Raw genomic sequence first — 115343 nt, 5'->3', positions numbered from 1 at the left:
CTGCGCTTCTCGTGAAATCCCGTACTGACGGGCGACGTTCTCGGCTGTCTCCGGCATCGAATCCGTTCCGTATTGATCTGCTAAACGATCATTGACGAAGCGCCAACCGATCGTCGTATCGTACATCGTCTGATTGCCACGTGGGTTGGCCTGATCCGGCTTCGCGAGAACGAACGGCGCACGCGTCATGCTTTCCGTTCCACCAGCGATATAGATATCACCTTCACCTAAGGCAATCCCACGCGCTGCCGCGATGACGGCATCCAGTCCTGATCCACATAAGCGATTGATCGTCGTACCGGCGACTTCGACCGGTAGACCAGCTAGTAGTCCCGACATCCGGGCGACGTTACGATTGTCTTCTCCCGCCTGATTCGCATTGCCGAAAATGACTTCCTCGATCGTCTTCGGATCGACTTTTGGATTACGCTCAAGCAACGCTTCGATGACGCGTGCTCCTAAATCATCCGGACGAACCTGACGCAACGCGCCGTTATAGCGACCGATCGGTGTCCGAACGGCATCGATGATGGCGACCCGTTTCATGATGTCACCTCGCGATTCGTATAATCATAGACACCACGACCTGTCTTACGACCGAGTCGACCCGCTTTGACATACTGTTCGAGTAGTGGTGCTGGACGGTATTTTTCGCCGAGCTTCTCATGCAGATACTTTAAGTTGTGGAGCCGAGTATCAAGTCCGACCAAGTCCCCGAGTTCGAATGGTCCCATCGGGTAGTTTAAGCCGAGTTTGATCGCTTTATCGATCTCTTCTGGTGTCCCGAGTCCTTCTTGTAACATGTAGAACGCTTCGTTTCCGACGAGCGCACTGATCCGCGAAGTCACGAACCCAGGAAACTCACGGATGACGACCGTTTCCTTCTGCATCTGACGCGCTACCTGTTCAAGAGCTGCAACCGTCTCATCCGATGTCTCAAGACCACGAACGAGCTCGATCAGTGGCATCAGATGGACCGGATTGAAGAAATGCATCGCCATGACCCGGTCCGCCCGGTTCGTAAAGGACGCGATTTCCGTTGGACTCATCGTCGACGTGTTCGTCGCGAAATAACAGTCCGGACGTGCATTCGCTTCTAGCGTTTCAAAGACTTGCTGTTTGATGCTGAGTTGTTCCGGTACTGCTTCAATGACGAGATCCGCTTGTTGTGCCGCCTCAGCTAGGTCGGTCGACAGATGCAGTCGATCGAACAGTCCCTCGACCTCATTCGCGGACATCTTCCCTCGCGTGATTCCTTTCTCTGCGATGCGTTCGAGTTCTCGATAGGCACTTTCGACATATTCTTCTTTAATATCAACGAGTGTCACCTGAAATCCGCGGTGTGCTGCAACGTACGCAATGCCACGTCCCATGACGCCGGATCCGACGACGACGATTTGTTCTACCATCTGAATTCCCCCTTATCCCCTGTGCTGTTAAAAAAGGCTGGACTTCCCGACGGAACTCCAGCCTTCCCTCTTGCTTATAGTCCGAACGGATTGAGTGGACGACTGCCGTAATACGACAAGATACTTTTTGTTTCCGTGTACAGATCAAGCGTCTCGATACAGAGTTCTCGACCGAAGCCCGATTGTTTGTAGCCACCAAACGGTGTGCCCGGGAAGGCAGAGAACGGACAGTTGACCATGACGATGCCGGCTTTGATTTGATTCGCGACACGTGTCGCTTTCGCGCCATCTTTCGTCCAAACGGCTGAGCCGAGTCCAAACGATGTATCGTTCGCTAAACGAATCGCTTCTTTTTCATCTTTGAACGGCATGACGACGACGACCGGTCCGAAGATTTCTTCATTGACCGCTTTCATCTCGTGCGTGACGTCCGTGATGATCGTCGGTGCGTACCAGAAGCCTTTTTCGTATCCTTCTGGTGCTGTCGCGTGACCTCCTGTGACGATCGTTGCGCCGTCCGCTTTCGCCGACTGGACATATCCATCGATGACGTCGACCTGTTGTTGATCGATGATCGCTCCAACGTGTGTCCCTTTATCAAACGGATTACCGAGGACGAGTTGTTTTGTCTTCGCGACGAACTGCTCCATGAACGCTTCGTAGATCTCTTCGTGGACGTACAGGCGCGAGCGCGCTTCACACGATTGACCACTGTTATAGAAGATTCCGAACAATGAACCATCAACAGCTGCTGTCACGTCCGCATCTTCAAAGACGATGTTCGGTGATTTTCCACCGAGTTCGAGTGTGACTCGTTTTAACGTCTCGGACGCACGTCCCATGATGTCTTTACCGACTGGCGTCGAGCCCGTGAAGGCGACTTTATCGACGTGAGGATGCTCAACGAGATGGTTGCCGATCTCGCGTCCGGATCCAGGGATGACGTTGACGACACCTGCTGGTACACCAGCTTCTAGACAAATCTCACCGAGAATGATCGCTGTCAATGGTGTCAATGTCGCTGGTTTGACGACGACCGAGCAACCGACGGCGATTGCTGGTGCGACTTTCCAAGCTGCCATCATTAACGGATAGTTCCACGGAATGATTTGTGCACAGACACCGACCGCTTCTTTTTCCGTATAGTTATGGAATTGTCCCGGTACGTTATTGACGACACCACGGTGACCGACGATCGCACCCGCATAGAACTCAAAGTCTTCAATCGCTTGCGTGACTTGTCCTTGCGCCGCTGCCAGTGATTTCCCTGTATCAAGAATCTCCAGTTCGACGATTTCGTTGAAGCGGGAACGCATGATGCTCGCAACCTTATTCAAGACTTGTGCCCGACGCCCGACCGGCCACATCTTCCACTTCCCGTGATCAAACGCATCGCGTGCCGCTTGAACGGCGCGATCGGCGTCTTCCTTCGATGCTTTTGCGACTTCCGCGATCACTTCGCCCGTTGCCGGATTGTATGTTTTGAACGTCTCGCCTGTTGCACCCTCGACTTGTTCGCCGTTGATGAGCAAATGATAGACGGACCGTTTCATTTCAAGTGTTTTTTCATGTACTGTCGACATTGTATTCACTCCTGTTCCTGTTGATTGAAAATCGGTGATCGTTTTTCGAGAAATGCTTGCATGCCTTCTGTTTGATCGGCTGTCGCGAACAAGAGATAGAAGTTACGGCGTTCGTGCTCCATCCCATCCTGTAACGATAAATCAACGGCTTTGTTTGCTGCGTCCTTGATCAGTCGCAACGCCATGCTCGGTTGATTCGATAACCGCTCTGCCATCGCCAGCACCGTCGCTTCGACATCAGCCGTCACCCGGTTGATGATACCGAGTCGTTCCGCTTCCTCTGCCTTCATCCGGTCTCCGGTGAAGAGCCACTCGAGCGCTCGCGTCCGACCGATGCATTTCGTCAAGCGCTGCGTCCCGCCTGCTCCTGGCATGACGCCGAGTCCGACTTCCGGGAATCCGAACTGTGTCTCGGGATCGGCGTAGATTAAATCACAAGCGAGTGCCAGTTCAAAGCCGCCGCCAAGGACGAAACCGTGGACACCCGCGATGATCGGCTTTTTGATTCGACTGATCCGGTCCCAGTCTGCGAACGGATCGAGGAGTTCCATCGAGATCGGTGTCGCCTCGAGCATCTCCTCGATATCGGCGCCCGCTGAGAACGATTTTCCGTTTCCGGTCAAGACGATGACCGTCACCCGTTCGTCTCGGTCGAATGTCTCCATCGCCTCGACGATTTCCCGGACCATCGTTCGGTTCAGCGCATTGTATCGTGCCGTTCGGTCGAGTCGAATCCGACCGATCCGATCGACCATTTCCGTCTTAACGTACTGTTGTGTCGGCATGGACATCTTCACCAATCATCAATGTGACGAGATCCCCCGCAAAGCTCATCAAGTCTTTCCCAGACGCTTTTCCTTCGAGCGAACGCATGCCTGCTTGCATCGCTTCCTGACTTTCATAGACCATCTCGCACATCAAGTAATACTTTCCGTCTCCGCCCATTGGTGAGCCGACGATTTTCGTGACATTCATTTCTTGCAGTCCTGGAATTTTTGCTGTCAATGGACCATGGACCTCAAAGTAATGCTGATCGAATGCTTCCTTGTTTTCCGGATGTTTGTACAGTGCGATTAATTTTGCCATATTGATTACCTTCCTTCACATGAGAGTAGAGACGGGTTTCATCGCCTCGAATGGATTTTTACACGATTTACAGTAGAGAATACTTCGACATGCTGTCGGTCCGAATAAGTTTTCCATCGTCACATACGTCGATCCACAATACGGACAGTCAATCTCCCACTTCCCTTGCTCAAACCGAGGAGGAGCGATACCGAATGCCTTCAATCCTTGCATGCCTTGTTCCGTGATTCGGTCCGATGTCCATGGTGGATCAAACCGGAACTGGACGTCGACCTGTTCGACATTTGGAATCACCTGCAAGGCAGATTCGGTGTTTTTTTTTATGATTTCAAGCGCCGGGCAACCGAGGAACGTCGGGAGAAGCGTGACGCGCACCAGGTAACCATGCTCTGTCGCTTCCGCGTCCATCGTCTCGACCATGCCAAGATCTAAAATACTGACGCTATCAATTTCCGGATCCTTCACCCCGTTCAGGGCTTCCCGGATTGCATCCTGGAGTGTCGTCGTCATGCTTCCCTCTCCTTTCACCACGTCGCCGTCTGATCAATCAAGTAAACTTCTCCGAGTGTCGCAAGCGCGTCATTCAAATCTTCCGTATGATCGCCGTCCCGCCCGTTACGCGTCATCTGCATTTCCGGAAGCGTCACGTTCAATTCGACGAGTAACGGTGTGATCGTCTGATACCAACGATCGAGTAAAATGCCTTGCCCTTCGATCAACCGCATCTCTTCGATCAATTGACCGTGTTCGCCATAATCGAACATGTCACCGAAGTCATAGAGGACTTTTTCTAGGGCTGCATCCATCTTCTGTCGCGCCGTCTCCGTCGATTGATAAAGCTGGGTAAACCACGTTTGCCAGTGCAGCAAATGATAGTACAGCTCCATGTTGATCTTGATGGCAGCCGTAGCGAGTGGCTCATAACTGCTCGACTTCAAAGCATCAATCCGGATCTTTTTCGCGACCGTGTAGCAATAGTTCCGTACGACGGCGAATGCCCAGTCATATTCAGGCTTCTCCATGTAGTAGCCAGGTCCGTTGACACGTTCGACGAGAATCGAATTCTTCCGTTCATGCGCTAGTCGGACATGAGCTAATGCATCAGCATTTCCTTCGCCGAGTTCTTCGAGGAGTTGGTAATACATCGCCGCGTGTCCCATCGAATCTTGCGCAATCGAAGACGAAGCGACGTCCTCTTCGATATGCGGTGCGAGTCCGAGCCATTCCGAACCACGATACGCGTAAAGGAAATCATCATCCGCGAGTTGATAGAGTAAGGAGGCGAGTGCCGTCCGTTCTTGTTCCGTCATTTGGAATCGCCTCCTTGCCAAGACATGATCTCTTTTTCATCGAGCATCTGTTGCTCGTAATGACGCCATTTTTTCTTCAAGTAGCCGTACCCTTTCGTTGTCCGGTAGTCCTTATTATCAAGGCGTTGGAGCATCTGCTTCTCATCGGGTGATAAACCACGGATATCTTCGCGTTTGACGACCCAGATGTCGACGACCGGTTCCCGGCGCATAAAGTTTTCTTGCGCCATCAACAGTGCCATCTCCTTGTTCGGAGCGAGCAAGCTGAATTGATGGGTGAACGCCGCGTTCGGCGTCCGTTTGCTAAAGACTTCGAATTCGTGATAAAACGTCTCGTTCATCGTACCTTCCCCTCTCATGCCTTCGTTTCAGCGAGTGCATCCCGTACCCAGGCGTTATTTTCATAAGATGTCCGGCGCAGGTCCAGTCGCTCTTTCGAACGTGGTCCTCCCCCTTGGATGATCGTCTTGAATTTTGTCCAGTCTGGCTGTGCATATTCCCACTGCCCTGTCTCTTCATCAAAACGTAACGTCGGATCTGGAATGACGAGTCCGAGTGAACGAATCCGTGGTACGTACTTCGTAAAGAAGTTTTGCCGTAACTCTTCATTCGTTTTCGTCCGAATCTTATAGGCGATCGTCACGTCCTGTTTCGATGTCCCGGTCGTCTCTTTCGAGGCTGGTCCAAAGAACATCAACAAGGATTCCCACCACTCATCCAGTGATTCCTGAATCATCGCCCGCTGTTCCGGTGTTCCTTCCGCGAGTGCCATGATGATCGACTCTCCGTGTTGCGCATGGAAGACCTCTTCCGCACAGATCCGTTGTAAAGCCCGTGCGTAAGGTCCATATGAAGCACCGAGCATGTTCGTCTGCGTGATGATCGCCGCGCCATCGACGAGCCAACCGATCATCCCGGCATCGGCCCATGACCGCGTCGGCATGTGGAAGACGTTGTGGAACTTCAATCGTCCCGTGAACAAATCATCCATCAAATCCCCGCGTGTCTTGCCATATGGCTTCATCAAATCCTCGACGACACGAAGTAACAGTTGTCCATGCCCCATCTCATCCTGGACCTTCGCCATGATGCCGAGCTTCCGGCGAAGTGATGGTGCTTTTGGAACCCACTCTTTTTCCGGAAGTGCACCCATGATTTCACTAATACCGTGCATCGAAATCAATTTAATCAGCGTGTCCCGGTAAAAAGCAGGCATCCAGTCATCGGCTTCGATTTTTTCACCTTGCTCGATCCGCTCCTTAAAGCGAGCCAATTTTTCCTCTTCCGTCAGTTGGACGGGTTCGAACAGTTGTGTTGCATCATACATGCTAGTTCCTCCTTTGAATCAGACGAGTGATGTCGAGCGTCGATCAACGATCCGAACGGCTTTCCCTTCCGATCGTGGTAACCCTTGGTGCGGGTGACAGACGAGATCAATAGAAATGAGACATTCCGACTTGATGGCGTCACATATCGAACGCATTTGTCGCTCCGAGATGTTTTCGAATTCGATATGTAGCTCAACGGCATCGAGTCCTGCTTTACGCACGAGATGAATTTGATAATGCGGCGTCACGTCCGGCTGTTGGAGTAAGACCCGCTCGATTTCTGACGGGAAGACGTTGACCCCTCGGATAATCAGCATGTCGTCCGTTCGCCCTTTGACACGTGACATCCGTGTCGTCGTCCGACCACAAGCACACGCTTCGTGCGTGATCGATGCTAAGTCACCTGTCCGGTAACGAATGATTGGAAGCGCTTTCTTTTTCAAGCTTGTAAAAACGAGTTCCCCGACCATGCCATCTGGTACCGGTTCCCCCGTAACGGGATCGACGACTTCCGTAATGAATAAGTCATCCATGATATGCAGACCTGCCTGCTCCTGACATTCCATCGCGACACCTGGTCCCATGATTTCACTGAGTCCATAAATATCAAATGCCTGTAGATCAAAGGCCTGTTCGAGTGTCTGCCGCATCTCTTCCGACCAGGGTTCAGCTCCGAAGATGCCGTAACGCATGCTTGTCTTGCGTGGATCGATCCCCCGTTCGATCATGCGTTCTGCTAATCGCAAGATATAAGAAGGTGTCCCACAGATGCCATCTGGTCGGAAATCCTCGATTAACGTGATTTGGCGATCCGTGTTGCCACCGGAAATCGGCAAGATTGTCATGCCTAGTTTTTCAGCACCTGCATGAAGACCGAGTCCACCTGTGAACAGTCCGTAGCCGTATGCATTGTGCAACAAGTCAGCTGGTGAACCACCGGCTAAGACTAAGCTCCGTGCTACGGCATCTGCCCAGTCGTCTAAATCTTCTTGCGTATACCCGACGACAGTCGGTTTACCACTCGTACCAGACGAGGCGTGAATTCGGGTGACCTGTTCTCGTTCGACGGCAAATAGCCCGAACGGATAATGATCGCGTAAATCTTGCTTGCGTGTGAAGGGAAATTTTCGTAGATCTTCGATCGTTTGAAAATCATGTGCCGTCATCTGCAATGTCTGCAGACGTTCTTGATAGAACGGGACGCGCGTGACGTGTTCCATCGTTTGACGTAATTGCTCCATCTGTAGCTGCTCCCGCGTTTGCGCATTCATCGTTTCGTGATGTTGATCGTACATACCTGCACCTCCTCATCATGTATACAATAATTAAACGGTCGTTTATTTTTAGTTATATGTTTAACGTACGATACGTTCACAATGTTGTCAATCTTGTTTTGTTAAATGCTCCCAAACGATTCTCACTTTATCACTTCAACGCACTTTATCAGTAAATCAATTGGTTTATAAAGCTATTTTCTATGATTGAGAGTCTTTTTTTGGAAAATATTTCTGAAATGATTTGCTCATTTTGTAACGGGTTGATAAAATATCGTGTGACAAGTGTTATACTATTTTTGGTAAGACCACTTGATTGAATGAGGATTCGTTGTAGTGAAGGGGGATCACGATGAAGCCAGGTTTAGCTGTCGGGGATACAGCAGAGATTCAAGCGGTCGTCTCGCAAGATATGTTTGCACGGTTTGAAGGTCAATTGGTTCATCCCGCATACTCGACCGTTTCGATGGTCTACCATATGGAATGGGCAGCACGTCAACTCATCCTGCCTTACTTAGAGGCAGACGAAGAAGGTGTCGGGGGTGCGGTTTCGTTGAAGCATCTTGGCATGGCAGCTGAAGGCGCACGATTGATCGTGACCGCTACAGTAACACGCGTCACAGCACGTCGCGTTGACGCTGACATTGAAGTCCGAGACGGACAATCGATCATTGGAATAGGAGAAGTGACACAATTCATTTTAGAAAAAAGCCGGATTCAAGAAAAATTGCAAGTGAATGCTCCAACAAAATGAAAGCGCTTACTTATATTTGATAGAGGAGGACTCTACTATGAACATGTTAAACCCATCTACGAATCCAACGCTCTCGATCATGGAAAAAATCGCGGGTCACGAACAAGTCGTCTTTTGCAACGATCCTGTCTCAGGGTTACAAGCGATCATTGCCATCCACGATACGACGCTCGGCCCCGCTCTCGGTGGTTGCCGCATGGCGCCTTACGCTTCTGTCGATGAAGCACTTGACGATGTCCTCCGCCTGTCGCGTGGCATGACGTATAAATGCGCTGCCGCTGATGTTGATTTTGGTGGCGGTAAAGCCGTCATCATCGGCAATCCGGCAACGGATAAATCACCAGAGCTTTTCCGCGCCTTCGGTCGTTTCGTTGATTCGCTCGGTGGACGTTTTTACACCGGAACGGACATGGGCACGACGATGGATGATTTCGTTCACGCTAGCCGAGAAACGTCACGGATCGTCGGCATTCCGGAAGCCTTTGGCGGGAGTGGTGATTCATCGATTCCGACGGCTGAAGGCGTCGTCTACGGACTGCGGGCGACGATCGAGATGTTATTCGGTTCGGACGACTTAAGTCGCGCGACTTATGCGATTCAAGGACTTGGAAAGGTCGGCTTCAAGGTTGCAGAACAACTGTTACTCGCCGGTGCGACGATTTATGTTTCAGACGTCAACGAAGCAGCGCTCGCAGCAATCGTGACCCAAGCCGAAATGGCACCTGGCACGGTGCGCGTCGTCTCGCCTCACGAAATCCATTTAACAGACGCTGATATTTTCGTTCCATGTGCATACGGCGGTGTCATTCACGCTCAAAACATCGCGCTCTTACCGTGCAAAGCCATCTGTGGTTCGGCGAACAATCAACTTGCAGATGAACAGCTCGCTCACGTCTTGATGGATCGCGGCATCTTGTATGCACCAGACTATATCGTCAACGGTGGTGGGTTGATCCAAGTTGCTGACGAACTGTACGGAGCAAATCATGAACGGGTTCTTCTGAAGACGCGTCACATCTATGACGCCGTGCTCGAAGTCTTCAAGGAGTCGCAAGCAGAAAACATCACGACGGTCGAAGCAGCGAACCGGATGTGTGAAAAACGGATGCAGATCCGGGCGAAACACAACAACATCTTCACGAATACGACAAAGCCAAAATGGGATATCCGTAACCACTGAAGGAGGGACTGACATGGAGCAACATTTTCCGATTCAACGCATCATCGATGAAGAAGGTCGTATCATCGACGCCTCAAAAGAACACGATCTGACGAAAGAGCTCGCCCTCACCCTATATGAACAGATGCACCGGATCCGGACGTTCGACCGGAAGGCGATCAACTTACAACGCCAAGGGCGCCTCGGCACTTATGCACCGTTCGAAGGACAAGAGGCGGCGCAAGTCGGTAGTGCACTGGCGTTGTCAGAGCAGGACTGGTTATTCCCGACGTACCGAGATCACGGTGCGACGTTGACGTTCGGTGCCGACATGGTGCGGACGCTTCTCTACTGGAACGGTCGTGTCGAAGGTTGCGTGCCATCTGAGAAACACATCTTCCCTCCTGCCGTACCGATTGCGACGCAAATTCCGCATGCCGTCGGTGCCGCGTGGGCGGAAAAACGAAAAGGTACGACGAACGTCGCGGTCGCCTACTTTGGTGACGGGGCGACGTCTGAAGGCGACTTCCACGAAGGGATGAACTTCGCGAGTGTCTTCCAAGCACCAGTCATTCTGTTCAACCAAAACAATCAATTCGCGATTTCTGTTCCGATCGAAAAACAGATGCATTCCGAAACGATCGCACAAAAAGCGATCGCCTACGGGATGCCAAGCGTCCGAATCGATGGGAACGATGCATTTGCCGTCTATTTCACGATGCAAGCAGCCGTTGCGCGTGCCCGTTCTGGCGGTGGACCAACATTGATTGAAGCCGTCACATGGCGATTTGGTGCGCATACGACAGCAGATGATCCAACGAAATACCGTGATCAAGCTCGCTCGCGTGACCGGGTCGATCCGCTCGATCGACTTGAACAGTTCTTAAAACATCAAGGCTACTTTGACGAAACCTGGATGCAACAGCTGCAGGAACGGCACCAGGCAGAAATCGAAGCGGCAGTAACTGCGATGGAGCAATTCAAGGCACCAGACGTCAATGATCTGTTCGACCATACGTACGCGACCTTACCGGTTGATGTCCAGCAACAAAAAGAAGCGTATCTGCTAGCAAGGGGGAAATGAGATGGCAACACCAATCAATCGTCAAACAGAGATGACACTCGTTCAAGCTGTCACGGATGCCCTGCGGACAAAATTGTCGGAGGATGAGACAACCCTCGTCCTTGGAGAAGACGTCGGAAAAAACGGTGGTGTCTTCCGAGCGACGGACGGCTTACAGGAAGAGTTCGGGGAAGACCGGATCGTCGATACACCGCTCAGTGAAGCCGGCATCGTCGGTACGTCGATCGGTCTTGCCATCAATGGCTTTAAACCGATCGTCGAGATTCAATTTCTCGGCTTCATCTACCCTGCCTATGAACAAATCATGACGCACGTCTCCCGGATCCGGATGCGAACGATGGGACGGTACAGTGTGCCGATGGTCATCCGTGCGCCTTATGGTGCCGGCATCCGGGCCCCGGAAATCCATTCCGACAGCACAGAAGCGCTCTTTACATCGATGCCTGGTCTCAAGGTCGTCTGCCCGGCGACGCCATACGATGCAAAAGGGTTATTGATTGCTGCGATTGAAGATCCAGATCCCGTGTTGTTCCTTGAGTCGATGCGCAGTTACCGCTCATTCAAAGAAGTCGTACCGAGCGAATCGTATACCGTTGAAATCGGAAAAGCGCGCTGCGTCAGCGAAGGGACGGACGTGACGTTGATCGCCTGGGGAGCAATGGTTCAAGTAGCCCAAAAGGCAGCAACGGCTGCTCAGGAACGCGGCATCACTTGCGAAGTCCTCGACTTACGAACGCTTTATCCGCTCGACCGGGAAACGATCGCTGCTTCCGTTCAAAAGACGGGTCGTGCCGTCATCGTTCATGAAGCCGCAGCAATGGGTGGTCTCGGTAATGATCTCGTGACGTTGATCAACGATACGGCGTTTCTTTATTTACGGGCACCGATTGCCCGCGTGACCGGTTTTGATGTTCCGGTTCCACTGTTCGCCCTAGAAGACCATTACATTCCGACGCCAGAACGTGTCCTTGCGACGATTCAGCGTACGGTCGAGTTTTAAGGAGCTGAATGCCATGATCGAAGTTAAATTGCATGATGTCGGTGAAGGAATGACAGAAGGTGAAATCGCCCATTATCTCGTTCAAGTCGGAGACCATGTCACGACGGATCAACCGGTCGTCGAAGTCGCGACCGATAAGATGGTCGCCGAACTACCGGCTCCCGTCTCCGGAATCGTCAAGGAAATCATCATCCCGGTCGGTCAGACAGTGCAAGTCGGTACGACGTTATTGCACATCGAAGCAAGTAACGCTTCCGACATGCCAGTCGCGGTAACACCTGAAGCGTCGCCCGCTCCTGAACCAGCATCGGTTGCTGTCACCGCCCCACCTGTTCAAGTTTCTCCAGCAAAACGGGTCCTTGCGACACCATATACACGAAAAATCGCTCGTGATCACGGGATTGATATCGAAACTGTCACGGCTTCCGATCCATCAGGTCGCGTCTCGGAGGACGATGTGCTTCGCTTCGTCCAGACTGCTACTGCTCCACAAGAATCAGTTGCGCCGATTATTGAAGAGGTCACGTACCAAGAGACCTCACCGGAAACGATTCCGTTCCGCGGCATTCGCAAGCAAATCGCGAAAAAAATGACCCAGTCGCTGTACACGATTCCCCATGTCACTCACTTCGAAGAAGTCGATATGACGCGTTTGCTTGCACTACGTGCCGAATGGAAAACAGCTGGACGAAACATCAACATCAACGCCTTCTTCATTAAAGCCTTGATTGTTGCCTTAAAAGAGTATCCTGTCTTTCATGCCAAACTCGATGAAGCAAATGCATGTATTCGATTAGAGCAGGATTTCCACTTTGGCATGGCAACCGAAACACCGGACGGGTTGATGGTTCCGGTCATCCGTCATGCCGATCAGCTCTCACTGACGGAACTGCATGAACAATTGGTCGCGTTGCAACAACGTGCTCAAAACGGTGCCTTGCGCGCAGCGGACTTAAAACCAAGCACTTTTACGATGAGTAATGTCGGTCCGCTCGGCAGTACGGGAGCAACACCAATCATCAACTATCCGGAGACAGCACTGATTGCTTTCCATAAGACGAAAAAACGAGCCTGTGTCGATGAGAATGATCAAATCGTCGTTCGCTCGATGATGAATTTGTCGATGTCGTTCGATCATCGTGTCGCGGACGGGGCAACGGCTGTTGCCTTTACGAACCGATTCGTGTCACTGATTGAACATCCGACTACCCTACTTTTGGAGTTGATCTAACATGGTTGTTGGCGAACTTACACAAGAACGGGATCTTCTGATCATCGGTGGAGGTCCCGCAGGTTATACGGCAGCGATCCGTGCTGCACAAGGCGGTCGAAACGTTACATTGATTGAACAAGCTGAACTCGGTGGACTTTGTCTGAACCGAGGCTGTATCCCGTCCAAGGTCTATGCGCATGCGGCAGAAGAGATGTTACGCTTGCCGCATCTTGAAGACCTTGGATTCACCGCCCCTGCTGTCCATGATTTTAGTAAACTGAATGCTTACCGGAATCGTGTCGTGCAACAATTACGTCAAGGAGTGGTCGCCCTCTGTCAGGCGAATCAGATTGAGCATATCTCTGGTGCAGCCTCCTTCCTGTCAGAGGACCGGATCGGCGTCGAGTCGGGACATCAGTTCGATACGTACCGGTTTCAAGACGTTATCATTGCGACCGGTAGTCACAGCATCCAGCACGAGGAATCGTGCCGCTTGAATGCCGAACAGCTTTATCAACTCGAGCAACTACCAGAGAGCTTATTGATCATTGGATCTGACACGCTAGCACTCGAAGCGGCCGCCTGTTTCCATGCACTTGGGACAGAGGTGACGTTGTTCGCGGATCAATTGTCACTCGAACCAAGCCTTGAAAAGGAACTGAAGCGGACATTCAAAAAACAAAAAATCCGTCTCGTGTCGGATGTCGTAACACGTATCGAGGCTTCATCGGACGCGACCATCACCGTCATGAAAAACGGAGAAGAAGTCGCCTATCAGGGTGCCTATCTGTTCCAGTCCCTTTCCCGGATCCCGAACAGTTTGACACTCGGTCTCGAACGGATTGGTGTGACGCTTGCAGAAGACGGGACGATTCCAGTTGATGTAAATGGACGAACGAATCAACCGCATATTTACGCAATCGGTGATGTCACACCGGGTCCACAGCTCGCCATCCGTGCGATTCATGAAGCGAAGCGGACGGCAGCGCATCTGTCCGGTCAAGACGTCGATTCAACGACACCGTATTATCCGACGGTTCTACGGACCTTCCCACCGATCGCTTCGGTCGGGATGACAGAACAAGATGCAGTCGAAGCCGGACATGCTGTTCAGAGCGGACAATTCCCACTGAATGCAAACGGAGCGACGACGATCGAAGGTGGCAGTGGGTTCGTCAAGGTCATCGCTGACGAGCAGACATCACTGATCCTTGGTATTCACATGATCGGGGACGATGCTCATCGTCTCGTCGGACAATTCACACAAGCGCTGGAACTGACAGCAAAACGGGAGGATCTTCTCTTCCCTGTCATGGCCCATCCGAGTCGAAGCGAAGCCTTGACGGAATCGATGGAAGCCTTATTTGGTCAATCGATCCATCTTCCACCGCGGCAACAAGTCGGTTCGCGCGCGTAATCCAAAAGAGGTGCCTCTGCGTCAGAAGCACCTCTTTTGGATTCATCACTTCATTTCGTGTAGAAAGGAAAACATGTCATGGAACTGTACTTCACTCGTTTGCACTGGAATACGCATACGTTTCCGGTCGCTGCTACAGCAGATGGTCTCTGTTATGTCGGCGCTTGGGATGAACCGGAGGATTTATTCGACGACTGGTCGCGGAAACACTTCCCCCGAGCCGATCGGATTGCTTCTGATACCGCGCTTGCTCCATATACGGAGCAGCTACTAGCTTATCTAAATCAGCAGTCGACGACACTGTCCTTTCCAATCGCACCAGTCGGTACCCCGTTTCAACTTGAAGTCTGGAATGCTTTACGCGCGGTACCGTACGGTCAAACCGCCACCTACTCCGATATCGCGGAACGTCTCTTCCGGCCGAACGCGACTCGCGCGATTGGCACGGCAATTGGGAAAAATCGATTACTGCTTGCGATTCCGTGTCACCGGATCATTGGCAAAAAAGGCGATCTGCTCGGCTATCATGGCGGTCTGAATATGAAGCGGACACTACTCGCGCTCGAGCAACGCCTCTGATTCTCGTCCCTCTTCGCTGAACGATAGAGCGAACAGAATCCCGAACGGGTCGCGGACTTGCGCATACCAACCTCCAAAGTCTGCTACCGCAAGGGGTGTGACGATTTGACCGTCTGTCGTTAATCGCAGATACACTTGCTCGAGCTCTTCAAGCGACGTAAAAGTCAATAACAGATGGAGCGAAGAAGAGGTATTCGGTGCGTCACCCTCGTCCCAGAGCATCAATTCAAACGCGCCATTGGATAAATGTGCGTGATAGACCGTATCTCCTGCTTCATCCATTATGATACGCCGACGTGTCATCGCAAATACGTTTTCGTAGTACACGATCGCCTGCTTGGCTTGTCCCGCAAAAACGAGACAAGGAGTAGCGGCATACTGCATGGAAAGCCCTCCTTTCATTATGCTTTAGTATCACCTTTCGCACTTTTCTTCCCGATTTCCTTCTATACACAAAAAGCCCTACTCTCCTGTCCAAGCAGACACGGAAAGTGGGGCTTTTTCTTCGAATCCATCAAGACACTACGCCAAAGCGATAAGCTGTTTTCCAGTGATAGGTCTCACCGGGTGACAACAAGATTGATGGAAAATCAGATTCATGGACTGCATTCGGATGCACTTGCGTTTCAAGGCATAAACCAAGTGATGGTCGAGCAGGGACACCATGAACCGTATAATCGGTCAGCAGTTGCGTTCCGGTATAGAGCACGACCGCCGGCTGATTCGTCGTGACGTCGACGAAACGACCGGACACCGGATCTGCGAGTCGTAGTGTGTCATCCCGTAACACGAAGGGATGATCGTAGCCGTCTCCAACAGCAATCGTCTCGGGGTGCTCCAGCGCAATCCCGTCACGAATCGACTGACCGTTCCGGAAATCGAACGGGGTTCCGGAGACGTCCCGTTGTTCCCCTGTCGGTAAGCCGTCTGGCTGGACCGGTAAATAGCAGTCGCTTGGTAACGTCAAGACGTGATCTAACACATCCCGCTTCGCATCTCCCGATAAGTTGAAGTACGTATGATTCGTCAGATTGAGTGGTGTCGTCTGATCCGTCACGGCCGTCATCTCAAGCGTCAGTGTCGTTCCCTCTAATCGATAATGCACGTCGAGTGTGACCGTTCCCGGATAACCTTCTTCTCCATCCGGACTGTTCAAGCGCAAATGGAACAATGTATCCGTCGCTTCGATGACATCGAACCATGCTTGATCGAATCCGTGAATCCCACCATGCAGATGATTCGCACCGTCGTTTGCGACGAGCGGATAAACCTCTCCCGCTACTTCGAAGCGTGCTTGTCCGACTCGACCAGCGACGCGTCCGACGATTGCCCCGAAGTAAGGCGAGTGCTGTTGATAATCGTTCACCGTCTCAAGACCGAGGACGACACTTTCTAAATGACCATCCCGATCGGTCGTCCGGATATCTTGGATGATGCCGCCGTAGTTCCAGAGTGTCACTTCGATGCCTTCCTGGCGTAACGTATGTCGGATCAACTCTTTCTCAAGTAGTTGTGTCATCGTTGTTCCTCCACCGGTTGGCGCGTCACGAGTTGAACGAATCGCCCGAACGCCGCCTGACCTTCTTCCGTCTGTTTAAAGACGCCACAGTCTTCGAGACCACGTACGAATTTCGCAGCAACCGCTTGCTCGACGTACATCGTGACATCTTGACCGTCATATGCTTGTTTTAGTTCTTGCGCCCAGTCAGCATGAGCGACAGCTACTTCGTCGACTTCACCTGTGATGAACTGTTCGACCTGTTGCAACTCTTGGAGCAGGCGTGCCGGTAAGACCGCCAGTCCCATCACTTCGATCAAACCGATATTTTCCCGCTTGATGTGGTGAATATCGGCATGCGTATGGAAAATACCGTCCGGATGTTCTGCTGACGTCCGGTTGTTCCGTAAGACGAGATCGAGCTCGAATTGTCCATCACGTTGACGGGCGATCGGCGTCACCGTATTGTGTCGCGTCTCACCGGTATGTGAACGGATCTCTTGGCTCTCATCCGTATACGTCAACCACGTCTCATAGACGGTCGTCGCAGCATCGAGTAGTGCCGACGCATCTTCACTCTTCAGACGCAACACACTCAGTGGCCAGTGTAAGGTTTCGCCAGTGACTGTCGGCTGATCCGGGAACGTAAAGGATGTTAAAGCGTTTGCCCGGTCCATCGCAAACGTATAGCGACCGCCCTGATAATGATCATGCGTCAGGATTGATCCGCCGACGATCGGCAGGTCCGCATTCGAACCAGCAAAGTAATGTGGGAACTGCTCGACGAAGGCTAGCAGACGTGCAAACGCATCCCGATTGATGACCATGTCACGATGTTCCTGTGACAGAATGATGCTATGTTCGTTGTAATAGACGTACGGTGAGTATTGTAATGCCCACGGTTCTTCCAGCAGTGTCAGTGGAACGATTCGGTGATTTGCTCGGGCTGGATGATTCGCACGGCCCGCGTAACCGACGTTTTCGACGCACAACAGACAGGTCGGATAGTTCGACGTCGTCGGTACCTCCGTCCGAGCTGCTGCGATTTCACGTGGATCTTTTTCCGGCTTCGATAAGTTGATCGTGACATCGATCGTCCCATAAGCCGTCTCTGCTTGATAACGTTTATTTTTAGCAATCCGTTTCGTTTGAATATAGTTACTTGCTTGACTGAGCTGATAAAAATAATCCGTCGCCGCTATCGGTGATTCAGCGTACAGACGACGGAATGCCGCTGTCACGTCAGACGGACGAGCGACGAAGATATCCATCACATCTGCTGCGAACTGCTCTTTGTCTTCAAGACGCGCCGGCAACTGCCCACTTACGATCAACACTTCAATCATGTCATCCAAGATATCTGGAATCGGGCGAGATGGTACGTCTGCCTGTTCTTCAAAATCGGCTTGACCGACCCGCGCTAGAATCCGGTTCCGGGCGTAGATCGCATCTTCCGGTTCAATCAAGCGTTCCTGGATTGCTTGCGCTACTAACTGTTGGATGAGTTCATTCATCGCCGTCACTCTCCTCATTCTGTCTCTCTTTAACGAACGCTCGTCCGGTACCCTTCTGGATTGTGCGCATGCCAATTCCAAGCATCACGGATGATCGTTTCGATGTCGGTGCGTTGTGGTGTCCAGCCGAGAACTTCTTTTGCTTTGGCGGATCCGGCGATTAAGATACTCGGATCCCCTGCACGACGTTCAATGATGCGTTCCGGAATCGGGTGTCCCGTTACGCGACGGGCTGCTTCGATGATTTCTCGCACGGAAAACCCTTGGCTTGAACCGAGGTTAAAGACTGCGCTGTCGTTGCCGTCCGCTAAATAATCGAGTGCTCGTACATGGGCATCAATCAAGTCTTCAACATGGATGTAATCGCGAATGCACGTGCCATCCGGCGTTGGATAATCATCGCCATAGATCGAAATTTCTGCCCGTTGTCGGTTGGCTACTTCAAGGACGAGCGGAATCAAATGTGTTTCTGGTGTATGGTCTTCTCCGATTTCACCTGTTGCCCGTGCACCGGCGACATTGAAGTAGCGTAACGCGACGTAACGTAAGCCATACGCTTGTGCAGACCATCGCATCATCTTCTCCATCATCAACTTCGTCTCGCCATACGCATTCGTCGGACGCGTTTCCGCTGTTTCGAGAATCGGCATCTGTTCCTGTTCACCGTATGTCGCTGCCGTCGAAGAGAAAACGATCTGTTTGATGTCGTGAGCAATCATCGCTTCGAGCAACACTTGTGTCCCGTAAACGTTGTTATCAAAGTAGCGTAATGGTTCCGTCATCGACTCGCCAACGAGTGAAAAAGCAGCGAAATGAACGACTTGTTCAATCGTCTCTTCCGTAAAGACGCGATCGAGAAAAGCACGATCGCGTATATCTCCCTCATATAAACGTGCTTGCGGGTGAACCGCTTCACGATGACCGGACTGCAGATGGTCGATGACGACGACATCCTTTCCGGCATCAATCAATTGATAGACGGCATGGGAGCCGATATAACCAGCTCCACCTACGACTAACGTTGCCATTTAGATGACCTCCCGTTCGATTTCACGTGCTCCGTCACCGACCGTCGCCGTATAGAACGTCGCCGGGTATCCGATCCGTGCTTCATAGTGTTCGCCGACAGCTTGTTTGAACGCGTCGACTGCTTCGTCTTCAACGATCGCAATCGCACAGCCACCAAAACCAGCACCTGTCATCCGTGCGCCGAGCACGCCCGGTTGTTCCCAAGCGGCTTCGACGAGTGTATCGAGTTCAATCCCTGTCACTTCATAATCTTCCCGTAACGAGACGTGTGAAGCGTTCATCAACTGACCGAACGTCGTCAGTTCTCCCGCTTCAAGTGCTGCTAGTGCCTGAAGTGTTCGTTCATTCTCTGAAATCGCATGGCGTGCGCGACGCATCAAACGTTCGTCTTCCCATGCGACTTTTGCGAATTCTGACGTCGTCCATTGTCCGAGTGCTTCCCGTGGCGTGAATTGATTGAGATAAGCGAGTGCTGTCTCGCATTCCGCCCGGCGCTCATTGTATTTCGAATCCGCCAGTTCACGGCGTTTGTTCGTATTCATGATGATGATCGTATACCCCGTCAAATCGAGTGGGGCATACGTATAATCGAGCGTCTCACAATCGAGCAACAAGCCCGCTCCCGCTTTTCCCATGCCGATCGCAAATTGATCCATGATACCACTGTTGACGCCAATATAACGGTTTTCGACTTGTTGACCAAAGCGGACGAGATCAAGACGCGGAATCTCTAATCCGTATAATCGGTCGAGCAAGACACCGACGACGAGTTCAAGCGAAGCCGATGACGAAAGACCAGCCCCGTTCGGGATATCACCTTGAATCAGGATGTCGCATCCTGTATCGATCCGGTATCCTGCTTCTTGTAAAACTGTAATCATACCTTTCGCGTAGTTCGCCCAACCGTGCATCGCGTCATACGCGAGTTCGTCGAGCGTGACTTCGATGATGCCATCCTGCTCGAAATTCAACGAGTAGAAGCGGAAGCGTTGATCGTCTCGTTTTCGTGCGATCGCATGTGTACCGAACGTCAACGCGCACGGAAAGACGTGACCACCATTGTAATCCGTATGCTCGCCGATTAAATTGATCCGTCCTGGTGCAAAGAAGCGATGCGTCGACGGTGAGCCAAACCGCTGTTCAAATTGTGCTTCTAACGTCTGGTCTGTCATACGATCGTCTCCTTTGATTCGAGTAGTGAGAGCGCACGGTGGACTGGCTGAATCCGCAAGCAGCGGGCTTCATAGTCCGTCGTGTATGAGAATGTTAAGCCTTGTTGCATCAAATAAGCGCCGCTTAACGTCCGGTCCTCGACTTGATAACGCATTGCTGGGTCGAGTCTTTTTAGCTTGAAGTGATACTGATGTGCTCCGTATTGTCGAAGTGGCGCGATCGCAAGTAGGACCGTTTCTTCTTCTGATGTATACTGCATGACGCTTGGCGTCTGTTGTGTAAAAGCAGATAAGCGATACTGGATACCGCGTTGAACCGTCGGACGAATCGCTTGATATGTCTCGATCCAACCTTTTGCTTCCGCAAGTTCATCCGTTGACCACTCGCTTAAGTTACCACCGATGCCGAGTGTGCCTTGCATCGAGGAGACGAAGCGTGTCGCAAGCGGTACGTTGCGTCCATTTAACCAGTTCGGTCCGTCCGTCACCCAGCAACTCATCATTTTCGCATTGTAGGCATACGAGAAGTCGTGCTGAATTTGTAAGCGATCGAGTGGATCGGTGTTATCACTCGTCCAGACTTGTTCTGTCCGTGAGAGGATTCCAAGGTCGATCCGTCCGCCACCACCGGCACAGGCTTCGAAGTCGACCGTCGGATGCAAGCGACGTAATTCGTCAAAGATCCGGTACAATGCATCGACGTGACGTTTCCATAGTTCTTGCTGTCGATCCGTCTGGTCTTTTGGAACGCCTGGTTCCGAGAAGGCACGGTTCATATCCCATTTGATGTAGTCGATCGCGTGACGCGTCAGCAAATCATCCATCATCTCGAGAATGAACTGCTCGACTTCTGGTAATCCAAGATTCAAGACGTATTGATTCCGAGATGTCGTCCGGACTGCATCGCGCGCATGGTAAATCCAATCTGGATGCGACCGGTATAGATCAGAATCCGGATTGACCATCTCCGGTTCGACCCACAGACCGAATTGTAACCCTTGTTGTTTCACATATGAGATCAAAGGCTCTAGACCGTTCGGGAATTTTTCCCGATTAACGTGCCAGTCCCCGAGTCCCGCTTGATCGGAATTGCGTTCGCCAAACCAACCGTCATCGACGACGAACAGCTCACAACCGATTCCTGCTGCCAGATCAACGAGTTCACGTTGACCAGATTCCGTCACATCGAAATACGTCGCTTCCCATGAGTTATAGAGAACTGGACGCTCCGTCGCACGCGGCATGATGACGTTACGCTGGAACGCATGCGCATGGGCGCTCATATCCGCAAACCCGTTCGCATAGCCGATGTAGAACGTTGGTGTCGTCAACTGTTGTTGATGTGATAGTTTCCAACTGAAGTCAAACGGATTCATGCCACCTGATAGTTGGACAAAACCGAACGCATCTTGTTCGACGTGAATCGCCCAGTTGCCGGAATAAGCAAAATGTCCGTAGATGACTTCACCTCTGTCTTCTGTCGCATCCTGTTCAAGTGCGAACCAAGGATTCGCTTGGTGACTTGTCACTCCACGTCGACTTTCAATCGTCTGGCGCCCTGGTGTCACTGGTGTGATCTGTTTCTTGAACTCACCTGTCCACATCCCAGCGAAGTGATGCAGTTTTAAATTCGGTTGATGCCATCGTCCCATCGCAAAGGACTGGGCTGCTGTCAAACGAACAGGTAATCGTCCCGTGTTTTCGACGACGATCGAACGACCGATGATGTCATAATCAGCGAACACTTCATACTGCACTCCGACACGCATCTCCTGCAAGGGATCAAACAGCCAGAGTGTCAATTTCGTTTCGGTCTGCTCGGAGCGTTCAAACTGGAACTGGTGAATCCGCTGTCCGTCTTCTCGTTCCGATTTCAAAGTCGGCTCCGTGTACAACATCTCACCGAATGGTACGAAATCGTACGTCGCGACGCCATCTGGTGATTCAAATGAACTGTGTGCGACGATTGGACTCGGTAATGCTTCATAATCATCTCGATATGGTAACTTGGCACCGAAATACGTGTGAATCAGCTTACCGTTCGCACCAATCGTGACGACGTGAGCGACCCGTTTCCCTTCGATGACGAAACGACGTCCTGCTACTTCAAAGATTGCCATGGTTCTCTTCCTCCTTACGTCGTCAGAATCAGTGTCTCAAGTGGTGCGAGCTGGACCGTTCCACGATATGTCTCATCTTTTGTCAATGCTTTGTATGTTCCGTCTAACGTGACGTCCCGCGTTTCTTTCGTGTCATGGTTCATCAAGAAGAGGAAATCACGCTTTTCGCCGTGACGACGCACGATTTCGACTTGATCCGGCGCCTCGATCATCTCGATGCCGGCCTCAGTGAACGCTTGACGGTAAATCGTATCAATCATCGCGTCATCAATCGATGAGCCGATGTAGGTAATCATTCCTTTATAGGCATTGCGCGTCACAGCCGCTACACCCTCGTAGAACGTATCTTTATAGACAGCGAGCGTCTCTGCTGTCGTTGGTGTGATGAGATCACACCAGAGGCGGGCTGTTGAGGATTGTCCTGCCATCTCGCCGATGCCTGTCACCTGATGTTGCTGAACGGATTGGAGTGACTCGTATTCGTCGATCTCGATGCCCGCATACGGCGCGAACTTACCTGGTAACGTCGTCGGCACGACATGGTTCCGTGCATCCTTGACGCCTGTCCGGTACGTGAAGATGACGTGACCGCCTTGTTCCATATACGCAATCAAGGCGTCATCGAACGTTGGATTCGTTAAGAAATAGAGTGGAACGATGATCAGTTTGTAACGAGAGAGATCATCACCCGGGAAGACGATGTCGGTTGCGACTTGCTGACGAACCGCTCCACCATAGAAGCGGACGAACTCCGTCCGGAAATCAAACGCATCACTGTGTGGCTGGTGTGTCCAAGCCCAGACGTTTTCTTGATCGAAATAGACACCGACTTTCGCGTCATAACGGCTTGCGTTAATCTCATCGCCATACGTATTCAGTTCCGTCATGATTTGTTTGACTTCTTCGAATTTCCGTTTCGGTTTGCCATCATGATCGATGATGCCGTGACAGAACTCCTCTGTTCCGAAATGAGCAGCCCGGAAGCGGAAGTAGACGATTGCTTCTGCTCCCCGCGCGACCGCTTGGTACGTCCAGAGGCGAATGTGTCCTGGTCGTGGCAAGTAACCGATTTTGCTCCAGCCTTGTGCGCCACTCAACTGTTCCATGACCCAGAACCCTTTTCCTTGCTTCGAAGAGCGGCACAGATCGTGATCGCTCGCCATCTTCTCGAACCGGTTCGGCTCCGGTAGTCCACCCCAGACTGGGTAGTTATCGAACGCCACGTAATCGAGGTCTTGCGCCATTTGTTGTTGATTGACCGCCATGTCACTGTAGACAAGGTTGTGCGTGATGAAGACGTCCTCTGGAATGTAGCGACGTAAGACATCAACTTGTAATTTGTTGTAGTACGTATAGCCGTCGGCACAGAAGCGATCGAAGTCGACGAGCAAGGATGGGTTGTGTTCCTGATAGACTTTAAGCGGTACCGGGATTTGCTCCCACGCCGTGTACGTCTGACTCCAGAAGACGGTTCCCCACGCTTCGTTCAAGGCATCGAGCGTTCCGTAACGGTTCGCTAGCCAACGCTGAAAAGCAGCGCGGTCGACATCACCGTAAGAACGATCCGATTTCTCATGCCCGTATTCATTATCCGTTTGCCACCCGATGACACGAGGATGTTGACCGTATCGTTTCGCCATTTCTTCCGAGATCTTGACGGATAGACGCTGGTACGTTTCGCTGTGGACCGTATAATGGCGACGAGCACCAAAGCTGATCGTCACACCGTTCTCATCGACCGGTAAGATTTCTGGATACTTCGTACATAACCAAGCCGGTGGTGTCGCAGTTGGTGTCCCGAGTACGATATCGAATCCTTCCGCACTCAAGCGTTCGATGACGTCATCCCAAAAGCTAAAGTCATAGACGCCTTCTTCCGGCTCCATCATCGACCAAGCGAATTCCGCGAGACGAACGACGTTGACGCCAAGTTCCTTCATCAGTCGGAAGTCTTCCTCCCATAGTGCTCGTGGTGTTTGTTCTGGATAATAATCGACTCCTAAATACATTGTGCTCCCCCTTACGCAAAAACAATTATTTTACTGCACCCGCCGTCATTCCTTTTTGGAAGAAACGTTGGAAGAAGATATAGAAGATCATCGTCGGTAAACTGATCAAAACAAGTGACGCATAGATTTTTCCTGGGTCCCCACCGAGCGCATCCTTGAAGAAACTTGGTGCCATCGTCACTGTCTGATAGGCAGGATCCGTCATGAACGTAAGAACCATCAAGTATTCGTTCCATGAGTTAAGGAACGCATAGATTAAAGCTGTTGCGAGCGCTGGTTTTGCGAGTGGTAGCATGACTTTGAAGAAGACTTCAAGAATCGTCGCCCCATCGATATACGCCGCTTCCATCAGTTCGTTTGGTAGTTCATCAAAGTATCCTTTAATGAGCATCAGACCGAATGGTAAGAAGAAGGCGACTTCCGCTCCGATCAGTCCCCAGTGGTTGTTCAGTCCGTCAAACGAACGGAGCGTGAAGAACAATGGAACGATCATCGAAGCGACGGGTAACATCAGACCTGCTAAGACCATGTTGAACAACAGGCGTTTTCCAGCAAACTCAAGTTTCGAGAAAGCAAACGCTGCGAATGCCAGAATCGTGATCGAGATGATGATCATGAAGAAGGCAACGAAGAAACTGTTGAAGACGAACGTTGGGAAGTTCGGGTTTTGTAATGTCGCGATATAGTTGTCGAATCCATTGATTCGGAGACTCTCTTTGAACATGACGAAAATCGGGAATAACCAGACGATTGATGCCAGCACCAATACAAGGTTGATCATCCAGCGGCTTTTTTTAGATTCTACATCCATGGGTCGTTCCTCCTTAGTTATCCATTTTCTTTTGTACGCGCAATTGGAAGTACGTGATGAGCAAGGCGATCGTGAGTAGGATGATGGCAACAGCACTCGAATAACCGACTTCCTGTTGCAACATCGATTTCCGGAATAGATAAGTCGAAATGAACTCCGTCGACGATCCCGGTCCGCCGGCTGTCGTGATCCAGACTAAATCGAATGTTTTCAGACCACCGATGACACCGAGGATCGAAAGTGTGAACGTCGTTCCTTTCAAGTTCGGGAAAACGATGCTCCACAGTGTCCGGAAGAATCCAGCTCCATCGATTTTTGCTGCTTCGAAGATTTCCTTCTCAATCGTCAACATCGCCATGTAGTACATGACCATTGAAGAACCCGTCCACTGGAAGATGTTGATCGCAATGACCGAATAAAGCGCGATATCCGGGTCACCGAGCCAGTTCTGTTCGAGGCTACCGAGACCAATTGCACGGAGGAACTCATTGATGTAACCAAACTGGAAATCATAGATTTGTGAGAATGCCGCACCGAGTACGACAGGGCTCAAAACGACCGGGAAGAAGAAGACCGACTTCATCGCCGTCCGCATTGGTCCCGGTGTATGCAGGAAGTACGCCAAGACAAGACCGATACCGGCTTGGATCGTGACTGTTAAAATCGTGAAGATGAACGTATTCTTCAGCGAAAGATAGAAGTCTGGATCTCGGAACATCTCAGCATAGTTGTCGAGTCCGACGAACGCTTTGTCAAACGAGATTCCGTCCCACGAGAAGAACGAGTTATAGGCGTTATAGAAGATCCCATAATAGATGAAGCTGACAACGAACAAGACGATCGGGGCAACGAAAGCCCATCCGACCATGTTCCGCTTCATGTTCTTTTTCTTCTTTGGCGCAGGCGTACGTGTCGCTACCGGCTGGAGCGGTTCTGCTTTTGGTTTAATCGGCAATTCCTGTCGCTCTGTCTGCATATGGATTCCCCACTTTCCTCAAGTCCAAAAATCAGGAAGTGGCACGCAGGCGTACCACTTCACTGTCGAGTCTTATTTCGCTGATTGATCCGCTGCGTCTTGAACGCGTTGTAATGCTTCTTTCGGATCTTGTCCTGTCGCGATGTTTTGAAGTTCCTTACCGAGGATATCGTTTAATTTCGTATCCCGGATACCACGGCTAGCAACCGCTTTTGCTAATGTGTCGTTCAACATCTTGTACGACTCTTTTTCACCTTCAGATGTGAAGGCAGCATCTGAATCGACTTTGACGTCCTTGATGCCAGGTGCCATCTCGAACTCACCCATGTAGACTTCTTGTCCTTTTCCTTGGCTCATGAAGGCGATGAACTCCGCTGCACCTTCTTGTTGTTTTGACTCTTTGTTGACACCAAGTGCCATGTCGATCGATGCGATGACGGGTTGCTCTGTTCCGCCTGCTAAGTTCGGGAGTGGAACGAATCCGAGCTCATCATCGATTTTCCATTTTTCTTTTTTCTCTTTCGTCGTCATCGAGTGCGCTTCCCATGAACCGATGACCCACATCGCTGCTTTTTTATCGAAGAACTGGTTCATCCCGTCATTGTACGTCGCTAGACCAAGTGCACCTTCTTGGAAGACTTTATCCTTAAAGAGGTCTTGCCAGATTTGTGCTGTTTTGACCATCTCGTCGTCTGTCCACTTCGCTTCACCCGAAAGAACTTTTTGGATGTAACCTGGCGCCACTTGGTGACTGAGGACGTTGTAGACGTCGATATCGATCCACGCATCTTTTGCTCCGAGCATGAGTGGGATGACTTTATCGCCTGAGTCTTTGATCTTCTTGACTGCGCTGACTGTTTCTTTGTAGTTCTTCGGTGGTGTCACGCCATATTTGTCGAGCATCGTCTTGTTGTACATCAAGTACGCTTGACCTGTGAAACCGATTGGGACCGCGTATTGTTTACCGTCGAGTGTCGTCTGTTCAATTCCAAGCTCGACGAACTTATCTTTCCAGCCTTTGCCGGCTGCTTTATCCATGTACGAATCAACCGGTACGACACGATCCTTGTACTGTTGGATCATCGGTTCTTTTAGACCGATGATGTCTGGACCCTTACCTGACAACATCGCGACTTGTAATTGTTTTTCATAGTCTTCACTGTAGCGTTTGAATTGAACGACGTATTTGTCTTGCGATTCGTTGAACGCATCAACGACTGCTTTCCCCGCTTCTGGTTGTGGCGCCCAGCCCCACCATGTGACGATCGTCTTACCGTCTTTCGTTTTCGTTTGTTGCTCATCTTCTCCACCACAAGCAGCAAGGAATGCGGATAATGTTAGGACTGATGCTGCAGCAACGAGTTTCGTTTTTTTGAATTTCATGTAAGAGCTCCCCTTTTATGTGTAAGTAGTCAAGCGTATCGTCTAGCGTGTTCCCCTTCAATTTGTGCTTGTTTGCACCATTCTTCGATCACTTTCGTCTGAATCGGCATTCCCTGTAGCTGAATCAATACGCGGGCAATCAATCGAAGACGGTACGCCAGCGTATCAACGTCCGGTCGGACGAAGAGATATAACTCCCCACCGAGCGTCAAACAACCGGCAGAGCGCATGTGTTGCATGAGTGCGCGTAATTCAATGTATCCGCTCTCATTTTTTCGAATGTGTAGCTCGGATGAACGGATCGTCAGGACCCCTTGTACCGATGACATCCGGAATTGAAACACACCGTCACGTCGTGGTCGGACGAGCACGATATCCTGCTCGTCTGTCGGGACATCGCCTGGACCCTGTTCTGTCATCTGTTGCGTCGACCGATGAAAATAAAAACCGTGGATTGCTCCGTAACGCCCGAAAGCTTCACGGTACGAAACCCATGGATCGTATGGTTCCATTGCGCGATGCCTCCCTTTCCTGCTTCAGCTTGATTAGCCCCTGCTAACCTGCATCCACCTCCACTTAGTTGACCATGAACTTAGTAAATTAAATTTATTATCTAACTTTACATCGACTATAGCACATCACTTTTTCATTTGTAAACGGTTTCATTAAATTATTTTTGAATAACAAAACCGATTCCATCTCTTGCTGGTTCGCAAGACACGGAATCGGCTCATTAAATCGTTTGAAATAAACTGTTCGTTGCAAGGGCCGCAGCACTGAGCGCTCCCTGTTTTTCACCCCACGGGACCATCTTGACATCGGTTTCACGTGAAGCAGCGGTCAACGCCGTGTGCTCGACCCGTTCCTTGATTTGATCAACGATCGTAGGTGCGAGCTCGAACATCGGTCCCCCAAGTAAAATCCGGCGTGGATTCAAAAGATGAATCGTATTCAAGACCCCGATTCCGATATATTCCCCCGCCCGTTCATACGCACGAACCGCCTGCTCGTCTCCCTCGTTCAACCGCTTGCGCAAATCAGCAAGCGTCGAGACTTGTGGATCAACGACAGCATAATCCCGTAACAATGCTTTTTCGCCTGCCAACGCTTCAAGACATCCTCGGTTCCCACACGAGCAAATCGGACCATCGAGATCAAGGCGCATATGTCCGACCTCTCCCGTAATATGATGTTGTCCGTCGACAAGCTGTCCGTCGAGCACATAAGCACCCCCGATCCCTTCCCCAGCATAGAGATAGAAGAATTGTTCGACCCCGACGCCTTCACCGAACAATAACTCAAACGAAGCGAGTGCCCGGACATCATTTTCGATGAAGACAGGATAGTCAAAACGTGCTTCGAGTTGTACCTTCAACTCAACGTCATGCAGATGGAATCGTGGAGCAAAAAGAATGACACCTGTCTCCGGATTGACCATCCCGTGGACGGAGATCCCGATTCCGTGAATCGTTCCCCGTCCTTCTGTCTGTGCAATCAAGATTTCGCATAAGCGACCGATTGCTTCAATCAGTTCTTCATTCGTCTCAAAGCGTCCCACGGCTTCGGACTCATGAATCGTGTTCCCACTTAAATCCGCAACGACACCGATGAATTGGTGACTTGTTGCATCGATGCCGATGACGTACTGCTCTGTTGCGACGAGTTCGAGCATGATCGGTTTTCGTCCCCCATTTGATACCCCAAGCTCTCGCTCCGTCACGAGTTGTTCTGCAATCAATTCACTGACGATGTTCGATACCGTCGGCTTCGTCAAGTTCGTCCGTTGTGCTAACTCGACCCGCGAAATCGGTTGATGCATCCGGATCAGCCGCAAGACGAGTGCTCGATTATAAGAACGCATCCATTTAGAATTACGCGGTGTTTCTTTCGCCATGTCCCCCTCAACCCCTTTAGTCTGTCTCTTTACTATCTTCGCATATTTTGTAAGGGATTTCACGGTCTCACACAAAAACCGTTCATCTGCTGAACGGTTTTTGTGCACTTTCATGCTTCGTCATATGGTTGTTCCAAGATCAAGACACGTGAACCGTCCGGATTTTCGGTCAGTTCAATTTCGACGATGGCTTGACCGACCAGCAAAACGATTGGTAGAGAAGGATCATTCTCGCGAAAGAAACCGATTTTCCCGTGGTGTGCGTCCATATAGTCTGCATATAAAAATGTGCCGTTGACGTGTAACTCATCCTTCATTCGATTAAACGTCAGACGTGGCACACCGTACCAGGCTTCCCCATTCAAATAAAGCAATGGACGCTCGCCGACCGATTCATTCATCGCCCGTCGGACCTCGATCGCCCCCGTCGTATCGTAATACAATCGATCCTGACCACGTGTCGCGATGACGATCGGATGTTTTTGATACAAGACGACTTCTAAAATTTCATCCGCTTGTTCGACGAAATAACCAGTCTGATCCGACTGGGCAAAACTAATCGTATATAGCTGCATCCAGGAAACAATATCCGTCACTTGAACCGGTTTATGAAAAAGCGCAGAAACAAGCAGTGTTTCTTGCGGAGTCACAATCAGATTGACGGAGATATCCGCTAAGCGGATCGTCCGGATTTGTGTCGAAGGATACGTATGGTCATAACTCGGAACAAGCATCGCTTCATAGTGATCATCCTTTTCGACCAGTTCAATCGATGGCATGCGTCGATCAAAATCCGCAATTTGAATTCGTTTCATCCGACATCTCCTCTCATCTTCTCGAACAGCCTCACGCATGTTATTACCCAATATCTGGTTTTCGTGCACTCCCCTCAATTCAAAAAACCGGAACGCATGCGTCCCGGTCATTGTAGATACAGATCATATAGTAGATATAGAATGCCTCCGACGATGATTAAAAATGAGAAGATGCCCGCTTTCCCAAAAAAGACGCGATCGACGGTCTCATCTCGTTCGAATCTTTGCTTCGTCATACAGTACCGCTCCCTTTAATAAGCTTGTAGTACTTTATTTAATTCGACATCCACCATCCTATTCCTTGTTATGATCTGTCATTTCATTCCATTTGCAAAATAAATCAATGTTTCGGTCTCATCTTCTGTCAACGGTCGTCCGGTCTCTTCGGCATACAAAGTCCGCATGTCCTTCAGTCGTCCTCCGGTCGCTTCTGTTACGCGAATGGCTCGACGCAACATGTTGATCTCTTCTTCAAATTCCGACTTCGGCATCGCTTCTCCATGCGACCAGATATAATAGTCGGCATCTAAACGATCGAGTGTCGTTAGTAAACGCGTCGTCCGTTCGACCGTATAATTCCACTTCGGTGAAAAGATATCGGCATACATCGCGTCGCCTAAGAACACGACACGTTCTTCCGGAATGTAGACGAGTAGACTTCCCGGGGAATGATCGTTTTCGACTTCAATCAACTGACAGTGTACCCCGCCCAAATCAAGATCCAGTTGTCCTTCAAAGCCGATCGTCGGTAAAACGACTTCGATATCACGTGTCGCCCCGAACTCGAGCTTGATCGCGTCCGCACAAAACGGAATCTCGATGCCTTGATCCATTCGTTCTTGTAACGCTCCATCTGTCCAAGCGTAGGGTTGCATCTCCTTCATATGCGTGATCGTTTGCTTAGTCGCGATTGACGGCAGACCAAGATATTTCATGCCAAAAATATGATCCCAATGCCAGTGGGTCAATGCCAATAAGTCAGGTGATCCAAGATTGTGTGTCTTCATTTCTTTTAAGAATAGTGCTGCATGGGCTAACGAGTTTCCCGCATCGATCATCAATTGATGCTTTTCCCCACGCACGACGGCGAGAATCGGGCGGTCCGTCTCGCTGACAGGTGTCTGATACCAAATCCGTGAAGTCAGTTGTTTGAAGTGTTGCATGCTCTACCTCCTTATCATCTGCTCTTAGTATACGTCATGACAAAACCGGATTCATCTAGAAGACGAACCCGGTTTGGTTAGTTCTTATTTTTTAGCGTTTGGTCGAAACGGCCACCAGACCCCTTTACCAAACGATACTGTGATCGCTGGAATCAAGAGCGGTAAGACGATCAAACCATACAAGAGTAGACCTGTGATGACGATCGTCGCGATTTGAACGAGACTCAAGACACCAGACGGCATCATCGCTCCGAAGGTTCCTGCGAGGATGATCGCTGCCGTGATGATGACAGATCCCATCTTTTTCATCGACAGGAACATCGCTTCCTTCGTATCGAGTCCCTTGATCGTTTCTTCCCGGAAACGGTCGAGGAGGAAAATCGAGTAGTCGATACCTAGGGCAATCAACATGACGAATCCGAAGAACGGAACGGCCCAACTGATACCGTCATATCCAAGTCCATTGACGAAGATCAGCTCTGCGATCGACATCGACGTATAATACGTCAGCAATAACGAACCGATCATGAACAACGGCATGATCAACGAACGGAACATGATTGCTAGAATCACGAAGAGACTGATCAGCATGACCGTCACTGTTCGTTTGAAATCGGCTTTCGACGTATCGTTTAAATCACTGTTGACGCTTGAGATACCACCGTATGCAACACTGCTGTCTTCAAACGGTGTCCCTTTGATTGTCTTCGCTGTCGTCTCTTTGATGGCAGCGACGGTTTGAATCGCTTCCGGCGAATACGGATCATCTTCGAGAATGACTTCGAACTTCAATCCCGTCTGTTGATCGATGGCGTAACGATCAATCGCTGGTTTAAAGGCTTTATCCGACAGCGTATCTTTTGGAACGAACACACCTGTCCCCCGAATCGATGTCGCTTGTCCCATCTCGGTCAGAAGGTCGGAAATGTCTTCAAGACCACTTTCGATTTTCGTTAATCCTGCGTTTGCCTGACCGACACCATCCGCGAGTTGCGTCAACCCACTTCCAAGTTGACCCGCTTGCGCACCTTGAGACGCGATACCACTTGCTGCTTGACTGATGCCAGCTTGAACTTGACTCAATTGACCAGACAAAGCATTCAACGTTCCGACGGTTTGTGGGATGTTTTGGGTCGACTGTAGACCTTGACCGACGAGCGTCAACTGTTGGTTAATTTGCCCAAGTCCGTCTGCTGCTTGTTGCAACTGACTTGCACCTGCTGAAGCCGCGTCTCCTGCTGGTAGCTGTCCTGTAATCCCATTCAAATTATCTTCCACCGTCGTCAGACCAGACTGAACATCCGTGAGGCCGGCGGTAGCTTTCTTCATACCATCAGCAACTTGTTTTAATTGACGATCGACGTAGAAATCATTGATGACTTCGCCTGTCGGACGAGAAATCGAACGAACCGATTTGACTCCGTCAATCTTCACCAGTTCACGACTGAGTTGTTCTGCATAAGGAACTGTTTTTTCAGTAATCAAATCATCGTCACTCTTCAGGATGACGTTGACCGGGAGCGACTCACCTGCACCAAATCCATCCGAGATCGCATTGAGTCCTTTGACCGTCTCATACTTTGCACCAATCTCATCGACGGTATTAAACGAGAGGTCATCATCATACGTAAAGAGTGTCGGGACCGTGATGATCGCAACGATGATCATCGCAAGCAACGGACGACGAATCGATAATCCACCATACTGTGCCCACAGTTTACTGTCTTGGTGACTCGCCGCCTTCTTCGATGGCCAGAATAGCTTTTCTTTTAGTGTTGCCATGAAGAATGGGACGAGTGTGAACAAGACGAGCAAGAGCACGGCAATCCCGACTGCAACGGCGACCGACGATTTAAAAATCGGGAAGTCCGCAAATCCAATCGCCGAGAAGCCGACGAGAACAGCGAGACCACTGATGAGTAACGTACGCCCTGCTGTCTTATACGTGTTGACGATTGCTGTCTCAACGTCGTGTCCTGCCGTCAACTCTTCCTTGTACCGGCTCAGTAGCAAAATACAATAGTCCGTCCCAATCCCGAACAGGATGGCAACAAGGAAGATTTGCGTATAGTTCGATACCGGGAAGCCGAACCAATCGACGAAAAAGGCGACGAGTGATTGGCTGATCAGGTACGTAAACCCAACCGCAACGAGTGGGACGAACGGTGTGACGACTGAACGGAAGACGAGCAGAAGCAGTCCGAAAATCAATCCGACGGTAATCAGTTCCGTCCGCTTCAATCCTTCTTGTGAGCTCGTATTGACGTCATCGTTGATTAACGCTTCACCCGTTAGATAGATCGTTTGATCCTTTGGTAAGAGATCCGTCCGGATTTGTTTTGCCAGTTTGACGATTTCTTCTTGCGAACCGTCGACTGTGATTGGTACGAGGACCGTCTTTTTATCTTTTGAGACGAGCTGTCCTTCCGTCTCCTTGTTTTCAAACGGATCGAGCACATCCGTGACCGGACGATCGAGTGCTTCTAAATCCTGAACGATTTGCCCGATTGATGTTCGATCGGCATCGCTGACTTTGTCTTTGAGCGGAATGACAAGAGAAATTGTTTCTTCACTTGCCCCCGCTTTTTCTAAAATATCAGCTGCCCGTTGTGAATCGGCATCATTTGCAAGCTGAATCGCACCTGCTTCTTCTGCTTGTTTAGCTAAGTTTGGTGCCGTAAACAGTAACCCTACTGTGACAATGAGCAATAACGCAAGAATTGCCCAACGCCATTTGACGATTTGTCGCATATCCGATTCTCCTCTTCCTTCGATTCTGTCTTTAGTCGTTCAACTGCAAAATCTCTTTGATCTTCTTAAAGGTTTCGATGAACTGGATGATTTCTTCTTCCTCGACCTTTCCTTCAATCAAATTTTCAAGATACGTATAGATTTCTTGCTCCGCTTCAGTTGCCACTAACCGACCTGATTCCGTCAGTGAGATATACTTCGTCCGGTGGTCGTCTTCTCGTCGTTCGACGATGACGAGACCTTTTTCCGTCAACTTTTTCAGCCGATTCGATATGGCACTTTTGTGAACACCCTGCACTGCCGCGAGACGCCCAGACGAAATCGGTCCATATTTTCCGACGAGCTTCAACACATGAAGTTGTTCCGGTGAATACATTTGCCAAACGGGTGCTTCGACCGACTTCAACACGCGTTCTGTTCCGTGGATCATGACTTCTTCAAACAGGAGGACTGCTTCACGTAAATTGTCTTTCATTTTTAGTTTACCCCCTAAACTTATGAAGTTAGTTTAGCCCCTCAACTAGAAGTTTGTCAACTCTAAACTGTCACAACTTACCGATGCAGAACATGACCAATTTCTGTATGATAAAGGAAGAGAGGAGCATGCTTATGTTGACTTTGTTTTGGATTGCGTTAGTTATCTGTCTAGTAGGTCTTGTCTTTACGTTACGGATTGCCAAGCAACCAGCAGAAGAAAAGTATGACCACAAAACTTCGGCCAAAAACATGTCTTGGATGTATTTCATTTTTCTTCCGATCATTTTGATTTTATTAGGCATCTTCTATTATTTTTTAACATGACATAAAACAGCACACATCAACCGATGTGTGCTGTTTTATATCACTTCAAGGTTTTCGGACGGACGATATAGATATCGCATTTTGCATAACGGGAGATGTTTTCAGAGACACTCCCGATCATGATGCGTTCCATCGCATTCATCCCGACCGCCCCACAGACGATCAACCCAGCACCGACACGTGGTGCGATGACCTTCGGAATCAATGTTTTTGGAGAGCCATTTTCGATGACCAGTTCAACTGTCTCGACGCCTGCTTCTCGTGCCCGCTTCTCGTAACGATCGAGCAGTCCTTGTGCATATTCCGTGACGTTTTGATCAATGAAACGCTTATTGGCACGTACATTAGCAAATGTCTGAATATCGATGACATGGGCGATGACGAGTTTGGCATGATCGAGTTTGGCGAATTTCACTGCCTTTTCAAAGGCAAGATCTGCCGTCTTTGATCCATCGACTGCCACTAAAATCGTATGATACTGGCTCTCCATCAAGAATCATCCTTTCTGCACGACTCTCTTACAGCATCCGGTCATTTTCATTTTCGAGGGCGCGGTTTTCGTGATCGAGTTTTCGTTCTGCCTCGATCCCTTCTGGTTCTGTCTCCAAAATACTTTTTGGTTCCGGTGCAGGACGTGCTGCACCTGCTTCGTCTGCTAACAGGACATACTCACCTTGCTGGACACGTAAGACATGTTGACGAATATCCGACTCCGGTAATCCGAGTTCCGTGAAGGCGGTTTGAATTTCCTCAGCCGAAGCCGGTTTGCCTGTAAATCGCTCAAATAGTGTCCGTTTACCAGAGACGAGTTGCGCTGCTGATTGCCCGCGTAACATCGCCATATCGGTTTTGTCTTGCAACACGACATACAAATCTTCTTCTAGATAACCAGCAAAATGTAGATCCTCAATTTTTCGAATCAAATCCGTCTCATTTTGATAGACACCAATCCATTGTTTTTTTCCCATGACACACGTCTCCCCCTTTTATAGCAACTATATGAGATATACCCCAAATTCATCTAAAACATGACTAGGATGAAGAAGACTTCGGCGATTGCTGTCGAAAAAGACGTTGCCGTTTATAGAAGACGTAATAGCACAAGAGTAAAACACATACGATTCCGACCCCTGTTACGATTTGTTGCAAAAGAAAGAGGCGATCGTTAAAGTACAATCCAATCAAATACCAGACGAGCGCGAGACCGAATACCCAATCGGAATGAATGACGACAAACAATAGTCCTCCGATAATCGCTACGATGAGTGCAATCGTACTCCATTGCTGTTCGGAAAGACCAAATAGCGAAGTGAACTGAAAATCCGATAAGATCCGAAATGGTAAAATTAACAGCATCGTGCTCATCCAGGCAAGTAATACTGAAAATGGGGAGCGCATCCAAGGCGAGCGCCGAGGATGATACTGAATTTTCATATAGACTAAACAAAGACTGATGAATGAAATCGTAGTCCAGACGAGTTCCCAAGGTGGTCCGGTCATACTACTGACGCCAAGTGTCAGGAGCGATAACGCGAGCCATCCCCCGATGTCTTCAATCAGTTCTCGATCCGCTGGAAAAGCTCGGACCGGTCGAATACACCAAATTAACAACGTCGTGAACACGACACCTGTAATCGCATCAAAAAAAGGTGCTGGAACAAGAGGCAACGCAGGAAGGGTGACCGGATTTGACCAAACGACGCGCGCTAGCAATGCAAAGAGGAATGCTCCTATATTCATGAGGCGTAAAAATGTTAAATACTGCACGTCCCTCTTCACCTCCTCGTTCATTCTGTTATTCAATTCCCCTTGCAAGAGGCAGAAAAACAAAAATGTCGCTTTGTTCTGTTGCCAAATTCCGGTACGATGAAAAGAAAAGGAGGAACGCGAATGGACGCATTTTTATTGCCCTATCAATACAACTTCATTCGGAATCAAGTCGACCTGCTGCAACATCAATTCGCTGCCGTTCATGATCCCGATGTTCGTGATGCTGTCCGGTATAGTGCTGCTGAAAAAATATTCGATCTATTGCCCGTACTTACACCAGAACAGGAAGCGCTGTTGACGAACATTCGTGACGCTGAATCCGAACAAGATCTCCTCGCGTATTTAGCACACGTCGAACCATTCGTCCAACCGTTTCCGAGCATTTCTGAATCACGGATCCGTCAGCTCTTCAAAAAAACGAAAAAGTTACATGTTCCACCACTTCACTCCTTTGAATGGGCTCACACGACGTTTTTAAGCTGGAACGATACCGGAAATCGAAAAAAATACTTCGTCTATCCTTTGGACGATCAATGGATCGGCGTCGAGGGAACCTATCTGCCATCGATCCAAAAAGGGATTTGTGCGATTTGCCATACGTATAGTGACATCACACTCGTAACTGCAACGACACGTCGTTCAGCTGAACAGCATCAGACGATTGGTCATCATATGTGTATCGACAGCGATGCATGTAATCAAGCTGTGACGAATCCAGAAGTCATTGAAACGTTCTTAGCACGCACGCAAAAGAAATGATAGGCATCAAAAAAACACGTTCGTATGACTGATCCGATGAGGTTCAGTATACGAGCGTGTTTTTGCATGTGACGGCGTTCAGGTGTTCGTTATCGCTGGATCATGTAAGCAAAATTGATTCTTCCCGCGACGTTTTGCCTCATACATCGCTAGGTCTGCTTGCTCGATCAAGTCTGATCGAGAGGCTGCATGCGCAGGATAGATCGCTCCACCAATGCTCGCTGTTACGGGAAGTGGAATGATGCCATGGTGAAACGGCTGTTGGAACAAGGAAACGAGATGTTCTCCACACTGCACCACTTCTGCTTCTTGTTCAACGTCAAACAATAAGACGACGAACTCATCTCCGCCTTGTCTTGAAATGACTGTATTGGGCGGCAGTTTCTTTTGTAAGCGTGTCGTGACATCGACGATGAGTTGATCTCCGACGCGATGACCGTACGTATCGTTAATCTCTTTGAAGTGATCGATATCGATAAAGAATAATCCGACTTGTCCTTCACTCGCTTCCGCCCGGTACAAGGCATCTTGGAACAGTCGCGCAAACAGATACCGATTCGGTAACCCTGTTAAGGCATCGTGGTATGCCATGTGCCGCATCTCCTCCATGGCAGTTGCTAATGCTTCCGTTCGCTCTTCCACCTTCGCTTCGAGATTTTCGCGCAACCGTTGATTGTCAACGACAATCCGGATTTGACGGGAAATCAACAACGGTATGGCAATCATCAGACCAATCGTCAAACCGTTCCAACTAATCGTTTGCCGTGCCATCGTCACGAATAGAATCAATAAGAATAAGTAAGGAGTGATCAAACGTAAGACATCGATCCATCTCCGTGTGACGTCAAGAGGAACGAGCGCTTCTTCAGCGTCAAAGCGATATGCGGCAAGCCCGACGATCATGACAGTCGCTAACCATAACGGATCGAGCCAACTCGAAGGAAATGGATAATCAAATCGTTCTAGGACGACGTATAGGAGGTCGGCAAGTAATTGAAAATGAAATGCGAGTAGAATCAATAATAACGATCCGCCATTACCACGTTTCATCAAACCAAAGAATAAGACAATCATTCCGCCGAGCAACAATAAATCACCGATCGGATAACGAAGCCATAAAAGCGTTTCGATCGTCAGCAAGGCATTTGCTTCTAAATAGGGTGTCACTAAGTAGTGCCACGAGAGCGATCCAGCAACGACTAAAATGATGAACTCATCGAACAAAAAGACGCGTAAATTGACTTCTTGCCGTCGATTGCGAAGGAAATAACCGAAAGCAATGATATAGATCAAAATTTGAAAGCTGAAGATCAAGTCGATCCAATCAAACGGTTCTGTTCGCGTCCATTCTCGGAGGAAGTATAGAAGTTGTCCACATTCGCCGATACCAAGCATCGCATTAGCGAATAATAATAGAAGAAATAAGCGGTAAGTAAAAGGGCGTCTTGTATGGCGTCGTTGTGCCCGCCAAATCAAATAGAGGGAGATGGTTACGCCACCGATCGTGAACAGACTGTTGACGACTTGTCCGATTACCGTATCCGTGCCTACATACGTCACCCAGACGATATGAAACAGCAACCAGCCCATAACGACTCCTAACCATCTCTGATACATGACGATTCCCCCTTTCCTTTTTTAACCATAGTTCGTTTGTCCTATAGGTATATCGGTTCAGGATTGCTGTTTATTCACTCTTTTTTTATTTTATTAAAATCTTTTTTTCGCACGATTACTCATTTTAAAAACAACCAAAAACCGTGTTCACACCTAAGCGGTCTGAACACGGTTTAACTGGAACGTATCACGTTTTCTTTAACTAGAACGTCGATTCTTTTCTGTCGACTCAATGGATTCACTTAGACTGAGCGGTAACACGATGATGAATCGACTACCTTTGCCGACTTCAGATTCGACATGGATGATGCCTTCGTGTTCTTTGACGATTTCCTTACAAATCGATAAACCGAGTCCCGTTCCACCGATTCGACGTGTATCCGAGTTATCGACACGATAGAATTTATCAAACAAGTGAGCAAAGGCATGATGCGGAATCCCAATTCCTTCATCCTTCACTTCAATGATGGCTTGATCGTCTTTCGTATCAATCCAGACATCTATGCGCCCACCATCTGGAGAATACTTGATCGCATTGTTGATCAAGTTACTCATTAATTGTTTAATCCGGTCTTCATCTCCTAAAATGAATGGACGATCCGGGCTGAGCAACTGCAAATGGAGATCGTGCTGTTCACTTGAAGCGTCATACAAGGACATCACTTGTTCAGTTAGGGTAAACAAATCGAGATGTGCCATTTGGTACAACTGTCCACCTGACTGCATTCGCTGAACGTCTAAGAAGTCCGTGACGAGGTTCGATAACCGTTCCGTCTCGTTATGGATCGTCGCTAGATATTTCTGCTGTTTTGAGTCATCGATCTTTCGATTCAGCATCAACTCTGTAAAACCATAAATAGATGAGAGTGGTGTTCGTAACTCATGCGATACGGTCGAGACGAGTTCTGTTTTGAGACGATCGGCTTCTGTTTCCCGGGTAATATCCCGTAAGACGAGGATGATTCCCTTCCATCCTCCGACAACATCAATACGTTCCGCGTAGACTTCGAGATGAGCGGTGTTGTTTCGAATATCAAATCGGACCTTGTCCGGTGAAATCTCACCGGAACGAATCAAATCTAGATACGTATTAAAGGCTTCGACGTCATCCACCAACTGACGCATTACATTGATGACGTACTCACTCGACGGTAACGTTCGATCTACCGTAAATTCCGATTGTAGTTCTGGAATCAACTCAAACAACGGACGGTTGACGTATAATTCTCCATTTCCATCCTCAAGATAAATGATTGCTTCTCGGATTGAGTCCAACACTTGCTCGGTCTTTTCTTTTTCTTGACGCATCCCTTCGTAAGAACGCGTTCGTAGGAGCGATAACGTCATCTGTTGCGCGAACTCGCGAATATCCGTTAACTGCTGTCCTTTATAGGCAGATTTATAACGAACCAGATAGATGGCTGCAATCAATTCATGCGTTTCTGGATCTTCGATAGGAATCGTCACTTCATACGTGCTAAATGAATATGGATAGTCTTTTTGACGCGTCACCCGTTTTTCCGATTGGACGAATTCCATTTCCCGAACCGATCGATTGATGACGGACATCTCATCTTTCAAAAGAACTTTTAAATAATCCATCGTCATCCCATTCGTCGTCGCACCCATGAACTGTCCTTCTTCATAGAGCAATAGGGCACCGTACTCCGAAGAGGTGATATCGATCATCTTTTGAACGATTGCCGGGTACGATTCGACGGTTTCACGAACAGCGAGCGCCTCGGTCAATTCGCTACGCAATCGGAGCTTTTCCTCATTCTTTTTCGTTGTTTGATACGCTTCTTCGAGTTCTTCTTGTTGCGCTTGCAGTTCTTCTTGTTGCGCGAGCAACTCTTCACTTTGCGCCTGCAACTCTTCGTTTTTGCCTTGCATCGCATCCGTATGGGCATTTGTCGTCACGACCATTCGATTAAAGGCTGCGCGCAACAATCCGATTTCGTCTGGTCGCTGCTCGGCAGCTTTATCAATCTTAATCGGTTCTTTCCGAGCGAGCTTCTGATTATCATCGATTAAGCGTAGTAATTGTCGTGTCATCCGGCGAAGGAACGGATGCACGAATAGGAGGATGAAGGCGATGAGCACAACAATACTGGAGATCCAAATCCATTGTGATTTTGCGACCTCACTTCGTAATTCTCCGACAGCCGTTTCTTGTTGTTGGCTGAGATTCGTCCGGTATTCCTCAAGTGCTGCAGATGCTTTTTCAATATCTGGCGTAATATCAATCGAACCATCGGCAGTTGGCTTTAATCGCCCTTGATCAACAAGACGCTCGGCAATCGGCAAAGAAAACAGACTATCCCCCTGTAAGAAGTCCTCATTGATCCGATTCGCCTTTTTTTCATTGACGTAAGACTGGGTCAACGGGAACAAGGCATCATAGTATAACTCATATAAATTCGTCATTTGCGCTGCGAATTCTTCTTCTTCATCTGTTTTTGCGTTTCGCATGAACCAATCCGTCTCACTTTTGATATCTGTTCGGAGCGCCTGAATCTCATCAAACCGTTCTTGGTTACCAAAAATGACGAATCCTCGCAATCCAAACTGGACGGTTTGCCAATTGTCCCACAAATCATTGGCCCGGCGATTTTGTTCACTGATCGTCTCGAGATTCTGTTTTGATGTTTCGATTCGTCCTTCCATATAGTCATAGACAAAGAACGAAGTAATCGATACTACGATCAGTACCGCATAAAAAACAGTCAGCAACTGCCGACCGATTCGTCGCCGAATCCAATTCACCATGAATTTATCCTCCTCATCATTCATCGAATGATGCTTTTTCATTTGTTTCTTTAAATATAATAGAAACGCTTTCGAAGCAACAGCTAGGATATACAAAAAAAGACCTTTTCTCGGAATGTACCCGAAAAAAGGTCTTTTTATCCGCTTATTTTTTTGCTTTCTTCACTGTCACAGAAGTCACAGGGCTCACTTGACCACGCGTATTCTTAACGTAGACGGAAAGCTTCGCTTTTGCTTTTTGCTTCGGAATTTTGACAGAATAGTTGCCTTTTGTAGAAACTGTTCCTTTTCCGATGACTTTTTTCTTCGCATCTTTTACATAAACACTCAATTTCTTTTCAGCTGTCCCGGTTACTTTCGTTTGTCCGGCATAGACTGATTTCACTTTGGGTGCTGTTGGTGCTGGTAGGACTTTTACGATCGTCGGTTTACTTGTGCGTTTGGCAATATCCGTCACTGTGACGATCAAGCTTGAACCACCGACTTGTTTTGGTAATTTCGCACTGAAATGACCTTTTGCATCAACTTTTGCTGTGGCGATTTTCTTTTGTTTCGCATCTTTGACAGTAATCGTACCGCCAGCGAGAGCTGTACCTGTCATTTTTGTCGCACCAGCAAGAACCGGTTTGACCTTCGGTGCTTTTGGTGCTTTTCCAGGAAGGACTTCTGTCCGTTCCGACGTGACGTCTAGTCCATTCGCATAGCGAACCGTCAAGACCGTCTTTTGGTTTTGACGCGGAATCTTGACGCTGTATTTTCCTGCTTGAGCCGTTGTCGTAGCTAACTTTTTATTCGTCGTCGTTTCTTTACCATTCTTATCTTTCGTTACGAGTGCTGCCCACACTTCAACTTTCGTTCCTGTCTTGACTGTTCCAGAGACAAACAATTGGTTATCATAGACGTCATTGACATTCCCGTCCAAATTCAACTGAGAGATCGCGCGTGGAATACTGACTTTTCCGTATCCAGAGACTGGGCTGACGTAAGCTGGGAATTCAGGTTCCATCTTCTCCCCATCTTCATCTTCTTCAAAGTCGAACCAGTCGTTTGGATTTTCAAACGCAAGTGGCTCTGCACTCTTACGCAAGATCTGTTCGATTTGTGTTGGTGTCAGTTTCGGGTTCAGTGACTTCAAGATACCTGCTACTGCTGCAACATGTGGCGAAGCCATACTTGTTCCATCCATATACACCGTGTTACCGTCTGGAATCAAACTAGCGACTTTTGATCCTGGTGCCACGACGTCAAGTCCAACACCATAGTTCGAATAATCAGCAACCATTCCGAGTGGATTCGTCGCTCCGACAGAAATCGCGTATTCCGAGTTCGCTGGGTAACCGACCATCATGTCATAGTCGTTTCCTGAAGCGGCAACAACTGTTACACCTTTTTTAGCTGCATATTCCATCATATACGCCATCGTCCGGCTCTCACCACCACCAAGACTCATGTTGATGACTTTGGCGCCATGATCGACTGCATATTTAATCCCGAGTGCGATCGCGTCTGTTTCTCCTTCGCCGTTTGCATTCAAGACTTTAACCGGTAGGATTTGTGCTGATTGATGAATCCCTTGGATCCCGTAATCGTTGTTCATCGTTGCTGCGATAACGCCCGCTACATGTGTTCCGTGACCGTTATCATCGATCGCATCCCCGTCTCCATTAACAGAAACGTAGTTCTTTTCATTTGCGATATCAACTTTTCCTTGTAAGTCCTTTAAGCGATAATCGACACCTGTATCGATGACTGCAATCTTCACAGGCGCTAACTTCTTCGAACCGAAACGTTGTTGGAACGCTTCAAAACCGATTCCAACGTTATCAAATTGCTCAAAGACAGTCTTTTTGTTGACGGCCCATTGATAATCAAAGTTGATGTCCTTCGTTGCGCGGTACGTCTGAACTTTTTCAACATACTCGACAGCTGACGAACGGTTGAGTGATTGTTTTAACGCGGTTGCCGATTGTCCTTTGACAGTCGGATCTTCTGTTACGATGACGAAGTCTCCTGCATTACCAAGAGATAAACGTTCCACGTCCGTTGCCTGAACACCCGCAATCTTCATCGAACGATTCATTTTACCTGGCTTTAATTTGACGATATAACGTGTTGCTTCTTTTGATTGAATGTTCATTCCCAGTGACTGGAATGTTTCGCTTAATTTGCTTCCACTTAATTTAGAGACATCCATTTTGTTGGCATATCCATCAATCTCTTCCGCAATCACAGCAGGAGATGCGTCACGTGATAATTTGTAGAGACGATCGACAGCTTGTTGATCGGCTTTCGTCAACGTGTACGATGTTCCACGTACGAGTGATTCCATCGCTGGCTTCAATGTTTTTAAATCTTCATATGCTTGTTGACGCTTCTCTTTATTGAATAAAAGCGTTTTGACGACGTAAGGAGACGCTTTGTAGTAAAGCGATGTCAAAGCACGTCCTGCATCCGATTGGCTCAACACTTGCTTTTGGATCGAGTGCATGAGTGCAAGCATCGGCTTTTCTTCTTTTGTTTGCTTGAGTGCTTCTTCTGCCATACAGCTGATGTCATTGATCGGCTCATACTCGACAGGTAGTTTGACATTGTTATACGTCAATTTGACATGAGCGGCTTTCGTCGTCTTACCTTCTTCGATGTTCGGGTAATATTCGACTTTGACATAATACGGTCCATCCCATGCATATGGAACAGCTAATTTCGTCAGATTTTTTTCATCTGGCTCCGCTTCTGTCCGGTAACGATCAAACGTATCGTCTTCCGCAGCCATCGCTTCACTCGGATACGCTGTTACTTGAACAGGTTGATCCGTATCGATCGATAGTTCGAAGTGAGACGCGTTCTTCTCTACACCCGCTTCATGATTGACGCGGTACCAATATGTATTTTTTTCTTCCGTTCCCGTTTCAAGCGTCGTCTCTTGTCCTACTTTCAAGAGCGTTGCTTTAGCAAGGGCTGTTTCCGCCTTTGCTGTCGTAGGTCCTACTCCAAGCGTCAAAATCAGACAGCTCAGCATGACCCAAATCATCAGTTTCTTCACACATGTTCCTCCTTCAAGATGGATGTACTTTATCTTGATTATAAACAGGATATGGATAAAATGGATATTTATTTTATGGATGTATCTTACAATTTTGAAAGGAAAGGCATCCTATGCATATGAGCATCGGATGCCTTTTAATGATTATTTAAAATCTGCTAGATATTCACCGTATCCTTCTTGTTTCAAGTCCTCTTTCGGAATAAAACGTAAAGCGGCTGAGTTCATACAATACCGAAGCCCCGTTGGCTCTGGACCATCCGAGAAGACATGTCCAAGATGGGCATTTCCATGTCGACTCCGGACTTCCATCCGTTTCATGCCGATTGAAAAATCACTTTTCTCAATGATATTACCTGACTCAAGTGGTTTCGTGAAACTTGGCCATCCTGTCTTCGAATCATATTTATCGTTTGATGAAAACAATGGTTCGCCAGAAATCAGATCGACATAGATACCGTCTGCTTTCAAATCGTGATACGGATTATCAAACGCCGGCTCCGTCCCATCTTCTTGTGTCACCTTGTACTGGATGTCGGTTAATTTCTTTTTGATTTCTGCGTCTGATAATTTTGGATAGGTTGGAAGATCAAGTTTGGGTTGATCGTTCCAGTAACGGTTGATGAAGTCGTCGCGTCCAGAAGCTGCTCGATAAAATTTATATTTCTTCTCACTCTTCAAATAGTAGTCTTGATGATACGCTTCCGCTTCATAAAAAGGACCTGCCGCAATCAACAGTGTGACGATGTTATCATCGAAAACTTGTTGTTTCTCTAAATCTTGTTTCGATTGCGCTGCGATTTCTTTTTGTTTCTCATTCGTATAGAAAATCGCCGTCGTATAAGACTCACCACGGTCGACGAATTGACCATCTGCATCCGTCGGATCAATCTGGCGCCAGTAGACATCCAACAATTGCTTGTACGAGATGACGTTCGGATCAAATGTGATCAATACAGCTTCCCGATGACCTGTCGTCTCCGCTGACACTTGGTTATACGTCGGATTTTCAACATCACCGCCTGTATAACCAGAAATGACGGACTTGACTCCTTTTAACTCTTCGAACGGGGGTTCCATACACCAGAAGCATCCGCCAGCTAAAATCGCTGTTTCTTCCGGTTGATAACTTAATTCCTTACTGCCGCTTGATTTTGCCTGCTGTTGCTGGAACACGAAGTATCCCCCGACCATGATGACGATGAGACCGATGACTGATACAATCGTCCACATTCGTTTCTTCATCTCCCTTCGCCTCCTTTATTTAGCTTACGTCGCATGACGTCTATTGGATGTTCTTTTATTTAACTGTACCGCGCTCATGCCGTCTTGTCGTAGCATGTGCTCAAACAGAGCACATTGGACCTTCCGGATTAAAGAAGTTCAATCAGGGAATAGACTATATATCAAAAAACACCAGGAGGGGTATTTATGTTTGATTACACTGTAACGTCACATCACGATTTGGATCACGTCATGTCTCAACTGAAGCAAGCTCTCTCAGAGGCATCGTTCGGTGTCTTATGGGAGTTTGATTTAGCAAACAAATTCGAAGAAAAAGAGCTCTCTTTTAATGAAAGTTATCATATTTTAGAGGTATGCCAACCCAAAGAGGCGCACCGCGTCGTTTCTCATGACTTACGGGCCGGTTACTTTCTTCCATGTAAAATCGTCGTCTATACCGAAAAAGGACAAACGAAAGTCGGAATGCCAAAACCAACTGCCTTGATGGACTTAGCAGACGAGGCAGCACTTCAAACTGTCGCCAAAGAAGTCGAACATACGTTACGACACGTAATCGATCAAGCTACACAATAACAAAACGCTCTACCTGTACATTGTTTCGTAAAGGAAACATCATACAAGTAGAGCGTTCTTTCGTTCACAGGATGTCGATCCAAATCTTAACGGCTGTCGCTAAAATCAGGACAGCAAGAATGACTTGGAGAATCTTCGTGTTCATCTTCTTCCCGGCGATTGCGCCAAGTGGTGCTGCAATTAAACTAGCAACGACCATGATTGCCGCAGGACCCCAGTCGACTTGTCCGGTCGTGATTTTACCAACCGTTGCGCCGATCGACGAAATGAACGTGATCGCTAATGACGAAGCAATCGTCATCCGTGTCGGGATTTTCAAGAGGACGAGCATAATCGGGACGAGTAAAAAGGCACCTGCCGCACCGACGATTCCGGCTCCGACACCTACGATGAATGCCGATACCGCCGCAATAGTTTTGTTGAACTGGACCTGATCAAGTGGAATGTCGTCGATTCCCTTTTTCGGAACGAACATCATGATCGCTGCCGTTAACGCAAGAACACCATAGACGATGTTGATTGTGTCTTCAGCCAGGATATTTGAACCATACGCACCGATGAAGCTACCGATTAAAATCGATCCCCCCATGTAGACGATCAATGATTTATTCAAATAACCGCCTTTTCGGTAAGCCCAGACGCCACCAATCGTCGCAAAAAAGACTTGAATCGCACTGATTCCAGCAACCTCATGGGCAGAAAATGCTGCAAAGCCGAGTAGCGGCGGGATATACAATAACATCGGATATTTAATGATTGAACCGCCAATTCCTAACATTCCTGAAATGTAGGATCCGACAAATCCGATTAAGAAAATCGTCACGATAAAACCGAATTCCATCGTTTATCACTCCTTAAAAAAGAGAGCCGTAAATCAGCTCTCTTTTCGAAATTAACCTTTTTGAATCCAGAATTTGAGGACGCTTGCTTCTTCTTCATGTTTGACGAGTTCATGACCACCTGATGTCGCCCACGCCTGAAGATCGTTTTTTGCCCCTTTATCCGTTGCATGGACTTCAAGGATTTGACCTGATTCGAGTCCAGCGATGGCTTTTTTTGTTTTTACGATTGGCATCGGACAAGCAAGTCCTTTTGCGTCGAGTACGAGTTCTGATTTCATGTTGTATTCCTCCTGAATGATTTGATGTTCGTTATGCATCGGCTTAGCGTACCGCACAGCGGTTCGGTCCGACTTCCATTTCCCGTTGTGTTTCAAGATCGGGTGTCTGTTTCCCCATGTTTGTTTCACGGATATCTTGATACGCGTTCGGTTGTGGCGGCAGGTTCTCTGTAACCATTTTCCGGAATGTTGCTTCATCGTCGATGTTGAGACCATGATTGTTCGCAAGCAAGATGCTTAATTTTTCCGCTACACTACCATCCGTGTTCAATTCTTCAATGATCATGAAATGTGCCGGTAAGACGAAGAGTTCTGGTGAAAGATCACGATACGTGTTGTAGAGCGAATCGCGTAAGTCACCAACCCAGTCTTCCGCGAGACCGGCTAAATCCGGACGACCAATCGAGTCGATGAACAAGATATCACCCGTCAATAAATAACGCTGATCGACGATGAATGAAGTCGATCCAATCGTATGTCCTGGGGAATAAAGAGCGCGTACTTCAATCGCTGTATCCCCCACTTGAACCGTACTACCGTCTTCAAGTGGTGCATAATCGAATGTGACATCCGTCGCATCTTTTGGCGGCAACCAGTATGTCGCGCCTGCTTTTTCGGCGATGTCGCGTCCTCCAGAAATATGATCCGCATGAAGATGTGTATCAAACACATGCTTAATCGTGACGTTGCGTGATGCGGCATAATCCAAATACACATCTGTCATTCGTGTCGCGTCGATGAGTACGGCCTCTCCTTCTGAGATGACCATATACGAGAGACAACCTTTACCGATTCGAACGAACTGAATGACTTCGCCTTGATCAGTTCCTGTTTCGTTCAGCGTTCCGAGTGAAATCGGTTCTAGATGTTCACTCCATGCTTTCATACCGCCTGACAGATACGATACGTCTCGTCCTGCTTCTTCTAGCATATCGGCGACGAAAATCGATGAACCTTCTTTTGCGCAAACGACGAGAACATCCTGATCCGTCGGAAGCTGATCGAGAATCTCCTCGACACCATCCAACAATTCAAAATACGGAATGTTGAGGTACTTGAAGTTCTCTCCTTCGATTTTCCAATCTTGAAACGCATCCTCATTCCGGACATCTAAGATGAACAGAGACTCACGTCCAATGATTTTTTTTGTAACTTGTGCGGCTGTCATTGCTTGTGCCATATCTACTCGTTCCTCCTCTACTTTACGCTGTTGTATTATTTCGCTGAAACGAGTGTCGTCGTCTCAGACGCCCATTCCTGCATACCCGGTACGACATTGTGGACCGTATACCCCTTGTCACTGAGCTGTCGGCATGCCATGTCACTTCGGCTACCTGTCCGGCAGATGACATAAATCGTCTGATTTGAACCCAGTTCTGCATGGCGTGTCTCCAGTTCGCCTAACGGAATATTGATGGCTCCCGGTACATGGGCGAAGGCATATTCTGCTTGTTCACGAACATCAAGCACCGTGATCGAGTCGTCTTGGCGTGCTGCTTCGACTGTTGCGTTGTCGACGGTTTGAGCGAATGCTGCTGGTTCCGTGACATCACCTGTTGATTTCCGAACGTAATGACGGAGCACCTCGCCTTCTTCAATCGTGCCTAAATAATGATTGCCGGTGCTGTTTGCCCAGGCACGGAGATCTGCAGTTGATCCTTTATCCGTCGCCTGGACTTCGATGACTTGTCCTGGTTCTAACGTCTTGATCGTTTTTTTCGTCCGAACGATCGGCATCGGACAAGCGAGACCTTTGGCGTCCAATACGATATCTGATTTAATCCTAGTCATACAATTCGCTCCTTTACGGTGTGGGGTATTATTTCGTTTCGCCTTCGTACGACATCATGCCGCCATCCATGTTCGTCACGTCATATCCTTGTCCTTCGAGATATGTCGTTGCGCGACCACTGCGCGCACCAGAACGGCATACCATGACATACTCTTTTTTCTTGTCGAGTTCGTTCATCTTGAATTCAATCAATCCGAGTGGAATATGGATCGCTCCCGGAATCATTCCTTCTTTGACTTCATCGACTTCCCGGACATCAATGACGTTCAGTTGTTCACCACGTTCGATTTTTTCCTGTACTTCTGTTGCTGTCATGCGTTTCATGTTCAATTCCTCCTCTTGATTCGATTTAGCGCCAGGCATTCATTCCGCCACGGACTTCCGTGACATTCGTATAACCGGCTCTTTTTAGTACTTTGACGGCTTGTTTGCTTCGCATCCCGCTTTGACAGATGACGAGCACTTCTTTGTCTTTCGGGATTTGATTCAGTTGACTGTTTAGCGTTTGTAACGGAATGTTCTTAAATCCTTTGATGTGATTGCCTTTGAATTCTGCCGGTGTCCGAACATCGAGATAAAATCGTTTGCGGTCGTTTAGTAACGGCTTCAGTTCCATGGTCGACACTTGCTTGACTCCTTTTGTTGGGGCGAACATCTTATAAGCGAGATAGCCGACGACGAGCAACAAGATAATCGATAGTACATCCATGCGTCATTCCTCCTTCAGATCATTAGATGAATAGATTGACGTTTCCGTTCTCCGCATCGGCGAGGTAGGCGGCAACACCTGCATACTCAATCCCGTCGTGTAATTCTTCCTGTTTCAAACCGAGTAAATCCATCGTCATCGTACAGGCGACGAGTTTGACATCCTGTTCTTTCGCTAATTCGATTAAGTCTGGAAGTGGCATCGCATTGTGCTTCTTCATGACGTTTTTAATCATTTTTTGACCTGCACCACCGAAGTTCATTTTCGAGAGTGGCATCTTATCAGCACCGCGTGGCATGAACTTACCGAACATCTTCTCAAGGAATGTTTTATCCGGCTGGATCGGTTCATCCTTACGCATCGCATTCAAACCCCAGAAGGTATGAAAAATCGTGACTTCGTGATCGTATGCGGCTGCACCGTTGGCAATGATATAAGCTGCCATGACTTTGTCGTACTCTCCACTAAATAAAACGATGGTTGTTTTTTTCGTATCTGACATGAACGTAATTCCTCCAAGTTTTTACCCTAAGGGGTATATTAATTCGTAAAAAATTTTATCTGCTTTTCATTAAGAGTTGAACAGCCTCTGCAACGACTTGTTCATGATTTTCCGTCGCATCATCCTGACGGACACAGTCGATCAAGTTTTCACTGACGACGAGACCGATGACGCGATCGATTGCACTACGTGTAGCGCTCAGTTGTGTAACGACATCCTTACAAGACGCCTCTTCTTTCATCATTCGAACGATTCCGTGGATTTGTCCTTCAATCCGATTCATCCGATGAATGATGCGATCTTCATAACCGTTTTCCATATGAAGTCCATCTCCTTTTTTAAATGTGACATGCGTCATACCTCGTTGGTACATTTCATACAATAATACCTACAGGGGTATAAGTCAACGAAAAAGATTTCCGATTTTATCGCCATTGTAGAACGTCCGGAAATCTTTTTACATTTAACCTTTCCAATTCGACTGTAAAAAAGTGATCCAATGTTCTGCAAGGCGAGTCGGCATCTTCTCTGGTAACAGGTAGCGAAACGTTCGTTTAGAGATCCCTTTCGCATGAAGCGCAAAGGACTCGGACGGGAAAGACGTGACGAGTCGTTCCGACAAGGCTGCAATGCCACTCCCATTAAAAACAAGTTGACGCACTAAATAGTTGGCATCGACTGTAATCGTTCGTGCGGGAACGATTGACGAAGCATCTAGCCAACGATCGAGCGCATAGCGGGATGCAGATCCTTCTTCGCGAACGATCCACGTTGCATCTTTTAACGAAAGGTGAGACGCACCAATGATATGCAGTTGATCTTTCGCAAAGACGATTTGTTTGATTCCATCAAGTGTCAGTTCTCCTTCGATCATCCCGAGATCAATCTCACGATGCCGCAAAGCTGCTGCCACTTGATCATGGTTCATTAACTGGATATCTAGTGATACCTTAGGATGAGCGCTTGAAAACAGATGAATCATGTCATCGAGCAACATTTCGTGAATCGTATGCGTTGCTCCGATCCGTAAGGTTCCGCGGAAGACACCTTCCGATTCATCCAGCTGGGACTGCATCTGTTCGAGCTGGAAAAGAATTTCTTTTGCGTGGCGATAGACAATCCAGCCCATTTCCGATACCTCGACCCCTATTGCGAATGAATCACGTATTAACAATGAATGTCCGATATCTTCTTCTAGTCGTTTGACGTGAACACTGACCGTCGGTTGCGATAGAAATAACTGTTCTGCTGTTTTCGTAAAATGACGTGTTTCAACGAGTGTGACGAACGTTCTCAGTTCAGTTAATTTCAACAATACCCCTCCTCATTACATTTCATAATCATTTATATATCATTAATTCATTTTTGTAATCTTGTATTCCTCTTTCATACTCAAGGTATCACGTATTAGAAAGAAGGACTGTTTCATGATGTATATCTCATTTATTTTGTTAGGAGCAACCATCGGCATACTCTCCGGCTTTTTCGGAATCGGTGGCGGCATCATCCTGACCCCACTTTTATTGATTCTCGGCTATGAAGCCAGCACCGCGATTGTCCTCAGTCTGTTGCTGACACTCGGATCGACTGTGACCGGCACGCTCTCGCATCTTCGATTAAAAACATTCCGTTTTCGTGATGCCGGGATCATTGGTCTGTCTGGCATTATCGGTTCTGCGTTGATTACACCAGTCGTCTTTTGGCTCGAGCGTCATGCTGGTGCTGATGTCGTCTTATCAAGTCTCTACATTGTCTTACTGATTGGTTTTTCGATTCAATTCCTTCGTCCCCGTTCAAAGGAACGTCCGTCTTTTCCGGTCCATCATGCTTCCGTCGTGAAGCTCGCTGTCATCGGACTTGCTGCCGGAATTCTCTCTTCATTGATGGGTGTCAGCGGTGGATTCTTGTTGACGCCGCTCTTGCTCGCCTGGGTTCGCTTTCCGCTCAAACAAGCAATCGGAACGAGCATCGCCTCTGCGACATTGATTGTTCTTGGAGGCGTGACGAGTTATGTTGCTTCCGGAACCAGTGCTCCGTTATCACTCGGGATTGCTTTAATCGTCGGTGCGTTCATCGGCTCACCACTCGGTGCTTCACTCTTGCATCGCTTCAATGAACCGTTCGTTCAAAAGACGTTAGGAATCTTTTATAGTGTCGTCGCCTTAAGCGTCATCGTCAAAGTATTCGGTCTTCCTTATCTGTCACTCGTCTTACTCGCTTTATTCACACTCAGCCTGTTGAGCGTCTTCGGTTACCGGATTCTTAAAACGGCCTAAATGAAAAAGCAGCTGACACATCGTCAGCTGCTTTTGTGCGTGCTCAATGATTAACGCACGCTTTCTTCTTTGATTTTTTGTGGTTTCATGATTTTTGCCTCTTTTTTCTGACGCATGCGTTCCGCATTCATCAATCCCCCTAACATCAGGACGACAGCGGACAAATAGAACCACGTCATCAAGACGATGATTCCGGCAAGCTGACCGTAAAGACGATCGTAACTCCCGAACTCAGCATAGTAAGAGAAGAATTCCGAAACGACTTGCCAAGCGATCGTCGCAAAAATGGCTCCAGGGAGTACTTGACGAACCGTTAGTCGGACACTCGGTAAAATCCGATACAATAAGATGAAAAAGACAAGTAAGAACAACGTCCCGAGTCCCCAGCGGAATAAGAACCAGATCCACGAATAGTTCGTCACGAAATCAGCGACGATTGCAAAGTGGTTGATGAAACGCCGTGTTAACTTTTCTGAAATCGGAACAATCAATGAGATCGGTAAGATGATCATCATCCCGATCGTAAAAGCGAAGTCTTGCAACAGTCCGCGCCAGAATGGCGCTTTTCGTGTCACTTCGAGCGCATCGTTCAGCGAGCGGACAAGTGACTGGACCGACATCGAAGCGAGCCAAAAGGCGGCAAGGAAACTGATCGAGGCAAGTTTAAAGCCGCCTTGATCAAAGATTCCAACGACGTTCCGCTGAATCAAATCGTACGTTTCTGCCGGAGCAAACGGTCGAATTAAATCCAGCACGTTATCGGACGTAAACGGTAAGAACGAGACGATCCCAACTACGAATAATAAGAACGGGAATAAGGACAACATCAGATAATAGGCGAGCTGAGCCGATTTATCAAAAAAGGCTTCACCAAAAAAACGGGCAAATACAGGTTTGATTAAAGACATACAAATTTCCTCACTTTCAACTAATTCTCTACACTATCCCCCATTTCATACCTCCTTTAAACTTTTGGAAGTCTTTTGAACTTATAACAACCTTATACATCATTCAAGTTTGGCGCTTCGGTTCTGCGCGGGGTACACTAGGAACAGAGATTGTATCGTGCTTGTTTTTTAGAAAGGATTTCGATTCGTGTACTCACTCATTCAAACCGAAGCAGAACGCTTCTTTACTTCTTATATAGAGCAATACCCCGAAATGGCCGGACGTCAGCAAGAAGTCATCCGTTCGATTGAAACAACAGGAACGTACGAACAGACGGCTTCCGAGCTAGCGTTCGGTGCCAAGCTCGCTTGGCGGAACAGTAACCGATGTGTCGGACGTCTCTTTTGGGAACAACTCCATGTCTTTGACGCGCGGGATGCGTTGACCGTTGAAACGGTCCGCGACGCGTTATTTGAGCATATCCGGTTCGCGACGAACGAGGGACGAATTCGCTCAACGATCACGATTTTCCATCCGACACGTGTCCGGCTGCATAATCACCAACTGATCCGCTACGCTGGTTATGAGACCGCAACAGGAATCATCGGTGATCCGGCTTCGATCCAACTGACGCGACAATGTGAAGCACTTGGTTGGACCGGAGCGCGTACACCCTTTGATATCCTGCCCCTCTTGATTGAACTCGATGGACAAGTCAGCCTGCATCCGATTCCAGATGAGCTCGTGCTCGAAGTCAGCATCACACATCCTGACTATGATCTGTTCGGTGGTCGCGAAGTCCACTGGTATGCCGTGCCGATGATTGCCGACATGCAGCTTGAAATCGGTGGCATCGTCTATCCGTGTGCCCCGTTCAACGGATGGTACATGGGAACAGAAATCGGTGCCCGTAACCTCGCCGATACGGATCGTTACGATCTGTTACCGCTCGTCGCGACACAACTCGGTCTGAATACCTCGCGTGAACGTTCGCTTTGGAAAGACCGAGCGCTCGTCGAACTGAACATCGCCGTACTTGAATCGTTCGAACGCGCCGGTGTTACGATCGTTGATCATCATACGGCTGCGAAACAGTTCGCTCGTTTTGAAAAAAATGAAGTAGCGTGCGGTCGTGATGTCACCGGGGAATGGTCCTGGCTCGTGCCACCGATGAGTGGGGCAACGACGCATATGTTCCATAAGGATTACGACCCGGAAATCAAACGACCGAACTTCTTTCCGAAATCAACACAGACAGCACCCGTGACCGGCTGTCCGTTTCACCAAGGAGCATTGAAATGAATTATGTCGAACAGTTACGTCAAAAAATCGGTCATGACCCAGTCATTCTCGTCGGTTCTGTCGTCCTCGTCGTACAAAATGAACACATTTTGCTCGAACAACGGAACGAAGCACAAGCCCGCTTTGGTTTACCAGGAGGATTGATGGAATGGGCGGAATCACCGGAAGAGACCGCGCGTCGAGAGCTTAAAGAAGAGACTGGCTTAGAGGTAAAACGATTAACGTTACTCGATGTCTACTCCGGTTCGCAATACGTGACGACGTTAGCGAACGGAGACGTCTTTCAAAGCGTCACCCTCGCCTATATCGGTGAACATCCGATTGGAATGTTAAAACAAAGTGATGAGAGTATCAAGCTCCAGTTCGTACCGCTTGATGACTTACCTGATCACTTAGTCGGTTCTCACGCTCGAATGATTGAAGACTACAAAAACCGCCGCTAAATGAATAGCAGCGGTTTTTGTTTATAGCGACTGACGCATGATGTATTGTTTCAAATCCCGCTGAGTCCACCCTTCAGAACGTAACGCCTCCCAGATCTGCACATCTGTTGATTGATAATGGTAGGTCGTTCCCGGTAAACGACGGACGACTTCTGTCGCATGTCGTGCTTTTTGTTCTGCTGGACCTACGACTGACAAGAGAGATGATCCGGCTACTGCCACTACACTTGCTTCTAATTGGTAATAATCCGTTTGTAATTGCTGCATGACATGAGGATCTTGCTGCCAGATGTATTCTCCTTGTCCATGGTATTGTTTTAAAAACTCCACTTCTTCGATCGTCGGCAGAGCGACCTCTTGACGTTCATCTGTTAAATGAAAATAACCGATTTCTCCAACAATCGTGTAGTGAAGCGATTCATACAAGCGAATCGCTGGGTCGTTCCCTTGAATGACTTCAAGCATCAGACCATCCATTCCGATTTCTTTAGCATGGCTCAGTTGTGCTTGATACAAGGCTTTCGCGATCCCAAGACGACGATACTGTGGTGAAATCCCCAGTCCCCCACACCGCATGATGCGTTGACCCTCAATCTCCTTCCAACCGTTCAGCCAGAGACCGACTGGTATTTCTCCATGATAGGCAACGAATGAATGCTCCAATTGGTTCCCGTCTCGTTCGATGATGCGCTCTTGGAATTCTGCTTCCGATAAGTGCAGTGGAATCAAATAATCTTGGAATCCATCCTGCATCGCTTTGTACGCCGTTTTTACGCCAGGTGCGCGTTGAATATGAATCATCGAAAAACCTCCTTTTCCACTGAGCTGTTTCGCTTTCGTTCGCCTCATTTCCTGCATACAAAAACACCCTTGTCGCCAAGGATGTTAGTCGATTCATTGATGGAGTTTCGAACGCTTGCGTCCATATCCGAAGTACAACAGTAATCCAATGGCTGTCCAGACAAAGAAGGCAATCCACGTGAATGGTTGTAAGTTGAACATGAGCATGATACAAGCAAGGACTGACAAAATCGGTAAGACTGGGACAAATGGAACTTTAAAGGCGCGCTTCAAATCGGGACGCGTCCGGCGTAGGACGATGACCGCGATCGAGATGAGCGAGAAGGCTGCCAGTGTTCCGATGTTGATCAATTCAGCAAGTGTACCAAGCGGCACGAATCCAGCGATTAAACCAGCAGTCGTTCCGAGAATCCAAGTCGCTTTAACTGGTGTGTGTGACTTTTCATTGACGTCTGAGAAGACTTTCGGTAATAATCCGTCACGGCTCATCGCGAACAAGAGACGGACGAGACCAAATGTCATGACGAGGATGACCGTCGTCATACCAACGATGGCTCCTAAGTCAACGAATCCAGCGACCCAGTCTTGGCCAGCCACTTTTAAGGCAAGGGATACTGGGCTATCAACACCTTCAAACTGTTTGAATGGAACGATTCCGACCATGATAGCAGAGACCACGACGTACAAAACGGTAACGATCGCAAGCGATCCTAGAATCCCAATCGGTAAGTTACGTCCCGGGTTTTTGACTTCTTCTGCTGCCGATGTAACGGCATCGAATCCAAGGTAAGCGAAGAAGGCAATCGCTGATGCTTGCAAGACACCGCTCATACCGAACGGCGCAAACGGTTTGTAGTTGCCTGGTTCGATATACCAGATCCCGACGACGATGAACAAGACGACGACGGCAACTTTGACGAGTACCATGATGTTGTTGACGCGTTTTGTTTCTTTAATCCCAAGCGAAAGCAAGAGCGTAATGACCATCAGAATCAAGAATGCTGGTAAGTTAAAGAACGTCTCGCTTCCTGGTACAGCACCTGGAGCAGCGGTTAAGGCTGTCGGTAAATGGAGACCAAAACCTGCTAACAGTGACTGGAAGTACCCTGACCAGCCAGTCGCAACGGCACTCGAAGCGAGTCCGTATTCTAAAATGAGACACCAGCCGATGATCCAAGCCACGACTTCCCCAATCGTTGCGTATGTATACGTATATACACTACCTGAGACGGGAATCATCGACGAGAATTCAGCATAACAAAGGGCTGCGAGCGCACAGACGATAGCGGAAATAATAAATGAGATCGGTAAAGCAGGTCCTGCATAAAGAGCGCCCGTTCCTGTCAGAACGAAAATCCCGGTACCGATGATGGCACCGATTCCAAGTAAAATAAGGTCAAACCCTGATAAGTGACGTGCCAGTTTGGAATGTTGTTTCATGTCCATCATCACACTGACATCTTTCTTGCGAAGCAAACTCATGTTTCATCCTCCGAACTTTTCTCTTTTTTCTGAATATTCAAATCATTGAGGTAATTGACTTTCTTATCATAACAAACGATGTCAGGTTCGATAAGTCTTTTTTTCTGTATTTTTTCACAAAGTGGTCAAACCACTTTTGTGAAAATGCGACAACGCTTTGATGCGTCAACGCAAAAACACCCTTTCCTCAAAATGAGAGGAAAGGATGTACTCGTATTACGGACGATCGTTTGGATGATCGAGGTTAGGACCTTTATGATCATCTGGATCGATCGGGTAATCATCTTGTTGTGCTAAATCGTTTTCTGGCAATGCACCTTTTGGTGTACCATGTGTCGTCTCATCCGTTGAAGATGAACGCGCTGAACGTGGTGCACGATCTGGTGTGACATCATCAGCTGCTTGTGAAGCTGCACCTTTTGCTGCATCTTTTAAGCTCGGTGATGATGAAGTCGATGCTGACTTACTTGGAAGGTTCGATGTGTCGACTTCCGTGTTCTCTGCTTTCTTTTGCAAACGATCGAGATAACGCGACGCATTATCACGTCCACCAAGACCAAAGGCAAGACCGAATGCAAGTGCAAGTGCCCCAAGGATCAAGATGAAGGCTGAGTTGACGATCGTATCAGCAACACCTAGTTGATCAAGTGCCATGAAGACAGCAAGTGCAAGAATCGCATACTTCGCAACGCTTGAGAGGACTTTTAGTTCAGAGTTGCCGAACAAGCTGTCCATCGTACGTTTGACGAGGTTGCTGACGATGATCCCGATTGCGAGAATGATGATCGCTGTCAAGACGCTCGGTAAGAACGCAAGGACGGCACGACCGAGGTCGACCATGAAGTCAAGACCAATCAAGTTGAAAGCTTCGACGACGAAGAGAACGACGATGACGATCTCAACGAGTGCACCAACGATTGAAGCTGGAGATGTAGAAGCTTGGTTTGCATCCCACGTACCGATTTTTAAGTGACGTGTCAGGTTGTTGAAACCAAGACGTGATAAGAGATCCGTAACGAATTTCTTGATGAAACGTCCGACGTAAAGACCGACAAGAATCAGAACGACACCTACGATGATGTTTGGAATCATACCGAGGACATCGTTCAACATGTTGATCGCTGGTCCTGTGATTCCTTTAATGTTCAATTGATCAAGTGCTGAAATCGTGATTGGAATCAGAATCAAGATGAAGACGACTGTTCCGAGAATCGACGAAAGTGATTTCGCATCTTTTTGATCCGTTGATCCAAGGTTGAAGCGAGCTGCAAATTTATCCGTTCCAACAGCATGAAGGAAATTCGTCACGATATCGCGGACGATTTTCGCTACGAGGAAACCAACGAAGAAGATGGCTGCCGCAGCAATCAAGCGTGGAATGAATCCAAGGAATGACGATAACAATTGGCTGAACGGTTGTGAGACACTCTCAATGTTCAAGGCACCGAGTACACCCGGTAGGAACAGAAGTAAGACGAGGTAGAAGACGATCTCCCCTGCTACTTTTGGATAAGCTGAAAGATCCGTCTGACCTTGAAGCATCTTGTTCGAACGTACTTTGTCGTTCGCCATCAGCTTCGTTCCTGCTTTGACGATAATCATGCGAAGAACGACCGCGATGACGTATGCCAAGAGAAGGATGAGAGCTGCTTTCAAGATGTTCGGGATTGCCGCGAGTAATGTACTCATCGTATCCGCAAGTGGTCCAGCAATGATGTTCAGATCAAGGATGTTGAAGACCAAGATGAGAACGAAGACCATGAGAACCCAAAAGACGACGGTCCCGATGATTTTTTCAGGTGTCCACTTTTTCTTCTTTGGTGGCGTACCTTCTTTTTGAGGTGACAACTTGTTGACGACCCCAGACTTCTCTAACGCTTTTTGAACCCCGTTCGCGATCAGCTTGGCAATGAGCCATCCAATCAAGAAAATGATGATCGCTCCAAGCAAGTTGCCGAGTGATCCGAGAATGCCGTTCAAGTTCAACGACGTTCCGTTCCAAATGTTATTCATCCTGCCACACTCCTTCACCTAAATAAAATTATATATTTCTGACACTTCTTTAATTTCCCCATGTAAAGGATTTATTAAACCCTTACCCGTACCAGAATGTGGTGTTTCTTGTGTTCCATACAAAAAACTGGATGGCATATGCTGCCATCCAGTCCGCCGTCTTATGATGTTTGTTGATTCAAAATCGTGCGCATCGCTGCATATCCACCTTCAATGTTAACGACATCCTTAAATCCGAGTGACTGTAGTACACTGACCGCCATTCGAGAACGAACACCGGATGCACAGTGTACGGCAAGTGGACGATCGGTCGGTAATTCCTCCTGACGAGCCACTAGCTTTCCTAAAAGAATCCGTCGTGCTTGATCATAATGTTGGCTGTCCCACTCTGTTTTGTTCCGGACGTCGAGGACGTAGACTTCTTGTCGCTCTGCAGCTGCTAGCGCTTCTTCTGCCGTCCAGTCCTCATAACGTTCCGTTAGCATCGATGCTGGTACTGCTTGATGATCTGCCCAGTAAGTGATCCGATCGAGTCCAATTGATTGAAGATCCCGTTGAATATCTTCACGCTGTTCCGGCGTCGACAAAATCGCGATGTCATGGTCAAAATCGAGTAACCAACCAGCCCAAGTAACGAATTTATCATCGTACGGAATATTGATCGTACCTGGAAGATGTCCATTCCGGAACGACTGACCATCTCGCGTATCAACGATCTGTATCGAAGACGTCCACGCTGTCGGATCCTCGTTCGTCACGAGTTCAGGAATCTCCGTCGTCAAAGCAATTCCTTCTTTATTGACGCGTTTCATCATCGCGAAATAGTTCGGTGGTTCTGTTTGATCCGTCGTTAGTTCCCGAATGAATGCATCTTCGTCTTCCATCTGCAACGCCCAGTTCGTCGCTTTTTCATAGCCGACCGTCGATGTCGGAACGGCTCCGAGCGCTTTCCCACAAGCGCTGCCAGCACCATGTCCCGGCCAAATTTGGACAAAATCAGGTAGCTCCTTGAAACGTTTTAACGAAGCAAACATCTGCTTCGCTCCAACGGCTGTCGTTCCTTTGATACCAGCTGCTTCTTCGAGTAGATCGGGACGACCGATATCACCAACAAAGACGAAATCGCCTGTAAAGATGCCCATCGGTACTTGTTGATTTCGGTCGAATAATAAGAAGGAGATATGTTCTGGCGTATGCCCTGGTGTGTGCATGACTTCTAGCGTCACATTCCCGACTTTGAACCGGTCACCATCTTTGACAAGTTCATGGTGAATATCCGAGACAAATTGATATTTCCAGTTTTCGTCTCTTTCATCTGACAGGTAAGCCGTCGTGTCGTATCGTTTTGCAAACTCTTGTGTACCTGAGACGAAGTCTGCATGAATGTGCGTTTCTGCTGTAGCAGTAATCCGAAGACCTTCTTTTTTAGCCACCTCTAGATACAGTGTAATATTCCGTGCAGGATCGATGACGATCGCTTCTCCTGTCATTTGACACCCGACCATGTATGACGCCTGCGCTAATTTTTCATCATAGAAATATCGTAACAACATTTTGTATACCCCCTTTAGTATATTAAACGATGGTTCCTTCGTAGCTCATCATGCCGCCGCTGACATTCGTCACATCGAATCCTGCTTGCTCCAAGTACATCGCCGCATTCATGCTGCGACCACCAGATAGACAGATGATATGGACCGGACGTGACGCGTCGAGTTCATCCGTTCGCTCTGTCAACTCGGACAATGGAACGTTTTTGGCTTCAGCGATATGTCCGCTTTCGTATTCATCGATTTCACGAACATCAATCAATTGGATCGTACTTTCGGTTAACGTCTGCTGTAATTGGTCTGTCGTCATCTGTTTCATCAAGATTCCTCCTAGTAGATGCCTTGCGGCTGTAAAGTTGTTGAATTCAATATACCCCCTACCGTATATAAGTTCAAGAAAAATGCACACAAAAAAACAGCATCGTCAAAATGACGACACTGTCCTACCTCAAACGACTTCTTTTTCAGAGAACTGACTGTTGTACAGAACTGCATAAAAACCGTCTGCTTCGAGCAATTCTTCATGTGTGCCCTGTTCGATGACACTTCCTTGATTCATGACGAGAATCAAATCGGCATCCTTGATCGTTGAGAGACGATGGGCAATGACGAAGCTTGTCCGTCCCTCCATCAAGCGACGCATTGCTTGCTGGATGAAGACTTCTGTCCGTGTATCTACACTAGAGGTCGCTTCATCGAGAATCATGATCGGCGGATCGGCAAGAACGGCCCGAGCGATCGTCAACAACTGTTTTTGACCTTGCGAGATGTTCGAGGCTTCCTCGTTCAAGACCGTATCATAACCGTCCGGCAACGTCCGGATGAAGTGATCAGCGTGTGCCGTTTTGGCTGCAGCGATGATTTCCTCCTCGGTCGCTCCACTCTTACCGTAAGCAAGATTATCTCGGATCGTACCATTGAAGAGCCACGTATCCTGTAAGACCATCCCGAACGTCGTCCGTAAGTCTTCGCGTGACATCTCGCGGGTATCGATACCGTCAATCCGGATCGTCCCCCCGTTCAACTCATAAAAGCGCATCAATAGATTGATCATCGTCGTCTTACCGGCACCCGTCGGTCCAACGATTGCGACCGTTTGTCCCGGTGTTACATCGATATTCATGTCCTCGATCAAGAGATCCTTTCCGTAACCAAAATCAACGTGTTCGAACGCGACCGCTCCTTCAGCCTGCGCGAGACGATGTGTCTTCACTTCCTTGATTTCTTCTTCTTCGTCTAGTAATTCAAAGACACGTTCTGCTGCCGCAACCGTCGATTGAACGATGTTCGCGATGTTCGCCGTCTGTGTGATCGGTTGCGTGAACTGGCGTGTATAGGTGATGAACGCTTGGATATCCCCGATCGAGATCGCCCGTTGCGTGACGAGAATCCCGCCGACGATACTGATCAGGACGTAACTGATATTTCCGATGAACATCATCATCGGCATGATGATCCCGGAGATGAACTGTGCTTTACGTCCTGCTTCATATAACTCTTCATTGACGGCATCAAACTGCTCGACCGCTTTGCGTTCATGTCCGAACGCCTTGACGACTGAGTGTCCGGTATACATCTCTTCGACGTGTCCGTTCAATTGGCCAAGTGTCCGTTGTTGGTCAGCAAAATACTTTTGAGAACGTTTCAAAATCGGTCGGATCGCAAAGATCGAAACCGGTAACGAAACGAGCGAAATCAGTGTTAACAGCGGACTGATCGTCAACATCATGATCAGAATCCCGACGATTGTCACGATTGAGGTGATGAACGATGTCACACTTTGTTGTAACGTACTGCCGATCGTATCGATATCGTTCGTCACGCGGCTGAGTGTCTCCCCGTTCGGACGACCATCGTAGTATTTCAACGGCAGGCGTTCGAGTTTATGATTGACGTCTTCGCGTAAATCGTAGACTGTTTTTTGAGCGATACCTGACATCAAATACTGTTGCAAGTAATTAAACAGACTACTGATGATATACAGTCCAGCGAGCCAGAGCAGGATCTGTCCGATTTTCGTGAAATCGATTGCTGCTCCCGGTACACCTTGGAACTTCGCATATGCCCCTTCAAACAATTCCGTGATTGCCGTCCCCATGATTTTCGGACCGGCAATCATGAAGACCGTACTGAGGATGGCTGCGAGGAAAACACCAACGAGTGCCGTTCGACGCGGACGCAGATACCGAAGCAGACGACGGAACGTTGCTTTGAAATCCTTTGGTTTTTCTCCGAGCATCATCATATTTCCGCCACCGGGACCACCAGGCGGAGGACCGCCGGCAGGTCGTTTTTTCTCACTCATGCGATTTCCTCCTCTGATAGTTGTGACTTAACGATTTCCTGATAGACGGCATTGTCAGCAAACAATTCATCATGCGTTCCAATTCCAGCGACTTTCCCTTCATCCAGGACGATGATTTGATCGGCATCGATGACGGTGCTGACACGCTGAGCGACGATCAAGACGGTTGCCTCGCGTGTTTCTTCCCGTAAGGCTTTCCGAAGTGCCGCATCAGTTTTAAAGTCGAGCGCCGAAAAACTGTCATCAAAGACATATAAATCTGGTCGACGAACGAGGGCTCGCGCAATCGACAACCGTTGTTTTTGCCCACCGGAGACGTTCGATCCACCTTGTTCGATCCGTGCTTCGTAACCGTCCGGCATCCGTTCGATGAAATCGGTCGCTTGTGCGATTTGCGCCGCATGCGCGACTTCTTCGTCTGTCGCGTCCTCTTTCCCGAAACGAATGTTTTCAGCGATCGTACCCGTGAACAGTAGCGCCTTTTGGGGAACGAAGCCGATTTTCGACCGCAGTTCCTCTTGCGGTACATCCTGGCTATCGACACCGTTGACCCGGATGCTCCCTTCCGTCACGTCATAAAAACGAGGAATCAAATTGACAAGAGTTGATTTACCGGAACCCGTTCCGCCGATCACAGCCGTCACTTCACCTGGTCGTGCCGCAAAGCTGATGTCGGATAAGACAGGTGTCTCAGCACCTGGGTAACGGAACGTGACACGATCAAAGACGAGCGTTCCTTTTTCACGGTCAGCGGTTTGTGTCCCCTCATCTGTCATCGTTGGTGTCATCTCGAGAACTTCATTGATCCGTTTCGCCGAGACAGCTGCTCGCGGAATCATGACGAACATGACCGACGCCATGACGAGCGCGAACATGATTTGCATGACGTACTGGATGAATGCCATCAAATCCCCGATTTGCATGCCGCCATTATCGATCCGAATGCCCCCGAACCAAATGACACCGACGACCGTCAAGTTCATGACGAGCATCATCACTGGCATCAAGAACGCCATGATTTTATTGACCTTGATCGAGACTTCTGTCAAATCCGCGTTCGCTTTTGTCAATCGTACTTGTTCATCACGTTCCCGGTTAAAGGCACGGATGACACGGATCCCGGTCAAGTTCTCCCGCAGGACAAGGTTCAAACGATCGAGTCGTTTTTGGACTTTCCCAAACAACGGAACCCCTTTCCACAGAATCAACAGGATTGATATCACAAGGACCGGCATCGCCGCAACGATGACGAGCGAGAGTTTGGCATCTTTTGAGACGGCCATGATCAATCCACCGATAAACATGATCGGTGCGCTGACGACCATCCGTAACATCATAATGACGACTTGTTGAACTTGTGTGATATCGTTCGTCGTCCGCGTAATCAATGACGCCGTTCCGACTTGGTCAAACTCTTGCAGGGAGAACCGTTCGACATGATTAAAGACTTGACGACGGATATCCCGTCCGAGTCCCATCGATGCCTTCGATGAGTAATAACTGGCGGCAACCGCGGCTAACGCTCCGATACCGGTAATCCCCAGCATGACGCCACCAATTTCCCAGATATACGCGGTATCGCCGGTAACGACGCCTTTATCGATGATGTCCGCCATCAGTGTCGGTAAATACAAATCGGACATCGACTGCGCAAAAACCAAGACGAGCACAGCAAGGACCGCCCATTTATAGACCGTCAACCGTTTGAGTAACTTAATCATCCGAACATCCTCCTTTCAGATCTGGACGTAAAATCTGACCGATTCCCTCAGCAATCACTGCGTGTGTTTCAAGCATCTGTTCGAATACGTCCGGGTCAATCGTCGCAAGCACTTGCTCCAGTTGACGTTGCATCCCCTTCTCTTGTTCCTTGATGTCAGTGACGAATTGCTGCCCTTGATCACTAAGCTTTAAGACGACTTCCCGTCGATTGTCGGGATTCGTCTCCCGAATGACCCAGCCCGATTGGACGAGACCTTCAATCGACTGACTGAGGGTACTTTTCGGTAAGTGCGTATGTGCAGCGAGCTCTTTTTGCGAGATCGGTCCACGCGGTGCAATCGTCATCAAGCTATGAAATTGCGGTAAACTGAGTCCGTTTTCCTGTGCCGTCTGATGCGCTGCTCGGACCAGATGGCGCTGGACATTCCAAAACGACTGCATCATCGCAGTCGAACGGGTCGTTTCCGTTTGATCCATCTTGTTTCGCCTCCTTGTTCCATTTCAAATCGTTCCAAAAGGAACAATTACTTATATGAATTAAATTACGCCGATTATTTTTGATTGTCAACGAAAAGGCAATGTGAAAAATCACATAGTTTTTGCTATGCTCAAGGAACACAAGGAGTGAGCATAGATGAGACATGAAATGGGATTATTTGAAGAACCGTTTCGTTCGATTGAACAAGGACGAAAGACCGTCGAGATTCGACTAAATGATTTAAAACGACAACAGGTAAAAGTCGGTGATCAGATTCGGTTCACGCATACGGAAACGAGCGAGACACTACTTGTTCGTGTAACAAAACGACAAGTCTTTCCTGATTTCCGAGCGCTTTATGAACACATTCCAAACGAAGCTATCGACTGTGTCGGTTGGTCGCTCGACGAACTCGTAACGTCAACTTACTCGATCTATTCAAAAGAAGCCGAGCAACAGTACGGGGCACTGGCTCTGACGATCACATTAGAACCATAAAAAAACGTCTTTTCTACGCTTACAGTAGAAAAGACGTTTTTTCGATTCATTCCGGTTCGACGTGAACATGGATATCGTAGACACCATATTCTTCCGTCAGTGTATCTTCAACACGTGTCGCAATATCGTGCGCCTGATGGATATTCAATGTGGAGTTGACGAGGATAACAACATCGACGACTTCATTGTTGCCGTAGTTACGTCCTTTGATTGACTTGATCCCTTTGACACCTTCGAGATCGAAGATGACATCTTCATACATCTTCAGCTTCTTCTCATCGAAGCCATCCGTCAGTTCGTGTGACGCTTCCGTGAAGATGTCCCATGCTGTCTTACAGATCAAGAAGCCGACGATGATCGCGGTCACGACATCGAGCCATGGCATACCGAACTGTGAACCGACGATCCCGATTGTCGTCCCGACACTGACCCACGCATCGGATAAATTATCTTTCGCTGCTGCCATGACGGCTTTACTATCAATCTCCTCGGATAATTTCTTATTGTAGCGGTACACGAAGTACATCACGAGGGCTGAACCGATTCCGACGTATGCTGCGAGGATATCCGGTGACTCCTGTTTGCCTTCGAACAACGTCGAGATTGTATCGATCAAGACTTGAAGACCGACTGCCATCATGATGAAGGAAGCTACGAGCGAGGCAATCGTCTCACTTTTCCAGTGTCCGTACTTGTGATCGTCATCTGCCGGACGTTGCGAAATCCGTAAGCCGATCAAGACAGCGATCGACGCGATGATGTCCGTCGCGTTGTTCAAACCGTCCGCCCGGAGTGCGGCAGAATCTGCTGTATACCCAATGATTAATTTTAAAGATGATAACAAGATATAAGCTGCGATACTGATCATCGCACCGCGTTCGCCGCGTTTTAGATTATCGTATTTTTGTTGTTCCATTCTCGTCGCCCCCACTTTCTCTGCGATTAGCAAACCTCATCGTACCAGTCAGAAATCGAGTGGGTCTAGAGAAATCATTTTGTTTCGAACTAGGTAATTAACAAAAGCGCAATAATGTTTCCCTACACCAAAACAGGTTCAATAGAGCCATGTGGCGTTTTTGAAGAAAATCAGCAACATTACCTTAAAGAGCAACCAACTTTTTTGACTTGTCAGACTCTTTAACAAACATAATTCGTGCAAGTTCTGAAGGGAATCGGTAGACTAAAGATACAACACCAAGAGGAGGAGTTCTCACAATGGCAGAATTCATTAAGAGTGAAGAAACATTCAAGGAATTGATTTCAAGTGATGCACCGGTCATCATTAAGTTCGAAGCAGACTGGTGCCCAGACTGCAAACGGATGGATTACTTCATGCCGGACGTCGAGTCACAATTCGACCACTTACCAATCCACACGATCGACAAGGATGAGTTCCCTGAAATCGCATCGAACCATGATGTCATGGGAATCCCAAGCTTGCTCGTCTTCAAAAACAATGAAAAACTGGCGCACTTGCACAGTGCAAATGCTAAAACACCAGAAGAAGTTACAGCCTTCTTAAAGCAAAACTTCAACTAAGCAAAAATAACCTGACGCCGCAGCGTCAGGTTATTTTTTTAACGTTCACACGCGATGCCGTCTTTATCCCGGTCGCTCTTCGTGTTTAAGTTATACGTCGCAAGGCTCACGTACGCCTTGTACTTCGTTGCTTTATAGATCGGTTTTCCGTTCTTGTCATACCCTGTCCGATTTTTTAGACCCGCTTTTTTGGCGACACCGCCTTTGTACGTCTTCTGCATTTCCGTACAGTTCTTAAAGGCTTTTGCTTTCGTTGCCGCTTCACTGGCTGCTGGAACATGGATCAAGGCGAGACTGACGACACCCGCTAGTACAAGCCGACTCCATTTTTTCATAGGGATTCCTCCTTTTTTCAAAAAACGACAATTTGTCTTTTGATTATAAGAGGTCATTTTAAAAAATTGTTTTCTTTTTTCATTTTTACATCAATGATTTTTAAAATCTGACAATCAACGAATATAGGACGAGCTGACGAGGTCATCTTTTAAGATTGACGTCGGGATCTTGAATTCGACGATGCCCATATATCCTGGCGCGATGCTGTACTCATCAAACGACAGGACTAATTTGTGATCTGCCGTAATATAGAAGTTTTGTTTCGCTGAAATCTGCTTGAACTGCTCGTCCTCCAGTACATCCGGTGTTCCTTCGACGAAGTAGACCTTCCCTTCATCGGCTTTCATTTGGCGACGCATCTCTTCTTTTAGATACTCACTGATCGTCGTGATATATCCGTCATCCTTAAACAAGGACGGTAACGTCAGGACAAGTTGTTGTTTCTTATCAATCGTATCGTACTGAACGCTTTCCGATGCACTTGCCCGTGTCTCGGTAACGGTTCGCCCGATCGACAACAAGTCGTCTGTATCCGTCTTAACGTCGTAGCGGCTATCGACGGCAAATACCCCTTCCTGTCCGTTCGTCTCCTGTTTGAACTTTTCGTAGAGTGCTTGTCCTTCCGCAATATACTTTTCGTTCAGTTGTTGCTCGAGTGCTTTGTCCGGTAACGTCACTTGAGGGGATTTGATATCAGCCGACTGTTGTGTCTTCGTCTCTTTCCAGTCGATCGTCACGATCTCAGTCAGTTGACCAAAGACCGGCACCTTCGCCATCGCGTCCGCAAATGATGTACTGCTATTTAATCCGCCGACGAATAACGTGATGGCGGCGGCTGTAATCAGTACGGATCGTTTCGTCCGCGAAGGACGCGTCCGATGCTCGACTCGGGCAATCATTTCATCGAGTTCTTTTGGAACCGGTGGTTGTTGGTATGCCTGTTTCAGATCATCAAGTTTGTTCGACATCTAACTCATCTCCATTCAATTTCATTTTCAGTAAGGTCAACCCTTTATACAGCCGGGACTTGGTCGTACTTAAATTCAGCTCTAAAATCGTCGCGACGTCTTTTAAAATCAAGTCCTCGAAATAGTGTAAGATGACGACTTCCCGGTACATGACCGGTAGCTCCTCGAGCGCCTGTCGTAAATCGGAATCCGGGTATGTATCTTCTTTCGTCGCGACGAGTTCGATCAGTCGATCCGTGTCGTAACTGATACTATGCTGACGCTTCCGGATCGCATCAATCGCTGTTCGTGTCAAAATTTGATAGAACCAGGCTTTCATCCGTTCCTCATCCTCGAGTCGATCGAGCGACTGTAACGCTTTTTGGATGCTGTCCTGAATGACATCCAGGCTATCCTGTTCATTTTTCATATAACTGTAGGCTAACCAGTAGAGATTCGGTTTGTATTGCTTTAAAAAACGGACGAATGCTTTTTCCCGTTTTCTCATTTGACGAGAGGTCATAGGCCGCGGCTCCTTTTTTCGATATCGTTCTGTGTATACATCATTAAGACGGGCGAGTCGAGAAAAAAGTTGACGACACAACAAAAAAAGGTGACACCAGGTCACCTTTTCATGGAGCAGACTTCATTAAGATAAGAATGATCAACAGAAACGGAACGATGAAAAGTAATGGAATGCCGACGATCGTGACGCATCCCACATCGATTTTCCGTTGTTTTCGGCGTTCACGTTTCCTCGTCCGTTCTTCGCGCTCATTCACGGGACTCAACATACCATTCACCTTTTCTACTTAATAATGCAAATGCCGCGATGTATCATTCCAGACCTTTACGTAGAGCGTAATCAAGGCGATACCGTACAAGACACTCATGTATAACGAAAACTCACCAAACAATACATCGGTCCAGGCATTTAATCCAAACAATGGGATAACGAAGAGAAAATAGAACACGAACTGAACACTCGCCAATGCATCAAACCAAATCGTTTCAGAAAATGCGCCTTCGAGTAACGAAACACCATAAATGAATAACGCTGCAGCGAGACCAATCCGGATATACCAGACCACGAGGCGAAGCGTCTTTTCTTCCTTCATATAGAATAGCGACCCGACTAGAATAACGAGCCAGACGACGGAGGCGATGCTTTGCCAGCCGTTAATCGTGCCGTCCGGATGGAGCATGGCGGACCATCCATTGATGCCGATCATGCCAAGTAAACCTACGATGAAGATGAGCCGATACGGTATGTACCTTTGACGCATGACGTTTCCTCCTCTGAAAACGAATAGATGTCACTTCTACATTGTATATTCCATATGATGGGTTTTATTCCTTTTTCATCACGAAAAATAGTTCGGCTTTTTTGTTTAAGCTGATGACACTACAACAAGGGCTAACTCATCAGTCAGTCTATACAAAAGATAAGGGTGGCAGAATGATGATCTGCCACCCTTATCTCGTAAAAAAGAATGACGCGTTGCACGCCACTCCTACAGGAAGAAGCGCATTTTTGCGCTGTCAGAGACAAACAAGACCCGCTTTCCTGCTTGGATGAAGCAGGAAAACTGGCTTGTGTCTCGCCTGTGGAAAGAGCGTGCAAAGATGAGTCATTCTTTTTTGAGTCAAACCCTTGTTTCGGTCATTCCTTCACTTTAAGATTCACATCATCAATCGTCACGTCATGGGCGGCGAACGGCGAACCTTCCGCGCGTCCCATCAAGAACTTCAACGCCCCTGTATCAGCTTGTCCCATCGTAAACGTATAGCTGTACGTTTTCGGTGTCGTCGTGATCGGCTCGACTTGACTGAAGTAACGCGTGTACGAAGAATTTTCGATCGTTACTTCGATCGGACGCGGCACGGTCGACGATGCCGTGAAGCTTAGCTCATATGTTTTGCCTTTCGCGAGTGACAAGTTTCCTTGCTCGAGCAAGACACTCCATGGTTCTTGTCCTTCCGCTCCGATTTGGATGCGTGCTGCTTCATTGACAGCTTCGATAGCGGCTTGCGCATCATAGTGGACGTATGACGACCACGACGTTATTCCGTTTGCGAACGAACCGTTCTTCAGTGGTGACGGATCAACCGGCACCGGTGTCACATCAATCAACTCCACATCATCGAGCGAGATTTTCCCGGCTTGTCCACTGAAGTCAAACACAAGCTGATTGTCGTCTGCCGTTTGTGTAGCCGTAAACGGAATGTCAACAGTCGTTGCTTGTTTCGTCAACGGTACAGTCGTCTGTTTCAATTGCTCTTGTGCCCCAGTGATTTTCACCTGAAGTGACTTGGCTTTTTTCGCACCTGCCGTGAACCGAAGCTGATACGCATGCCCGGCTTCTAGTTGAAGTCCCTTTTGCGTTAAGCGAGCCGTCGTTTTTTGTCCATGTCCTTCATAACGGAAATCACGTGACTCGGGATCAACAGACCCTGTCGTCCGTTTACTACCGTCGAAGTGCCAATACGTCAAACGATCCATCGCCCCTTGATCGAACGTCCCGTTATAGACGAGGTTCCCGTCCGCGAGTGCCGGTTTCGTTGCATCTTCATCGATGACACCGCGCGGAATCTGCTCGACACGGACGTTCCCGATCTGAACGTTGGCTTTCTCAAGTCCGAGGTTGAACTCAAGACGTGCCGCGAGATCCGTCTCTGCTGCCATATCAAACGTGAACGTATGCCGTTTGACGCTTGGTGTCAGAGCAATCGACTGTTCATTTGAATATTTCGTGTACCCACGCTCTGCTCCACCGCCGACTTTGACCATCATCTTCCGGTCTGCTGTGCTGCTCGCGTCAAAGCTGACTTGGTAACGTCCACCTTGCGCAAGGGATACGTTTTGAATCAGTTGATGAGAATACGTCTGTGAACCGGGCTGATCAATCGTGACGTCCGCCATCCGTTGCCCCTCTTTTTCGATGATCGCAAGACTTCCTTTACCACCGAAGTCTGGGAGCGTGACGTAGTTCCAGTACAGCGGATCAAACGACTGATTCCCGGTGATCATCGTGACCGGTTGTTCAAACGTTGCATCGTAGACGAGGTTGCCGTCGATCGGTTGCTTGGCTCCATCCGGTAACGTCACGTTTTCGTAGGTCGGTTCGACCGGTTCACGGTACGCTCGGTTTTTTAAATCATAGACACGGACGTAGTCGACTTCCATCTCGGCTGGGAACTTCGTCGTCGCATCGACTTCTCCATCGAACCAACCGCCGACCGCGAGGTTCATGACGAGATAGAAGTTTTGGTCGAACGGTGCCGGATAACTATAGTTCGTTGCTGCGTTCAAGCCTTTACTGTACCAATCATTTTGTGTTTGATAGAGGTTGCCGTCAACGTACCAACGGAGCTCACCCGGCTCCCACTCGACCGCGTACGTATGCCATTGGTCGATCCGCTGTCCGTCTGGGAAGTGATAGTCTTTCCCCGTATATTTATTGTTTGGCCAGTTTTCTCCGTAGTGAATCGTTCCAGCGACCTTGTCCGGCTGACTGCCCCAAGCTTCCATCACGTCAATCTCACCGGACGCTGCCCAGGCCCCGTATTTATCTTGCTCCGGTAACATCCAGAACGCAGGCCAAAGCCCCTTTCCGGTCGGCAGCTTCGCTTTGATCTCATAACGACCGTACGTCTTACTGAACAACCCTTTCGTCTTCAACTTCGCTGACGTGTAATCGTATGTACCGAGATCATCCGTCGTCTTTTCCTGCTTCGCCTTGATGACGAGTTTCCCGTCACGAATAAACGAGTTGTCCTGCTTCGTCGTATAGTATTGTTTTTCATTGTTGCCCCAACCCGGTGAGACCGGTTGTCCGTTCGCATCCTTGATCCAGTTCCCCGTATCATAGGTCCATTTCGTCCGGTCGAGTTGTTTCGCCTGAAACTCATCCGACCAGACGAGTTTCCACTTCGTCTCTTTTTTGTCTGCCTTTGCGTCGACCGCTTGACCGCTCAGCAATAAACCGGTCCCGACCGCCAGTGCTACCCATGTCTTCATGTCTGTTTCCTCCTCTTAGTCAAAAAGAGGCAAGGACGAATGTTCGACCTTGCCTCCTTTGTCACGCTTCTTGCGGAATCGTTGCCTTATGTTGCTCGATGACGCCCGCATACCAGTGGGCGCTGTCTTTCCAAATCCGTTCCTGTGTCTCGAAATCGACGTAGAGAATCCCGAAGCGCTTATCGTAGCCGAAGCTCCACTCGAAGTTGTCGAGCAGTGACCAAAGATAATAGCCTTGGATGTTCATCCCTTCTTCGTTTAAATCAGACACGGCTTGCAAGTGTTGTGCGACGTAATCGATCCGGTTCTGGTCAGCGACGCGACCATCGACTAATTCATCGTCGAATGCGGCACCGTTTTCCGTGATGTAGATCGGTAAATCCGTATACTCGGCACGCAAACGACGAATCAAGTCCTTGAATTCGCTCGGGGCGATATCCCAGCCCATGCCTGTCTTGTCGTAATCCGAGTACGCATCCTTCTGCAGGAAGTCGTTCGCAGCACTAAACTCGACGAGGTTGCGGCTATAGAAGTTGATACCGAAGAAATCACACGGGACGGAGATCGTCTCCATGTCACCTTCCTCGATGAACGCGTAGGAATGGACGTATTTCGAGAACAGGTTCATCATATCGACCGGATACTGACCTTTGAAGACTGGATCGAGGAACCACCGATTCGCGTATCCGTCTGCATTGTTCATGGCCAGCTGATCGTTGACGGAATCCGTCTTCGCATACTTCGGTGCCAAGTTTAACGTGATACCGATCGGTGTGACCGATTTGAACTCACCCTTCAATAGCTCGACTGCTTTTCCGTGTGATAACAACAAGTGGTGTACGGCACGAACGGCTTCGTTCATATCCGTGTGACCCGGTGCATGTTGTCCGAGATGGTAGCTGAGGAACCCGGCACACCACGGTTCATTGTGTGTGATCCACGAATCGACGATCCCGTCGAGTTCCGCAAAACACGCGCGGGCGAAGTCAAGGAACCAGTCGACCGATGCCCGGTTGACCCAGCCGCCTTCTTCATGTGCCCAAAGTGGTAAGTCCCAGTGGTACAACGTCACGGCTGGCTTGATACCTTCTGCCCGCAGACGTGTCGCGAGTTTCTTGTAGAACGCCATGCCTTCCGGATTATAGACCCCTTTTTGCGGGAAGATCCGTGGCCAGGCAATCGAGAAGCGGTACGTGTCGACGCCGAGACGTTTAATGTGCTGAATGTCTTCTTCATAACGGTGGTAATGGTCACAAGCGACATCACCGTTATGTTTTTCGAAGACTTTTCCGTCCTCATCACAGAAGGCATCCCAGATCGAAGGCGTACGTCCGCCTTCGTTGTGGGCTCCTTCGATTTGATACGACGACGTCGCCGTTCCGAATACGAAGTTCGGTGCAAATTTCATATGTGTAATCTCCTTTAAGCTACTTATTCTTTAACGGCACCTGCCGAGATACTGCTGACGATATATTTCGAGAGGAACAAGAAGGCGATCATGATCGGCACGACAGAAATCGCGATCCCGAGATAGAGCGAGCCTAAGTTCTCTGCGACTTGTGATCCTTTCAAGAAGCCCATCAAGACCGGGAGCGTATACTTCTCTGGAGAGAAGAGTAAGACGAGCGGCATGATGTAGTTGTTCCATGAACCGATGAACGTAAAGATCGACATCGTTGCGATCGCCGGCATCATCATCGGCAAAGCGATCGTATGGAAGATCCGGAACTCACTCGCTCCGTCCATCCGTGCTGCCTCGATCAAACTCGGGTGCAGGACGGTCTGGACATATTGTCGGACAAAGAAGACCGTGAACGGACTCGCGATCGCCGGAACAATCAACGGGATATAACTATCGAGCAACCCGAGATTTTTACTTAATTCGTAGAACCCGATCAAACCGAGTTGACCCGGAACCATCATCATGACGAGCATGAAGACAAACATCGCGTTCTTGCCTTTGAACTGATAGAAGGCAAATCCGAATGCTGTCAACGCTGAGAAATAACCCGATAAAACAGTGACGAGGACAGCGATGATCAAGCTGTTCTTGAAACCGGACCAGATGTTGACGTACGAACTGAGTGCGGCGTAGTTCTCAGCAAGCGAGTTCCCCGGAATCAACGAGAACCCGGACAAGACTTCTTCGTTCGAGCGCGTCGCGTTGATGATCATCATCAAAAACGGGATGATACAGGCGATCGTTAAGACGACGAGACCAATATAGATGACACTTTTGCCGAACCAGGCTTTCTTTTGTTTCGGTGGTGGCGTCAACTTGAGCGGGCGTTCGGAACGCTCCGGTTGTTCCTCCGTTTGTGGCACGATCCGACGTGCTTCTGCATTTCGTTCCATCGGTCAGGCTCCTTTCGGCGAACGTTCTTTTCGGAACATCCCTTTGAAGACGATGATTGAAAAGACGAGCGTGATGGCAAACAGTCCGTATGCGACAGCAGCGGCGTAGCCATAGTTGTTGTATTTGAAAGCTTGGTTATAGAGATAGAGCACCATCGTGTTCAAGGCACCATCTGGCGCACCAACACCATCCGTGATCAACATCGGCAGATCGAACAATTGCAGACCACCGATCAAGGATGTGATCATGATGTAGAGCAAAATCGGTTTTAAGAGTGGCAACGTGATGCGCGAGAAGATCTGCCAACGTGTTGCCCCGTCAATCAAGGCTGCTTCGAAGTAGTCCTTCGAGATCCCGGATACGCCCGCCATGACGACGATGAACGAGTGACCGAGCCACATCCATGTCAGGATGAGCGAGACGGAAATTTGTGCTGTCACCGGTTGCGTCAACCAGTTGATTGGCTCCGAGATGATTCCGATTTTCATCAACATCATGTTCAGTGAACCATGCTGCCAGTCGAGCAAGATGCCGAACAATAAGGCGACCGAGCTGATCGTGATCAAGTTCGGTAAGTAGAACGTCGCCCGGAAGAAGGCAAGTCCTTTTAATTTCAACTGGAGATCCGAGAACAACAAGGCGAGTAGTAAAGCGCCGCCGATCTGAAGGATGAAGTTCAGACCCCAAATCTTCAGAGTGTTAAAGAACGCTTCGATGAAGTACGTATCCCCGAGTAACCGCGTATAGTTCGCGAGTCCGACGAGTTGTTCGCCTTCAGCGCCCGTGTAGTTCGTGAAGCTGTAATAGAAAGTCAAGGCAACCGGATAGATGCTGAAGATCAAGAAGACGATCCAAAACGGTGCGATGAACAGATACCCATGGCGATCGAGTTTTTTCACAGGTCAAACCCCTTTCTTAAACAAGAAGAGGTGAGGCGAGGATCGCCCCACCTACTCTCCTTATTCCGGTACTTTTACGTCCGGATACGCGTTTTTGACTTTTTTGTAGAACTCAGCAAGTGCTTCGTCTTTTGATTTTTTACCTTGGACGTATTCCATGACCGATGCACCGTACAATGTATCGAGCTGTTGGTCATATTTCGTGACGATCCCTGGTGTGATCTTATCTGCTTGATCAAGGAAGAACTCATAGTTGTTCTGTCCGCCGAGGAACTCATCTTTGAAGTCTGTCTTGATTTTTTCAGTAACTGGTTTGTACGCTAACACGTCACCTGTTTCTTTTGCCCAGTCCGTTAAGAACGCTTCGTCTTGCGTCATCATCTTGACGAAATCATACGCAAGCTTTTGTTTCTTCGAATCTTTGTAGACACCTAACCATGTACCGCCCCAGAAGTATGGACTCGGTCCGCTTGTGACCGCCCAGTCACCCGCTGATTTTTTCGCGTTTTCTTTGAGGACACTGTGAAGACCCCATGTCGGGAGGACGTAAGAGAAGACTTCTGTTTCAGTCTCTTTACCGTTTTCTTTAACTTTGACCGGTTTATCCATGCCTGCGAACCATGATGGTGACCATTCTGGTGCAAGTGCTGTGTATTGTTTCGTCCGAAGTTCTTTTGCGTAATCCATGTAATCTTTCTTGTCTTGCGTCAAGACGAGCTCTTGCTTATCGTTGACCCAAGGTTGTGGGTCGTTTCCTTGTGCGAACCAACGGATCGATCCTTCATCCGGGAACATCTTGTAACCTTTGCTCTTCATTTTTTCAGCGACTTCGAAGACGCCGTCCATCGAGTCCATCATGCCGCCGATCTCTTTTGGATCATCTGTGCCGAGGACTTTTTTCGCGATGCTACGTTTGTAGTAGACGCCACCTGGTGTCGTTTGCCATGACAGCGCACGAACGTTGCCGTCTTTATCTTTTCCCATGTCATAGACGTACGGGATATAGTCATCTTTGACTTCGTCTGCGTTAAACGGTTTTTCAGAGAGGTTCGCCCAGTAGCCGGCATCAACCCACTGTTTGAGGAACGCGATCTCGCCTGTGAAGATATCCGGTGCTCCGACGCCACTTTCAAGGGCTGGTTTCAATTTCGTCGGGTAGTCAGCGATCGGTACGATCGTCAATTCGACTTTGACTCCGTTTTTCTCTTCGAACTTTTTGATTGGCTCTTTTAACTCATCCGTGAACGACCAGATTTTTAAGACGTCTTTCCCGCCGCTCGTCTTTTCTTCGCTGCTACCTGTACATCCAGCAAGGACGCTTGCTGTTAACGCACCGACTGTTAACACGCTAACTAATTGCTTCTTCATCTCATCTCATCCTTTTGTTAAGTATTCCGCTTATAGGTAAGCGGTTTCAATTTGTTATTCAAAAATATCGAAAGCGCTTTCGAAAAGGCTTTAAAGAAAATTCCCGAAAGCCCTTTCGGAAAAAGTGATAAAAAATGATTTCGAAATCGCTCTCGCTTTTCCTCACTGACAACGAGCGAGAGCGATTCCGAAACAATGATTGTGTTATTCAGGTACTGGACCTGTCGATTGACGAACCATCAAGTTAACCGGGATGACATCACGTGTCGTGACCCGTTTTTTATTGACGATTTGTTCAATCAAGACTGATGCTGCTTGCTGACCGATCGTTTCCGTATCTTGCCGGACTGTCGTCAGTTTCGGTGTGATGTACTGCGACATGTAGATATCATCGTACCCAACGACTGAGATGTCTTCCGGAATCCGTAACCCGGCTTCATGAATCGCCTCAATCGCACCGATTGCCATTTCATCCCCAGCAACAAAGACTGCTGTCGGTCGTTCAGGTAGTGCCAGCAACTCGTTCATTGCCCGCTTGCCTTCTTCCCCGGAAAAGAATCCCCCGTTGACGAGATATCCGCCTGGAATCGGCAAATCAAGTTGTTCCATCGCTTGCTGATAGCCTTCAATCCGCGCTCTTCCCGCATCTGTCGACGTATCTCCCGCAATGTGGGCGATCAACCGATGACCGAGTTCGTGCAAATGATTGACGGCGAGCGTGCCACCGGTGATGTTATCCGAGTAGACGACACTACAATCGGCACTGTCCATGTCGACGACGACGATTGGAATCGTACTTTGAATCAACTCCTGGACGTGCTGGTCCATCTGATCGGAACAGATGACGACAATGCCGTCGACTGCCCGGTGCCGGAAATGCTCGAGGTAACTCATATCGCGATTGCGTAAGTTCCGCGATGCGAAGATGAGGTCATACCCTTGTTGTTCTGTTGCTTTTCGGAAACTCTCAATGATCGCGTTGAAGAACGGATGCATCATTCCGACGCCATGTGCTTCCGAGAACATGACACCGATCGTCCACGAACGTTTCGTCGAGAGCGACTGGGCGTGCGCGTTCGGTAAGTATCCCATCTCGGCTGCTGCTTGGACGATTTTTGCTTTCGTCTTTTCGCTGACATCTGAATAATTATTTAAGGCTTTTGAGACCGTTGTAATTGAAAAACCGGTCATCTTCGCTAAATCATAAATTGTTCCCATGCTACTCACTCCATTTCACCGAAAGCGCTTTCGATAAATTTAGTATACGAAGTCTCTCTGGAAGTTGCAACCTATTTTTTAATGAAAAATTTGATAAAATGAAAACGTTATCATTTATACTGGATTCAATACAAAAAGAACTCGTTTTTTCTTTTAATACGAACAAATGTTTGGCATACTTAAAGAAACATACTTCGCCTTTTAAAGAGAGGAGCTTTCCCATGCCAATTAATCCGTATCTCATCTTCAACGGCAACACGCGCGAGGCAATCACGTTCTATGCACAGGTTTTCGGTCAAGAACTACCGGACATCATGGAGTTCGGACCAGGTCCCGGTCCTGATGGCCAGCCCTACCCTAAAGAGATGCAGTCGCTTGTTCTACATGCTGAACTGATCGTTCATGGTACCCGCTTAATGTTCTCAGACGCAATGCCACATGATCCGGTCACGATTGGTCAGAACGTTACCTTGGCGCTCCACTTATCTGACGTGGATGTGTTACAGAAGACATTTGATCAACTCGCAAAAGACGGTAACGTCATCATGCCGATCCAAAAGACATTCTGGAGTGAAGCATACGGAATCGTCGAAGATGCGTTTGGTGTCCAGTGGCAAGTCAATCATGTAGTGAGTGAAGTAACTACCACTTAATATTTTCAGGCGACTTTTATTACAAAAGTCGCCTTTTCCATGAGTAACATACCGCCCCACTCTTTCTATCCATTCAAATTTCTACAATAAATTTTTTATGGATTAAAATGAAGAGGATACTTCTAATGAATTAAGGAGCGTACTTTATGGATATCCAAACCTTTATCTATTTAGAGAATGAACAGAATCATGTGAACATCACAGAACAAGATCGCATTCAAGTATACATTCAGCAAAAAGAGGATTGGTTAGAAGATGGCTTTTTAAATTTAGACGGTACGATTTCTTTTACCCAGAATGGAATCATACAAGGAGCCGATCACTCAGACGAACTTGCACCACTGTGGCAGTACTATGCAGATGCTTTGAAAAACTGTCTAGAGGATGACTCTGCTACGTTTTATTATCCGAACACACCTATCGAAGTGTGCTTAAAAAAGGTAGGTAAATATCGATTATCATTAACCATTGATCAAGAAGAAGCAGTCTATAATACATCAGACTTCATTCAAGCTTTTAAACAAGCAGCTCTATCTTTTCATCAGCTCGTCGAGGTTATTTCTGACCGAAAATACGAGGATGATTTACTCGAAAAAATCGAGAACTTGTCATAATGATAAAAGGCGATTCCGTGACTTGGAATCGCCTTTTAATTAGCTCTCGCTTAAAGAAGTCGAACGCACAGTTGACTGAATCAACTGCTTTAATCAGACTTGTCTTGCTTCAACTGAAAAATCTTCATTTTTGAATACCTCTACTCTAAATGGGATTAATTCGAACAACTGACGCTCCAGCACTTGCCGTGCTTGTAAAATCGCAATCGTCCCTTCCACTCCTGATAACGAGCGATTCACACCATATGCTTGCTCTGTGTAATAGGATACGAATCCGTCCGCCCATTCTGTCGGACGCTCTTTTAGTGCTTTACGGAAGCTTCGTTCTACATCCGGTTGATCAACATAGACGAGAACTGGTTGCAGTGGCGCGATAATCGCTACTAAGCGTTCAATATACGCTCGTAACGTCTCTTCCGGTAGATCGTATTTGATGAGCCCCATCGTCAATGGATTTTGCAAGAAGCAGCATTCAAAAACATACGTTATATCCGTCGTTAATGCTTGAGCGACGAATTCTTCCCACTTCTTAAATATCAATGACTGATGTAACTCAAATGGTAGTTCATAGATATCTCTTGCTTGCAGAAACGCAAGTGCTGCTTCAGGAATATCCTTTTCTGACTGCCACTGGCGATATGATACCAGTACGTAGTCATTGAACACCTCAGTAAATCGTAAGACATCGAGTGAAGCATACTTGCTTTGAAAATCCGTCCATTCATTCATCGTTAAGTAAGCGACACTCTCATAATCCGTAGGATGGTTGAGGTCTCCTTCGATATGAAGACGCGTATCAGGTTGTTGCTCTTGTAGCAAATGAGTTAATGCTTCAGCTGTTGTTGTTTTGCCCGAACCTGGGAGTCCTTCGATAAGAAATAATCTTTTGGTCATAAAAGCCCTCTTTTAGTTAAAAAAGTATTAAATCGTCATTCAATTATTTTTATAGTTTGTAGTATGGTAAATTAACAATATAATTGTTGCGATATAAAGAATTTCAAAATACTGTGAGGTGCTTTTATTGGGTTGGAAATTAGATATTGCAGAAGCACAGGAAAGTTATTTATCGGAAAGCGATTTATGGCGTCTAACACAGCAATTCTTAATGCATTCAACTCATACAACTACCTATAAACATATCTTGATGAAAGCATTATTAGAGTCGATTGCTGAAACTGACGAGACAGGAAAAATCACTTTTTTAGAAATATCTAAGCATGTTTCTAAAATTTACTGGAATTTAGTCATTACACATGGATTGCGTCAGGTTAATGTAAAAAATGGACAAAGTTCTGTAGAGAAGATTTTAATAGATTTCCAAGAAACACATTGTATACCTTCAAACTGGAACTTTGAAAAATTATCTACAGCTCATCAGAACGAGTTAATTAAACTTATTAATATCGTCTACAAAAAGTATGTCTATGGTTCATTTTACTCGTCATTTGATGGAACAATTTATTCTTTTAATAAGAAGGAAGAATGGATTAAACTTGTACCTAGTTATCTAGTTTTCTTCGAAAAGTACAAGCGTATCTTAATGAACATTACAAATTATCAGCTATCTATATTCTTAGAAAAGTATAATTCTAGTCATTTAATGAAAAACATATTAAGTAAAGTCGAATTTGTATCAGCAAGACATTCTTTAGCTGAGTTTAAAAATATACTATTGCTCCATGGTCAAACTACTTGTTTTTATTGTCATAAAACATTACAAAAAGTACACGTAGATCATTTTATCCCGTGGTCCTACACTCAAAATGATGTACTTTGGAATTTTGTATTGTCCTGTCCCACTTGTAACACAAGTAAAAATAATAAAATTGCACAAAAAGATTTTTTGTACAGCTTGATAGATCGAAATGAACAATTAAATGCTGTAATTCATATGAGAAACTATACCGAAAATAAGCTGAAATATACTTACGAATATGCCATTCAAAACGGATTTAAAATATGGACTCCAAATAGAACCTACTAATTATTGATTTTTTTGGTATACAAAATAAAAGTAGGTTCTTACTTCTTTTAGAGATGATCTTTAAATAACTTTTCTGTAACTAAACGATCCCTATAGTTTTGTAACGATTCTTCATTCTTAAATTCATATAACAATTCAATGTAACGGTCTATTGCATTGCTTCCACTGTTTTTGATGAGTGTTTCATATAAATGAGACACTCCGCCAGCAGCGTAGTTTTCAATTCTCTGTAACTCTTCTTTCCCAGGTTCAACTTCTCCAAACTCATCATAAATAATAGAATTAATAAGTAATTCGTCATCAATTGAAAAAACAGATTCATTAAAAGACTCAGCATTTTTACCTCTTTTAAACGCAATCACTTTACCGGTTTCACGTCCAATCATTAATCCAGCCATAAAAATATCTTTAAATGTGTTGAAAAATCCAAATTCTCCTTCGCGATGTAACTCATCGTATTCATGTTGTTGTTCTAAACTTCGTGATAGTCGCATGTTAAATTCGTCCTTCCACTATTTGTGTAAACTCTAATGCATTATCCTCAATGTAGTGTAAGGTGTATTCTTTTCCTGCATGTTTGCTTAATTGATTTTCCACCTCACCATCCCATTGAGAAGTTGAAACTATAACAATTACTTGATCAGATAATTGGTGTATACCTTCTGCTACTCGTTTTCTATGATCAGCATCTAATGCCCCAAATGGAGAATCCATTACAAGAGGATACACAGCTTTCATATTTGCACCTTTTATCTGGAAATCACTATTAGGTTTTTCAGCTTTTTTACGCTGCATATCAACAATGGCACCAATAAATGCAAGACTTGTTAATTGTCCCTCGCCTTGTGACATCCCTACTTCCTCATGACTGTTATCGGTAACAATTAGTTCATAATCACTAGTCATAGTAACGTTATAATTTTTCCGAAGAAACTTAGAAAACACTTCTTTTATTTGAAAAGCAAGACGTTTTCTAACGTCCTCTTCTTGAAATTCTAAAAGACGACTAATTACTTTTTCGAACTTCATAGATGTATTTAAACTGTTTTGAAGATTTAACTCTTTTAAATTCTCACGTTCTTTTTTGGCTATTTGTTTTTCAAATAAGTCTACTTTCATATTTAATTCTTCACGTTGTTTTTCATAATACATAATCATTGCTCTTTGCTCTTGAATTGAATGCTCAAGTTGAGTAAATTTCTTTTGTAAATCAATTAATTCTGGATTGTTTTTTGATCCTTTATTAACATTAAGTTCGGCAATCTCTTGTTGAACCGTAACGATATCCTTCAGTTGTTGATTTCTTTGATTTGAATATACACGTACTTGCTCAAATATATTTTTCCTTTTTTCTTTAATTCCATTCATTTTTTTATTTAAGACCTGAATCCCATTATACTGTGAATAAGCAGAAGACGTTCTTAAATGCGCAATATGCTCTTTTTCATGTTCTGAGATTGGTCGACCACAAATACAGAATTCCTCTTTTTCTAATTTCTCTAGAAATTCTTTATCTACATACGACTCAAGGCGATCGTCATTTTCAGATTTATTTTCAATTTGTTGAATAAGGGAAAGCGACATGACAAGATGACCATTACTACTTAAGAGCTTCGCTAATTCATTTTCAATAGAAACTAGTGTTTTCTGCAGGCGTTCTAGCTCTTTTTTCTTGGAATCATACTCGATTTGTAGCGCTCCAATTTCTGCATCTGCCTGAAGTTTTTCATCAACTACTTTAATTTCTTCTTGTAACGCTACGATATTACTTCTAGCATCTGAAAGCCTATTTATTAATTTTTCTTTTTCATCATTTAGCTCATTTCTATTAATTATTAGCTCTTGATATTCACCTCCATTTTTTTTGGCTAGCTCTTCTTGAAAGTTTTTTTTCGCACTTTGTAAATGTTTTTTTGCTGCTACAAATAAATCCAGACCCATCATTAATTTTATTGATTCTTTAATTTCGTTTTTCGCTCGTTGCTTACCTAAGTTGTCAATTCTTTCACCATCGAAAAAGAAAAATGAACTCAGCTTTTGCGGAATAATTTTATCAATTGTATCAGAAACACTTTTAATTATTTCTCCTTCACCTGATTCATTGATTCTTTTCAAAAGTACTTCTGTTTTTTTGGAAGGAAGATAAGCAGTACCATCAAACTTATGATTTAAAAATCGTTCAATCTCAAATTGATGACTTCCATCTTCAAAATATAGCTTTACTGAAGTAGTTATCTCAGCCACACCTGTTAGCGAAGACTCTCGTACAAATCTTCTATTGATTACTTCATGGGAATTGGGTAAATTTAACGGTTTACCATACAAAACCCATAGAAAAGCATTGATTAGCGCTGTTTTTCCTGAACCGTTTTCGCCATGTATAACGGTTACGTTATCAGTTTCACCGTAAGCAAAACTAATAGATTGCTGACCATAATATTGTCGAAAATTATTTAGTGTTAGTTTTTTAATGATCATCAGTTATACAACCCTTTCAAAAGACGTACAATTTCTCCAACAACATCTCCGTTTGATCCACTCTTAGTACTTAAATAAGCGTCTTCAAGATTTAAAATTTTTGAAAAAGCCAATTTTTCTTCTATAGTAAAATCTCGAAGTTCTTCTTCTAATACATCTTGCAAAGTTTTTGATTCCTCCATTAATTTTCCCTCTTTTCTCATAGATGTTGTAAGCTATATAGTTTTTTTAATTTAAGTAAAGACTGCGAAGCTTTGGGACCATTGATAGCAAGCGAAGCAAATTCTTGAACTCTCTTTAATTCCTTTTCTAGTAATCCTCGCTCAATATTAAAATCTGTATCTGACAACTGATTTGTATCTGAAATTTCCTGAGAAATAACAATAAAATCATGTAAAATAGCAAACTCCTTACCTTTTGCTTTTCTTAATACTCGCCCTCTTCGTTGAATAAATTCTTTTGGATTTGAGCTACTAGCTAAAATATAGGCAGTTCGAGTATTAGGAATATCAACGCCTTCGTCTAAGCATCTAATGGCAACTAATGTTTCGATATCTCCATTATCAAACTGATTCAACAATTCACGCCTTTGCTTATTATCTTCTTGAGATGTATAACTGCTACTATAAATACCTAATCGTTTACCCATCATTTGAATCAGTCGATCTACTTGTCGTTCCCCTTCTTTCTTTTGGTCACCACAGTAAACTATCGTATGTCTTAATTCTCCTGCATCTTTTTGTTCTTTTAAAAGTTTTTCAAGTAATTCTTCCTTATTCTGAGCGCTGTTAACTAAACGAGCACGCTTTATTAAAAGTTGCTCTAAATATTCATTTTTATGATCGTCACCTTGAGCAGCAAATAATTTCGCGATTTTTCTACTCAATACCATGTACTCCTCGCGTTCATTTTCAGTTAACACTACAATATGTGGATGATAGTAATATGGCGTTAAATATCCCGCCTGAATAGCATCACTCAATTCATATTTAAAAATAGGTTCGCCTCCAAAATACGAAAAAATGGCTTCCGTTCCTTCATCATCGTTCCATCGACGAGGCGTCGCAGACAATGCGAGACGATATTTAAAATGATTTGGTAATGAATTAATTGATCTTGATGTTCCAATATTATGAGCCTCATCGACAATAATTAGACTCTCTGATGAAAGTCTTTTTAGTTGGAGTTGAACATCTTTTGACATTTTTAGAGTCTGCATGGTGGTAATGAAACACAACACGTCTTGATTACCGATATTGTATTGAGTGATTTCACTACTAGTTAAATCAAACCATTGACTTCGATTTTGATAAATACGTATTGGTTGTAGGCCAAATTCAACGGCATTTTTCGCCCACTGATCCACTAAATCAATTAATGGACAAACTATGATAATTGCTAAGCGCTTTTTATTATTAAATAATCTATTGGCAGCTGATAGCGCTGTCAGCGTTTTACCTGTACCAGTAGCCATTTCAAATAATCCCTTGTAATCATTCTCTTCCCAACTCGTTATGGCTTGCATTTGATAGGGATGAAGATTTAACCATTTTGGAATTTCGTAAGACATTGGTTGCATAATTTTCTCAACTCCATCATCAGAAAGAAAATTTTTGTTATACTTTGATTGTAATCTTTTTAGCAAATAATTGTTATTTTTTCTATTGTTAGTGCCTGTAAATAATAAATTTAACTTTATATAAGGAGTAAGTAATATGAGTGAGAGTACTTTTGATTTTTTAAAAGAATATAATGAAGATGCATTAGCATTAGCGCTCGATATGGAAAGGCAATACCACATTGATCCCGATGCAGCGTTAACATATTCACGTAAGTTTATTGAAGAACTTGCGAAGGATTTGATTTGGAGAACAAAATTAACTAGGAGCTCTATTCCTTTGATAGAGATGATTCGTTTAATTCAAGGAGCACACGTTCTTTCTAGTAAATCAATCGATGATTTGCATTATGTAAGAAAACTTGGAAATAGCGCTGCTCACGGTTCTTCCACTGAAAGTAGCATTCATTTGCCACGTGTTCACAAGGCAATGTTTGATATTGCAGTAGACTATGCTACTCGACACTTTGACGTACCTAATCTTCCACACTATACGTTACCTAGAATCCCTTCTTTGGCTTCGCCTCAAATGGATGAAAAAAGCGTAAAGGATATCTTGATGAAATTACTCGGAGATAATGGTTTGACTGTTGCACCTGTAGTGGCTCCTAAAGATACTCAATTGACTGAAGAAGCGATGCGTCCTGCTATTCGTTATTTAAAAAATAGCGATATTCAAGATAACTATCTTTATACCTATATTTCTCGCTTACAAGAAACATCTAAAGATGCCGTAGAGAATGGTAACGATCCACTGGGTGAACTCAGTGATTATTTACACGTTGATCGTAAAATCCAATTAGAACTTGTCGAGAAATTAAAGACTACTTCTGAAAAACAACTTATTTTACTATGCGGAAATGTGGGTGATGGTAAATCCCATTTGCTAAGTTTTGTTCAGAAAAAATATCCTGATCTTCTTTCTGATTATACAATTTATAATGATGCCACAGAAAGTTTTGATCCCACCAAAAATGCTGTAGAAACACTATTCGAACGCCTAAAAGATTTTTCTGATCAACGTTTACAAGATAATTTAAATTCTTCGAAAATGATTCTTGCAATCAACATTGGAATGCTCGCTAAATTTCTTGATTATTCAAATGAAGACTCTGAATATACTTATTCATCACTCAAAGATTTTGTAGATCAAACGAATGTACTTAAACCAGGAACTACTTCAAACGTTCTCTCACAATCATTTACGTTATTTAGTTTTTTAAGCTACCAGCCTTACGAATTAACAGAGAATGGTCCAAAGTCAGCTTTTTATTCAACATTACTTGAAAGAATTTGTTCTGATACTCCAAATAACCCTTTTTATGATGCATATCGAATAGATCGAGAAAATGAGATTGATACAATTTTACATCGTAATTATGCATTGTTGAGCCAAAAAAATATTCAAGATCAAATTGTACAAGTCTTAATTGAATTGATTGTAAAACACCACGTTTTGATTTCAGTGCGAAACTTCTTTAATTTAATTTCTGATTTACTCATTCCTGTTAACTGGAATGAGTTAAAGCAGATTACTGTCAAACCATCTATTATGCTTGAGAACGGTTTACCCGAACAATTATTCAATCGTTCAGAACGTTCTAGCTTGCTAAGTCAAATTGCTAAACTTGATCCGTTAAGAACGCGTCATCGTGAGATTGATGACCTCTTTCTTTCTCTTTATACAGGAGGAGAAATTGATGAAATTATAGAGCACTTAGACGAAAATGCTCAATCTTTTTACTCACCCGATCAAGTAGACAGTATACAAGAATGGACGGGTCAGCTCATTCGACTAATGGTTTTAAGTAATCCAGAATTCGCAAAAAAAATTCTAGATTCAGTCTATCAAAATTATCTACAATTCCTCTATCAATATAATAAAGGCGATACACGTCGTTTACAGCCTTTATATGAAATCAGTAGTTCCGCTTACTATAAGTGGTTTGGATCTCCGAAACCATTTTACGTTTATACAAAAAAAATCACTAAGCGTCATCGTATTGCATTTAAAGCGGAAATCGAGGGGAATCCATCAAATATTAAATCTAGTACGGAAACTATTCTAAGTAAATTTAGTTCAACCATACTTTTAGATTTTAATAAAAAAGGTGACGAAAATAACCTTGCTAAACTAGAAATTGATTATCCACTATTTCAATTGTTTATGGACATTCAAGATGGTTATCGTCCTACTAAAGAAGACGATCACCGCTCAATAAAATTTCTAGAATTTGCCGAAAAAATTCACGAAATGTGTACCTCGTCTTCAGAAATAATGATTGTAACGGAAGATTCTAAACAAGCATATTTACTAAATCAAGATCGTTTTGGAACACGAAGCTTCAGACATATGGGAACTGCGGAGGACTAACATGGAATTACTAAGAGGAGTTATTGAAAAAAAGGTTATCACACGAACAAAGAGAGAGTTAAATGCGTTTCGTCAGATGTTTCCATTTAACACTCACGTTTCAAAACTAAAAGCCGATGAGACATTTAAAGAAAACTGGACAAATGAGTTTGCATCTTTCGCACGCTTAATTAGTGGCTATAAAGCTGATTATTCAGTTGACGATCAAGTGGTAGATTTTGAGCCTCTTTTAAATGAAATGTCTATTGAGACTGAAGATGAAGATGAATTTGTTGCATTATTAAATGAATTGTTAGTTACAGGCGAAACAAAACAACAGCTTCAACATCCAAACATGTTACTTCATTTGGAGAGTGCCGAAATAAAAAATCGTGTTTTCAAAATTTCAGATTATCTTTACGATTTATGTAAAGAAAATGCTCTACTGCAAGATTTATTTAAAGCAAACAAACATAATAATGTTCTACAAAATATTTTCTCTGAGTTGAAGCCTGAACTAGAGCCAATAGATAAAAAACCGTCTTCTTTTGATCATAAATTGCCTTGGATAGGTGATTTATTTGCTGACGATTTATTATTTTTAAGAAAGCATCCTGATTTCTTTGTAAAGTATGCTGACTTAGTTGCATACTACTATACCTTCTTTTTGCTAAGCCAGAATGTTGTTAAGCTATCTTTACTCGAACATGCTGATTACAAGCAGAATACTGTTGAGCCTCTTTATTTTACGTTGGATTGGGAATCTACTGTTTCAAGCAGACGTGATGCGGTTCGAAAAGGATTTAAATACTTAGACGAAATGTCTACTAAGCTATTTAGCACGCAACTTACGTTAGCTCAATTAAGTTGTAACACCGAAAACTCAGAGTTAGAAAAAATGATGGATTTTCCAACTCTCAAATCAATATTTGATCAATTATCAAGCGAAGAACAAGAAAAGTGGATTCAAGAGGTAGACACGCAAGCTGAATCCATCATCGAAACATCTAAGCTTCAGCATAAAATTACGCAGAGTTCAACATTTTTAGACTCAGTCAAACAATTGATTTATGTTATGGAAGTATCTTCTCCTGAATCTGCTCAAAAGCGTTACGGTAGCGGCATAACAGAAATCGCAAAAGTACGACTTGTAAAACAACGTGGTAGAAACGGAAATGTATTATCGCTCAATCAAGAAGTTCTGACTATGTTCCTCATAGTGATTATTCGATCTTCAAAAATGCGTCTTCAAGATGTTTATGTCGAACTCGAAAAGCGCGGTATTTTCTTAGATCGATATAGCCGTGTTGAATTTGAAAATACACTAGAAAGAATGAGCTTACTTATAAAAATGAGCGATAGCGGGGAGGCACAGTATGTCAAATCAATTTTATGATTATTTATCACTGCATATTAATGACTATTTCATTAAAAATCCACCTAACAGTGGAGACAAATTTTTCATTCGCTTTGACCATCAAGAAGAGGTTACACAATTTTTATCATCTATAAAAAATAAGATATCAGCAGATTTTTTAAGCCCTTTTGAATACACGCATGAAGGACAAAGTTCCTTCCATTCGTATTCGATTCAGTATGGGGACACAAAATTAATTTTAGCCGCTCAAAGTTCTTCTGTTACTGCTGACTATTTAGTATTACTTCGAAATCTAGTAAGTCAGCAACAAAAACATTGGCAAAATACAGCGCTCCTGATGATACTTCCTCAACAGCTGGATAGTATTGAAGGGGGTAGTCGCAATTTGCAAAAACAAGGAATGCCACTTCATGTAAAATCTCTTATCCAGTCTTTAAAAAACGATGTAGAACATAAACTTTTTAATGAGTCAGATCAAGCCCTAATGTCTTATTACTTATCTCAGTTTATCGAAGACCATGGAGATAGTGGAAATGTAAACTTTATGGATTTCGAACCTATTCTTGATGTTTTAGCAAAAGGAAAAGTTGCAACGAGTGATTACGAAAAGTTAGGTTTTTTTAAAGACGATTTAACTCAGTACGTAGGAACAAGAAATATTGAATTACGACTTAAAGAAAACCAAGAACTTTATCAAATCATTCAAGATTATCATCTTTATAATGTAGAAAAAGTTCTCGATCGAAAATTTACTCCTGAAGGACAAAAAAAATTGAAGGCTGATGGTTGGAAAGATTTAAGTTATTCTCAAGTTAATTCATATATTGAACAAACAAAGAAAAAGTTCGAGTTAATAAATTCATCAGCTAAACAAAACAATAAAAAGTTAAGTCTCTGGGAAGTACCTAAAAGTAGTTCAGCTGCTGGTCGGAAACATCGTCATATAATTATTTTTAATCCAGAAGCGCTAGAACAAATCACTCTCACTTTGGAATTCAATATTGATGGTGATCACAAAATGCCTAAAAGTATTAAATCCTCTGGAGCTAGTTATAAAAACATCTCCGGTAAGGCAAATGTTTCTTTTGAACACAGTGGTAAAAAATTAAAAGTACTTTTAAACGACTTAGAACACCAGCCTTTTCATGTCCATACTGAATACACTCATGTTCGTGGTTTAAAAAACAATTTCTATATAACTATTCTTCCTTTTGACGAAGAATTAATTTCTAATTACAAAGCATCTTATTCTAATGGTTGGACAAACGACCATCCTTATCTCTCTTTAGAAGACTCAGAAGGTCAAATACGTATTGGGAATCCTAATTTTTCACATCCTGAAGAACATACTATAACGAGCTCTAAAGAAACAATTAAAGTGCATAAAGAGACGAACGCAGCATTCTCTTTCGATCCTGACTTAATGGATGGCAATCAAGTCTTAAAAGTGAATTTGCAAGTTGAGGAATTCAATCCTATAGAATTACTAATTTCTGATTTGCCTAATAAACCTCACCCAATCACTGGTACTCGACTATGGCAAATGAAACGAGAGAAAGCATCATCTGTTATTGTTTCAGGGAAACGCCTAATCATTGGAAATGAGCAGTTCTATGATCATGCTGAATACCGTCAGTTCATTCATTACGAAACTCGCTGGATTGAAGAAAGCATGTTCACCGGTATTATTCAAAACGGAGAACTATTTTCTAGCGAAGATTATGAAGTACAAAATCTTCCGTTAAGAGAGGCATATAATCGTTTTGTAAATTATTTTAAAGGAAATAACAGAATTCCCTTTTATGAAAAAATTGATGAAAATTATTTAAGCGTAGCAATTCCTTATCTAAACGCCTACATTCATTTTGTTGAAAATCTTAGCGCGGATACTAAATTAATGGAGGATGGACTGGGCACCGATCGTCTAGGAACTATTTATTCAGTTGATCAAAATCAAGTGTTCTTGACGCCTTTCCATCCGTTAAATGTTGCTTATCAAATTGAACTCTACAATCAGTTACAGAGTACACATGTAAATTACTCTATTATTAATCGATTACGACCCGATGCCCTTTTACCGATACTCAGTTATCAGCCTGACGGAAGAAATCAGCAATGGTACAAGCCTGAAAGTCAAAATGTAGCTCCTGAATGGATTACGTATAAACCAATTGATGAACTTGCTATCGTCGACGCAGAAAAATTCTTAGACAAAGTCATATTCGATAAAATGAATCAATTCATTAATCATTTCGACTTTTTATTTAATACCGAAACAAAAGCTTCTTTGAAGCTGAATGTTATTGAGATATCGAGTGGACAACCAATTTTAAAAGGTATTGTTTCTTGGATGTTCAAACAAATAGAAAAATATGGTGTTGACCGTTTAATTCCTGTAGAGGTTCGTCTATATAATCAGCACTATGAACCTGGACATAAAGATTTGGATGATTTTTCACAGTATGATTTCTTCAATGATCTTGAGCATCAATTTGATGATCTTCGGTCTCTTATGAAAAGAAGTAGTAACTATCTCTTTGAAGATTTAATTCAAATCGTCCGCTCTCACTTAAAATTTTATCGATTTAATCAAAGTAGTAAATTTGAATATGCACATATCAGCTTTTACAAAATGCGCGGAAAAGAGAGCATCTATCCAGACCGAGCAGATAATATGAAGACTGGAATGGCCTTAGGCGGACTTTACTCTACTTTATCCGCTACAATTAATAAAAGCTCTTATTTGAGCGGATTCGGAACAAAGTTGTATCCTATTGACGAACAAGAGACACTTGCAAAGGTCGCATATGCCGTGAATGAATTTAATTTCAATATGCGTGATGCAGGAAATAATCCTTACTCAAAAGGAACTGTTGCAGTCTCCTCTATGAAAGTCTTACCAGATGATACTTTTACTGAAATTTATGAGCAATCTCATTGGGTAACCTTCATTGAGCCTACAGTCGACCTAGGATACTTTCATGGGAATAAAAACGTAGATCAAGACTTACTTGTCATTCATTATAGCGACCAGTACACCTCATCATTCCGTTACGATGCTATCACGGTTACCAATAAAGCAGGTCAATACCAATCCATCGTAAAAGAGTTTTTCAAAGCCAATCCGATGATTCATCATGAACCCACTGATCAACATATTGTACAGGCTATTAAAGCCTTTAATACCATTAATGGTGAGTGGCTCCTTGAAATGATTAGAAGAGGAATAGAAAGTCCTGATAAACGAAAGCATTTCAGTCGAGAGAAATTTAGTATTCTTTCAGCTGTTCGATATGCACTCGCTCTATTTGATCACCCTTCTATTACTTGGGTTCCGATTTCACTTGAAGAAGTTCTTCGAGTTGCTGGTGCCGCTGGATTTACGCGTGATAGTGTATTCTCAGCCAAATCGTTAAATCGATCTGGAACTCATTCTGATGATTTACTTTTAATTGGTCTTGAAGAATCTGTTAGTGGATTAAAACTTCACTTTTTCCCTATTGAAGTGAAGATTGGTATAAATGATGACAGTGTGATCAAAAAAGCAATTGAGCAAATCCAGCATACAAAAGATTTATTCCGTACCAATCTTTATAATCGTGCCGATGATACTTTTGAAAACGATTATTATCGCCTCTTTTTCGCTCAACTCTTTTTAACAAATGCTAAAAAGATTCATGAAAGTGATCTTTGGCCAGAACGAAATAATTATGATTTTGAAAAACATCGTCAACCAGTTATTACAGCGTTGCTCAAAGGAGACTTCATAATTGATGATTCACTTGAATCACATCTTGGAGACGGAATTGTCCTTTCCTTTAAACAAGACGTTCCGAACGCTTCTCTCGTTAAAGGTGAAGACTATACACTGGTTCATTTACCAGAAGCCTTCGGAATTAGAGGTATTCTTCAACCAATTCAGCAAATCAAAGAGCAAATCGATAAAATTACAAGTGATATCAAAAAAGAAGATTTAATAGAATCTCTTTATACGCCTTAAAAAAATCAGCATCGGATACCCGATGCTGATTTACTTTTTACAAATCTAATTACAACTCTAAAAAAATATCTAGTTCTTTTTCCGATTGATATGGCGAAAGAGAGAAACGTATAGTTGATCGAAGTTGTTCCATAGTACATCCGATTTCTTGTAACACATGACTTGGTTTACTAGAACTACAAGCAGACCCAGTAGATACTGCCATAACAGGTGCTAGTTCTTTACAAAGAATCTCATTATTTAAACCTTTGAATTGAACACTTAGGATGCCTGGAATCTTGTTACTTTCATCATTATTGAACTGAATAACATCACCAAACTGTTGCATTAATAGCTGCTTAAGTTTAGATTCAAGCGTTAGTAAATGTTGACGATGTTCATTCAATTTTGAATAAGCTATCTCAGCTGCTTTTCCCATACCGACAATTAATGGAACTGCGTGAGTTCCACTTCGATATCCATTCTCCTGAGCTCCCCCGTGTAAAAGAGGAGTAATTTTTAGTGATAAGCCCATTTCATCTTTACGAACGATTGCCGCGCCGATTCCTTTAGGACCATAAAACTTGTGCGCAGATACAGATACCAATTGAACGTAAGGAAGATTTTCTAGATCAACAGGTACTTTTCCAATTACTTGCGTCGCATCAGAATGAAAAAATGCATTATATTTATGGGCTAATTCAGATGCCTCTTTAATTGGATTCAATGAACCTAGTTCATTGTTTCCCCAAAGGAGTGAAACAAGAAGAGTTGGTTGCTCTGAAAGAGCTTTTTCTAATTCCGCCAAATCAATTCTTCCAAATGAATCTACCGAAAGATATACAACATCAAACCCTTGAGTTTCAAGATAGCGGAGTGTTTCTAGTACTGAAGGATGTTCTACAGTACTAGAGATGATTCGCTTACCTTTATTAGAATGTGACATTGCAATTCCCTTTAATAGAAAATTGTTGCTTTCAGTGGCTCCACTCGTAAAAATTACTTCTTCTGTCTTACTGTTTACTAATGTCGCTACAGCTTGTCTAGCTTGATCCACTGCTACTTTTGCATCAACAGCTTGAGAATAGTACTTGCTTGATGGGTTACCAAAAATATCTGTCCAATAAGGTAACATTGCATCTACTACTTCCTGGTGCGTTGGCGTTGTCGCACTGTTATCTAGATACAGCATACTATCCTCCCTACTTACTCAGTTTCTAAAATCTTCATCCAAAATTTCTGTGGATTTCCTGAGTATTGGTAAATTTTAAATAGTTCATTTGCACCACGATCAATATGAGCATTAAAAAGATCTGGAAAGTAACTTTCTTCGTCAATTGATTTGTTTGCATGTTGTAAAATCATTGCCTTGTACGAAAAATCATTTTCCCCAGTTAATGTTGCTCTTGAAATTTCAAAATTAGAAATATCATTATTATTTACTGTAGGCATTTCTTTATCTTTTAGTGAAAATGCAACTGCTATTCTTGCTAAAACGTTTGGCGTTATATTAGTACTCGCCTGCAGTTGTTGAAATATTTCTAACGTCGAATTAGATAGTTTTAAGCGATGATTCATGATATTTTCTCCGTTTCATTAAAGCGGAAGTAACTTGGAACAACCTTAATTGAACGTTCTGCTGTATCAAAGTTCAAACTGTATTCTTTGTTTATAAAAGGCTTCAACAAATTATAATTTGCTTCAGTCACTTCAGAATCCGTTGAGAGAATTAATACTTGTTCACCAAAGGCAGGAATAAGTTCTGTCAGTAGGTTTTCGCGATGCTCAACGTCTAATCTTCCTAAAAGTGTATCAAAAATGAATGGCAACTTATTTCCTGAAACATCAAACACTGCCCAAACAAGAGACATCAGTAACAATTGCTTTTCTCCTGCAGAAAGCGTTGATTGTGGAATTCTTTTTTGATCTTCTGCGTATAGAGTAACTTCATAGGTTTCTGAATTAATCACCAAACGGTGAAGGTATCCTCTTTTTCGGAAAAGACGATTAATCATTTTTAAGGCTTGTTTTTCGATGAGCTGAATCCCTTTTTGTTGTTGTTGATTTTGGAACTCCAGTAAAAGAGCTCTCATAGCAGTTGCATTATGCATGACGCTACTAGATTGGTTTGCTTCTCTATCAATTTCTTCTCTCAATTGTTCAAATTCTTCTTGTAATTTAATTCGCTCTTCTTGAACGCTTCCCCATTGTTTCGTTGTTGTTTTTAGTTCTTGATTCTTTTCAGCGATATTTGCTTGTAACTGTTCAAGCTGAGTTAGCATGCCCATAAAATCTTCAACACTATCACTTTGAACAGTGAGTTTTTGTTTAATTAATTTAATTTCTTCATCCATCTCTTGTTGATCACTTATTTTTTGTTTGTAGTATGAAAGATCAATACCTTTTGTCATTTCAAATAAGGACTCAATTTGAGCTTTTTCACTAAAAGAAGCACGATGGATGGTTGCTTGACCCTTTGGTTGAATAGAGACCAAAGAGTCTTTTAACGCTTTTTCTAACTCTTTTGGACTTGTTGAAATACGATTGGAAAGTTCACTGGCTAACTCTTCAAGTAACTCTCGTTTCACATCGTCAATACTTTCAATTAACTTTTCTCCTTTTAACTGTTCTCTTACTGTTCCAATCAAATCTCGATTCAGTAAAAAAGGCAAGCTACCATTGATCAGATCTTGAACACTCATTTTATTTTCTTTTTTCTTACGTTCCAACTCGTTTAGTTGACTCTTTAACTGATCTTCTTCTTCTTTCAATAAACCTCCGAAGGACTTCAGTTCACTTTTTTGTGCATTCATCGTTAACTTAAGTTCTTCTAAATCAATAGATAACTCATCATATCGTTTTTGTAATTTATCATCTTCTTGAATAAAGTGATTTAGTTTTTCCTTTAAGCTTTCAAATTTTCTTTGTTTATTCGTATCGATTGTATTCTTAGTTTCATCACTGATTACACGATTAATCGTATCCTCTAACAATACTGGTACTTCTAACTTCAAAGCACTTTTTATTAGTCTCTCAAGATGATTCGATAACTCATCTTGTTGGATAATCCGATTAATTTCTTCTCCATCAAATAAACAAACATCGTATAGATAGGGAGGCAGTGATTCGCAAAAACGATTAAAAATCAAATCTCTTTTTTCATCACTTACAGGTAAACTTGAACCATCTTTATAAATCGAAAAAAATTCTTTCCCACCTGTTTCTGTGAAGTTCCACTCTCTTACGAAACGAATTTCCTCTCTGACAGAGGACTCCACTTGTTCAAAAGTTAAATCAATTTTGAACCATGGCACTGAAATTTTTAGTCCCTCTATTTTCTCTAATTCATCGTGATTCATTAGACCTTTTATTTTTTTAAAATATGTTGATGAAGCAGTTTTCATATCATAAGCAAGTGGTCCAAAAAGTCCTAATTTCATTGCCGATAAAAATGTTGTTTTACCAGCACCATTTTTTCCACCGATCAAGGTCACATTTTGTTTACTGCGTTTACTTGAAAAATCAAATGTTTGTTGCTTATAAGCCCCTATATTTTTAAGCGTCAATGACTTTAGTTTCATTTTCTATCTCTCCTTCATGATACAACTGAAGGTAATCTTGCTTTAGCAAAGATGTCACTTCTTTTTGGAATCCGCGTTTTACTTTTAAACTTACGTATTCATTTCCGATATGGAATAATTTTTTAACAGTATTTAAATCAAGTTGATGTTTTTGAACCAACAATTCCAAATCTGACATTTGATCTGCTGTCATCAATGGTCGATCATCATGTTCCCAGTCAAGTTCAGTACCGTAGACTTCGTAATAAATTTGTGGCAATGAATCATTCCAGTCGCCTTCACGTAACCACATTCTTCTAATCATTCGAAGCTCTTCTTCTTGAATCAATGGAATATCATGTGATGTAGGCGCATTTAAGTCCCGTTGAACTTCTAATAGTTCTTTTAATAACATTTGCCGTGCCTCAAGCGTAAAAGGTCCTAAACCTAGTTGAGAATAAGATACGTTTCCTTCTCGATCTACCTGGCGGATGAAAAAATCTCTATGTTTTTCAGGACGACTCAAATCAATTTGATTGTTTACGATATAGGAATTTAAGTTATATTCATCTACTACTTCAGCAGTTTCCACTTCAGGAAGCTCAACGTTCTCTATAGAATAGAGCTTAGCTGATCTCCCGCCCTTTTTCTTGATTGAAAGGTATGTGATCCCATCTTTTTCGTAATGCTCTACACCGATTAAATAGAACTTACCATTCATGCGACGATGCATTCTTAAGTTACGATCGTCTCGTACACGCACTAAACGATTTCTATACTTCAATAATGGTGTCATCCACTCTTCGCCACTGTTAATAAATCCAGTAAGTGATTTATCTTCTGATACTACTGGACAAACCCAGCATCCAAAGCGACTGTTTCCACATGATCCAGCACTTTCTTTTATTGATTGATCAACTACTAACGGACATTCTCCACTAGAATTCAAGTACATTTCTTGTAACTTCGCATTGTCCTCTCCCCATGGTGAGGGATTGGATAAAAGATAACCCCAAACATCATCTAATCCAAACTCTTTAATAGGTGCAAAAACAAAGGCATTATTTAGTGTCGTATGCTTTAGTAGTTCAGTTCCTTGAATTTCATGTTCTTTAATTGAATTTCCTCGACTCTGACTTTCTTTAGAACGAACACCCAAAACCATAATAACTTCACCAAAACGATTTACTTTATCCTTAATGAATCGATCTGCCGGGTCAATTTTTAAACGATCTGTACACCATCTAAACGTTTGATTGGGTGTTGGGTATCCTCTGCCAATAATATTCGACCAGAATGTTTTTTCCGTTAATGGTTTTACTTTTTGTGTTTCTAAAGGTAATCCAGTTCGTAAGGCAGTGTCTTGCATACGTTGCAACGAACCATTGATCATTGCTGCAACTAGTGGATTTTCAACCATCGTATCAGAAGAAATAACGTATACTTTTTTGTGCCATTGTTCTGGTAACATTTCTAACAGTGCTTCAAATATTAGTTGTACAGTTAAAGTTGAATCTTTCCCTCCACTGTAACCAATAACCCAAGGTCGATCGTCTTGTGCGTATACTTTTTTTATCAGTTCCTTAGACTGTCTTGCTAAAGGATTGTCTTCTTTTTTAGCTAGTTGATTACTTATAATCCCCATATTAATTTAACTTCCTTTCAACAGAGAAATCTTCTTCCATTGCTTTCTCTTTTTCATTCAATTCAATATTTAAAAGCTGTTTAATTCGAATAGATGTTAATGCGATTGTTCGGCGATTTTTGATGATTCTCCCGGAATCGTCATAAGCTCTTCCTTTCCAATCTTTTTCATTTGTTCGACTCCAATCAATTCGTGCCAGCTCCTTAATACCTATTAACCAAGAATCTGGTCGTTGCGCAATCAAGGTTCTTCCTACTTCTGCCACTGCTTCGATAAATAATCCTTGGGCTGTAATCGATTGTAATCTCAATGTTCTCGGAGAAATATTTCTTTTCAGTACTTCTTCCCATTCAGGAATAGTCTCACATAATGTACTCCAAAACAAATTTATAACTTCTACATCCTGCTCAGTAATTGGTTCGCCTTTAGACTTTTCGATTAGTCGTAAATTAGCATTATATATATGATTGATTGATAATAGTTTTGGTGAATTTTTTGAGAGCGAGGTTCTTTCTTTTTCTGTATATCTAGATAAAAGTGGAATTTCACTTAGTAAGTTTTTAGTCACCATAGATAATTGATCTCGATGGTCGTACAGTATGCCAATCGATGAGGTTGTATTAACTGCATGACGATTTAAATCTGAAAATATTTGTTGAGATCTCTTCAATCCAGCGTCTTGAAAGAAAACAACTGATATCGTTTCATTTCCAAGTTCAGGTGCCAGTTTGAGCGCCTCTTCAATCGCTGCTCTTCTATGCTGACCGTCATTGATTAAAAACCTAGATTCTAAAGATATTGAGAGTTGTCCAAGATTTTGGTAATTAGGATGGTCATTGAACGGTTCAAAACTCATCTCGCCGTCTACAGAAGCCGTTAATGAAGAAAATACGTAGTCTTCTGGATGATGAACAATATATTCTGTTATTTCTGGAATACGTCCTTTATTAATAATCCGTTGAGCGCGATATTCAACAGGTACTTCTTCTTCATCAAACAAAAAGATTTTAGGTATTAGTTTCAATGGACACATTACTACAAAATATTCTTTATTAGCTTGATAGCCTTTTAACGCAGGAAAATTATAATTAAAAGTAGCATTCATGTTATATATAATCCCCTCTCATTACGTACGTAACTTTGATATAAGTATAAAAAAATAAAGGTTATTATTCAAGTGAATATAACCTTTATTTGGATTTAATCTATTTAACATTTATTTTAAAGTCTTTTAGCTTAAAATCTTAATCCTGAAGTCTTCTAAATCTCCACTATTATGATGGTTTTCCCATACTGTATATAATGATTCAATCCCGTGCTCAATGAACATTCTCATTTGCTTCTTAATATCAGAGTCTGTCAAAGTTGCACCTGCTTCGTTAATAATTAGATGTTTGAAGATCGTAAAATCTTCTCCTGAAATAATTGCACCCATTTCCCAGTCACTACTTTCGCACCCTGAAGGAAGTTTTGTATACAACCCTTTACTGTTTGCAATTCCTTTTGATAAGCCTAGTTTTACTACAAACGGTCGAACATCTTTTGATGATTCATCAAAAGTATCTACGAATTCTCCCATCAAATTATCAATTCTTGTTTTCGTTAATTTAGAAAGTTTAATTCCCTTTGAATCCATTATGATACTCCTTTCGTGAATTCGAAGTATCCTTCACGAATTACTGTATACTTTTCTTGTTCGTTGTAATCTAACATCAACTGTTTTGCTGTATTTTGCTCCATTAACTCCATATATTCTTTTGTGATTTCTGTATCTGTTGATAAAATCACAACTTGTTTACTCAACTTTCTATAGAAATGCGTAATCAAATTATTTCGATGGTGACTATCTAATCGTCCTAATGGTGTATCGATTACCACTGGTAAATCTAAGTCCGAAGCTTTTGTCATCGCCCAAATAAATGCTGAAGAAATAATTTGTTTTTCCCCTGCAGAACGTTCTTCTATTGGAATTTCTGTTCCTGCTTCATTTTTTATTCTGATACACATGCTTTTCTCATCAAAATAAGCGTTCCCAAATTCATTTTGCTTTCTAAATAGAGCAGATAGCATCTCTTTGAATTCAAAACTGATTAAAGCAACTTTCCAATTCAAGACCTGTTCAGTGTAATGATTCACTGCATTTTGAACTCTTTTCGAGAAGTCATATTTCTTCTGTAATTCAGAATCAGACTCTATATTTTCTCCAAGACGTCTTAATTCATGCATTAATTTTGTAAGTTCCTCTTTAATTTGATTCACTTTATTTCTTCTTACACGACGAGTTTTCTCTTTATCACCTACGTCGCGATTTAATACCTCAATTTCGCGTTCAATTTCAGAAGCATCTACCGCAGATGGTGCCAAACTCACTCTTCGATTTAAATTTTTCAAATCATTTTCGTACTTTGAAATGTTTCGAATTACATTCTTTATTTGATCAGCTTTAGCATTTGAAGCTAAATTAGACAACATTCTTTTTGTATCATTTGTAATATCATGAAGTACTTCTACTTCTTCAATTTTTGAAATGTTGTGATCTTCCATCCAAATAGTTTTTCCTAGTTCTTGAATTTGAACAAGCTGTTGTTCCGTTAAAGCAGGGCTTAAAGGCTTTGCCAGTAATTGATTCATGAACTCTTCATAAGGCTTTAATGCAGCTGTTGAACGAATCACCTTTTCTTGAGCGAGTTGTTCTTCATTTAAGCGTTTAGATAAAAGATTTATTTTATCCTTCAGGATAGTTGGAATAATATTTTTTTTATAGAGCATATTTAAATTGTTTTTTTCGTTTTTCAATCGTTCTTCCAACTGACTGATTTCTTTAACAATCACATCACGTGTATCTCTATTTTTCATCAAAATATCATTTCTCTGCTTACGCAAATCCGATAATTTTGCATTACGTCCGCTTAAGTACATATCTACTCTTTCCAACTTCTCTTCTGCTTCTTTTAACTCTATTTTCAGTGCTCCCACCATTTTGTTTATACGATTCACTTTTGCTGAGTCAGCCATTTTTGCTAGCGATCTCTCATAGTCTTTTACAATAAAATCAATATCACTTTTTAGATTATCGTAAAACATTAATCCAATCATTCTATTGATTGCATCTTTAAATTTTGTCGAGTTTCTAGAAGCAACTAATGTACTAATCTCTTCACCATCAAATATAAAGTATGGTGATGATTCCAATGGAAGCCAACCATCAATCAAGCGATTAAAGGTATCTAAATTATTATTAGTAATAATATTGTTGCTGATAGGTCTGACCGAGCCATTTCTTCTTTTAATCAATGTTCTCGTTTCACTGATCATTCTTTTGGCATTATCATATTGCCAAACTAATTTAATAGTATGCGTATAATCACTATCAACAGAAAGCGTTAGCTCTGCGCTAGACTCTCGACCACCCTCAGAAAAAAAGCGATTATTAATCGTATTTGCAAATTGTTCTTTATATTCAAGATCAGTCATATTTCTTTTACCATACAATAAAACGCGTAAAGCTTTTAAAATTGTAGTTTTACCAGCACCATTCATTCCGCCTACTAAGATGATATTTTCTTCAGACTGAACAGGCATTTTAAAATTTAATGTCTGTTTCCCATAATATGTTTTGTAGTTATTTAACTTCAACTCAATAAAATCAACCGCTTGAACTTGGAGTTTTAGCGCTGAATCGTCCGATAAAATCTTTTTCTCTTTCGAGTATTGAATAATTTCTTCTTTAATTCGTTGTCTTCTTTTAGCACTTGATCCGTTTTCTGAGTAATGATCAATTTTTGCACTTTGTAAAATTTTATAAAGTGTATTAGGGAAAATATTATTATTAAGAGCCGCTTCTTTAAGAATATCGACTTCTGTTTTATTTTTAAGTGAATAATCTTGCATTGTTACTACCTCCGTTATCTTTACAAAAAGACTAAATCTTATTACATTAATCAAGAAGTGACCAAACTTATTTTGTAACTTCAAAAAAATTGTATCTATTAACTAATTTTATCATGCGTATTTACATTTTAGTTCATAGATTACCACTATATTTTTCAAATCCAAAAAAATAATGGAGGTCAACTAATGAATAACTTTAATGCTATAAACACAACGAACGCCCCTGCTGCGATCGGTCCTTACTCGCAAGGCTTCATCGCAAACGGAACACTCTATGCTTCCGGTCAAATCCCGATTGATCCGGCAACGGGTGAACTCGTACCAGGTGGTATCACGGAACAAACGGAACAAGTCATGCGAAACGTCGATGCCATCCTGAAAGAGGCAGGACTGACACCTGACCGCGTCGTCAAGACGACATGCTACTTAACGAGCATGGAACACTTCGCTTCTTTTAATACGATCTATTCCGATTACTTCGCACCGCACGATCACTTCCCAGCTCGGTCTTGTATCGCGGTTAAGGAACTACCAAAAGGTGCATTAGTTGAAGTCGAGATCTTAGGACTCGTGTGATCTGATCGCTACGCACTCGTTGCGTAGCGTTTTTTCTACTTAGAGTGACTAAATACTATCTGCCCTCTTCACCTAACTCCTTTTTCATCACTTTGTTTTGAATCGCATTCATCACAATTGGTATTTGTACGACCAGATTCAAGACGCTGACTCCAAGAACTAGTTGACTGGCTGTCAATGGCTTGAAGTATCCTTCTCCATATCCTTCCCCTACACTAAGTGCGATCCCATACGAAATCGCAAACGAGACCATGTTGCCGATGACGATGTATTTCGGTTTTCCACTCCGTGCAAGTGAATATGATAGAACACCAAGTCCAAACAAAAATAAGGCATACCCTAATATCGAACCCGTTTTCCAATCGAGGTAAGGTCCTAGCCACGCAAACGGAATCAGATACAATAGTGCTCTTTTCATTGTTCATCCTCCCATTCTTCATCTTCTCGATTACTCCCCGCGTCATAATAACCGTATAGCAGTTCTCGAATCATCCACCATCCAGGTGGATAGATATTTGATCCTGAAAGTTTCTCTGTACCATTTTCTGTCGTCACATGAATTTCCCAATCCGTGCCGTCACAAATCATAACGCCTTCAGGATACGGATAGTTTCGCCAAACTTCTGCATCGAACCGATCCGACCACATGTCGATTAAGTAGATGTCCTCTTCTGTCAGTTCTATCAGTAACGGATTCAATTCCTCTGGTAAATTTAGTTCTTGAAACCACCATCCGAATAATCGTCTTTCCTCATCTTCCGCACGAACCGTCCGACTTGCACGGTCCCACCAAAACGTCTGTCCTCTTCCCATACCGGACTCCCGAAAATAAATTCGCTCGACTGTTTGCATCATGATCATCCTCTAAAATTGATATTTCCATTATAGCCCATTTGTTATTTTTAACCTGTTACATTTTTTACTATGGTTCTACTGATTTCTGTTGCTGTGAAACATTTTTCTCCTTCTATCAGTAGATGTAGTGAAAGGAGATGTTTCACATGCATGTATCCATTCAACAAGCCGGTTATGACGTCGGTCAGCCCGTCTTAAAAGAGATTGCGTTTGCCTTACAGCCTGGATCCATCACCGGTTTGATCGGTACAAACGGTGCAGGAAAAAGTACGACGATTCAAGCGATGTTCGGTACGCTACCTTGGGTCGAAGGAGAGATCGATTTACCGGTCTCACTCGCCTATATTCCGGAACAGCCGACCTATTACGAATATTTGACGCTCGCCGAGCACCTTGAGCTGGTCGCTTCGCTCCACGAGACGGACCATGCCTATACGGAACGACTCTTAAAGACGTTCGAACTGCATGCTGTCACGGGTGACTATGTATCTTCTTTCTCTAAAGGAATGAAACAGAAGGTGATGCTCGTCTGTGCCTTGATGCAACGCGCAGACTGCTTGATCATCGATGAACCGTTCGTTGGTCTTGACGCGGTCGCAACGATTCGGTTGTTACATTTACTCGAAGCAGAACGAACGCGTGGCGTGGCGATTCTGCTCGTCACTCATGTCCTTGATTCCGCGGAACGTCTGTGTGACGACTTCGTCTGGATTGATCAGGGACGCATCAAACATCAAGGAACACTCGCTCAAATCGGTGAAGCCTCTGGTCAACCTGGTGCTCGCTTGTTCGACATCATGGAAGCGATGGTACTCGAGCATGATTGAAACCTTTTTGAAGCAACGGATCCGTCGACGGCATGCGGAACAGCGTCGCTTCTTTCGAGAAATTTTCGACTGGACGATTTTGCTGTATCTCGTCATTCCAGTCGGTCTGTTCATCATCTATGAGACGGTTCAGATCTTAAACGGTCAAGCGGACTGGGTTCAAACGGTTCCGGTCGCTTGGATTTTACTCGGATGGATTCTGTATGGATTCCTGCCCGCCTTTTACGCCTGGTTCGAACCAGCAGATCGCCTCTTCTTCAAACCGGTTCCTGGAGCGATCGTTCGAATGAAGTGGTATTCCGTTCGGTATCACTTCGTGCGGATTTTTCTAATGACTGCCGGATTACATCTACTCTGTTTTCCGTTACATAGCATCCGGTTTGACCAATCTAGTATCACAGTACTGCCGATTAGTCTCGTGCTCTCTTTGCTCCAACCGTTCTTTAGCTTTTGGACATATCGGTTATCTGGACAACGATTCTTGCGGAAATGGAGCGGTCATCTCGTCCTGGCAACAGGACGCATCACTCTGTTGCTCCTGCTTTGGCTTCAACCGTATCCTGTCCTCTTCGTCGTCGCACTGTGTGTGGTGCTGCTCGGATCCCTTCATGTCCGGCACTGGTCACGGCGTGAGGACGGATTAACGGAGGATATCCTGTTGTCGATGAAACGACAGTCGAGTTTATCGGCGACCGTCCTTGAATTGAACGGTGCCTTACCGAAGCCGTCTCACCGAAAGCGTCCGTTCCTTCATCTGCGATTATTCAAACAGACGCACCAGCAACTTCCACTGATCACGTATCTGCGGGATCCGAGTAAGCGTCGCTTCTTGCTCCAGCTATTTGCTGCGATGAACTACGGTCTTCTCGTTTTACCATGGATCGGACGCGGACTCGTTTTCGCTTTCGTCCTGTTTGTTCTCTTTCAAGAACGGAAACAACATCATACATGGTTCCGCAGACAATCATTCTACCAGCACATTTCCAATTGATTGATTTCTGCTATACTTTTTCTATTACATTGGTTGGAGGGATGACTTCATGCGTACTCATTTATTCTTATTCGGAGGCGGTCCTCCTTTTACACCGAACTTACGAACACGATTTGCTACATTAACGAATGGTGGACCGGTCGCGATTCTATACGTTCCGCGGACCGGTAAGGACTGGACGAGCTACGCCTCGATTTATACGAAGCCTTTAGAGGAAGATGGCATCTCGTCTTTCGTCCATTTGCCACTGTCTGACGCACCAACAGACGAACAACTTGCACAATTGAAGCAATGTCAAGGCATCATCATTTCTGGTGGTGAGACCGAGCTGTATCAACGCTACCTTGTCGATACGGAAATCGGTGACATCATCCAGTCGCGTTTCGCAGATGGTGTTCCGGTCGTCGGCTTTTCAGCCGGTGCCCTCGTTTCGCCCGAACGGTGTATCATTCCGGAGATCGACCAACGCGACAATCGACGTCTTCGCTTGCCTGGTCTTGCCTTACTGAAAGACACGGTCATCTGTGTCCATTATGAGACGTGGGGCGAAGCTGCTCATCTCACGCAATCTTTTACGGAAGAAGGCACAGACCGTGCCTTCGGACTAGCTGACGAGAGTGGGATCTATCTACGCGATCAGCACCTCGTCGAAACAGAAGGAATCGATCCCGTCATATTGTCGCGGAGTCCCGTCAAATGACAGCAATCGTTCCTGCCGTCAAAGGCATCATCATTCACGAGCAACGTCTCCTGATCGTCCGCCGGGCTGCTGCTGACTTCGGTGGCGGGACGTGGGAATGTCCGGGTGGCAAAATCGACTTCGGTGAATTGCCAGTCGACAGTCTTGTTCGCGAAATTAAAGAGGAAACACAATTGACTGTGACGCCGGAGCGTCTACTCTATGCCTCGAGCTTCCTGACGCATCCCAATCGGCAAATCATTTTGTTGATGTATGTCTGTTCGGCGAATCAAACGGACGTTCAGTTATCAGAAGAACACGACTCCTATCTCTGGGCGGACGAAGAAACGATCCGTCAGTTGATTGCACCGAATATTCTCGCTGATTTTGAACGCCATGATGTATTTTCGTTACTGCATCGCTAAACACAACTGCCCCGCCTGACCATTTGGTCGAACGGGGCAGTTTTTATTTACAGTAAGGGATCTCGGTAACAGACGACGCGATTTCGTCCGGTTTGTTTGGCTTCATACAATGCTAAGTCCGCTTTCTGGACGGTCTCAAATACGGTTGATGCCTGATCAGATGAAGCAGCACCTAGCGATAACGTGACATGAAAGACGGGATGCTCCTTATAAACGAAGTGTTGATCGGCGCAGGCAGAACGAATCCGCTCCCCCAGTCGTTCCGCTTGTCGGAGTGGTACGTCCGGCAACAGTAAGACAAACTCTTCACCACCGTACCGACCGACGACGCCCTGTTCTGGACAATACGATTGCAACAGGTGACTGAGTTGCCGTAAGACGACGTCGCCCCCTTCATGACCGTATGTATCGTTGATTGATTTAAAATGATCGAGATCAAGAATGAGGACGGAAAAGACCGTTCCGTTCTGAGCGTACTCGGCTAACGTCTCATCCAGTTTTCGGCGGTTTCCCAGTTGTGTCAGTCCATCCGTTAAAGCCAGTTCTTGTTGCGTATGCACGAACAAAAAATGCTTCCTTAGTTCTTGTAGGAAACGATAGGTGACGTAACCACCAATCATGATGACGATGATATAGACGAGCGCAATCTCTAAAAACCGCTCGAACGTGTTCGTTAATAAGTAGAGCGCCGGTAAGCTATATGCGATACCTATTCCAAGCAACACGAGATAATCTTTCATCCGTTGAGCAGCAAACCGGCGATAAATCGTCGCTGTTACGAGTAACGCGACACAGATCAAGGTCGTCAGAATCAGTCCTTGGTATTCGCCAGCTGGTGTCACCGCGAATCGGGCACCGATAATGAACAGCATCGTTATGCTCCCGCTAACTAATCCCCCATAAAAGTACGCTGTGACGAGTGCAACAAGACGCAAATCAATCTTTGCAACGTCATAGGAGATACTGTTGAAAATCAACAGTGCACCAATCACACCGGCGATACAACCGATCGCGAGTCGGACTTGTAAGGAAGAGTTAGGCGAGATGCGCTCGATCCGTCTTAGCGGTAAAAACGCAAACAGCAATGTCGCAATCAACAGTGAGAAGTTCAACAACAATGAATTAAGCAACGTAAGCACGACGACATCCTCCTCATTCCATTTCAGATAGTTACTCTATTCCCGTCAGATTACACATTCCCCTCTTTTTCCAAGGTTTTCAAACAAGAGGAGAGGGAATCAAACAAATATGTCTATCGTCTACATCATTAAGGGGGAATCTTTCATGGACCGTCAAGCCGAAAAACGAAAAAGTAAGATGCCATTCTTCATCATTCTTGTCATCGCTATCTTCGTCATCGTTGCTGCTGCGTTGATCATTTACGTCACATCTGAACCAAAAGAAGAGACACAAGCACTTATGACCCATCTTGCAACTGTCCTTCCGATTTACGTGAATTAGATTCACAAGACCTTTACACAAGCCATACAACACCTTCATACATGTTGTTTCTTCTCCTTCCGATAGGTACACGGGAGGAGATGTTTTTTTATGCTTACGAAAAAACGATTATTAGCACAGCAACTAAATGGATGGTTGATTCCGATCGTCGCTATCGGATTGATCATGATCAGTGGTCTAAGCGTTTACGCATCGTATCAACAATCCGTCACAGCAACTGACGAACGGCTGATGCGTGAGTTAACGATGTTCGACGCGAACGTCCGGGCAACGTTTCTCGCGTATCCGGAGGACGCAACTGACCGCTCGCGTGCCATCAAACGATTGCAACAGCAACAGCGAACCGACTTATCACGTGACGACTATTCGATTCGTTTTCAAAGCCTGAACACGAGTGAGGCGTTCCGACCGTTGACACTCGAACCAACCAAACGAAAACAACTACTGCAGCACTTAAAAACAGAGCGTACATACGCTTTTTCGAATCAAGACCAGTTTCTTGTCGCAATGACGATTCCAGAACTCGATGACGTCATCTTACTGACGACCGATCGCGATAAATTAATCGCCCCTGCTCGAGATTTAGCTTGGACACTCGTCTGGGTAAGCGTAGTCACACTTGTAAGCATTAGCCTGTTGATTCGCTGGCGAATTCAACGCCAACTGGCACCGTTATCGAAACTCGCCCTACAGATTGAAGAAGCGCACGCGAAGCGCTCGTATCGTCCATTAACACTCAAGACGACGACCTTTGAGTTACAACAGCTGACATTTCAATACAATCAGTTGATGCAACAAATTAATGACTTAACGACCGAGATGCAACAAGCCAGTCAGGAACTTGAATCCGTCCAGCCTCACTTTTCCTCGCGCTTATCCGCGATGGATCAATCGGTCCAAGCCGTCGATGAAGTCGCCGGTTCTTTACTTGCGCAATCGACACAAATGGATCAGACGATCGTCGCTTCGACACGTTTGACTGCCCAAGGACACGATGCGTTAAGCGAAATGCAAACGACACTTCTGAACAGTCAACATGCCGTAACCCGTTTTCAACAGACTGTTCAGATAAATCACACGACACTTGAGACCTTACAAGAGGAAAGCCAGTTACTGAAGGAACAATCCGCGACGACAGAGCAGATTTTGCAACAGACCTCACACCTACAGCAGCAGATGGATACCTCGATTTCTCACATCCAGCGCGTTGCTGAAGAAACGCGCCGCTTGTCGCTGAACGCGCTGATTGAGGCAACCCGTGCCGGAGAAGCCGGTCGTGGCTTCACGGTCGTCGCTAAGGAGGTCGAAAAACTAGCGATCGATATTAGGACAAGTACGGACCATATTCGGCAGGTCAATCAGACATGGACGGCGGGACTCGATCAAGTCGAACAAGCACTCTCGCAAATGACGGAACGTTTTCTTTCGACGTCGCAACAACTCGAGACGGCAACGGAGCATTTAAAACAGATGCTGACCGAAGCGACGACGATCGAGACGACACTGGGTACCGTGGAACACCAACGCCAGATCGTCGCAGATGTTCAGTCGAACATGCAGGAACATCTACAGTCGGTTCAGCAGTTGATGTCAGAACTCTCGTTTTACAGCCAGGTGCTCGGAGAACAGATGCAACACCACGTCAACCAGCAGACGGAACTGAAGACACATAGTGCTGTACTCGAGTCGCGGATCAGTTCGTTGCAACAAACTATAAAAAATTAATTTTTAACATTTTTCCTAGTATTAATCTTTAAATTACAATATTTACTTATCATTTAATATGAAATAAAATGTTTTTTGGTAGGTAATCTTATATTTAAGGGGTTAATGAATCAATGGAAGAAAAGAAAAAGAAAAAAGGCGGCTGTTGTGGCTGTGGTTGTCTCATCTTCATTATTTTAATTTTCTTAGGCGCTTGTGGCGCTATTTTTGGAGAAGATGACTCTGACGATAAAGACAATAATACAAAGAGTCATCAATCTACTAAAGACTTGGACTCTGATGATCATAAAAATAACACTGAAGAAAAAAATGATACTAAAGCTAAGGAAGAAGCTGATGCTAAAGCTAAGGCAGAAGCTGACGCTAAAGCTAAAGCAGAAGCTGACGCTAAAGCCAAGACAGAAGCTGATGCTAAAGCCAAGGCAGAAGCTGACGCTAAAGCCAAGGCAGAAGCTGACGCTAAAGCTAAGGCAGAAGCTGACGCTAAAGCGAAGGCAGAAGCTGACGCTAAAGCTAAGGCAGAAGCTGACGCTAAAGCGAAGGCAGAAGCTGACGCTAAAGCTAAGACTTGCTTAAATATTCGAGGTAATATCTCTAGTTCAGGTGAGAAAATATATCACCTTCCTAATCAAAGGTTTTATAGTAAAACGGACCCTGAACAAGTTTTTTGTACAGAAGGTGCAGCTGTAAGTGCTGGATATCGCAAATCAAAAATCTAACTAAAAGTACCGGATATCTCATTTGATATCCGGTACTTTTAGTTAGCTAATAAATTTCGCTTCCTTCTTATCGATGATGTTGCGAATCCGGTTCTCCGTCACCTGATACTGCTCTGCCAATTGACGAATCGTTTTCCCTTTTTCGTACTGCACGCGAATCGTTCGAATCTGAAACGGTGATAGCGTCACATGTTGATTTAACAAGAGATCAAACTCACCAAGTAGTTCGTTATACTGCTGATCGATTGAAGGTAGAATTTCTAAGTTCGACAACTGATCGTCAGCCCGTTTACCATTGCGCCGGACGAGTTGCGCTTCCGTGACGTCTGTCGTCAGAAAGGCTTTTGCGACAAGCAATCCGACTTGCATCCGCTCTCCTCGACCACTTTGATAGAGCGTGACTTTGCGGTATCCTTCCCGATTGAGCCGTGGACGGAGCAAGACACCTTTTCGGCGTTGCTGGACACCGCGACACGTCACGATCGTCCGGTCGAGCGACCTTACGCGACCAAGTGATGAGACTTCATATATACCTACATAGCCGATGACGGCTTTCCATTGTTCTTGCATGGTTGTCCTCCTTCAGACAAGGACACGACGGGACTTCATACCTGAATTATATCAAATTACGAACAAACGTTCTAGTGATGTCACTCGTCGGAATGTGCTATTCTTAGCAGAAAAAGGAAATGAGGTTCGTCCATGAAATTTGTCTTGTTACTTGGTCCGCAAGCGGTCGGAAAGATGACGATCGGTCAGGAAATCGAACGGTTGACGGAGATGAAAGTCTTCCATAACCACCAGACGATTGACCTGTTATTGCCTTATTTTGATTTCTCAGAACCCGCACACCATCGCTTAAAGGATACGATCCGCCGCGAAATGTTCAAGGAAATGGCTAACAGTTCGCTTGAAGGTGTCCTGTTTACATTTCTCTGTCTATTCGGCGTCGAAGGCGGTGGTCTCGAGTTCATCGAAGAGACGGTCGAATTATTCGAACAAGCAGGTGCTGACGTCTATATCGTGGAACTGGATGCGCCGGTCGCAACTCGTCTGCATCGGAACACAACGGAAAACCGATTGACGCATAAAGTAACGAAGCGTGATCTCGCTGCTTCTGAACAGGACTTACGCGAGACGGCGGACGGATGCCGGACACGCTCGCTACCGGGCGAACTACCGGACGTCAACTATCTCTTCCTTGATACGGAACAGTTAAGTGCACGTGAAAGCGCTGAAGCGATTTGCGATCATTTCAACTGGTCCAAAACAACGGTCTAATCACTAAAGCCCCGTCCTGCTCAAGCAGGCGGGGCTTTAGTGATAGAGTTCGCGTGCATGCATATCGATTCGCTTGCAACTGAAATCCGTTCCGACGCCAAACCGTCTCACTGCCTGCTTCGCCGTAGATACACTTCAGTAATAACGTCCGCGCGAGATACGATAGAATCGATGTCAGTGCTTCCCTGATGTACCCGCGCTGATCGTCCTCATCCGTCGACGTATAACGTAAGGTTCCGGTCGATCCATTCCATGTGAAGGTAATCGTCCCGACGATCGTTTTCTCACGTAACGCATGCAGCGTCCACTTACAACCCGATTCTTCATCCGTTGCTTCGACAAACAGTCGTGACGTCGTAAAATCCGGATGTCTCCCTTGCATTCAGCTCCCCTCCTCGACCTCAAACGTTGCTGTCACGTAATCCTCTCCGTTAATCAAAATCGTCAATGTATGTGTACCAGGATAATGGACACGCGTCGACATGTTCCGAAACGATTGGCGTCGTTCGACTTGTAAGACACCTTTGACTTCCCGCTCCCGCAGTTGAAACACCTTTCGACTCGTTCCACGTTTTTTGACGTAATCAATTGCGTATTCAAGACGCAGACGTTGTTCAACGGAACTGTGCACTTGAAACGAAAACTGTAACTCCTGACCAATCGTCACCGATGAGACGACTAAATCCGTTACCTCGACCTCACCTTGCGTAACGTGCCCGAATAACTGCAACACGTCTGGGTTCCCACGCTTCAGTAACGTCCGCGAAGCGTGACGTAAAATCCAGTCCGTGTTCGGACCTGTTCCTAAGTGACGTTCGATTCGTTCGATCAAGTATTCCGGATGTGTCTTTGAAATATCATTCAAATGATTGGCGACACTTTTTCGGACATAGAGGGACGGATCCTGTAATAAGGCGTCAAGAATCGGTAACGCTGGACGCGGATCAGCAATCAAACGTGGAATCGCTTGACCCCACGGTAGACGTGGGCGTGTTCCTTCAGACGCTAAGCGCCGGACATGTTCATCGTCTGATGTTGTCCATTTGAGCGCCTGCTCGAGGAAACGTTCCTGATCAGCAAGTAAAAAGCGGCGAACGGCGAACTCGGACGTCGAATGTTGCGTCAACTTGGCAAGTGTCGCTAACGCAAGCGTCCAGTCAGCAAGGTCTGCCGTCCGTTCGACATACTCCGGAAAAACAATTCCCGGTAGCCCGGTAAACTGCGGTGCGAGTCGCTCTAGCTCCTCCGCTGCATCCGGAAACGGTGGCAAGATCGTCTCTAGCGTCTCCGCCACACGACGGACACGTTGTTTAAACGCGAGTTCTTCCCAGTCTCCCTGCTCGACCCGTCTTCGAAAATCCGGTACATCGACCGCTGCTCCTAAGCGGTCGAGCCAACTCGGTGAAAACACATCTTTAATCAAACTCATCCTTCATCCAGTCCTCTCTGTGTGCGCTCCAGTTTGAGCAATGTTTCCTTGCGTGCGAGTCCACCCGCGTATCCACCTAAATCTCCATTCGTCCGAATGACCCGATGGCACGGGATGACGATTGCCAGTTGGTTCGCTCCATTCGCTCGTGCGACGGCACGAACAGCGGTCGGTTGACCGATCCGGATCGCCAGCTCTTGGTACGAGATCGTCTCCCCACTCGGAATCCGCTCGAGTTCTTCCCATACACGGCGTTGAAATGGTGTCCCGTACCGCATCAGTGGCGTCTGAAACGATACCGGCTCTCCTTTGAAGTAACGACGGAGCTCCGCTTCGATCTGTCCAAAGACTGGTGATTCCCCGGGAACGATGACAGCGCGCGCTTTTAAACGTAATTGTTCGATTTCCCGCTCCAGTCCACGTCGGTCGACGAACTCGAGCAGATGTAAGAGTTGATCGTCGGCAATCGCCAGCATCGAACCGAGTGGTGTATCAAGCCATTTCGCGCGTAAGACCTGCCCGTCAAAGCGCGATGGTGCTTGTCCGAGAATCCGTGCTGACGCCTCACGAAAACCACTACTCGATTCATAACCTCCAGCTAACTGTCCTTCGATAATCGGCTTACCGGTCCGGATCTCCTTCATCGCAAGCCCCATCCGTCGTGCCCGAGCATACGCGACGAACGTCATCCCGAAACGCTTCTTGAACTGACGGCGTGCCGTTGATTCATCGAGACCAAGTGCTCGGAA

At 45.4% G+C, this 115343-nt stretch carries 113 protein-coding genes (2 of these 113 cut by a window edge); 30 read left to right on the top strand and 83 right to left on the bottom strand.

What is annotated here, in order from left to right:
* From KNQ18_RS12865 to KNQ18_RS12820, 10 genes are all read right to left on the bottom strand, one after another.
* Positions 1–546, bottom strand: partial view of an acetyl-CoA C-acyltransferase gene (locus tag KNQ18_RS12865; RefSeq protein WP_214806075.1) — the start only. 663 nt of this gene lie to the left of the window's left edge; only the first 546 of its 1209 coding nucleotides appear in the window; the start codon lies at positions 544–546; its stop codon lies beyond the left edge, outside the window.
* The gene (locus tag KNQ18_RS12860) at positions 543–1409 is read right to left on the bottom strand and encodes a 3-hydroxyacyl-CoA dehydrogenase (protein ID WP_058265571.1); all 867 of its coding nucleotides are present in this window, start codon (positions 1407–1409) and stop codon (positions 543–545) included. The genes KNQ18_RS12865 and KNQ18_RS12860 overlap by 4 nt, the downstream gene beginning before the upstream one ends.
* A gap of 74 nt (positions 1410–1483) precedes the next feature.
* Positions 1484–2992: an aldehyde dehydrogenase family protein gene (locus KNQ18_RS12855; protein ID WP_214772175.1), complete on the bottom strand. Its 1509-nt coding sequence runs from the start codon at positions 2990–2992 to the stop codon at positions 1484–1486.
* 5 nt (positions 2993–2997) lie between these two features.
* Entirely contained in the window at positions 2998–3777 is a 780-nt protein-coding gene (locus tag KNQ18_RS12850) for an enoyl-CoA hydratase/isomerase family protein (RefSeq protein WP_023466997.1), read from the bottom strand.
* Entirely contained in the window at positions 3755–4078 is a 324-nt protein-coding gene (locus KNQ18_RS12845; RefSeq protein ID WP_023466996.1) for an EthD family reductase, read from the bottom strand. Before KNQ18_RS12845 ends, KNQ18_RS12850 begins: the two co-directional genes overlap by 23 nt.
* 15 nt (positions 4079–4093) lie before the next feature.
* Complete coding sequence (gene paaD, locus KNQ18_RS12840; protein WP_149426766.1) at positions 4094–4588, bottom strand: 1,2-phenylacetyl-CoA epoxidase subunit PaaD; 495 nt, start codon at positions 4586–4588, stop codon at positions 4094–4096.
* A 14-nt stretch (positions 4589–4602) separates the two neighbouring features.
* Positions 4603–5388: a 1,2-phenylacetyl-CoA epoxidase subunit PaaC gene (gene paaC, locus KNQ18_RS12835; RefSeq protein ID WP_149426765.1), complete on the bottom strand. Its 786-nt coding sequence runs from the start codon at positions 5386–5388 to the stop codon at positions 4603–4605.
* Positions 5385–5729, bottom strand: coding sequence for a 1,2-phenylacetyl-CoA epoxidase subunit PaaB (gene paaB / locus KNQ18_RS12830; RefSeq protein WP_023466991.1), 345 nt, complete (start codon positions 5727–5729; stop codon positions 5385–5387). Before paaB ends, paaC begins: the two co-directional genes overlap by 4 nt.
* Before the next feature lie 14 nt (positions 5730–5743).
* Positions 5744–6715 carry a 1,2-phenylacetyl-CoA epoxidase subunit PaaA gene (gene paaA, locus KNQ18_RS12825; protein WP_087681930.1) on the bottom strand — a complete coding sequence of 324 codons (972 nt, stop codon included), beginning with the start codon at positions 6713–6715 and terminating at the stop codon, positions 5744–5746.
* A gap of 18 nt (positions 6716–6733) precedes the next feature.
* On the bottom strand, positions 6734–8011 hold the full coding sequence (locus KNQ18_RS12820) for a phenylacetate--CoA ligase family protein (protein WP_215085080.1): 1278 nt from the start codon (positions 8009–8011) through the stop codon (positions 6734–6736).
* A 331-nt stretch (positions 8012–8342) separates the two neighbouring features.
* Here KNQ18_RS12820 and KNQ18_RS12815 point away from each other — a divergent pair, with 331 nt between their 5' ends.
* From KNQ18_RS12815 to KNQ18_RS12785, 7 genes are all read left to right on the top strand, one after another.
* Positions 8343–8744 (top strand): thioesterase family protein, encoded by a 402-nt coding sequence (locus tag KNQ18_RS12815; RefSeq protein WP_214806067.1) that lies wholly within the window; start codon positions 8343–8345, stop codon positions 8742–8744.
* A 37-nt stretch (positions 8745–8781) separates the two neighbouring features.
* A complete protein-coding gene (locus KNQ18_RS12810; RefSeq protein WP_050678955.1) occupies positions 8782–9924 on the top strand; it encodes a Glu/Leu/Phe/Val family dehydrogenase in 1143 nt (380 codons plus the stop codon).
* Between the two features lie 13 nt (positions 9925–9937).
* A complete protein-coding gene (gene pdhA, locus KNQ18_RS12805) occupies positions 9938–10987 on the top strand; it encodes a pyruvate dehydrogenase (acetyl-transferring) E1 component subunit alpha (RefSeq protein ID WP_058265565.1) in 1050 nt (349 codons plus the stop codon).
* A gap of 1 nt (position 10988) precedes the next feature.
* Positions 10989–11987 (top strand): alpha-ketoacid dehydrogenase subunit beta, encoded by a 999-nt coding sequence (locus KNQ18_RS12800; protein ID WP_214806063.1) that lies wholly within the window; start codon positions 10989–10991, stop codon positions 11985–11987.
* Between the two features lie 13 nt (positions 11988–12000).
* Positions 12001–13218 carry a dihydrolipoamide acetyltransferase family protein gene (locus KNQ18_RS12795; protein WP_214806062.1) on the top strand — a complete coding sequence of 406 codons (1218 nt, stop codon included), beginning with the start codon at positions 12001–12003 and terminating at the stop codon, positions 13216–13218.
* A gap of 1 nt (position 13219) precedes the next feature.
* A complete protein-coding gene (locus tag KNQ18_RS12790) occupies positions 13220–14617 on the top strand; it encodes a dihydrolipoyl dehydrogenase family protein (protein ID WP_214806061.1) in 1398 nt (465 codons plus the stop codon).
* Between the two features lie 78 nt (positions 14618–14695).
* Positions 14696–15196 carry a methylated-DNA--[protein]-cysteine S-methyltransferase gene (locus tag KNQ18_RS12785; protein WP_064300599.1) on the top strand — a complete coding sequence of 167 codons (501 nt, stop codon included), beginning with the start codon at positions 14696–14698 and terminating at the stop codon, positions 15194–15196.
* On the opposite strand, the gene KNQ18_RS12780 is transcribed toward KNQ18_RS12785, so the two are convergent.
* The 17 genes from KNQ18_RS12780 to KNQ18_RS12705 form a co-directional block, all read right to left on the bottom strand.
* On the bottom strand, positions 15170–15580 hold the full coding sequence (locus KNQ18_RS12780; RefSeq protein WP_214806060.1) for a VOC family protein: 411 nt from the start codon (positions 15578–15580) through the stop codon (positions 15170–15172). The two genes, KNQ18_RS12785 and KNQ18_RS12780, sit on opposite strands and share 27 nt — an antisense overlap.
* A gap of 130 nt (positions 15581–15710) precedes the next feature.
* The gene (locus tag KNQ18_RS12775; protein ID WP_214806059.1) at positions 15711–16715 is read right to left on the bottom strand and encodes an aldose epimerase family protein; all 1005 of its coding nucleotides are present in this window, start codon (positions 16713–16715) and stop codon (positions 15711–15713) included.
* Positions 16712–18208: a UDP-glucose--hexose-1-phosphate uridylyltransferase gene (locus tag KNQ18_RS12770; protein ID WP_064300596.1), complete on the bottom strand. Its 1497-nt coding sequence runs from the start codon at positions 18206–18208 to the stop codon at positions 16712–16714. Before KNQ18_RS12770 ends, KNQ18_RS12775 begins: the two co-directional genes overlap by 4 nt.
* Positions 18209–18237: 29 nt before the next feature.
* Positions 18238–19236, bottom strand: a complete 999-nt coding sequence (gene galE / locus KNQ18_RS12765) for a UDP-glucose 4-epimerase GalE (RefSeq protein ID WP_214725013.1) — start codon at positions 19234–19236, stop codon at positions 18238–18240.
* Positions 19237–20409 (bottom strand): galactokinase, encoded by a 1173-nt coding sequence (locus KNQ18_RS12760; protein WP_214806058.1) that lies wholly within the window; start codon positions 20407–20409, stop codon positions 19237–19239.
* A complete protein-coding gene (locus KNQ18_RS12755) occupies positions 20406–22529 on the bottom strand; it encodes an alpha-galactosidase (protein WP_215085078.1) in 2124 nt (707 codons plus the stop codon). The genes KNQ18_RS12760 and KNQ18_RS12755 overlap by 4 nt, the downstream gene beginning before the upstream one ends.
* 14 nt (positions 22530–22543) lie before the next feature.
* Positions 22544–24538, bottom strand: coding sequence for a beta-galactosidase (locus KNQ18_RS12750; RefSeq protein WP_215085076.1), 1995 nt, complete (start codon positions 24536–24538; stop codon positions 22544–22546).
* Between the two features lie 25 nt (positions 24539–24563).
* Positions 24564–25349: a carbohydrate ABC transporter permease gene (locus tag KNQ18_RS12745; RefSeq protein ID WP_023466970.1), complete on the bottom strand. Its 786-nt coding sequence runs from the start codon at positions 25347–25349 to the stop codon at positions 24564–24566.
* A gap of 13 nt (positions 25350–25362) precedes the next feature.
* Complete coding sequence (locus KNQ18_RS12740) at positions 25363–26325, bottom strand: carbohydrate ABC transporter permease (RefSeq protein ID WP_215085074.1); 963 nt, start codon at positions 26323–26325, stop codon at positions 25363–25365.
* Positions 26326–26397: 72 nt separating this feature from the next.
* The gene (locus KNQ18_RS12735) at positions 26398–27708 is read right to left on the bottom strand and encodes an ABC transporter substrate-binding protein (RefSeq protein ID WP_050678942.1); all 1311 of its coding nucleotides are present in this window, start codon (positions 27706–27708) and stop codon (positions 26398–26400) included.
* A gap of 29 nt (positions 27709–27737) precedes the next feature.
* Positions 27738–28220, bottom strand: coding sequence for a hypothetical protein (locus KNQ18_RS12730; RefSeq protein ID WP_215085072.1), 483 nt, complete (start codon positions 28218–28220; stop codon positions 27738–27740).
* A gap of 221 nt (positions 28221–28441) precedes the next feature.
* Positions 28442–29602, bottom strand: coding sequence for an ROK family transcriptional regulator (locus tag KNQ18_RS12725; RefSeq protein ID WP_214772146.1), 1161 nt, complete (start codon positions 29600–29602; stop codon positions 28442–28444).
* A 110-nt stretch (positions 29603–29712) separates the two neighbouring features.
* Positions 29713–30417 carry a hypothetical protein gene (locus tag KNQ18_RS12720; RefSeq protein ID WP_214748499.1) on the bottom strand — a complete coding sequence of 235 codons (705 nt, stop codon included), beginning with the start codon at positions 30415–30417 and terminating at the stop codon, positions 29713–29715.
* Between the two features lie 107 nt (positions 30418–30524).
* Positions 30525–30653, bottom strand: a complete 129-nt coding sequence (locus KNQ18_RS17435) for a hypothetical protein (protein ID WP_268026775.1) — start codon at positions 30651–30653, stop codon at positions 30525–30527.
* A gap of 78 nt (positions 30654–30731) precedes the next feature.
* Positions 30732–31580 (bottom strand): MBL fold metallo-hydrolase, encoded by an 849-nt coding sequence (locus tag KNQ18_RS12715; protein WP_215085070.1) that lies wholly within the window; start codon positions 31578–31580, stop codon positions 30732–30734.
* An 84-nt stretch (positions 31581–31664) separates the two neighbouring features.
* Entirely contained in the window at positions 31665–34331 is a 2667-nt protein-coding gene (locus tag KNQ18_RS12710) for an MMPL family transporter (protein WP_058265550.1), read from the bottom strand.
* A gap of 31 nt (positions 34332–34362) precedes the next feature.
* Positions 34363–34806 (bottom strand): MarR family transcriptional regulator, encoded by a 444-nt coding sequence (locus KNQ18_RS12705; RefSeq protein ID WP_029343331.1) that lies wholly within the window; start codon positions 34804–34806, stop codon positions 34363–34365.
* A 128-nt stretch (positions 34807–34934) separates the two neighbouring features.
* Between KNQ18_RS12705 and KNQ18_RS12700 the strand changes: the two genes are divergently transcribed.
* Positions 34935–35132, top strand: coding sequence for a hypothetical protein (locus tag KNQ18_RS12700; RefSeq protein ID WP_023466956.1), 198 nt, complete (start codon positions 34935–34937; stop codon positions 35130–35132).
* Between the two features lie 40 nt (positions 35133–35172).
* Here KNQ18_RS12700 and KNQ18_RS12695 read toward each other — a convergent pair whose 3' ends face one another.
* The 3 genes from KNQ18_RS12695 to KNQ18_RS12685 form a co-directional block, all read right to left on the bottom strand.
* Positions 35173–35622 carry a universal stress protein gene (locus KNQ18_RS12695; RefSeq protein WP_023466954.1) on the bottom strand — a complete coding sequence of 150 codons (450 nt, stop codon included), beginning with the start codon at positions 35620–35622 and terminating at the stop codon, positions 35173–35175.
* 28 nt (positions 35623–35650) lie between these two features.
* The gene (locus KNQ18_RS12690) at positions 35651–36100 is read right to left on the bottom strand and encodes a general stress protein (protein WP_050678937.1); all 450 of its coding nucleotides are present in this window, start codon (positions 36098–36100) and stop codon (positions 35651–35653) included.
* 64 nt (positions 36101–36164) lie between these two features.
* Complete coding sequence (locus tag KNQ18_RS12685; protein ID WP_064300587.1) at positions 36165–36899, bottom strand: hypothetical protein; 735 nt, start codon at positions 36897–36899, stop codon at positions 36165–36167.
* A gap of 123 nt (positions 36900–37022) precedes the next feature.
* Here KNQ18_RS12685 and KNQ18_RS12680 point away from each other — a divergent pair, with 123 nt between their 5' ends.
* Positions 37023–37661: a FusB/FusC family EF-G-binding protein gene (locus KNQ18_RS12680; RefSeq protein ID WP_029343324.1), complete on the top strand. Its 639-nt coding sequence runs from the start codon at positions 37023–37025 to the stop codon at positions 37659–37661.
* A 78-nt stretch (positions 37662–37739) separates the two neighbouring features.
* Here the strand turns inward: KNQ18_RS12680 and KNQ18_RS12675 are convergent, their stop codons facing one another.
* The 4 genes from KNQ18_RS12675 to msrB form a co-directional block, all read right to left on the bottom strand.
* Positions 37740–39278 (bottom strand): GGDEF domain-containing protein, encoded by a 1539-nt coding sequence (locus KNQ18_RS12675; RefSeq protein ID WP_064300585.1) that lies wholly within the window; start codon positions 39276–39278, stop codon positions 37740–37742.
* A gap of 198 nt (positions 39279–39476) precedes the next feature.
* Positions 39477–42047: a HAMP domain-containing sensor histidine kinase gene (locus KNQ18_RS12670; protein WP_082874248.1), complete on the bottom strand. Its 2571-nt coding sequence runs from the start codon at positions 42045–42047 to the stop codon at positions 39477–39479.
* Between the two features lie 145 nt (positions 42048–42192).
* Positions 42193–45090 (bottom strand): S8 family peptidase, encoded by a 2898-nt coding sequence (locus tag KNQ18_RS12665; RefSeq protein WP_215085068.1) that lies wholly within the window; start codon positions 45088–45090, stop codon positions 42193–42195.
* A gap of 144 nt (positions 45091–45234) precedes the next feature.
* Positions 45235–46335 carry a peptide-methionine (R)-S-oxide reductase MsrB gene (gene msrB / locus KNQ18_RS12660; RefSeq protein ID WP_215085066.1) on the bottom strand — a complete coding sequence of 367 codons (1101 nt, stop codon included), beginning with the start codon at positions 46333–46335 and terminating at the stop codon, positions 45235–45237.
* Positions 46336–46521: 186 nt separating this feature from the next.
* Here msrB and KNQ18_RS12655 point away from each other — a divergent pair, with 186 nt between their 5' ends.
* A complete protein-coding gene (locus KNQ18_RS12655) occupies positions 46522–46908 on the top strand; it encodes a DUF302 domain-containing protein (RefSeq protein ID WP_064300582.1) in 387 nt (128 codons plus the stop codon).
* A 64-nt stretch (positions 46909–46972) separates the two neighbouring features.
* Here the strand turns inward: KNQ18_RS12655 and KNQ18_RS12650 are convergent, their stop codons facing one another.
* The 9 genes from KNQ18_RS12650 to KNQ18_RS12610 form a co-directional block, all read right to left on the bottom strand.
* Positions 46973–47749 carry a sulfite exporter TauE/SafE family protein gene (locus KNQ18_RS12650; protein ID WP_214772119.1) on the bottom strand — a complete coding sequence of 259 codons (777 nt, stop codon included), beginning with the start codon at positions 47747–47749 and terminating at the stop codon, positions 46973–46975.
* 51 nt (positions 47750–47800) lie between these two features.
* The gene (locus tag KNQ18_RS12645) at positions 47801–48028 is read right to left on the bottom strand and encodes a sulfurtransferase TusA family protein (RefSeq protein ID WP_029343316.1); all 228 of its coding nucleotides are present in this window, start codon (positions 48026–48028) and stop codon (positions 47801–47803) included.
* Positions 48029–48071: 43 nt separating this feature from the next.
* Positions 48072–49208, bottom strand: a complete 1137-nt coding sequence (locus KNQ18_RS12640; protein WP_215085064.1) for an MBL fold metallo-hydrolase — start codon at positions 49206–49208, stop codon at positions 48072–48074.
* Positions 49209–49243: 35 nt separating this feature from the next.
* Positions 49244–49819, bottom strand: a complete 576-nt coding sequence (locus KNQ18_RS12635; RefSeq protein ID WP_215085062.1) for a sulfurtransferase TusA family protein — start codon at positions 49817–49819, stop codon at positions 49244–49246.
* Between the two features lie 28 nt (positions 49820–49847).
* Positions 49848–50144, bottom strand: coding sequence for a rhodanese-like domain-containing protein (locus tag KNQ18_RS12630; protein ID WP_023466941.1), 297 nt, complete (start codon positions 50142–50144; stop codon positions 49848–49850).
* Positions 50145–50169: 25 nt separating this feature from the next.
* Positions 50170–50529: a rhodanese-like domain-containing protein gene (locus KNQ18_RS12625; protein ID WP_215085060.1), complete on the bottom strand. Its 360-nt coding sequence runs from the start codon at positions 50527–50529 to the stop codon at positions 50170–50172.
* A 22-nt stretch (positions 50530–50551) separates the two neighbouring features.
* On the bottom strand, positions 50552–51031 hold the full coding sequence (locus KNQ18_RS12620; protein WP_023466937.1) for a DsrE/DsrF/DrsH-like family protein: 480 nt from the start codon (positions 51029–51031) through the stop codon (positions 50552–50554).
* A 55-nt stretch (positions 51032–51086) separates the two neighbouring features.
* Positions 51087–51350: a metal-sensitive transcriptional regulator gene (locus tag KNQ18_RS12615; protein ID WP_215085058.1), complete on the bottom strand. Its 264-nt coding sequence runs from the start codon at positions 51348–51350 to the stop codon at positions 51087–51089.
* A gap of 144 nt (positions 51351–51494) precedes the next feature.
* Positions 51495–52343 carry a LysR family transcriptional regulator gene (locus KNQ18_RS12610; RefSeq protein WP_215085056.1) on the bottom strand — a complete coding sequence of 283 codons (849 nt, stop codon included), beginning with the start codon at positions 52341–52343 and terminating at the stop codon, positions 51495–51497.
* A gap of 115 nt (positions 52344–52458) precedes the next feature.
* On the opposite strand from KNQ18_RS12610, the gene KNQ18_RS12605 reads away from it, so the two are divergent.
* Positions 52459–53307, top strand: coding sequence for a sulfite exporter TauE/SafE family protein (locus KNQ18_RS12605; protein WP_214861432.1), 849 nt, complete (start codon positions 52459–52461; stop codon positions 53305–53307).
* A 50-nt stretch (positions 53308–53357) separates the two neighbouring features.
* On the opposite strand, the gene KNQ18_RS12600 is transcribed toward KNQ18_RS12605, so the two are convergent.
* A complete protein-coding gene (locus tag KNQ18_RS12600; protein WP_023466934.1) occupies positions 53358–54215 on the bottom strand; it encodes a YihY/virulence factor BrkB family protein in 858 nt (285 codons plus the stop codon).
* 187 nt (positions 54216–54402) lie between these two features.
* Between KNQ18_RS12600 and KNQ18_RS12595 the strand changes: the two genes are divergently transcribed.
* Positions 54403–55497 (top strand): nitric oxide synthase oxygenase, encoded by a 1095-nt coding sequence (locus KNQ18_RS12595; protein WP_215085054.1) that lies wholly within the window; start codon positions 54403–54405, stop codon positions 55495–55497.
* The gene (locus KNQ18_RS12590) at positions 55494–55940 is read left to right on the top strand and encodes an NUDIX hydrolase (protein ID WP_214858746.1); all 447 of its coding nucleotides are present in this window, start codon (positions 55494–55496) and stop codon (positions 55938–55940) included. Before KNQ18_RS12595 ends, KNQ18_RS12590 begins: the two co-directional genes overlap by 4 nt.
* 21 nt (positions 55941–55961) lie before the next feature.
* Here KNQ18_RS12590 and KNQ18_RS12585 read toward each other — a convergent pair whose 3' ends face one another.
* The 8 genes from KNQ18_RS12585 to KNQ18_RS12550 form a co-directional block, all read right to left on the bottom strand.
* Entirely contained in the window at positions 55962–56741 is a 780-nt protein-coding gene (locus tag KNQ18_RS12585; RefSeq protein WP_215085052.1) for a GNAT family N-acetyltransferase, read from the bottom strand.
* A gap of 93 nt (positions 56742–56834) precedes the next feature.
* Positions 56835–58223 carry a branched-chain amino acid transporter BcaP gene (bcaP, locus tag KNQ18_RS12580; RefSeq protein ID WP_023466930.1) on the bottom strand — a complete coding sequence of 463 codons (1389 nt, stop codon included), beginning with the start codon at positions 58221–58223 and terminating at the stop codon, positions 56835–56837.
* A 216-nt stretch (positions 58224–58439) separates the two neighbouring features.
* On the bottom strand, positions 58440–60236 hold the full coding sequence (locus KNQ18_RS12575; protein WP_075642705.1) for a mechanosensitive ion channel: 1797 nt from the start codon (positions 60234–60236) through the stop codon (positions 58440–58442).
* 161 nt (positions 60237–60397) lie between these two features.
* Positions 60398–61789: an MBL fold metallo-hydrolase gene (locus KNQ18_RS12570; protein ID WP_215085050.1), complete on the bottom strand. Its 1392-nt coding sequence runs from the start codon at positions 61787–61789 to the stop codon at positions 60398–60400.
* Between the two features lie 22 nt (positions 61790–61811).
* On the bottom strand, positions 61812–62105 hold the full coding sequence (locus KNQ18_RS12565) for a rhodanese-like domain-containing protein (protein WP_215085047.1): 294 nt from the start codon (positions 62103–62105) through the stop codon (positions 61812–61814).
* Positions 62106–62234: 129 nt separating this feature from the next.
* Positions 62235–64091 carry an ABC transporter ATP-binding protein gene (locus KNQ18_RS12560; protein ID WP_285800535.1) on the bottom strand — a complete coding sequence of 619 codons (1857 nt, stop codon included), beginning with the start codon at positions 64089–64091 and terminating at the stop codon, positions 62235–62237.
* The gene (locus tag KNQ18_RS12555; RefSeq protein ID WP_215085045.1) at positions 64088–65812 is read right to left on the bottom strand and encodes an ABC transporter ATP-binding protein; all 1725 of its coding nucleotides are present in this window, start codon (positions 65810–65812) and stop codon (positions 64088–64090) included. Before KNQ18_RS12555 ends, KNQ18_RS12560 begins: the two co-directional genes overlap by 4 nt.
* A complete protein-coding gene (locus tag KNQ18_RS12550) occupies positions 65805–66290 on the bottom strand; it encodes a MarR family winged helix-turn-helix transcriptional regulator (protein ID WP_029343299.1) in 486 nt (161 codons plus the stop codon). Before KNQ18_RS12550 ends, KNQ18_RS12555 begins: the two co-directional genes overlap by 8 nt.
* Positions 66291–66447: 157 nt before the next feature.
* On the opposite strand from KNQ18_RS12550, the gene KNQ18_RS12545 reads away from it, so the two are divergent.
* Positions 66448–66789: an ASCH domain-containing protein gene (locus KNQ18_RS12545; protein ID WP_214861441.1), complete on the top strand. Its 342-nt coding sequence runs from the start codon at positions 66448–66450 to the stop codon at positions 66787–66789.
* A gap of 46 nt (positions 66790–66835) precedes the next feature.
* On the opposite strand, the gene KNQ18_RS12540 is transcribed toward KNQ18_RS12545, so the two are convergent.
* The gene (locus tag KNQ18_RS12540) at positions 66836–67705 is read right to left on the bottom strand and encodes a cation diffusion facilitator family transporter (protein WP_058703546.1); all 870 of its coding nucleotides are present in this window, start codon (positions 67703–67705) and stop codon (positions 66836–66838) included.
* A gap of 299 nt (positions 67706–68004) precedes the next feature.
* Between KNQ18_RS12540 and KNQ18_RS12535 the strand changes: the two genes are divergently transcribed.
* Positions 68005–68328, top strand: a complete 324-nt coding sequence (locus tag KNQ18_RS12535) for a thioredoxin family protein (protein WP_023466923.1) — start codon at positions 68005–68007, stop codon at positions 68326–68328.
* Positions 68329–68366: 38 nt separating this feature from the next.
* Here KNQ18_RS12535 and KNQ18_RS12530 read toward each other — a convergent pair whose 3' ends face one another.
* From KNQ18_RS12530 to KNQ18_RS12480, 11 genes are all read right to left on the bottom strand, one after another.
* Complete coding sequence (locus KNQ18_RS12530) at positions 68367–68663, bottom strand: excalibur calcium-binding domain-containing protein (protein WP_029343294.1); 297 nt, start codon at positions 68661–68663, stop codon at positions 68367–68369.
* Positions 68664–68777: 114 nt separating this feature from the next.
* A complete protein-coding gene (gene rsiV / locus KNQ18_RS12525; RefSeq protein ID WP_215085044.1) occupies positions 68778–69632 on the bottom strand; it encodes an anti-sigma-V factor RsiV in 855 nt (284 codons plus the stop codon).
* Complete coding sequence (locus KNQ18_RS12520) at positions 69616–70134, bottom strand: RNA polymerase sigma factor SigV (RefSeq protein WP_082874247.1); 519 nt, start codon at positions 70132–70134, stop codon at positions 69616–69618. The genes rsiV and KNQ18_RS12520 overlap by 17 nt, the downstream gene beginning before the upstream one ends.
* Positions 70135–70243: 109 nt before the next feature.
* Positions 70244–70405 (bottom strand): hypothetical protein, encoded by a 162-nt coding sequence (locus KNQ18_RS12515; protein ID WP_215085042.1) that lies wholly within the window; start codon positions 70403–70405, stop codon positions 70244–70246.
* Between the two features lie 18 nt (positions 70406–70423).
* A complete protein-coding gene (locus KNQ18_RS12510) occupies positions 70424–70897 on the bottom strand; it encodes a hypothetical protein (protein ID WP_215085040.1) in 474 nt (157 codons plus the stop codon).
* A 377-nt stretch (positions 70898–71274) separates the two neighbouring features.
* Positions 71275–73632 carry a carbohydrate binding domain-containing protein gene (locus KNQ18_RS12505; RefSeq protein WP_215085038.1) on the bottom strand — a complete coding sequence of 786 codons (2358 nt, stop codon included), beginning with the start codon at positions 73630–73632 and terminating at the stop codon, positions 71275–71277.
* Between the two features lie 61 nt (positions 73633–73693).
* The gene (locus tag KNQ18_RS12500; RefSeq protein WP_035399106.1) at positions 73694–75040 is read right to left on the bottom strand and encodes a GH1 family beta-glucosidase; all 1347 of its coding nucleotides are present in this window, start codon (positions 75038–75040) and stop codon (positions 73694–73696) included.
* A gap of 23 nt (positions 75041–75063) precedes the next feature.
* Positions 75064–75987: a carbohydrate ABC transporter permease gene (locus tag KNQ18_RS12495; protein WP_081637442.1), complete on the bottom strand. Its 924-nt coding sequence runs from the start codon at positions 75985–75987 to the stop codon at positions 75064–75066.
* 3 nt (positions 75988–75990) lie between these two features.
* Positions 75991–76887: a carbohydrate ABC transporter permease gene (locus KNQ18_RS12490; RefSeq protein ID WP_023466912.1), complete on the bottom strand. Its 897-nt coding sequence runs from the start codon at positions 76885–76887 to the stop codon at positions 75991–75993.
* 60 nt (positions 76888–76947) lie between these two features.
* Complete coding sequence (locus KNQ18_RS12485) at positions 76948–78255, bottom strand: ABC transporter substrate-binding protein (RefSeq protein ID WP_214813519.1); 1308 nt, start codon at positions 78253–78255, stop codon at positions 76948–76950.
* Between the two features lie 204 nt (positions 78256–78459).
* Positions 78460–79473 carry a LacI family DNA-binding transcriptional regulator gene (locus KNQ18_RS12480; protein WP_215085036.1) on the bottom strand — a complete coding sequence of 338 codons (1014 nt, stop codon included), beginning with the start codon at positions 79471–79473 and terminating at the stop codon, positions 78460–78462.
* A gap of 221 nt (positions 79474–79694) precedes the next feature.
* On the opposite strand from KNQ18_RS12480, the gene KNQ18_RS12475 reads away from it, so the two are divergent.
* Positions 79695–80126: a VOC family protein gene (locus tag KNQ18_RS12475; protein WP_215085034.1), complete on the top strand. Its 432-nt coding sequence runs from the start codon at positions 79695–79697 to the stop codon at positions 80124–80126.
* 146 nt (positions 80127–80272) lie between these two features.
* A complete protein-coding gene (locus KNQ18_RS12470; protein WP_215085033.1) occupies positions 80273–80740 on the top strand; it encodes a hypothetical protein in 468 nt (155 codons plus the stop codon).
* Between the two features lie 93 nt (positions 80741–80833).
* Here the strand turns inward: KNQ18_RS12470 and KNQ18_RS12465 are convergent, their stop codons facing one another.
* Positions 80834–81634: a P-loop NTPase family protein gene (locus KNQ18_RS12465; RefSeq protein ID WP_215085031.1), complete on the bottom strand. Its 801-nt coding sequence runs from the start codon at positions 81632–81634 to the stop codon at positions 80834–80836.
* 127 nt (positions 81635–81761) lie between these two features.
* Here KNQ18_RS12465 and KNQ18_RS12460 point away from each other — a divergent pair, with 127 nt between their 5' ends.
* Positions 81762–82724, top strand: a complete 963-nt coding sequence (locus KNQ18_RS12460) for an HNH endonuclease (RefSeq protein ID WP_215085029.1) — start codon at positions 81762–81764, stop codon at positions 82722–82724.
* Positions 82725–82771: 47 nt separating this feature from the next.
* On the opposite strand, the gene KNQ18_RS12455 is transcribed toward KNQ18_RS12460, so the two are convergent.
* The 4 genes from KNQ18_RS12455 to KNQ18_RS12440 are packed head-to-tail and all read right to left on the bottom strand — an operon-like array spanning position 82772 to position 86781.
* Positions 82772–83218, bottom strand: a complete 447-nt coding sequence (locus tag KNQ18_RS12455) for a hypothetical protein (RefSeq protein WP_075642716.1) — start codon at positions 83216–83218, stop codon at positions 82772–82774.
* Between the two features lies 1 nt (position 83219).
* The gene (locus KNQ18_RS12450) at positions 83220–85202 is read right to left on the bottom strand and encodes an AAA family ATPase (protein WP_215085027.1); all 1983 of its coding nucleotides are present in this window, start codon (positions 85200–85202) and stop codon (positions 83220–83222) included.
* Complete coding sequence (locus tag KNQ18_RS12445; RefSeq protein WP_075642718.1) at positions 85202–85384, bottom strand: hypothetical protein; 183 nt, start codon at positions 85382–85384, stop codon at positions 85202–85204. The genes KNQ18_RS12450 and KNQ18_RS12445 overlap by 1 nt, the downstream gene beginning before the upstream one ends.
* 17 nt (positions 85385–85401) lie before the next feature.
* Positions 85402–86781: a DEAD/DEAH box helicase family protein gene (locus tag KNQ18_RS12440; RefSeq protein WP_215085025.1), complete on the bottom strand. Its 1380-nt coding sequence runs from the start codon at positions 86779–86781 to the stop codon at positions 85402–85404.
* A 136-nt stretch (positions 86782–86917) separates the two neighbouring features.
* Between KNQ18_RS12440 and dptF the strand changes: the two genes are divergently transcribed.
* Genes dptF through dptH form a run of 3 tightly spaced genes read left to right on the top strand, consistent with a single transcriptional unit; the run spans position 86918 to position 94551 of the window.
* Complete coding sequence (dptF, locus tag KNQ18_RS12435) at positions 86918–89194, top strand: DNA phosphorothioation-dependent restriction protein DptF (RefSeq protein WP_215085023.1); 2277 nt, start codon at positions 86918–86920, stop codon at positions 89192–89194.
* 1 nt (position 89195) lies between these two features.
* Complete coding sequence (gene dptG / locus KNQ18_RS12430) at positions 89196–90569, top strand: DNA phosphorothioation-dependent restriction protein DptG (protein WP_215085021.1); 1374 nt, start codon at positions 89196–89198, stop codon at positions 90567–90569.
* Positions 90550–94551, top strand: coding sequence for a DNA phosphorothioation-dependent restriction protein DptH (gene dptH, locus KNQ18_RS12425; protein WP_215085019.1), 4002 nt, complete (start codon positions 90550–90552; stop codon positions 94549–94551). The genes dptG and dptH overlap by 20 nt, the downstream gene beginning before the upstream one ends.
* A 49-nt stretch (positions 94552–94600) precedes the next feature.
* On the opposite strand, the gene KNQ18_RS12420 is transcribed toward dptH, so the two are convergent.
* The 7 genes from KNQ18_RS12420 to dndD (KNQ18_RS12390) form a co-directional block, all read right to left on the bottom strand.
* The gene (locus KNQ18_RS12420; protein WP_215085017.1) at positions 94601–95722 is read right to left on the bottom strand and encodes a cysteine desulfurase family protein; all 1122 of its coding nucleotides are present in this window, start codon (positions 95720–95722) and stop codon (positions 94601–94603) included.
* Positions 95723–95736: 14 nt separating this feature from the next.
* Complete coding sequence (locus KNQ18_RS12415) at positions 95737–96108, bottom strand: DndE family protein (RefSeq protein WP_215085015.1); 372 nt, start codon at positions 96106–96108, stop codon at positions 95737–95739.
* A complete protein-coding gene (gene dndD / locus KNQ18_RS12410) occupies positions 96105–98111 on the bottom strand; it encodes a DNA sulfur modification protein DndD (protein ID WP_215085013.1) in 2007 nt (668 codons plus the stop codon). The genes KNQ18_RS12415 and dndD (KNQ18_RS12410) overlap by 4 nt, the downstream gene beginning before the upstream one ends.
* Positions 98086–99735 (bottom strand): DNA phosphorothioation system sulfurtransferase DndC, encoded by a 1650-nt coding sequence (dndC, locus tag KNQ18_RS12405; RefSeq protein ID WP_075642726.1) that lies wholly within the window; start codon positions 99733–99735, stop codon positions 98086–98088. Before dndC ends, dndD (KNQ18_RS12410) begins: the two co-directional genes overlap by 26 nt.
* Before the next feature lies 1 nt (position 99736).
* Entirely contained in the window at positions 99737–100840 is a 1104-nt protein-coding gene (gene dndB / locus KNQ18_RS12400) for a DNA sulfur modification protein DndB (RefSeq protein ID WP_075642727.1), read from the bottom strand.
* Between the two features lie 126 nt (positions 100841–100966).
* Entirely contained in the window at positions 100967–101371 is a 405-nt protein-coding gene (locus KNQ18_RS12395) for a hypothetical protein (RefSeq protein ID WP_215085011.1), read from the bottom strand.
* The gene (dndD, locus tag KNQ18_RS12390) at positions 101371–103626 is read right to left on the bottom strand and encodes a DNA sulfur modification protein DndD (RefSeq protein ID WP_215085009.1); all 2256 of its coding nucleotides are present in this window, start codon (positions 103624–103626) and stop codon (positions 101371–101373) included. The genes KNQ18_RS12395 and dndD (KNQ18_RS12390) overlap by 1 nt, the downstream gene beginning before the upstream one ends.
* Before the next feature lie 186 nt (positions 103627–103812).
* Here dndD (KNQ18_RS12390) and KNQ18_RS12385 point away from each other — a divergent pair, with 186 nt between their 5' ends.
* Positions 103813–104202, top strand: coding sequence for a RidA family protein (locus tag KNQ18_RS12385; protein ID WP_215085007.1), 390 nt, complete (start codon positions 103813–103815; stop codon positions 104200–104202).
* Between the two features lie 55 nt (positions 104203–104257).
* Here the strand turns inward: KNQ18_RS12385 and KNQ18_RS12380 are convergent, their stop codons facing one another.
* Together KNQ18_RS12380 and KNQ18_RS12375 are read right to left on the bottom strand one after the other, a co-directional pair.
* Complete coding sequence (locus tag KNQ18_RS12380; protein WP_133208285.1) at positions 104258–104620, bottom strand: hypothetical protein; 363 nt, start codon at positions 104618–104620, stop codon at positions 104258–104260.
* Positions 104617–105057, bottom strand: a complete 441-nt coding sequence (locus KNQ18_RS12375; protein ID WP_133208284.1) for a hypothetical protein — start codon at positions 105055–105057, stop codon at positions 104617–104619. Before KNQ18_RS12375 ends, KNQ18_RS12380 begins: the two co-directional genes overlap by 4 nt.
* 146 nt (positions 105058–105203) lie before the next feature.
* Between KNQ18_RS12375 and KNQ18_RS12370 the strand changes: the two genes are divergently transcribed.
* The 4 genes from KNQ18_RS12370 to KNQ18_RS12355 are packed head-to-tail and all read left to right on the top strand — an operon-like array spanning position 105204 to position 107979.
* Positions 105204–105884 (top strand): ABC transporter ATP-binding protein, encoded by a 681-nt coding sequence (locus tag KNQ18_RS12370; protein ID WP_082874244.1) that lies wholly within the window; start codon positions 105204–105206, stop codon positions 105882–105884.
* The gene (locus KNQ18_RS12365; RefSeq protein WP_215085005.1) at positions 105877–106875 is read left to right on the top strand and encodes an ABC transporter permease; all 999 of its coding nucleotides are present in this window, start codon (positions 105877–105879) and stop codon (positions 106873–106875) included. Before KNQ18_RS12370 ends, KNQ18_RS12365 begins: the two co-directional genes overlap by 8 nt.
* Positions 106876–106924: 49 nt before the next feature.
* A complete protein-coding gene (locus KNQ18_RS12360) occupies positions 106925–107575 on the top strand; it encodes a Type 1 glutamine amidotransferase-like domain-containing protein (protein WP_215085003.1) in 651 nt (216 codons plus the stop codon).
* Positions 107572–107979, top strand: a complete 408-nt coding sequence (locus KNQ18_RS12355; protein WP_215085001.1) for an NUDIX hydrolase — start codon at positions 107572–107574, stop codon at positions 107977–107979. Before KNQ18_RS12360 ends, KNQ18_RS12355 begins: the two co-directional genes overlap by 4 nt.
* A gap of 47 nt (positions 107980–108026) precedes the next feature.
* On the opposite strand, the gene KNQ18_RS12350 is transcribed toward KNQ18_RS12355, so the two are convergent.
* Entirely contained in the window at positions 108027–109118 is a 1092-nt protein-coding gene (locus KNQ18_RS12350) for a GGDEF domain-containing protein (protein ID WP_214772056.1), read from the bottom strand.
* A gap of 145 nt (positions 109119–109263) precedes the next feature.
* Here KNQ18_RS12350 and KNQ18_RS12345 point away from each other — a divergent pair, with 145 nt between their 5' ends.
* The 3 genes from KNQ18_RS12345 to KNQ18_RS12335 all read left to right on the top strand — a co-directional run bounded on the left by KNQ18_RS12345 (position 109264) and on the right by KNQ18_RS12335 (position 111884).
* Positions 109264–109440 (top strand): hypothetical protein, encoded by a 177-nt coding sequence (locus KNQ18_RS12345; protein ID WP_023466867.1) that lies wholly within the window; start codon positions 109264–109266, stop codon positions 109438–109440.
* A 90-nt stretch (positions 109441–109530) separates the two neighbouring features.
* On the top strand, positions 109531–111165 hold the full coding sequence (locus tag KNQ18_RS12340; RefSeq protein WP_215084999.1) for a methyl-accepting chemotaxis protein: 1635 nt from the start codon (positions 109531–109533) through the stop codon (positions 111163–111165).
* Positions 111166–111278: 113 nt separating this feature from the next.
* Positions 111279–111884 (top strand): sunset domain-containing protein, encoded by a 606-nt coding sequence (locus KNQ18_RS12335; protein ID WP_215084997.1) that lies wholly within the window; start codon positions 111279–111281, stop codon positions 111882–111884.
* 42 nt (positions 111885–111926) lie between these two features.
* Here the strand turns inward: KNQ18_RS12335 and KNQ18_RS12330 are convergent, their stop codons facing one another.
* Positions 111927–112454, bottom strand: a complete 528-nt coding sequence (locus KNQ18_RS12330; protein ID WP_215084995.1) for an NUMOD4 domain-containing protein — start codon at positions 112452–112454, stop codon at positions 111927–111929.
* A 132-nt stretch (positions 112455–112586) separates the two neighbouring features.
* Between KNQ18_RS12330 and KNQ18_RS12325 the strand changes: the two genes are divergently transcribed.
* A complete protein-coding gene (locus KNQ18_RS12325) occupies positions 112587–113165 on the top strand; it encodes an AAA family ATPase (protein ID WP_215084993.1) in 579 nt (192 codons plus the stop codon).
* Here KNQ18_RS12325 and KNQ18_RS12320 read toward each other — a convergent pair.
* The 3 genes in view from KNQ18_RS12320 to KNQ18_RS12310 are tightly spaced (each overlapping or abutting the next) and all read right to left on the bottom strand, a layout consistent with a single transcriptional unit that may run on beyond the window.
* Positions 113140–113547, bottom strand: a complete 408-nt coding sequence (locus KNQ18_RS12320; protein ID WP_215084991.1) for a GNAT family N-acetyltransferase — start codon at positions 113545–113547, stop codon at positions 113140–113142. The two genes, KNQ18_RS12325 and KNQ18_RS12320, sit on opposite strands and share 26 nt — an antisense overlap.
* Positions 113548–114594, bottom strand: coding sequence for a DNA alkylation repair protein (locus KNQ18_RS12315; protein WP_215084989.1), 1047 nt, complete (start codon positions 114592–114594; stop codon positions 113548–113550).
* A protein-coding gene (locus KNQ18_RS12310; protein ID WP_214858720.1) for a bifunctional transcriptional activator/DNA repair enzyme AdaA crosses the window boundary here: on the bottom strand, positions 114591–115343 show its 3' portion. The gene runs 291 nt beyond the window's last position; the window shows 753 of its 1044 coding nt (coding positions 292–1044); its start codon lies beyond the right edge, outside the window; its stop codon occupies positions 114591–114593. The genes KNQ18_RS12315 and KNQ18_RS12310 overlap by 4 nt, the downstream gene beginning before the upstream one ends.

Origin of the sequence: Exiguobacterium sp. s78, assembly GCF_018618985.1 — a bacterium.
Classification (GTDB): domain Bacteria; phylum Bacillota; class Bacilli; order Exiguobacteriales; family Exiguobacteriaceae; genus Exiguobacterium_A; species Exiguobacterium_A abrahamii.
The sequence above is the reverse complement of the archived record's forward strand: the minus strand, read 5'-3'. Positions and strand labels throughout refer to the sequence as shown.

Bases quoted from the DNA above. Each gene is read 5' to 3' on its own strand.
- KNQ18_RS12860 (WP_058265571.1), bottom strand. From the start codon at position 1,409: ATGGTAGAACAAATCGTCGTCGTCGGATCCGGCGTCATGGGACGTGGC.
- KNQ18_RS12855 (WP_214772175.1), bottom strand. From the start codon at position 2,992: ATGTCGACAGTACATGAAAAAACACTTGAAATGAAACGGTCCGTCTAT.
- KNQ18_RS12850 (WP_023466997.1), bottom strand. From the start codon at position 3,777: ATGCCGACACAACAGTACGTTAAGACGGAAATGGTCGATCGGATCGGT.
- KNQ18_RS12845 (WP_023466996.1), bottom strand. From the start codon at position 4,078: ATGGCAAAATTAATCGCACTGTACAAACATCCGGAAAACAAGGAAGCA.
- paaD (WP_149426766.1), bottom strand. From the start codon at position 4,588: ATGACGACGACACTCCAGGATGCAATCCGGGAAGCCCTGAACGGGGTG.
- paaC (WP_149426765.1), bottom strand. From the start codon at position 5,388: ATGACGGAACAAGAACGGACGGCACTCGCCTCCTTACTCTATCAACTC.
- paaB (WP_023466991.1), bottom strand. From the start codon at position 5,729: ATGAACGAGACGTTTTATCACGAATTCGAAGTCTTTAGCAAACGGACG.
- paaA (WP_087681930.1), bottom strand. From the start codon at position 6,715: ATGTATGATGCAACACAACTGTTCGAACCCGTCCAACTGACGGAAGAG.
- KNQ18_RS12820 (WP_215085080.1), bottom strand. From the start codon at position 8,011: ATGTACGATCAACATCACGAAACGATGAATGCGCAAACGCGGGAGCAG.
- KNQ18_RS12815 (WP_214806067.1), top strand. From the start codon at position 8,343: ATGAAGCCAGGTTTAGCTGTCGGGGATACAGCAGAGATTCAAGCGGTC.
- KNQ18_RS12810 (WP_050678955.1), top strand. From the start codon at position 8,782: ATGAACATGTTAAACCCATCTACGAATCCAACGCTCTCGATCATGGAA.
- pdhA (WP_058265565.1), top strand. From the start codon at position 9,938: ATGGAGCAACATTTTCCGATTCAACGCATCATCGATGAAGAAGGTCGT.
- KNQ18_RS12800 (WP_214806063.1), top strand. From the start codon at position 10,989: ATGGCAACACCAATCAATCGTCAAACAGAGATGACACTCGTTCAAGCT.
- KNQ18_RS12795 (WP_214806062.1), top strand. From the start codon at position 12,001: ATGATCGAAGTTAAATTGCATGATGTCGGTGAAGGAATGACAGAAGGT.
- KNQ18_RS12790 (WP_214806061.1), top strand. From the start codon at position 13,220: ATGGTTGTTGGCGAACTTACACAAGAACGGGATCTTCTGATCATCGGT.
- KNQ18_RS12785 (WP_064300599.1), top strand. From the start codon at position 14,696: ATGGAACTGTACTTCACTCGTTTGCACTGGAATACGCATACGTTTCCG.
- KNQ18_RS12780 (WP_214806060.1), bottom strand. From the start codon at position 15,580: ATGCAGTATGCCGCTACTCCTTGTCTCGTTTTTGCGGGACAAGCCAAG.
- KNQ18_RS12775 (WP_214806059.1), bottom strand. From the start codon at position 16,715: ATGACACAACTACTTGAGAAAGAGTTGATCCGACATACGTTACGCCAG.
- KNQ18_RS12770 (WP_064300596.1), bottom strand. From the start codon at position 18,208: ATGAATGAACTCATCCAACAGTTAGTAGCGCAAGCAATCCAGGAACGC.
- galE (WP_214725013.1), bottom strand. From the start codon at position 19,236: ATGGCAACGTTAGTCGTAGGTGGAGCTGGTTATATCGGCTCCCATGCC.
- KNQ18_RS12760 (WP_214806058.1), bottom strand. From the start codon at position 20,409: ATGACAGACCAGACGTTAGAAGCACAATTTGAACAGCGGTTTGGCTCA.
- KNQ18_RS12755 (WP_215085078.1), bottom strand. From the start codon at position 22,529: ATGGCAATCTTTGAAGTAGCAGGACGTCGTTTCGTCATCGAAGGGAAA.
- KNQ18_RS12750 (WP_215085076.1), bottom strand. From the start codon at position 24,538: ATGTATTTAGGAGTCGATTATTATCCAGAACAAACACCACGAGCACTA.
- KNQ18_RS12745 (WP_023466970.1), bottom strand. From the start codon at position 25,349: ATGGATGTAGAATCTAAAAAAAGCCGCTGGATGATCAACCTTGTATTG.
- KNQ18_RS12740 (WP_215085074.1), bottom strand. From the start codon at position 26,325: ATGCAGACAGAGCGACAGGAATTGCCGATTAAACCAAAAGCAGAACCG.
- KNQ18_RS12735 (WP_050678942.1), bottom strand. From the start codon at position 27,708: ATGAAATTCAAAAAAACGAAACTCGTTGCTGCAGCATCAGTCCTAACA.
- KNQ18_RS12730 (WP_215085072.1), bottom strand. From the start codon at position 28,220: ATGGAACCATACGATCCATGGGTTTCGTACCGTGAAGCTTTCGGGCGT.
- KNQ18_RS12725 (WP_214772146.1), bottom strand. From the start codon at position 29,602: ATGGCGAAAGAAACACCGCGTAATTCTAAATGGATGCGTTCTTATAAT.
- KNQ18_RS12720 (WP_214748499.1), bottom strand. From the start codon at position 30,417: ATGAAACGAATTCAAATTGCGGATTTTGATCGACGCATGCCATCGATT.
- KNQ18_RS17435 (WP_268026775.1), bottom strand. From the start codon at position 30,653: ATGACGAAGCAAAGATTCGAACGAGATGAGACCGTCGATCGCGTCTTT.
- KNQ18_RS12715 (WP_215085070.1), bottom strand. From the start codon at position 31,580: ATGCAACACTTCAAACAACTGACTTCACGGATTTGGTATCAGACACCT.
- KNQ18_RS12710 (WP_058265550.1), bottom strand. From the start codon at position 34,331: ATGCGACAAATCGTCAAATGGCGTTGGGCAATTCTTGCGTTATTGCTC.
- KNQ18_RS12705 (WP_029343331.1), bottom strand. From the start codon at position 34,806: ATGAAAGACAATTTACGTGAAGCAGTCCTCCTGTTTGAAGAAGTCATG.
- KNQ18_RS12700 (WP_023466956.1), top strand. From the start codon at position 34,935: ATGCTTATGTTGACTTTGTTTTGGATTGCGTTAGTTATCTGTCTAGTA.
- KNQ18_RS12695 (WP_023466954.1), bottom strand. From the start codon at position 35,622: ATGGAGAGCCAGTATCATACGATTTTAGTGGCAGTCGATGGATCAAAG.
- KNQ18_RS12690 (WP_050678937.1), bottom strand. From the start codon at position 36,100: ATGGGAAAAAAACAATGGATTGGTGTCTATCAAAATGAGACGGATTTG.
- KNQ18_RS12680 (WP_029343324.1), top strand. From the start codon at position 37,023: ATGGACGCATTTTTATTGCCCTATCAATACAACTTCATTCGGAATCAA.
- KNQ18_RS12675 (WP_064300585.1), bottom strand. From the start codon at position 39,278: ATGTATCAGAGATGGTTAGGAGTCGTTATGGGCTGGTTGCTGTTTCAT.
- KNQ18_RS12670 (WP_082874248.1), bottom strand. From the start codon at position 42,047: ATGGTGAATTGGATTCGGCGACGAATCGGTCGGCAGTTGCTGACTGTT.
- msrB (WP_215085066.1), bottom strand. From the start codon at position 46,335: ATGAAGAAACGAATGTGGACGATTGTATCAGTCATCGGTCTCATCGTC.
- KNQ18_RS12655 (WP_064300582.1), top strand. From the start codon at position 46,522: ATGTTTGATTACACTGTAACGTCACATCACGATTTGGATCACGTCATG.
- KNQ18_RS12650 (WP_214772119.1), bottom strand. From the start codon at position 47,749: ATGGAATTCGGTTTTATCGTGACGATTTTCTTAATCGGATTTGTCGGA.
- KNQ18_RS12645 (WP_029343316.1), bottom strand. From the start codon at position 48,028: ATGAAATCAGAACTCGTACTCGACGCAAAAGGACTTGCTTGTCCGATG.
- KNQ18_RS12640 (WP_215085064.1), bottom strand. From the start codon at position 49,208: ATGGCACAAGCAATGACAGCCGCACAAGTTACAAAAAAAATCATTGGA.
- KNQ18_RS12635 (WP_215085062.1), bottom strand. From the start codon at position 49,819: ATGACTAGGATTAAATCAGATATCGTATTGGACGCCAAAGGTCTCGCT.
- KNQ18_RS12630 (WP_023466941.1), bottom strand. From the start codon at position 50,144: ATGAAACGCATGACAGCAACAGAAGTACAGGAAAAAATCGAACGTGGT.
- KNQ18_RS12625 (WP_215085060.1), bottom strand. From the start codon at position 50,529: ATGGATGTACTATCGATTATCTTGTTGCTCGTCGTCGGCTATCTCGCT.
- KNQ18_RS12620 (WP_023466937.1), bottom strand. From the start codon at position 51,031: ATGTCAGATACGAAAAAAACAACCATCGTTTTATTTAGTGGAGAGTAC.
- KNQ18_RS12615 (WP_215085058.1), bottom strand. From the start codon at position 51,350: ATGGAAAACGGTTATGAAGATCGCATCATTCATCGGATGAATCGGATT.
- KNQ18_RS12605 (WP_214861432.1), top strand. From the start codon at position 52,459: ATGATGTATATCTCATTTATTTTGTTAGGAGCAACCATCGGCATACTC.
- KNQ18_RS12600 (WP_023466934.1), bottom strand. From the start codon at position 54,215: ATGTCTTTAATCAAACCTGTATTTGCCCGTTTTTTTGGTGAAGCCTTT.
- KNQ18_RS12590 (WP_214858746.1), top strand. From the start codon at position 55,494: ATGAATTATGTCGAACAGTTACGTCAAAAAATCGGTCATGACCCAGTC.
- KNQ18_RS12585 (WP_215085052.1), bottom strand. From the start codon at position 56,741: ATGATTCATATTCAACGCGCACCTGGCGTAAAAACGGCGTACAAAGCG.
- bcaP (WP_023466930.1), bottom strand. From the start codon at position 58,223: ATGAGTTTGCTTCGCAAGAAAGATGTCAGTGTGATGATGGACATGAAA.
- KNQ18_RS12575 (WP_075642705.1), bottom strand. From the start codon at position 60,236: ATGAATAACATTTGGAACGGAACGTCGTTGAACTTGAACGGCATTCTC.
- KNQ18_RS12570 (WP_215085050.1), bottom strand. From the start codon at position 61,789: ATGTTGTTACGATATTTCTATGATGAAAAATTAGCGCAGGCGTCATAC.
- KNQ18_RS12565 (WP_215085047.1), bottom strand. From the start codon at position 62,105: ATGAAACAGATGACGACAGACCAATTACAGCAGACGTTAACCGAAAGT.
- KNQ18_RS12560 (WP_285800535.1), bottom strand. From the start codon at position 64,091: ATGAGTGAGAAAAAACGACCTGCCGGCGGTCCTCCGCCTGGTGGTCCC.
- KNQ18_RS12555 (WP_215085045.1), bottom strand. From the start codon at position 65,812: ATGATTAAGTTACTCAAACGGTTGACGGTCTATAAATGGGCGGTCCTT.
- KNQ18_RS12550 (WP_029343299.1), bottom strand. From the start codon at position 66,290: ATGGATCAAACGGAAACGACCCGTTCGACTGCGATGATGCAGTCGTTT.
- KNQ18_RS12545 (WP_214861441.1), top strand. From the start codon at position 66,448: ATGAGACATGAAATGGGATTATTTGAAGAACCGTTTCGTTCGATTGAA.
- KNQ18_RS12540 (WP_058703546.1), bottom strand. From the start codon at position 67,705: ATGGAACAACAAAAATACGATAATCTAAAACGCGGCGAACGCGGTGCG.
- KNQ18_RS12535 (WP_023466923.1), top strand. From the start codon at position 68,005: ATGGCAGAATTCATTAAGAGTGAAGAAACATTCAAGGAATTGATTTCA.
- KNQ18_RS12530 (WP_029343294.1), bottom strand. From the start codon at position 68,663: ATGAAAAAATGGAGTCGGCTTGTACTAGCGGGTGTCGTCAGTCTCGCC.
- rsiV (WP_215085044.1), bottom strand. From the start codon at position 69,632: ATGTCGAACAAACTTGATGATCTGAAACAGGCATACCAACAACCACCG.
- KNQ18_RS12520 (WP_082874247.1), bottom strand. From the start codon at position 70,134: ATGACCTCTCGTCAAATGAGAAAACGGGAAAAAGCATTCGTCCGTTTT.
- KNQ18_RS12515 (WP_215085042.1), bottom strand. From the start codon at position 70,405: ATGTTGAGTCCCGTGAATGAGCGCGAAGAACGGACGAGGAAACGTGAA.
- KNQ18_RS12510 (WP_215085040.1), bottom strand. From the start codon at position 70,897: ATGCGTCAAAGGTACATACCGTATCGGCTCATCTTCATCGTAGGTTTA.
- KNQ18_RS12505 (WP_215085038.1), bottom strand. From the start codon at position 73,632: ATGAAGACATGGGTAGCACTGGCGGTCGGGACCGGTTTATTGCTGAGC.
- KNQ18_RS12500 (WP_035399106.1), bottom strand. From the start codon at position 75,040: ATGAAATTTGCACCGAACTTCGTATTCGGAACGGCGACGTCGTCGTAT.
- KNQ18_RS12495 (WP_081637442.1), bottom strand. From the start codon at position 75,987: ATGGAACGAAATGCAGAAGCACGTCGGATCGTGCCACAAACGGAGGAA.
- KNQ18_RS12485 (WP_214813519.1), bottom strand. From the start codon at position 78,255: ATGAAGAAGCAATTAGTTAGCGTGTTAACAGTCGGTGCGTTAACAGCA.
- KNQ18_RS12480 (WP_215085036.1), bottom strand. From the start codon at position 79,473: ATGGGAACAATTTATGATTTAGCGAAGATGACCGGTTTTTCAATTACA.
- KNQ18_RS12475 (WP_215085034.1), top strand. From the start codon at position 79,695: ATGCCAATTAATCCGTATCTCATCTTCAACGGCAACACGCGCGAGGCA.
- KNQ18_RS12470 (WP_215085033.1), top strand. From the start codon at position 80,273: ATGGATATCCAAACCTTTATCTATTTAGAGAATGAACAGAATCATGTG.
- KNQ18_RS12465 (WP_215085031.1), bottom strand. From the start codon at position 81,634: ATGACCAAAAGATTATTTCTTATCGAAGGACTCCCAGGTTCGGGCAAA.
- KNQ18_RS12455 (WP_075642716.1), bottom strand. From the start codon at position 83,218: ATGCGACTATCACGAAGTTTAGAACAACAACATGAATACGATGAGTTA.
- KNQ18_RS12450 (WP_215085027.1), bottom strand. From the start codon at position 85,202: ATGATCATTAAAAAACTAACACTAAATAATTTTCGACAATATTATGGT.
- KNQ18_RS12445 (WP_075642718.1), bottom strand. From the start codon at position 85,384: ATGGAGGAATCAAAAACTTTGCAAGATGTATTAGAAGAAGAACTTCGA.
- KNQ18_RS12440 (WP_215085025.1), bottom strand. From the start codon at position 86,781: ATGCAACCAATGTCTTACGAAATTCCAAAATGGTTAAATCTTCATCCC.
- dptF (WP_215085023.1), top strand. From the start codon at position 86,918: ATGAGTGAGAGTACTTTTGATTTTTTAAAAGAATATAATGAAGATGCA.
- dptG (WP_215085021.1), top strand. From the start codon at position 89,196: ATGGAATTACTAAGAGGAGTTATTGAAAAAAAGGTTATCACACGAACA.
- dptH (WP_215085019.1), top strand. From the start codon at position 90,550: ATGTCAAATCAATTTTATGATTATTTATCACTGCATATTAATGACTAT.
- KNQ18_RS12420 (WP_215085017.1), bottom strand. From the start codon at position 95,722: ATGCTGTATCTAGATAACAGTGCGACAACGCCAACGCACCAGGAAGTA.
- KNQ18_RS12415 (WP_215085015.1), bottom strand. From the start codon at position 96,108: ATGAATCATCGCTTAAAACTATCTAATTCGACGTTAGAAATATTTCAA.
- dndD (WP_215085013.1), bottom strand. From the start codon at position 98,111: ATGAAACTAAAGTCATTGACGCTTAAAAATATAGGGGCTTATAAGCAA.
- dndC (WP_075642726.1), bottom strand. From the start codon at position 99,735: ATGGGGATTATAAGTAATCAACTAGCTAAAAAAGAAGACAATCCTTTA.
- dndB (WP_075642727.1), bottom strand. From the start codon at position 100,840: ATGAATGCTACTTTTAATTATAATTTTCCTGCGTTAAAAGGCTATCAA.
- KNQ18_RS12395 (WP_215085011.1), bottom strand. From the start codon at position 101,371: ATGGATTCAAAGGGAATTAAACTTTCTAAATTAACGAAAACAAGAATT.
- dndD (WP_215085009.1), bottom strand. From the start codon at position 103,626: ATGCAAGATTATTCACTTAAAAATAAAACAGAAGTCGATATTCTTAAA.
- KNQ18_RS12385 (WP_215085007.1), top strand. From the start codon at position 103,813: ATGAATAACTTTAATGCTATAAACACAACGAACGCCCCTGCTGCGATC.
- KNQ18_RS12380 (WP_133208285.1), bottom strand. From the start codon at position 104,620: ATGAAAAGAGCACTATTGTATCTGATTCCGTTTGCGTGGCTAGGACCT.
- KNQ18_RS12375 (WP_133208284.1), bottom strand. From the start codon at position 105,057: ATGATGCAAACAGTCGAGCGAATTTATTTTCGGGAGTCCGGTATGGGA.
- KNQ18_RS12370 (WP_082874244.1), top strand. From the start codon at position 105,204: ATGCATGTATCCATTCAACAAGCCGGTTATGACGTCGGTCAGCCCGTC.
- KNQ18_RS12365 (WP_215085005.1), top strand. From the start codon at position 105,877: ATGATTGAAACCTTTTTGAAGCAACGGATCCGTCGACGGCATGCGGAA.
- KNQ18_RS12360 (WP_215085003.1), top strand. From the start codon at position 106,925: ATGCGTACTCATTTATTCTTATTCGGAGGCGGTCCTCCTTTTACACCG.
- KNQ18_RS12355 (WP_215085001.1), top strand. From the start codon at position 107,572: ATGACAGCAATCGTTCCTGCCGTCAAAGGCATCATCATTCACGAGCAA.
- KNQ18_RS12345 (WP_023466867.1), top strand. From the start codon at position 109,264: ATGGACCGTCAAGCCGAAAAACGAAAAAGTAAGATGCCATTCTTCATC.
- KNQ18_RS12340 (WP_215084999.1), top strand. From the start codon at position 109,531: ATGCTTACGAAAAAACGATTATTAGCACAGCAACTAAATGGATGGTTG.
- KNQ18_RS12335 (WP_215084997.1), top strand. From the start codon at position 111,279: ATGGAAGAAAAGAAAAAGAAAAAAGGCGGCTGTTGTGGCTGTGGTTGT.
- KNQ18_RS12330 (WP_215084995.1), bottom strand. From the start codon at position 112,454: ATGCAAGAACAATGGAAAGCCGTCATCGGCTATGTAGGTATATATGAA.
- KNQ18_RS12325 (WP_215084993.1), top strand. From the start codon at position 112,587: ATGAAATTTGTCTTGTTACTTGGTCCGCAAGCGGTCGGAAAGATGACG.
- KNQ18_RS12320 (WP_215084991.1), bottom strand. From the start codon at position 113,547: ATGCAAGGGAGACATCCGGATTTTACGACGTCACGACTGTTTGTCGAA.
- KNQ18_RS12315 (WP_215084989.1), bottom strand. From the start codon at position 114,594: ATGAGTTTGATTAAAGATGTGTTTTCACCGAGTTGGCTCGACCGCTTA.